The following is an 85364-nucleotide window of genomic DNA, read 5'->3' as shown; positions in this document are numbered from 1 at the left end:
CCCCCCCCCCCCCCCCCCCCCCCCCCCCCCCCCCCCCCCCCCCCCCCCCCCCCCCCCCCCCCCCCCCCCCACGTCCGTGCGCGGCGAAGCCGCGCCTTGAGTCAGTAAGGAAAATCCTCACGGCCCTGGGCAAGGTTGCCTTGTCCTGTCTCGGGACCTTTTGACGCTCGTGTATCGGGACTTGCTTGACATCCGCCGTGGTCGCGGGCTCATGCTGTTCGCGGGCGCGGCCGGGCTGGCTGTCGACTTCGGCGCTGCCGGCGCCCCTGAGCTACGCGGCTTCTTGGGCGGCATCCACTGAACCATCGGTGCCGCTACGATCACGCCGTGCCCGACTCCGTCTTCTTTCCCCTCGCCAGCCGTCGGACGATGGCTGTGTTTGCGGGATGCCTGGCTTTCGTCGCGGTCGGCGTTCTGATATTCAAGGACTCGCTCGACGGCCAACCGTCTCCGGTGGGGCTAGTCGTCGCGGCTCTTGCTGTGAGCTTCTTCGGTGGCGGGATCGTGGCATTGTTCGTGATCTTCGCGCGCCGATGCCCCGCAGGACTGCGCGTCGACGCATTAGGTTTCGACGACACCAGCAGTCTCACCGCTCCAGGGCGTGTCGCCTGGTCTGACGTGACGGGATGGACGGTCCGGGAGATCAGCGGGCAACGATTTCTGTGTGTGTCGGTATCCAACCCAGAGGCGGTCATCAACCGGCGACGCTCCACGCGTCGCCTCGCGCGGGCGAATCAGCGCATGGTCGGAACACCAGTGACCATCGCGGTTGGCAGCCTGAGGGGCGGCGAGCCGGCCATCGTTGCGGCGTTCGAGCACTACCGCGAGCTTTCCAGCGGCCGGACCGGAAACAGCGCGGCCTGAGAGCCTTCGAGCGGCTGCACAGGCTGGGCCTCATCTCCCTAGGCGAAGTGTCAAGCGGGTCCTGACACAGATGTGTCAAGCACGTCCCGCTTCAAGACACGCCTCGCCGGACCCGTTAGCAGTCCGGACACTTAAACAATGCGAGAGGGCTCGCCACTCTCTAGCTCGCGCCATGGCGAGATGCCCCGCGCAGACCTACCCCACCGTTCCGCTGATTCATAGACACTGGCTCGCTCTAGCGCCGACCTGTGGACAGCCGCATGGAAAGCCGATCGAAAGTCGCGAGTATTCATTGCTCTGCCGCGACGCCGACCCACGATTGCCGCAAGTGCACCCAGGAGGTCATGGCCGCTACAAACCGACTGCCCACGCGTCGACACAACCGTGCGTATTTCCGCAATAGAGGGAAGTTCACCGTCGTATTTCCGCCGAGTCATTAGCCGCAGCCTCTGGATCGCCGCCCCGGTCTCACTTGCCTTGACCAGCTCCGCGAAGGGGATCTTTGACCACGAAAAGTCGTGGCCGGCTTCACGGGCAAGCCACCTAAGTGCGCCCGCAATGGACGCGAGATACCGCGCCAATTCGAAAACCCGCAGAACATCGGCTTCAGCGATTGGAGACCGTCGCTCGACACGGCAATGCGTTAATACCAGCGCACGGGGAATCTCAGGTTGAAGCAGTAGAATTTCTGCTTCAAGATCATAGGCCCGGGACCTGCTCACGAACGAAGCGTCCGAGACGTCGCCGCCGCCATCAAAGTCAGAATCGACCACAAAGAGAACCTCGGCCTGCCGACCCGCCTTGACAAAGTGCCCAATGGCACTTACGACGTTCTTCTTCCCGTGGGCCGGAACGGTGCGAAAGTGCTCTCGGTCCAAGTGGCCGTCGAGTAAATGACACTCGTCATCACCTTCGACAAGAATCCATGACCGACGGTCAACCTCACCATCCATTATGAACTGGTTATAGAGAGTCTGGCCCGTCACTGTCTCAAGCATTCTTGACCCCCGGATGCAGAGGTACCATTGCCTCCGTCCATCGGTCCACGATCTGCGGAGAGTGGGTTGCGACCATGGCCCGCGACCCTGTGAGTCGCAGGATTCTTTGGAGATCGTCAAAGAAATGTTGTTGCCAGACAGAATGGAGCGACAGTTCTGGCTCATCGATGAGTATCAACTGACCCGCCTGTGACTTGAAAATGAGTTCGTACGTCATAATGAGTTCGTGCTGCTCGCCTGAAGAGAGCATCGCAGGCTCAAGGTGGCGACCAGTCCGTTCAATCTCGATCTCAAGTCCGCGACTGGTAATCTGGATCTTCTTCCCGACGAAGCGGCTGTTTATCATCTCATGAAACAGCGAGAAGCGCGGAAGTACCGAGTCGTATGTAGAGATTCGCTTTTCGGCATCTTGAAGGAAAAGCGACATTGCCTTGAGCTTCCACGGATCGATCTCTCCAGGCGGGAGCTGCATCTCGGGCATATTGCTAATCAGGCCGATCTGCCTTAGTCGTGCTCGATGACTGTTCTGCTCGTTGTACTTGTGCCTGACTTCGGCTTCGGTCGAAAGGAACTCGTCCGAGTCCGCAAGTAGCCTCATCGGGAATGTTCGATCCAGCTCGTGGGAGAGGTTAGCCTCGCGCGTAACGGCACGATGGATTTGCCGACGCAGATCCTGTGAGTGATAGTTCACCCGCTGGGTTGTTCGGTTTCGAGCCGCACGAGATCCTCGATCTATGGTGAGCCGGTCAGTCCCGATGTACTGCGACGACATCGTATTAAGGAAGAGCTCAAGGGCCTTTGGTTGCGGCTCGTTGCGGTCACCCGTGTCGGATTGCCCCACAATATCTCCGAACATTTCTACGAGTTCGGTCTCCGTGAGCGTCTCGCCGTCACTCACGTCCTGCCAAAGGCGTCGCTCGATGGGCCGCCACGATGTTTCCGTCTGGAGCCACTTTCGTAGCCGCGGAGTCATCGCACTGCGTCGGTGCATTTCCCAGAAAACCGGCTTCTCACCCGGCCTGCGGACCATGTGAACCTGAACCTGGCTTAGCGTTCCGTCCTGCTCTGAGGAGCGGCCAATTGCGAAGACTTTGGCACCATCGGAGAACTCGAGCTCGAGTGCTCCAAATGGAATCTCCATGAGATCCTCGAACTTGTTCTCATACACGGCATTGAGCATTTTGAGCACCGTGGTCTTGCCAACACCATTGGCACCATAAAGGATCACGAAAGGGAGGCCCGCGGTGAACTCGATCTCATGGTCTAGGTATCCGAACAATCCGTGAACACGGGCCCGATTGAGCTGTGGCGAAACCATCGGCATGCTCCTACGCGGTTAGATGGTGGCGGGGTCTTCGTTACTTACTTTGCACTGCTGCGAGCTCTTATGGAGTTCGATCATACAGCCCCCTCTCCGAGCCGACCCTCTTGCACGAGTCGCTCTATGAAACCCGCGTCGACGAGCCTTCGATATGCTTGGAACGTGAGTTCGTCCACATCTTGATGAATCGCATAGCCAGCGCTGGAGTACACCCAGATGCGCTGCGTGTCACCGACCAGCATGTCGATGACGCGGTTTGCGTCGCCAATTGAATCTATGTAATCCTCAAGCGCCTGGTCGCGGGCGGAGCAAACAAGGTCGATCCCAGGCCAGAGTTTGCGTGCAGTCGCGTACGCGCGCCGCTGTTGGTACGGCCTGCTGATGATTGTGGCTGACTGCGGATGGATCCCGAGACCGTTCAGCAGCTCACGCGTGAGGGTGAAGTTTTCGCCGGTGTTGGTAGCGCGTGTCTCAGTCAAGATTGCGTCGGCAGGAACGCCGAGTTCCTTGGCGCGCTCCGCGTAGTGCACGGCCTCACCGCGCGGAAAGACCTCGACGGTCGTAGGCGCGTTGGCGCCGCTGAAGACGATCAGCGGGAAGCGGCCCTCGTGCCACAGCTCAGCCGTGTGCTCGGCGACGCCGATGTCGTGGCTCCCGAGCCCGATGGCGATGTCGGTGTTGCGAGGCTCGTGGTGCATCTGGTGGTAGTCCCAGAGGATCTGGGCGTCGTCCATCACGCTCATGAGGCTCCGTCCGTCAGTCGGGCATGTCGAAGGAGTAGGTCCAGGCGAATCGTGACGCGGCGTGCACGCCCTCCGCGTACTCAACCACCCGTCCCTCCTTCGTCCGTGTAACGCGGTGCAGGATCATCACAGGTTCGCCAGCCGGCAGGTCTAGTGCCTGAGCTTCGTCGGGCGTGGGCATGCGCGCGGTCAGAGTCTCTGTGACATGGTCTGGCTCTAGCCCTTGCAGCGTGAGCACAGCGAAGCCTCCACCAGGTCCGGCGGGGCCAGGGGTGGGGTCGACGAGTGGAGTGCCCTGCACGTCCTCCACCCGGTAGTAGCTCGTGAGCGTGTGGGTGGGTTCGCCGTCCTGCCGGACGGTGCGGGCGCGGACGTATACGTCGTCCCCCGGCTCGATGCCGAGCGCCTCGGCGACTCGGGCAGGTGCGGTGGTGCGCTCGACGGTCTGTGTCTGGTCGGTCGGCTTCCAGGTCTGCCCGCTGGCTTCACGGTCGGCGACGAACGCGACCCGGTCGCCGAACTTCCAGTTGCTCTTGGCGTACCTCTCGGAGCCGAGGCGTCGCATCGGCGGGCGTGACCTCACAACCGTCCCGCGTCGCCGGACTGGCGTGACCAGCCCCTCTGATTCGAGTAGCGCCACGGCGTTGCGGACGGTCTTGATGTTGACGCCGTACTCGTCGGCCAAGTCGGCCTGCTTGGGCAGCGTCATGCCCGGCAGGTACTGCCCGCCCTGGATGCCGTCGCGCAGTACCGCCGCGAGTTCCTTGTAGCCGTGGGCCAAGTCGCCACCTCCTGACCGTTAAGGCTAGCGGTATCCGCGCTGGTGGCGCGCGATCTGCTGTTAGGGGTGGTTCTATCGAAGCCGGGGTGCTACCGTCCTATTAGAGCCACCTCTAATCAGGAGGGGTCGCCCGGACGGGCACGCATCGAAGGAGAGCAAGCCATGGCGATTGCCAAGCGTTTCCCCATCGCCCACGCGATGGTCTTCCCCAACGGGGCGTTCCTGCGCGGCTACGTCGAGCCGGTCGCGGACTTCAACGGCGAGAAGCGGGCCGACGGTTCGCGTCCGCAGCAGCGTGACAAGGAGACCGGGCTGCCGTTGTGGCAGTGCACGGTCATCGACGCGGACGACGACGCGAACCGCAAGGACATCGGCGTCAGCGTGAAGTTCGCGGCCGAGGTCCAGCCGGTCCCGCCGAAGAACACCTCTCCCCTGCCGTGGACGCCGGTGGAGTTCACCGGCCTGACGGCGCTGCCGTGGATCGACGACTCCGGGCCGCGCCCGCGCCTGTCCTGGTCGTTCCGGGCGTCGGGCATGGTCTCTCCCGGGCAGGACCGCACAGACGCGAAGCCGCCCACGGCGAAGGCCGCGGCCTGATGTCCGCGCCCACGGGCGGGCTCGCTCCCGCGGAGCTGCTGCAGGTCGCCGGGGACCTGGTCGAGTGGGTCAGCGGCTGGGTCGGCTACCTCGCGCTCGGACGCACGTGCGTGAGCGTGCACGTCGACTCCCAGGCGGACGCTGAGCACCTGGCCCGTCTGCTGTCCCTGGGCGAGGTGACCGAGTACCCGCCCGAGGACCACGCCCGCGGGTTCACGGTCTGGTCCTCGATGTCCGGGGTCGAGCCGCGGTTCGCGGTGCACTACTCGGGCGAGCTGGTCCGCCCGGTGCGCGCGTTCCTTCCGACCGAGCCGTGGTGGGACGACCTCGACGACCGCCCGGCTGATGGGGCGGAGGCGGCGTGATGGACGCGCTCGGCACGGCGTGGGCCGTCACCCGGACAGTCGCCGGTGCGGTGTGGCACCTGGTCTGGTGGACGCTGCGGTCCTGGCGGCTGCTGCTGGCCTGCGTCGTGCTGGGCAACGTCCTCCTGATCCTCGACCACAGGCTCGCCGGCTACTCGGTGATCTGGTGCGTGCCGGCGTTCTGCCTGCTGCGCGCGGTCTGGTCCGTCGCACACCCCCTCACGTATGAGGCGGTGCTGGGCGGGCCGCTCCGCCGCCGTGGGTGGCGTCGTCACCTGCGAAAGCACTGGCCGAAGATCGCCGACCGCTGCGGCCTGGCGACCTCGGACTCCGACGACGGGGCACGGGTGGTTCCTCGCCTGCGGCGTGCGCGCACCTCGGGGAACACGCTCACCTTCCGGGTCCGGGCCCGCGTCGGGCACACCGTCGACGACGTCGCCGCCGCGGCCGAGGCCATCGCGACGTCGGTCGGCGCCGAAGCCGTCGAGAGCCAAAGACTCGGCGGCGGGTGGCTCGAGCTGTCGCTCACGATGCGCGAGCTGCTGCATGTGCCGACGTTGCCGGTGATCCCGTCCGTGATCGAGACCGGTGCGGTCACGCTCGGGCGCACCGCAGACGGGTCGCCCTGGCGCCTGCACCTCGCGGCTCGGCACACCCTGGTCGTGGGCCGCTCCGGGTCGGGGAAGGGGTCGATCTTCTGGGGCATCGCCGGGAACCTCGCCCCGGCCTCGCACGCCGGGATGGTGCAACTGTGGGGCGTCGACCTCAAGGGCGGCGTCGAGGTCTCCGTCGGGGCGCCGATGTTCTCCCACATCGCCATGAACGAACCCGACGCCGTCCGACTCCTCGGCGACCTGCACCGCGTCATCGTCCACCGGCAGAGCCTCATGCGTGGCCTGTCGCGCATGTTCACCCCGACACCGGGCGACCCCGTCCACGTGCTGATGATCGACGAGCTCGCCGTCCTGACCGCCTACGCCTCCAAGGACGTCGTCAACGAGGCCGCGACCCTGCTCAAGCTGATCCTGACCCAGGGGCGTGCGTTCGGGGTCATGGTCGTCGCGTTCGTGCAGGACCCCCGCAAGGAGACCGTGGGAATGCGGGATCTGTTCACCCAGACCATTGCGCTACGCCTCGCGTCGGCGGCCGAGACGCGCATGGTCCTCGGAGACGGAATGGCGGCCGCCGCGCCCGCCCACCACGTCGCGACCACGATGCCCGGCGCCGGATACCTCGTCGGAGACGACGGCCATATCGAGCGCGTCCGCGCGGACTACTGGGCCGACGACTTCATCCGCATGGTCGCCGCCACCTACCCCGCACCGCCCGCACCGCCGCTGCCCACGCCAGCCGAAGCGGACTCCCCCGCGGGCGACGATGTCCCCGCGGAGGCTCCAGGCGAGCCCGTCGAGACGACGCCGCGTCCGCGCACGCCGCGCAAGCGATCCCCTCGCAGGTCGACCATCGAGCGGGATGCCGAGGTCGCCTGATGAACGCGGCCACGGCGACGACTGAGGGCTTCTGGGGGCACTCCCCCGAAGTCCCCCTCGACCTGGCCGACCTCACCGACGCGCAGGCTGCTGGAATCGTGGCCCGCCTGCACGACCGCACGACGGGCGCCTTCGCCGATGCAGCTGCCCGCACCGGCTACTGCTCCCACCCCATCCGGTTGCAGGGCACCTCGACGACGATCGACGCGGCGACGGGTGAGGTGCTGTCGCAGTTCAGCTCTACTGACGCCCCGCTCGGCACCCTGTACCGGGCGTGCGGCAACCGGCGCGAGTCCGTCTGCCCCGCCTGCTCCCGTGTCTACGCCCGCGACACGTTCGAGATGATCCGCGCTGGACTGCTGGGCGGCAAGACCGTCCCCGACGCCGTCGCGGACAACCCGCTCGTGTTCGCTACCCTCACCGCGCCCTCGTTCGGGCACGTCCACGGCACCGGAGGCAAGCACGGCGGCGGACGCTGCCGCCCCCACCGCACCGGGGTCTGCCCGCATGGCCGACCGCGCTCGTGCACCGCTCAACACTCCGACGCCGACCCTCTCGTGGGCGGGCCGCTGTGCGAGGCCTGTTACGACTGGCACTCCGCCGTCGTGTGGCAGTGGCACGCCCCCGAGCTGTGGCGGCGCTTCACCATCGGCCTGCGCCGCCAGGTCGCCGACCGTCTCGGCGTCCCCGAGCCCGCGCTGCGCGACGTCGCTTCGGTGCAGTTCGCCAAGGTCGCCGAGTACCAGTTGCGCGGCCTCGTGCACTTCCACGCCCTCATCCGCCTCGACGGACCCGATGGCCCGGGCTCCTCTGCACCGCTCGACGGCGAGGTCCTGGCGCAGGTCGCCAAGGACGCCGCTCGTTCTGTCGTGGTCACCGCTCCCCCGGTCGACGGCGGCGATGTCCCGCGCGTGTTGCGCTTCGGCAAGCAGCTCGACGTGCGGTGCGTGCGCTCCGGCGTGCCGGACAACGACGACGGCACCGACGACCTGCGCCCCGAACAGGTGGCCGGCTACCTCGCCAAGTACTCCACGAAGAGCACCGGCACCGACGCCGGCGACTCGCGCCCGCACCACCAGCGCCTCGTCCGCACCTGCCGCTGGCTCGCCGAACGCGCCCGCACCGCCTGCCGTGGGCTCGCCGGCCCGGACCCCGAGGACGACGACGGCTGCCTGTGCGGACAGTGCGCCGACAGCCCGTACCGGCTGCTGACGAAGTGGGCGCACATGCTCGGCTTCCGCGGCCACTTCTCTTCCAAGTCCCGGCGGTACTCCATCCCCCTCGGACGGCTGCGCCGAGCGCGCGCCAGGTTCCAGAAGCTCAAGGCCGACGCCGACCGCGACGGAACCCCGATGGACACCGCCGACCTCGAGAACCGCCTGCTCGCCGACGACGAGGACACGACGCTCGTCATCGGGCACTGGGCCTACGCCGGCACCGGCTGGACCAACCCCGGCGACAAGGCTCTCGCCGACGCCGCTGCCGCCCGTGCTCGCGAGTACGCCCAGTGGCGAGCTGCGCGGCGCTGATTCGCGTCAGCGTGCGTTCACGTGCCCGGAGTCGGCCGCTCCCATGGGCGCCGGCACAGCTCGGCAGCATCGCTTCGAAAGCCATGCTCCAGCTCGTAGGCACATTCACCGCAGACACCCTCGCTGTCGTTGCCTGAGCCGGCGTGCTCGTCCCAGCGATGGCCGCACTCTGGGCAGTCGGCCGGCACTGCCGCTCGGCGCCCAGCGATCCACCCGATCAGTCCCACGGCGCCAAGCCTAGGGATGCGGGGCCGCTCGAACGACCCTGATCAGCACCACCACGACGACGTAGGAGGAAGCATCATGAGCACCACGAGCGTGAACCCGATGGACCGGACTACCAGCCGTCGACGTCTCATGACGCCGGAGGAGCTGGCGGAGTACCTGGGCGTGACGCTGCACTGCGTCTACGCGTGGTCGAGCCGTGGCGGTGGGCCGAACGTGGTCCGCGTCGGCGCCCGGCTGCGCTACCGGCCCGACGACGTCGAGGCGTGGCTCGACCGCGTCACCGACGACCGCGCGGCGGGCTGACCGATGCCTCGCAAGCCCATCGAGCCGGGACGCTGGGGGCAGATCCGCCGCCGTGAGATCTCCCCCGGCGTCTGGCGGGCGCAGTCGCTGTACCGCGACTTTGCTGGCGTGCTCCACAAGTACGAGGCCCGCGGGCCCTCCGGTGCCGCTGCGCAGCGTCGCTTGGAGGACAAGTTGCACCGTGCGAGCACGGACGGCACGACGAGCGGTGGCTCCGCCATCACGCCGGAGTCCCGGATGACGGTCGTCTTCGACCAGTGGGTGTCAGAGAAGCGGGTCGAGGGGCAGATCACCCCGCAGTCGCTCGCGACGTATCTCGGCGTGCTGGAGCGGGACCTCCGTCCGGCGTTCGGGGCGCTGCGGGTGCGGGAGGTGACTCCGGTCGCGGTGAACCGGGTGCTCATGGCGCTGAGCGCGGCGCGAAAGTTCGACACCGCCCGGCAGGCCCGCAACGTGCTGTCGCAGGTCATGATGATGTGCGTCCGGTACGGGGCCGCGCCGTTCAACCCGGTGCGGGACGCCGTGACGGTGCGCAAGCCTCGACGCGACGAGATCCGCGCCCTCGGGCTGGAGGACATCGCCCTGCTGCGCAAGGCCGTCCGCGAGTGGGAGGACCGCCCCGCGCTCCCTCGCGGTCGGCGGAACATCACGCTGCTGCCGCAGATCGTGGACACGATGCTCGGCACCGGGCTGCGGATCGGTGAGTGCCTGGCGCTGCGGGAGGCGGACCTCGACCTCGAGGCTCTGATCCCGACGCTCACTGTGACCGGCACCATCGTCCGGGTGGAGGGCCGGCTGCTGCGGCAGTCCAAGCCCAAGTCGGACACGTCGCGGCGCACCATCACGCTCCCGGCGTTCGTCGTCGCGGCCATCACCGAGGCGCTGGACCTCGGGCTCGACGGCGGGCCGGACGACCTCGTGTTCCCGTCGACCAACGCCACGCCGCGCGCACCGAGCCGGATCCGCGACCAGCTCCGCGACGCCCAGGCCGCCATCGGCACCAAGGTCACGCCGCACGACTTCCGCCGCACGGTCGCTACCCAGGTCGCCAACTCGACCACCATCGCCAATGCGACTGCCCTGCTCGGCCACGCCGACGAGGGCACGACGGTGCGGCACTACGGTGCGGCACTACGTGAAGCGGACCCACATCGCCCCGGACCTGCGGACGGTGATCGACCAGCTCGTCACCCAGGCGTCGACGTCGGGCGTCCCGGAGGGGAAAACGGAGTGAAAAGGGAGTGCGGGAAACGACGAAGGACCCCACAGCCGCAGAATCTCGCGGGTGGGGCCCTTCGGGTGGCGGTAGCGGTGGGATTTGAACCCACGGTGGACTTTCACCCACACACGCTTTCGAGGCGTGCTCCTTAGGCCGCTCGGACACGCTACCTCGCCGGACGAACCGGCCCACCGAGGATACCCAACGAACCGGCAGACCCGAAATCGTCGCGCTGCCACCTCGTTCGCCGAGTCTTCATCCTGCCGTCGCCGGGCGGTCCACCGCACGGCTTCCCGGGGCACCTAGCGTCGCGCGCATGGCCAACCCACGACTTCGACGCACCACCACGTCCGCCCTCGCCGTCGCGCTCACCGCCGCCGCGGCGGTCGGAGGCACGACGGCGGCCACCTCGACCGGCGGCGCCGACACCGCCGCGACGTCGTCCGCCGCGTCGTCGCCCGCGCTCGCGTACGGCGGCAAGGGTCACGGCGGCCGAACCGACGCCGACCGGGCGTACCGCGACCTGCTGGACCACTCCGACGACGCGAAGATCCTCACCGCTGCGCACCGCGGCCAGTGGCGCGACGCCCCGGAGAACTCGCTGCCCGCGATCGAGGCGGCGTTCGACGACGGCGCGGAGATCGTCGAGCTGGACGTGCGCCTCACGTCCGACGGCGTGCCCGTGCTCATGCACGACGAGACGGTGGACCGGACGACGAACGGCACCGGCAAGGTCTCGTCGTTCACGCTGGCGGAGATCCGCGAGCTGCGGCTGAAGGAACACCTCGGCGGCGCGCAGACCTCCCTCACCGACGAACGCATCCCGACGCTCGCGGAGGCGATGAGGCTCGCCGCCGACCGCGGCCTGGTCAACCTCGACAAGGGCTGGCCGGCGCGGGAGGAGATCTGGGACGTCCTCGTCGACACGGGCACGGTCCGCAACGGGCTGTTCAAGTCGAACGCCCCGGTCAGCGAGGTCCAGCAGTTCCGCGACGCCCACCCCGGCGCCCTGTACCTGCACATGATCAGCGACGACAACCTCGCGTCCTTCGACGAGTTCGGCGACGACCAGCCCATTGGATACGAGGTCGTGTTCGGTACCGAGCAGGACGCCGTCGCGCGGGCGCCGTTCCTCGCGCGACTGGCCAAGGAGTCACGGGTGTGGGTCAACTCGATGTGGAACGGCCTGGCCGACCACCTCACCGACGAGGCGTCGCTGGTCGACCCGAGCCGCGGCTGGGAACGGATCGTCTCCACCTACCGCGCGTCCATGATCCAGACCGACGACGTCCAGGCCCTCGAGCGCTGGCTCCGCACGGGCGAGGGCGACCCGGTCCCCCGCGGCAGCGTGCGCGTCCAGGCAGAGGACTACGCGCCCGGCGGGGAGGGCGTCGCGTACCACGACGTCGACGCCGGCAACCGTGGCGGCCTCGACTTGCGGCCGGGCGACGACGTCGACATCTCCGACGCCGACGGCAACGTGCGCGTCTCCTGGATGCGCGGCGGCGAGTGGCTGACGTACGAGGTCGACGTGCCCCGCACCGGCACCTACGCACTGTCCGCACGGGTCTCGTCTCCGTACACGCCCGCGGGCGCCTACACCGTGTCGTTCGACGGCGGCGCGGAGAGCGAGCGCGTCGCCGTGCTCAGCACCACCAGCCACAACAAGCAGGCGCTGCAGCCCAGCGGCGTCGTGCAGCGCCTGACCCGGGGTACCCACACCGTCCGGATCAGCCTGCCCGAGGACGCCTACCAGAACTGGAACCTCGACTACCTCCAGCTCGACCCGGTGAAGGGCTGACACGGACGACGACGCCCGCCGCCGGGGTACCGGGGCGGGCGTCGTCGTGCGGCGGAGACGTCAGACGCAGGGCGCGCCGGCATCCCAGGAACCCTTGACGTCGCTGCCGGGCAGCTCGCCGCGGGTCCACCACTGGGCGGTGTGGTTCACGCCGGCGCGGGAGACGACGTCGCCCGAGGTGTAGGTGGCGGCGTCGTCGAACGCCGGGCCGCAGTCCTCGGCGGCGACGGGGTGGTCGCCGTGCTGGCCGACGACCTTCCACGGGTCCTTCGTGGCCGCGACCGACGCGGGGGCGACGCCGCGCGTCCACCACTTCGCGGCGTACTCGACGCCGTCGTGCGAGACGACGTCGCCGGTCCGGTAGACGCCGGTCGGGTACCAGGGGGCGGCGCCGTCGCCCTCGACGAGCGGGCCGGGCGTCGCGGCCTGGAAGGTGCGGACCAGCGCGGAGCTGAGGTCGCGGTCGGCGTCGCCGGCGATGTCCCACAGGTAGGCGCCGCCGAAGCCGTTCTCGGCGAGCCACTCGGCCTTGGCCGTCACGGAGCGCGGGGTGTCGAGCGTCCACCACTCGTCGCCGTTGGAGTAGTAGCTCTGCCCGGCCTGCGCGTCGTAGTGCTCGGTGAAGCCGCCCTCGGCGAACCGGTCCTGCAGCTGCGCGTAGTACGTGAACGGCAGCGATCCGCCGCTGGCGGGCGCGCCGGGCGTCGGGTCGTCGACGCCCTTCCACCCGTACCCGTACGCGGCCAGGCCGAGCACGAGCTGGTCGCCGCGGTACCCGGCGTTCTTGTAGGCGTTCATGAGGCCGTCGGCGGCGAGGCCCCAGTTCGCCGACTGGTCCGGGTCCCCGTACGAGGGGTACTCGTGCAGGTTGCCCTGGTGGCCGGTGCTGCCCGCCTGCCACGGCCCCACGTAGTCGTAGCCCTGGATGTTGAGGAAGTCGACGACGGCGGCGAGCCGCGGGTCGGCCCACCCGCCCTCGGTGCGGCCCGCCCACGACGCCGGGGCGAAGCCGGTGATGAGGTAGTCCTCGCCGGTGGTGGCGCCGCGCGCGTCGAGCTCGGCGCGCAGCAGCTCCGCGAAGGCCAGGAAGTTCTCCTTGTCCGCCTCCGGGTGGTCGCTCGGGTGCTCCCCGCCCACGACGGGCCACTCCCAGTCGATGTCGAACCCGTCGAAGATGCCGGCCGCGGCGCCGTCGCCGCCCTTGGTGCCGTGCTCCGGGTCGTCGACGACGGGCAGGTTCCCGTCGAGGTACAGGTCGATGCACGAGTCGACGAGCCGCTGCCGGCTCTCCGGGCTGCTCACCGCCTCGGAGAAGTTGTCCGACCAGGTCCAGCCGCCCAGGGAGATCAGCACCTTGAGGCCGGGGTTCGCCGCCTTGAGCTTCTTCAGCTGGTTGAAGTTGCCCGCCAGCGCCTGGTCCGCGTCGTCGGCCACGCCGTCCACGGCCTGGCCGGCGCCCTTGAGCTGCACGTAGTCGTTCAGCGGGTCGCCCTCCATGTGCCCCTCGGGCAGCCCGGTCTCGGGGTCGATCGCCCCCTCGTCGGGGTCGACGCGGTCGGTGATGTCGCAGACGAGGTCCGTCGTGACGTTGCCGAAGGCGTAGTTGAGGTGGGTCAGGTCCTCGACCGCCCCGGAGCGCTGGAGGTCGGCGACCTCGAACCCGACGTCCTGCGGGCCCCAACCCGGGAAGTAGGCGGGCGTCTTGAAGCCGTTGACGCCGTCGGCGTCGTGCACGGACGCGGCGCCGGGAAGGGGCGGGGTCGACGGCGCGGGGGCGGCGGCGGCACCGCCGGCGGTCAGCCCGACGACGGCGGCGGCCGCGGCGAGCGTGAGGGCGCCGTGGCGGCGCGGGGACGGTCGGTGTCTCATCGGGAGCCTCGTTGCTTCCTCCGGGCGCACCCGGATCAGGATTTGTTCGGGCTCCTGCACAATAGCGTGGACGGCACGGCGTGGCCAGGCTGTGCACAGCTCGTCCCCAGGTCAGACGCGGTGGGACGGCTCAGGTGCCGTCGTTGCCCGGGTCGAAGACTCGGGCGTAGAGCTCCGCCGCCTCGTCCACGACGGCGCGGTCGATCGACGCGGCCGGCACGGCGGCGACCAGCAGCGGCTCGCAGTCCGGCCCGCGCCCGGCGACCTCGCCGGTGAGCGCCCACGGGAACCGCTGCGGCGTCATGAGGTGCGCGTACTGGCACAGCTGCCGCGCCACCCAGTGCTCCACGGGGCGGTCCCACCACGGCTCCGGGTCCAGGGGGTTCACGCTCAGGCCCGGCAGCAGGCACCCGCTCTCGTGGTCCCTGCTCTCGGCGGCGGCGTCGGCCACCGGCCCGGCGCTGAACCGCACGTACAGCGGCGTCGCGACGGCGAGCAGCTCGACGACGTCCCCCAGCGACCGCAGCCGGGGGACGTCGTCGAGCGTGACCGGCCCGTCCGGCACGTCCAGCGCCACGACGTCACACGTCCCGCTCAGAACACCGGCTTGCCGCCCGTGACGCCGACGACGGTCGCCGAGACGTAGCTCGCGTCGCGCGGGGAGGCGAGGAACACGAACGCCGGCGCGACCTCCGCAGGCTGCCCGGCGCGGCCGAGCGGCGTGTCCTGGCCGAACTTCTGCACCTTCTCCTCCGGCTGCGTGGCCGGCTGCAGCGGAGTCCAGATCGGGCCCGGGGCGACGGCGTTCACGCGGATGCCGCGCGCCCCGAGCTCGCCCGCAAGGTTCACCGTGATGTTGTTGATGGCCGCCTTGGTCGACGCGTAGTCGAGCAGCGACGACGACGGCTCGTACGCCTGGATCGACGAGTTGTTGATGATGCTCGACCCCTCGCCCAGGTGCTTCAGCGCCGCCTGCGTGACCCACAGCAGCGCGTACAGGTTGGTCTTCAGCACCCGGTCGATCTCGTCGGTGGTGATGTCCTCGACGGAGTCGCGCCGCGCCATCTGGAAGCCGGCGTTGTTCACGAGGAGGTCGAGCCCGCCGAGCTCGTCGACCGCCCGGTCGGGCAGGCCGCGTGCCGTCGTCTCGTCGGTGAGGTCGCCCGGCAGCAGCGCGGCCTTTCGACCCGCCTCGCGCACCCAGCGCGCCGTCTCCTGCGCGTCCTCCTCTTCCTCCGGCAGGTACCCGATCGCGACGTCCGCGCCCTCGCGCGCGAACGCGATCGCCACGGCCCGGCCGATCCCGGAGTCCCCGCCGGTCACCAGGGCGCGGAGCCCGTCGAGCTTGCCGGAGCCGCGGTAGCTCTGCTCACCGTGGTCCGGGACCGGCGTCATCGCGCCGGTGAGGCCCGGCGGCTCCTGCTGCTGGGCGGGGAACGATTGCTGGTCGTCGGCCATGCTGTCCTCCTCGGGTCGTGGGTCGGCCGTCGGGTCCGTGGTCGCGCGGCCAGCCGTCACGCAGCACGACGGCGCGCGAGCTGCGCCTCGTGCACGTGCGGCCGCTTGGCGGGCTGCACGGCGGCGAGGGCGTCCTTGACGCCCTGCTTGGCGAGACGGCCGAAGCCCTCGCCCGCGGCGAGCTGCGCCATCATCTGGGTGGCGGCCTCGCGCAGCGTGGCGCCCGTCGCGCCCGCCGCCTCGGTGAGCATGCTCTCCGCCGCGTCCTCGTCCACGCCGTGCACGGCCATGAGGACGCCCTTGGCGCGCTCGATCGAGGCGGCCGAGACGAAGGCGCTGTCGAGGGCGCGGCGCACGTCGCGCTGCACCGCCTCGCGCTGCACCGGCGTGACGTCGACGACGTACCCCGCCACCTCGGGCGGCCCGTCGCCGCGGGGGCGTCGTGCCTGCGCCGTGACCAGCAGGGTGCGCGTGCGGCCGTGGGCGTCGACGACGCGCCGGGCCGTCACGACCGGACCGCCGGAGCCGAGCGCGCGTGCGGCGTCGTGCACCACGCGATCGCGATCGTCCGGGTGCAGCTTGGCCTCGAGGGTCTCCGGGCCGGGCTCGAGCGCGCCGGGCTCGTGGCCGAGCATCGCGTCGACCTCGTCGGACCACCACCAGCGTCCCGTGCCCGCCTCGGCCCGGTAGGAGCCGGTGAGCAGGTGGGTGCCGACCGCGAGCGCGGAGACGAGGTGGTCGGTGCCGGCGGGAGTTGTCGTCGTCATCGTGACCTCCGAGTAGGGAGGGTCGGTGCCGCTTCCTGACGCCGGGCCTCCACGCTAGCGCCGCCGCGCGCGGACGGCCACCTCACCCCGCGTCGAAGCGGTCCTCGCCCTCCTCGTCCGGGTCGTCCTTGGGCTGCTCGCCGGGGACGGCGCCGACGTCGGCGGCCTTGCCGTCGCCGCGGTCGTGCGCCGCCCGCTCGCGCTCGGCCTGGTGGCGCGGGTCGTCCTCCTCCGCGCGGTCCCGCTCGGTGGGGTGCTCGCTCATCCTGGTCCTCCTCGGGCTCGGTCTCGGGTCGGTCTCGACACGTCGTCCCACCCTCGGGCGGGTCGGCGCTCCCCGCATCCGGGGGCCGCAGCGGCGAGCAGCCGGCGCCCGCCCTAGGGTCGAGTGGTGGCGTCGAGGAGGGGCGCCTCGCCCGACGCACGCGACGGACGCACGCGATCCAGGAGGCACGATGCCCGCGCACCGGCACGCCGAGCCGCCCGCCGACCAGCCCCTGCCGAGGCTCGCCGCCGAGCTCGAGAGAGCGGAGCGCCTCGACCCTCTGGCGGACCTGTACGACCGCATCTCGCGCACCGTCGTGCCCGCGCCGGGCCGGGCGCGCGACGAGCTCCGCGGCCGCTCCGTCGGCCATCCCGTGCACAGCGTGCTCACCGACCTGCCGATCGGGCTGTGGGCGAGCGCGGTCGCTCTCGACCTCACCCGCCCGCACGGGCACGCGGACGCCGCCCGCCGTCTGGTGGGCCTGGGGTTGCTCGCCGCGCCGCCGACGGCCCTGACGGGGCTGGCGGACTATCGCGCGCTCAGCGTCCCCGCGCGCCGCGTCGCCGCCGTGCACGCGACGTGCAACGGCGTCGGCACCCTGCTGGCGCTCGCCTCGTGGCGGGCCCGGCGTCGCGGCCGCACCGTGCTCGGCACGCTGCTCAGCCTGGCCGGCATGGGCGCGGTCGGCGCGGGCGGGTACCTCGGAGGCCACGTCGCGCAGGCGATGCGGGAGCCCCGGCACGTCCCCGGGGCCGGGTGAGCGCGGCTATCGCGTGCGGCGCTCGGAGCGGTTCTGGAGCAGGTCGGCCATCGTCTCGGCGACCTGGCGCATGTCGCCGTTGCCGTCGGCCGCGAGCGCCACGATGCGCGCCGAGATCTCCCGCAGCGGCAGGTTGGAGTGGTTGGAGGCCTCGCGGAGCCAGTCGAACGCGCCCTCGAGGTCGGTGCGGAGCGCGCACATGACGACGCCCTTGGCCTGCTCGATCGTCGCGCGGTGGGCGGCGGACGCCCGGATGCTCGCCGTCGCCCGCACGTCGGCGATGCGCGCGACCGCGGGGGTGACGTCGGTGAAGTAGCCGACCAGCTCGCAGACCGCGCCCGCGGCGTCGGTGCGGCCCTCGCCCACGACCGCGAGGGTCCGCTCCTCGCCGTGCGCGTCCATGATGCGGTGCACGCTGCTGAACGGCTCGCCGGTCGCGCAGGCGTGACGGAGGACCTGGCTCACCCGCGCCCGGTCGTCGGGGTGCTTGTGCGCCAGGATGAGCTCGGTGGTGGGGACGATCTCCCCCGGCTCGAAGCCGTGGATGCGGTAGGTCTCGTCCGACCACCACCACAGGCCGGTGGACAGGTCGTGCCGGTACCGGCCGACTGGATGGCTGGTACCGAGGGCCAGGGTGCCCTCGATGTCCCATGAAGTCGTGTCGGTCATGTGGATCCTCTCGTCGTGGCGGATCGCTCCGCTGGAGATCGAGCCGCCTCATGACTCCCCTCGACCGTAGCCCGCTTCCGAGCGGGTGAACAGCGCGGGTGCTCCGGACGACGCCCCCGCCGGGTGGCGACCATGTCCGCGGAGCGTGCACCATCGACGGTGCGGGGGCCGTCCGCGGTCGCCGCGGGCCGGATGTCCAGCAGCGCGGCACCCGGTTCCCCCTGACGGGTGAGCAGCCCGTCCCGGTGATTCACTGGCGGCGTCGGTGCAGCAGCTCGCCGGCCGAGGGGCACGGGCCCCGACGGCGGAAGGACGCAGCGGTGCGCGCACTGACCTGGCAGGGCAAGGAGCACGTCAGCGTCGAGGACGTCCCGGACCCCCGCGTCCAGGAGCCGACGGACGCCGTCGTCCGCGTGACCTCCACCGCGATCTGCGGCTCCGACCTGCACTTGTACGGCGTGCTCGGGATGTTCCTCGACGCCGGTGACGTGCTGGGGCACGAGGCGATGGGCGTCGTCGAGGAGGTCGGAGACGACGTCGGACACCTCGCCGTCGGCGACCGCGTCGTGGTGCCGTTCGGCATAGCCTGCGGGCGCTGCTGGATGTGCGAGCGCGGCCTGCAGAGCCAGTGCGAGACGACGCAGGTCCGCGACCATGGCAAGGGCGCGGCCCTCTTCGGGTACACGCGGCTGTACGGGCAGGTGCCGGGCGGACAGGCGCAGTACCTGCGCGTGCCGCAGGCCCACTACGGCCCGGTCGTGGTGCCCGACGACGGCACGCCCGACGAGCGCTGGCTCTACCTGTCCGACGTCCTGCCCACCGCGTGGCAGGCGGTGGAGTACGCGGACGTGCCGGAGGGCGGCAGCGTCGTCGTGCTGGGGCTCGGGCCCATCGGCCAGATGGCGGCCCGTGTCGCCCTGCACCGCGGGGCGAGCACGGTGGTCGGCGTCGACCCGGTGCCCGCACGGCGCCTCATGGCGCAGCGGCACGGCGTCATCACGTTCGACCCGGGGGAGCGCGGCGTGCGCACGGCGGTGCGCGACCTCACCGACGGACGGGGACCCGACGCGGTGGTCGACGCCGTCGGGATGGAGGCGCACGGCTCGCCCCTGGCCGAGACGACGCAGAAGCTCGTGGGCCTGCTGCCCGACGTCCTCGCCGCCCCGCTCACGGAGAAGGGCGGCGCCGACCGGCTGGCCGCGCTCCTCGCCGCGTGCGCCCTGGTGCGGCGCGGCGGCACGGTGTCGCTGTCGGGCGTCTACGGCGGCGCGAAGGACCCGCTGCCGCTGATGCAGATCTTCGACAAGCAGCTCACGATCCGCACAGGCCAGGCGAACGTGCGCCGATGGACCAACGACCTGCTGCCCCTCGTCGCCGACCCTGCCGACCCGCTCGGCGTGCTCGACCTGCGCACGCACCGCCTCCCGCTCGAGGAGGCGCCGGAGGGGTACCGCGCCTTCCAGCGCAAGGAGGACGGCTGCATCAAGGTCGTGCTGGACCCCTGGGCCACCGGCGCGTAGGCGTCAGCGCGGAGGCATCAGACCGACGCGGCCTCGCCGTTTCGGAAGGCGCGCCGGCGCGCGTACTCGTGCAGGCGGTCGAGGATGGCGAGCTGCCGCTGCGCGCGCTCGGCGAGCTCGCGGAACTGGGCGCGGTCGAGGCCGAGCTCGCCGGCGTGCTCCTCCAGGGTCTGCCAGCCGCCCAGCTTGCCCACGACGGCGGACCGCATGAGCTCCGTCTCCAGCACCACGGACATCGGCGACCGCTCTACCACCCGGCCGTTGAGCTTGAGCCGGCCGACCCGCTCGGCGACGCCAGCCAGGAGCTGGCGGTGGCGCCGCCGCGGGAGACCGAGCTCCTGCAGGAGCCGCACGTACAGCTCGCGCTCGGCCCGGATCTGCTCCGCCACCTCGACCAGCTCGGCGTGCAGCGGCAGGTCGGCGTAGTCACCCACCATCCGCTCGATCCGGCCGAGGCCCGCCGTGGCGCCGGTGAGGTGGTCCGACAGGTACAGGCCGAGGAGCTCCCGGTCGACCTGCGGCGGCACCGCCGGGTGCGGGCCGCGCAAAGGCAGAGTGGACGCGCCGGCGGGCCGGGTGGCCGACGGGCGCAGCGGCGCGGAGCCCAGGCCCCGCCCCTCGGCCATCCCCGCCACGACCTCCTGGAGCGCGTCGCCCGCCGACGTCCGCGCCCGCCAGCCGAGCTCCGTGACCGCCCGCGTCGTGTCCATCACGGGGGCGCCCATGGCCATGTCCACCCAGCCCGGGTCGGCGGCGACGACACGCGCCGCGTGGCCGAGCGACACCGCCGCGCGCACCGCAGCGGGCGGCACCTCGACCAGGCGCCCGTGGTCCACGAGCCGCGCGACGTCGGCGCCGCGCAGCAGGTCGTCGGCGGCCACGTTGAACGCGCCGCCCGCACGACGCAGCAGCACGCGCCGGTAGGCGTCCGCGGCGTCGTCGCCGTGCACGGCCTGGAGCCGCAGCCCGGCGGGCAGCGGCAGCAGCGGCGGCCGGCCGAGGCGCAGCAGGCCCACGGGCAGGACCCTCCCGACGAACAGCCGGGTCACCTCCGCGCCCGCGTCGCCCTGGAAGACGAGCGCGGTGCGCAGCCGCGCGACGGTGACCTCCGGGTGCGCGCGCTCGAGCTCGTCCAGCACGTCCTCCTGCGCGGCCTTGTCGACGCTGTAGTGCGAGGTCGGGACGCCGTCGGCGGGCCAGTCCTCGGAGCGCGGCTCGTCGTCGTCCACGGGCGAGTACACGCCGACGGACGACGCGACGACCAGGTGCGGCACGCCGGCGGCGACGACGGCGCGCGCCACCCGGCGGGTGCCCCCCACGTTGACGGTGCGCAGCAGGTCCCGGTCGCGGTTCGGCTGGATCAGCCAGGCGAGGTGCACGACGGCGTCGGCGCCGCGGAACAGCCCCGTGAGCTGCGCGACGACCGCGTCGTCGTCGCCCGCGAGGTCCACGGCCGCCCACTCCGCGTGCCGGTACGGCTCGGCCGTGCGGTCCGGCAGCCGACGCGCCACGCCCAGCAGGGACGTCACCTCCGGCTCGTCTGCCAGCGCGCGCAGCAGCGCCGTCCCGACGTTCCCGGTCTGACCCACCACGACGACCCGCATGCCGCACACCGTGGCACCGGCAGCCCGTGCCCGCAGGCGAGAGGCGTCGTGGCAGGTGAGCGCTCAGGCCGCGAGCACGTCGGCGGCGCGGCGCAGCACGACGACGAGCGCGCCGGCCACGAAGTGGTCGTCGCCCGTGCGCTCCCGCGACTCGCGCACCACGTCCCGGAGCCGGTCGAGCGACCGCGCGAACGCCGCGCCGGGGTCGCCGGTGTGCGCCACGTCGTCCTCCGGCATGCGCAGGGCATCGGCGAAGGAGCGCAGCGCCGTCGCGAGCTCGGGGCGCAGCCGCGGGCCGAGCGCGACGTCGTCCCGCCCGCTGCCCTCCCAGCCGACCAGCAGCCGGACGATCTCGTCGACCGCCTCGGCCGCCGTCCCCAGCACCTCCGCCTCCCGGGCCTGCGACCGGGCGCGCTCGCCGTGCCGCCGGGCGCGCGGGTTGCCGCGCGAGGCCTCCCCCGAGCGCGCGACCGCCGAGCGCGCGACGTCGGTCACCGGGAACAGGGCGCGCCGTCGTCCCTCCCACTCCTCCACGTCGAGCAGCCCCTCGTCGTCGAGCCAGCCCGCCAGGTCGTCGAGCTGCTCCACGAGCGCGTCGCGCAGCGCACCGAGCGCCAGGCCCGACGGCGTGAGCAGCAGCGGGGGCAGCAGGATGTTGACGCCCGTCCCGATCGCCGCCCCCACGACCACGAGGCCGGCGAAGGCGCCCACGTACTCGACGTCCTCCCCCTGGCCGAGGACGAGGACGAAGATCGCCGCGTTCGCCACCCACGCTCCCTGCCCGCCGAACACCCGCCAGCCCGCGCAGAGCAGCGCCAGGCCCACCACCAGCGCCACCGACAGGACGCCGGGCATCAGCACGCTGTCGACGGCGAGGGCGATGGCGGCGCCGAGCAGCAGCGCCCCCACGCTCTGCACCGACTCGCGCACCGACCGGGCGAGCGTGCTCGTCGTGGCGATCACGGCCCCCAGCGGGGCGTAGTACGGGTACTCGGAGAACGGCGCGGGCGCGACCACCCCGACCAGCCACGCGAGCGCCGCCGCGACCGCCCCCCGGACCGCGAGCGACCAGCGGGGGTGCCGCGCCCAGGCGTCGCGGACGGCGCCGGCGCCCCGGCCCCACCCACGGGTCATCCCAGGCCCGCCGGCAGTTCGTCGTAGCCCGGCGCGAGGCGCAGGCGCGGTTTCGCGTCGTCGGCCGACGGGTCGGCCGACGGGTCCGCCTCGACGGATGCGACGTCCTCCCACCGCACGAGGAAGGTGCCGCGGTGACGTCGGCGCACGAGCTGCGGGATCGGCCACGGCGACCGCACGTCCGTGCGCTCGTACCCGTGGAACGACCCGGCCCCGCGCGGCCCGACCAGCAGCCCGACCAGGCGGGCGCCGCCCACGGCGTCGCGACGCGCGTGCGCGCTCAGCGGGGCGTCGTGCCCGGCCTCCTCGCGGTCCTCCCCCGCCCCCGGTCCGCCCTCGGGCTCGTCCACGACCTCGAGCGCCAGGCGGACGTCGACGACCACGCCCAGGGCCGCGCCGTCCGGCCCCAGCACGCGCGCGTCGAGGAGGTCGCCGACGTTCATTCCTCGGCCTCCGGGTCGTGCCGGCCGCCGGGGATGCGCGCGATCAGCCGGTCGCGGACCCAGCGCTCCACCCAGACGGCGTCGAGCCGGTCCGAGGGCACGGTGAGCTCGACCGCCGTCCCGACGTGCCCGACGTCGTCCCACGCGATGCGCGGCAGCCGGCTGTCGGGCACCCGGCCGCCGAAGAGCCGTGTCGCCAGCACCGGGCCCACGAGGATCGCGTCGATGTGCGCCTCCCGGCCGGCCTCGGCCCCGGCACCCTCCGGCCCCGCCAGGGCCAGGTCGTCCACCGCCCCCACGGGCTCGCCGTCCGCGTCCAGCACCTGCCGGCCGAGCAGGTGCAGGCGGGCGTCGACGATCCGTTCCCGCGCGTCGCCGGTCATGAGCCCGCTCCCGTCGCGATCATCAGGGGGATCGCCGCGACCGCCGCGACGACCACGATCACCAGGTACACCGTGCCCAGCGCGTTGACCACCCGCCCGTTGACGTGCTCGCCCATGTACCCCGGGTCGTTGGCCACGACGAGGATCGGCACGTACGTGAGCGGCAGCGCGACGGCGGAGAACACCACCGACATCTCGGTCACCGCCACCGGGTCCACGCTCGTCATGAGGATCCCGGCGGCGAGCAGCAGCGCCACGATCATCGTGAGGTGGAAGCGCGCCGCCCGCGCCGGCCGGCGGAACTTGCCCCACGACCAGCCCAGGTACTGGGCCAGCGTGTACCCGCTGGACAACGCAGTCTCCAAGGCGGCGCCGAACGTGGCGGCCACGATCCCCAGGACGACGACGGCGAGCAGCAGGACCCCGCCCGCCTGCGCGACCGGCAGCACGATCTGCGACAGCGACGAGACCTCGATGCCCGCGGGCAGCAGCACGACGGCGGCGCACGCCGCGATGGCGAGCGACAACAGGCCGCCCAGGGGGAATCCGAGCAGCACGTTGAGCCGGTTGGTGCCGAGGTCCTTGGCGGTCCACCGCTCCTCGACGGCGCCGGACGAGAAGAAGAACACCTCGTACGGCGTCATCGCCGCGCCGAACAACGCGACCGCGTAGTACCAGTACGACGCCGGGTGCTCGGTGCCCGGCGGCGATGGCGGCACGGCCTGGCGCAGCAGCTCGCCCCAGTCCGGACCCAGCTGGAACAGCGCGATCGCGAACCCCACGAGCAGCAGCCCCATGAGGCCGGCGACGTTCTCCATGACCTGGAACTTCACGCGCCACAGCACGAGCCACACCGCGAGCGCCGCGACCGGGATCCACAGGCGCGGCTCCACGCTGCTCGCCAGGTGCAGGGCGAGCGCGATGCCCCCGACCTCCGCGGTGAGCGTGAGCAGGTTGATGGCGAACGACGCGAGGAGGTTCGCGCCCGCGGCCCTCGGCCCGAGCCGCTCGCGGACGATCTCGAAGGTGGCGCGACCGCTCACCGCCGCGACCCGCCCGGACATGCTCGCGAACAGCACGATGCCGACCACGCCGAGCACCACCACCCACGCGAGCGACATGCCGAACCGGGACCCGACGACGGCGTTGGTCACCAGGTCCCCGATGTCGACGAACCCGCCGATGGCGGTGAGGATGCCGAGCGCGGCGGCGAGCAGCTTCTTCACGGCCCGCCCGCCTCGGCCAGGGCGGCGTCGGTCGCGTCGAGGGCAGTCGCGAGCTCGACGAGGAGGTCGTCGGACGACGAGGGGACGCCGTCGGCGCCGGCGAGGTCTCCCCCGGACCGTACGGCCACCCAGGAGCGCGCCGCGACGACGGCGTCCGAGACGTCGCCCACGGCGTCCAGCCCGGTGGACCGACGCGCCGCCGTCGCCGCGTCGGGCGGCACCAGGGTCGTGAGCGCCGACTCGGCGTCGTCCAGCACGCGCAGCTGGTCCAGCAGCACCGTGTCGGCGACGGGTCCGGTGACCCGGCCCTCGTCGAGCAGGCCGACGGCGATCCGCGCCGTCTCCCCCGCGGAACCGGCCTCCGCGAGCGCGTCCGCCACCGCCGCCGTCGCCTGGCCGGGCTCCTGCCGGCTGGCGACGCACCCCGTCCCGGCCAGCAGGGCCACGAACGTGACGACGAGCGCGAGGCCGGCGGCCGCGAGCCGGCGTCGTCCTGTCTGCTGCGTCACGCCCTGATGATCAGCACGCCCGGCGAATGCCCGCATGTCGGGCCTGCTCAGCGGCGTTCCCAGCGACCGTCCATCCCTCGCAGCGGATCCCCAGGACGCCCCCAGTGCCCACCTGAGCGCGAGGTGTCCACTGGGTGTCCTCCCCACCCACGGACCACGACCGGTCCCCGACCTCCCGGAGCCCGCATGCCTCCCGCAGCCCTGTACGCCGTCGACCTCGTCGCCGTGTCGATCCTGACGTTCGCCCTCTACTTCCCCCGGCACCGCCGCCGCGACCTCGTGGTCGCCTACCTCGGCGTCAACGTCGGCGTGCTCGCGGTGTCGGCCGTGCTCGCGTCGACCTCGGTCGCCGCGGGCCTCGGGCTCGGGCTGTTCGGCGTGCTGTCGATCATCCGGCTGCGGTCCGACGAGCTGTCGCAGCGCGAGGTGGCGTACTACTTCGCCGCGCTCGCGCTGGGACTGCTGGGCGGGCTGGGCACGTCGGCCGGCCGGCTCGGCGTCGCCGGGTCCGCGCTGATCCTCGTCGTCATGGCCGTCGCGGACCACCCGCGGCTCCTGGCGCGGCACGGCTCGCAGACGATCGTCCTCGACCGCGCCGTCGTCGACCGCGCCGAGCTCACCGCCCACCTCGAGACCCTGCTGGGTGCCCGCGTGCGGTCCGTGTCCGTGCAGGAGATCGACCTCGCCGACGACACGACGCGCGTCGAGGTGCGGTACGACCTGCCGCGCGACGGCGGCCGGCCCGCCCGGTCGGTCGCCGTCCGGGACGACGCGCTGGCGGTGACCCGGTGACCGCCGAGACCGTCGTCGCCCGCGGACTGGCCGGCGCCGCGCCCGTCACCCTCGAGGAGCTCGACGCCACCGCCGCCCTCCAGACCCGCGTCGACCGCAAGTACGTGCTCACCCCCGACGAGGTCGCGGCGCTGCTCTCCACGCTGGCCGCGCACGGCCCGCGCGTGCTCGAGATCGACGGCGACCGGTCGTTCACGTACGCCTCGACGTACTACGACACGGCCGACCTGCTGACCTTCCGGCTGGCCGCGCGCCGCCGTCGCCGGCGGTTCAAGGTCCGCACCCGCACCTACGTCGACACGGGGAACGCCACGTTCCTCGAGGTCAAGACGCGCGCGGCCCGCGGCGTCACGGTGAAGGAGCGCCGCCCGTGGGAGCCCGCGACCCCGCTGGCCGGAGAGGGCCTCGACTTCGTCGACGACCGGCTCGCCGCCGCCCGTCTCACCGCGCCCCCGTCGGCGCAGCTCGCCCCCGTGCTGCGGTCCGCCTACCGGCGCACCACCGTGCTGCTCCCCGACGCCCGCGTCACCCTCGACACCGGCCTGCGATGGCGGCTCGCCGGGCCCGACGGGGCCGACCGAGGCGGCACCGCCGACGTCGGAAACCTCGTCGTCGTCGAGACCAAGGCCGGCACCGCGCCGTCGTCCGCCGACCGCGCCCTCTGGCGCGGCGGCCACCGCCCTGACCGCATCTCCAAGTACGCGACCGGGCTCGCCACCCTGCGGCCCGACCTCCCCGACCACCCCTGGCGCCGCCTGCGGCGCGAGCGGCTCGGCGTCGCCTGACCCCGCCCCCGCTCCGCCCACCGCCTCCCCCAGCTCCCCACCAGCGAAGAGGACCCGAACCATGCATCTCCCCCGCCCGAAGAAGACCCTGTGGAACCGTGCTCTCTCGACCCGAGCCGTGGCGCTCGCCGCCGCCGGCACGCTGACCGTCGGCGCGCTCGCCGCGTGCAGCGCCGGCTCGACGTCCGCCGCGTCGGACGGCTCCGGCACCACCGCCGCCCAGGTCTCCGCGACGGACAACTCCGGCCGGTCCGCTCAGGACGTCCTCGCGGAGAACCTGTCGTCCGAGGAGACCGCCGCCCTCGCCGACGCGACGTGGGACACGGACGACGAGGTCGCCGTGACGCTCGACGGGGACTCTGCCTCGGTGTCGGCGTCGGCCTCCGGCGACGGCGTCACCGTCGACGGGTCGACGGTGACCATCACCGAGCCGGGCACGTACCGCGTCTCCGGCACGCTCGACGACGGCCAGGTCGTGGTCGACTTGTCGGCCGACGGCGTCGTGCGCCTCGTGCTCGACGGCGCGGACGTCACCAGCTCCACCGGCGCGGCGATCGACGTGCAGGACGCCGACCAGGTGTCGGTCGTCCTCGCCGACGGCTCCACGAACCGTCTCGAGGACGCCGCGGAGTACGCCGACACGACGTCGGACAACGCGGCCAACGCCGCGCTGTACTCCACCGCGGACCTGGCGATCTCCGGCGGCGGCGCGCTGGACGTCGTCGGGAACGCGAACGACGGCATCACCGGCAAGGACGGGCTCGTGATCGCGTCCGGCGACATCAGCGTCCAGGCCTCCGACGACGCGATCCGCGGCAAGGACTACCTCGTCGTCTCCGGCGGCACGGTCGACGTCACCGCCGGCGGCGACGGGCTGAAGTCCGACGCCGACGACGACGCCACCGCCGGGTACGTCGCGCTCACCGGCGGCGACGTCACCGTCCAGGCCGGGTCCGACGGCGTGCAGGGCTTCACCGACGTCGCGATCACCGACGGCACGCTCACCGTGACCGGCTCCGAGGAGGGCATCGAGGCCGCGACCGTCGCCGTCTCCGGCGGCGACACCGACATCACGTCCACCGACGACGGGCTCAACGCGACCGTCAAGGAGGCGGAGGACGACACGACCACCGGAGACACCTCGGCCGACGACACCACGGACGGCACGACGGACGGCACGACGACGGACGACCAGCAGGCGCAGCCGGAGCCCCCGGCGGACGGCGAGATGCCGACCGGCGCGCCGCCCGCCGACGGCGGGATGCACCAGGGCGGCGGGGGCGGCGGCATGGGAGAGGTCCAGGACGGTGCGTCGCTGACGATCACGGGCGGCACGCTGCACGTGGACGCCGAGGGCGACGGCCTGGACTCCAACGGCGTCACCGTGGTCAGCGGCGGCGACGTCGTCGTCGAGGGTCCGACGAACGGCGGCAACGGCGCGCTCGACTCCGCGGGCGGCAGCACGGTCTCGGGCGGCACGGTGCTGGCGGTCGGGTCGTCGGGCATGGCCGAGGCCTTCGACGAGGGCTCGACGCAGGGCTGGGTGGCGCTGACCGCCGACGCCACGCTCGAGGCCGGCACCGAGGTGGCGGTCGTGGACGCCGACGGGACCGAGGTCGCGGCGATCACGCTGTCGAAGACGGCGCAGTCGGTCGTCTACACCGGCCCGGAGATCACGGACGGCGACACGTACACGCTCACCACCGACGGCACGGAGGCCGGCACCGCCACCGCGGGCGAGGCCCCCGCGGGCGGCATGGGCGGCGGGCCCGCCGGTGGCCAGGGCGGACCGGGCCAGGACCAGGACGGCTCGACCGGCACCCAGGGCGACCAGGACACCGTCACCGACCAGTCGTCGTCGACCACCACCAGCTGACCACGAGGTGGTACGCATCTCGCCGAGGTAGTACGAGCTGCCGCGAGGTAGTACAAGATTCGCCGAGGTAGTACTACCTCGCGGAGATTCGTACTACCTCGCGGTGGTGCGTACTACCTCGCGGAGGTGGGTACTACCTCGCGGGGATCGGTGGCGCCGGCCGTCGCGACGTACGCTCGAAGGCGTGCAACCCGTGCCCCGTCCGCTCGCCCCGACGTACCAGGACCGGCGGTGGGAGCTCCCGCCCGACGCCGTCGTGCACCACGGCACGATCGACGACGCGGTCCGCCTGCTCCAGGGCCGCACGGTCACCGCGCTCACGGGCGCGGGCGTGTCCACGGACTCGGGCATCCCGGACTACCGCAGCCCGGACTCGCCGAAGCGCGCGCCGATGACGTACCAGCAGTTCGTGGCCGACGAGGCGTTCCGCCGCCACTACTGGGCGCGCAACCACGTGGGCTGGCAGGTGGTGCACCGCACGGAGCCGAACGCGGGGCACCGGGCGCTCGCGCGGCTGGAGGAGCGCGGGCTGGTGCGCGGCGTCATCACGCAGAACGTGGACCTGCTCCACGAGGACGCGGGCTCGCGCCACGTCATCGACCTGCACGGCCGCTACGACCGCGTCATCTGCCTGAGCTGCGGGCGCGTCATCAGCCGCGCGCACCTCGCGGAGCGGCTCGACGCGCTCAACCCGGGCTTCGTGGAGTCGGTCCTCGACGACGGCGCCACGGTCGCGGACATCGAGACCGCACCCGACGCGGACGCCGTCATCGAGCAGACCAGCCACTTCGTGCCCGCGGCCTGCGAGTTCTGCGGCGGCGTGCTCAAGCCCGAGATCGTGTACTTCGGCGAGAACGTGCCGCGCGAGCGGGTGCAGCGCGCGTACGCCCTGGTGGACGACGCCGACGCGCTGCTCGTGGCCGGCACGTCGCTCACCGTGATGAGCGGCCTGCGGTTCGTGCGGCACGCGGCCAAGGCCGACAAGCCGGTGGTCATCGTCAACCGCGGCGAGACGCGCGGGGACCCGCTCGCCACGCTCAAGGTGGACGACGGCGTCACCGAGACCCTCGTCGCGCTGGCCGACCGGCTCTGACGGGTCGGGCGCGGCTACGGCGTCGAGACGAGGCGGCAGCCCCGGACGCTCTCGGCGTCGATCAGGCTCCCGTCGCCGCCGGGGACGACGGGCAGCGCGCCGCGCCCCAGCCCACCGAGGTAGACGGCGGCCTCGGTGCCGGCCTCGGCGTCGTCGGCCTTGCGGCGCCGCACGTCGATCCGGGTGACGGTCACGGCGTGCTCACCCGTCGGCAGGTGCAGCACCGCGGGCTGACCGGTGCGCACCCGCCCGGACGTCACGGTGCCGGTGAGCACGTGGCCCCGCGTCGGGACGGCGAAGACGGTGTCGACCAGCAGCTCGAACGGCTCCACGGGGCCAGGTGAGGCCGGCGTCCGGCGCGAGAAGATCCCCATGGCAGACGACGATATCCGCCGCGCGGCGGAGCCCCGGCCCCGCATCAGCGCATCAGGTACGCGACGTCGCCGTTGCTCGATCGCAGCTCCGCTCCCCGGTGACGCCGGACGCGACGACGTCGCCGTCCGCGACCAGCTCGACGGTGCCGACCGCCGCGTACGACTCGTGCTGCGTCGTCGTGCTCGCGACGGCACGGTCCACGAGGAACAGCGGGCCACGAGGAACATCGTGCCCCGGGCCACGGCGAGCATCCCGACGACGAGGCGGGCCGGCGTCCGTGCTGGTCATGACGCCGAGACTAGGCTGCGTCGTATCGGCCGGACAGTGCGCGCACCCACGTCGTCACGGTAGGGAGATCCCATCCCGAGGGCGCCCGCGGCGGCCGGGGGAGGCAGCATGCTGGACGCCGTCGTGGTCGGCTCGGGGCCCAACGGGCTCGCGGCCGCGGTGACGCTCGCCCGCGCAGGGCTGTCGGTGACGGTCCTGGAGGCGAACGAGACCGTCGGCGGCGGCGCCCGGACGCTCGCTCCCGGCGACGACGGCGACCTGGCCGCGGGCCTGCCCGCCGGCGTCGCGCACGACCTGTGCTCGGCGGTGCACCCGATGGCGTGGGCGTCGCCGTTCTTCCGCGCGTTCGACCTGCGGGCGCACGGCGTCGAGCTCCTCACCCCCGAGGTGTCCTACGCGCAGCCGCTGCCCGGCGGGCGGGCCGCCGTCGCGTACCGCGACCTGGAGCGCACGGCCGAGCGCCTCGGGCCCGACGGCGCGGCGTGGCGCTCCCTGCTCGGCCCGCTGGCAGCGCGGTGGGAGGCCGTGGTCGCGGTCGCGCTGGGCGACCGCCGGTCGGTGCCGCCCGGGGTGCTCGACGGCGCCGACCCCGTGCGCGCGACGCTCGCCGCCGCCCGGTTCGGCCTCGGCCTCGCGGAGCAGGGCACGGCGGCCTGGGACGGCCGGTTCTCCGGCGAGGCGGCACCCGCGCTGCTCACCGGCGTGGCGGCGCACACCATCACCCGGCTGCCGTCGCTGTCCGGCGCCGGCACCTCGCTGCTGCTCGGCGCACTCGCCCACGCCACCCCCGCGCGCCGAGGTCGAGGCGAGGCGCTCGAGGTCGATGCCCCCGACCTCGACCTCGGGCGCTCGCCTCGACCTCGCGGGTTCGACGGCGGCTGGCCGGTGCCCCGCGGCGGGTCCGGGGCGATCGTGGCGGCGCTCGTCGCGGACCTGGAGGCGCACGGCGGCACGGTCGTGACGGGCCACCGGGTGCGCACCCCGGCGGACCTGCCCGCCGCGCGCGCCGTCCTGTTCGACACGACGCCCCGCACGCTGCTCGACGTGCTGGGCCCCGCCGTCCCGCCGGGCCTGCGCCGCGCCCTGGGGGCGTTCCGCCACGGGAACGCGGCCGCCAAGGTGGACTACGTGCTGTCCGGCCCGGTGCCGTGGGCGGACCCGGAGGTGGGCCGCGCCGGCACGGTGCACGTGGGCGGCACCCGGGCGGAGATGGCCGCGGCGGAGAACGAGGTCGCCGCGGGCCGGCACGCCGAGCGTCCCGTGTGCCTGGTCAGCGATCCCACGGTTACGGACCCGTCCCGCCGGGTCGTCTCCGGGACGGGCGCGCTGCGGCCCCTGTGGGCGTACACGCACGTGCCCGCGGGCTCCGACGTGGACGTCACGGAGACCGTCACCGCGCAGGTCGAGCGCTTCGCGCCGGGGTTCCGCGACGTCGTCGTGGCCAGCCGGGCGATCCCCGCCGCCGCCATGGCGGAGCACAACCAGAACTACGTCGGCGGGGACATCTCCGCCGGCGCCGCGACGATGTGGCAGATGGTCTCCCGCCCGACCCTGCGCGCGAACCCCTACCGCGTGGCCGGGGGCGTCTACCTCTGCTCGGCGTCGACCCCGCCCGGCCCCGGCGTGCACGGCATGGGCGGGTGGCACGCCGCCCGGCGCGCGCTGCGCGACGTCTTCGGCGTGCGCGTCGCGGCGCTCTAGCCCACAGCCGGTCAGGCCGGGGCGGCGGCCCAGCTCGTGGTGCGCTCGCGCAGGTCGGTGACGCCGACGCGCCCCGTCGGCGAGAGCGTCGCCACGCGCGCCTGCGGCCCCAGCCCCGACCGGTAGCGCTCCGCGAGGGTGGCCTCCGCGTCGCTGTCGCCGGCGTCGGCGGCCACGAGCAGCGCGGCGAGGGCGTCGGTGACGGCGTCCCACGCGTCGTCCGACAGCGGCACCGCGGGCACGTACCCGGGCGGCGATGCGGCGGCGAGCGCCGCCAGGCCCCGGTGGGGAGGCAGGGCGCCCCACACGTCCCACAGCAGCACCTCGTCGCGCATCCGGTGCGCCAGCTCGAGCAGCACGTAGCCGCGCACGAAGTCCTTGCCCCCCAGCTCGGGCAGGTCCGGCGCGACGCCGTAGGACGCCGGGTCCACCGCCCCGGCGCGGATCGCGCGCCACACCTCGGCAGCGGTGGGGAACGGCGACGCCGGCCCGGTGGGCATGTCGCGCACGTCGAACCCCCACGAGCCGTCGTCGGGCAGCTCGGGGTCCCAGCGCACCCAGCGTCCCCCGCCCGCGCCGTCGTCCGCCCAGTGCTCGACGACGACGTGGTCGTGGAAGAACGTCGGCTCGAAGTACCCGGCGAACCCGATCCGCGACCGGGCGGGCACGCCGTGCTGGCGCAGCACCCCGAGGGAGAACAGCGTGTGGTCGCGGCAGCACCCGGCGACCAGCTGGGCGGGCTCGCGGTCCGCGGCGAGCGGCCCGGGGCGGCGCTCGACGGCGGCGTCGAGCAGCGACGCCAGCCACCGGCGGTCGACGTCCGCGCGCTGCTCGTCCCGCAGCGGCACCCCGCCGGCACGGTAGTGCACGATCGTCGCGCACGCCGCGGCGCCGACCGACGCCTGGTCGGGGGCGACCTCCCGGAGCAGGTCGGCGTGCGCGCCGGGGTCGGAGAACGCGCTGTGCCGGGCGTAGTCGGCCAGGGTGGGTGCCGCCGGGCGTGCCGTCGTGTCCATGCCGTGCTGACCTCCGTCGTCGTGGGGACTCATCGGCCCGCACGGACGTCGTCGTCAGCGGCGGGACTCGAAGAAGTCTCGCAGGATTCCGCCGCACTCGTCCTCGCGCACGCCGCCGACCACCTCGACGGCGTGGTTGGCGCGCTGGTCGCGCACGAGGTCCCACACGGAACCCGTGGCGCCGGCCTTGGGGTCCCAGGCGCCGAGGACGAGCCGCCGCACGCGCGCCGCGACGAGCGCACCCGCGCACATCACGCACGGCTCGAGCGTGACGACGAGCGTGCAGCCCTCGAGCCGCCACTCGCCGCGCGTGGTGGCGGCCTGCCGCAGCGCGAGCACCTCGGCGTGCGCCGTCGGGTCCCCGGTCTCCTCGCGGCGGTTGCGACCGAGCCCGACGAGCCGGCCGTCCGCGTCGACGACGAGCGCGCCCACGGGGACGTCGTCGGACGCGAGAGCGTGCGACGCCTCGTGCAGCGCCAGCCCCATGAGCGCGTCCCACACCGCGCGCCGCTGGCTGACCGTGTGCGGCGGGAACTCGCCGTCCGCCCAGGGCAGCGCGAGGCCGGGGCGCACGGGACCGGGCGCGGCGTCGGACGTCACAGGACCAGGCTAGCCGCGGAGAGGTGCCCGGACCCTTCCCGCCGGTACCGTGGGTCCATGCGCCTGCACGTCGCCGACCACCCGCTGGTGGACCACAAGCTCACCGTCCTCCGCGACGAGAACACCCCGTCGGCGACGTTCCGTCTCCTCGTCGACGAGCTCGTGACCCTGCTCGCCTACGAGGCGACGCGGCACGTGCGCACGGAGCCGAAGGAGATCCGCACCCCGGTCACCACGACCACGGGCGTGCGCCTCAGCGACCCGAGCCCCATCGTGGTGCCGATCCTGCGGGCCGGGCTGGGGATGCTCGAGGGCATGACGCGGATGATCCCGACGGCGGAGGTCGGCTTCCTCGGCCTGCAGCGCGACGAGTCCACGTACGAGGCCGTCACGTACGCGAACCGCCTGCCCGACGACCTCACCGACCGGCAGGTGTTCCTCCTCGACCCGATGCTCGCCACCGGCGGCACGCTGGTCGCGGCCATCGACTACGTGCTGGAGCGCGGCGCCCGCGACGTCACCGCCGTGTGCCTGCTCGCCACCCCCGAGGGGCTGAAGGTGCTCGACGACGCGATCGGCTCGCGCGTCGACGTGCAGATCGTCGTGGCCGCCGTCGACGAGCGGCTCAACGACCAGAAGTACATCGTGCCCGGCCTGGGCGACGCCGGGGACCGGCTGTACGGCATCGTCTGACCGGTCCGGGCCCGGGAGGGCTCAGCGGTACTCGCAGTCCCCGATGCGCTCCCAGGTGCGGCCCCAGCCGTGACCCCGGGCGTGGTCCCCGTCCTGACGCTTCTGCGCGCTGTCCGGGCCGTCCTCGCCGCGGCCGACGTAGCGGTAGTTCGCGCCGCGCCACGACGCGACGTCGCCCACCTCGTACCCACCGCTCCAGCGGACCCGGTCCGCGCACCAGCCGGTCGTGCCCGTGAAGGGGTCGACGGCGAGGTCGGCGGACCAGTCGCCGGCGCGCACGGTGTACCTGGCGCCGTCGCGGCCCCGCACCGTGCCCCCGTCGGCGGTCAGGCTCTGGCGGGCGGGCACGGTCACGTCGACGGACGCGCCGTTCGAGCCGCGCACCGCGAAGTCCTGCGGCACCGACGACCCGGTGTTGTCGAGCACCACCGACACCGCCCGGGTGGACGTCGAGCGCCACCGCCCCTTCTCCACCTGCACGGCGCCCGGGTCCAGCCGCGCCTGCGGGTCGACGACGACGCACGACACGGCGTCGTGGTCGAACGTCCGCTCGACCGACCGCGTGCGCTTCTCGATCTCGCGGGAGAGCCGCACCGTGACGTGGCCGGCGTCGGCCGTCAGCCCGCCCGGGGAGGTGCGGAGCGTGGCGGTGGAGCCCGGCTCGACCGACGTCCCGTCCCCGTCGCCGAGGGCCGCCGTCCACGCGACGTCGCCACGGTTGCGCACGTCGACCTCCACCCGCGCCCGGTCGTCGACGCACCGGGTCGCGGTGGACACGTCCACCGATCCGGGCCAGGTCACCGTGGCGCAGCTCTCGAAGGCCGGCACGTCCACGGTGGCGAGGTCGCGCCCGTCGGCGGTGACCGCCAGGCTGCGGGTGCCCCACGGCACGGACACCGTGAGGGTGCCGGTGGCGCCGGCGGCGACCGTCGCGGCATCCCCGTTCCCGGCACCGTCCGACGCCGCGAAGCGCACCGCGTGCGTGGAGCCGCCGTTGTCCACGGGGACGGTGACGGTGCGCCACGACCTGTCGGCGGAGGCGTCGAACCGGCACTCGGCCGCGGTGAGCGTCACCGGCCCGCCGACGGCGGGCGCGAGCGTCGCGGCGTCGTACGACGCCGTCGGGGCGACGGCGGGCACCACGCCCTGCGCGGGCTCGTCGTTGTCGCGGTCGGCCACCCAGCGGTACAGCTGGAACTCGGCGGCGCCCGCGGAGAGCGACGTGCGGTCCGTGGCGGCGACGAAGGTCGCGCTCTCGCCCGGCGCGAGCCGCTTCGGCTCGGTGCTGACCCCGGCGGCGGTCATCGCGACCCGCATCGCCTCGTCGCTGGTGTTGGTGAGCGTGCCGCGCACCTGCAGGCGGCCGTCGACGTTCACGGTCTCGGCGGTCTTCGAGACGGCCCAGCTCGGGTCGTAGCACTCCGCGGAACCGTGCGTCCCGGCGGGCACGCTGGTCCGGTACGTCTGGCCGCCGAGGGTCGTCGCGACCGTCCACGTGGCGCCGCCCGCGGGGACCCGGAGCCCGTCGGGCACCCGCACGGTGACCGACGCACCCGGCGCGACCTCCTGCGCCGCCGCGGCGGTGTCTCCCGCGGCGTCGAGCCGCACCGCGAGGCTCTGGTCGGTGAGGTTGACGTACGTGCCCTCGACCACGGCGGAGGCCGTGGCCACGCCGCCGACCGCGGCGCACCGGGCCTCGACCGCGCGTGCCCCCGAGGCCGCGCCGGCCCACGACTGCGCCACCGTCACCGCGGCGTTGCCGCCCACGGTGTGCGGGGAGCCGGGCAGCTGCGGTGCGGCGGAGACCGCCATCGGCCCGGGCGTGGCCGAGCCGTCCGCGACGACGCGCAGCCGGACGGACCGCTGCTCGCCCGGCGACAGCGGGGCGGCCTCGGGCTTGGCCACGCAGGTCCAGACGGCGCCCTGGTCGCCGCCCGCGCCCGGCACGCAGGCGAGGTCGCCGTCGCTCGTGACGGGCCGCAGCCCGGCGGGCACGCCCAGCTGCACCGACCAGGCGGCGGCGGGCTGGTCGCCGGTGTTCCGCACCGTGACGGGCACCCAGGCCGCGCCCGGGTTCGAGACCGGGACGGCGTCGCCGCTGGAGGCCGTGAGCTCCGCGCCGAACGGCCGCACGGTGGTGGGCGGCAGGGCGATGTTCTCCCGCCCCACGCCCTCGGCCCAGACCGCGGCCCCGATCGCGTAGCTGCCGCCGGCGTTCGCGCGCACCGGCACCGAGACGTCGCGGGACGTGCCCGGCTCGAGGGTGCCGACCGTGCAGCGCGCCGTCCGCGCCGTGGTGTCCCCCGGCGTGCACGACAGGGCGTCCGCCGCGAGCACGTCGCCGACGGACGCGCCGGCCGGCGCCTGTGGCATGGCCAGGTCGACGCCGTCCGGGAGCGCCACCTCGACGACCGTCTCGCTCGCCGTGGCCTTCCCCGTGTTGGCGACGGTGAGCACCAGGGGCTGCGCCGTGCGCGGGTCGAGGGGGGCACCGGCGGCCGTGACCGTGAGGTCCGCGACGGGGGCGAAGATCGTGGTGCCGAGCAGGTTGACCGGGTTCGTCGGGTCGGCGCTGGGCTCGGCCGGCTCGTCCGGCTCGTCCTCGGCGGGCCGCACCGCACCCTCGCCCGGCTGCTCCCCGGGCGGGGTCCACGGGGCGCCCTGGACGGTCACGGGCGCCTGCGGCGCGGCCGTGGGCGGCTCCTCCCCGCCGCCGAGCGCGTTGAGCACCGTGACGACCCCGACGGTCGCGACGGCGACCGCGCTCGCCGCGGCGGCGACGCTCGCCGTGCCGACGGCGGCGCCCGCAGCGGCCGCGGTGCCCGCCGTAGCCGCCGCCGTCGTGCCCGCGGTGGCGGCGGTCGCCGTGGCGGCTCCGGCGGCCGTCGTCCCGGCCGCCGTCGTACCGGCCGTCGCGGCCGCCGTCGTCCCGGCGGCGGCGCTGCTCGTGACGCCCGCGCCGCCGGTGATGCTCGCGCCCCCGACCACGCCGGTGCCGACCGTGCCCGACGCGGCGGTGCTGGTGCCCGCGACCGCGCCGACGCTCCCCGCGCTCCCGGCACCCGCGGCGCTGCCGGCCCCCACGCTCCCGGCCGCGACGGACCCGCCGAAGGCACCGCCCAGCGCGCCCCCGATGGGCAGCGCGCCGACGACGGCGAGGCCCGCGAGCCCGACGACCAGCGGCGCCACGACCGCCCGCATGCCGTGCGCGATGTCCCCGAGCTCGAGCACGAGGGACCGGCACTCCCCGCACGTCTCGAGGTGCGCGTCGACCTTCGCCACCTCGCGCCGGGCGAGGCCGCCCCGCACGTAGGCGCCGAGCAGAGGGTTCACGACGCGGCAGCCGTCGGTGGGCGCGTGCGTGAGGTGCTCCTGCAGGTAGCCGACCCGCAGCCCCTCGCGAGCGCGGTAGGCGAGCGCGGACACGCCGTTGGGCGTGAGCCCGAGGATCGGGGCCACCTCCGCGGGCGCACGCCCCTCGATCTCCGTGTACCAGAGCACGGCCTGCCAGCGCTCCGGCAGCGCCTGGTAGGCGTTCTTGACCACGGAGTGCTCGAAGCCCTCGAACGTGGCGACGTCGGTGGGGTCCACGAGGCCGAGCGCGGCCTCGAACGTGCCGTCGTCGGACGTCGGGCGGGTGCGCTTCACGCCCCGCGCGAGGTCGGCGGCGAGGCGCCGCACCACGGTGAGCAGGTAGGCGCGGAAGGTCGCGTCCGGGCCGCCGCCGTGCTGGAGCACGTCGAGCACGCGGTGGAACGCCTCCGACACGAGGTCGTCCGCGTCGGCCGACGACCGGACGTACTGCCGGGCCACAGCTCGCGCCGCCGGGACGTGCCGGGTGTAGAGGGCCCCGTACGCCTCGAGGTCACCGCCGCGCACGTCGAGGATCAGCTCGGCGTCGCTGCGCGCCGAGTCGTCTGACCCCACGTAGACGTCCGTCATGGCCGACCTCACTCTGGCTGCACTGCGCACCCAACCGCAGACTCCCGTACTCTACGTGCTCCCCGCCTCGTCCTCCGGGGTGAAATTCCCCAGGAACAGCGCAGGATTCCCGCAGTTTTCCGTGCCTCGGGCAGCGGAGAGGGCTATCCCGGGGCACCTACCGATGAAAGTGGCCGACAACTGCGTCATGATGGCTGACCATGGCGGTCCCATCCACATGAACCGGTCCACGAGCGGGCCCCGCGGCGCGCCCGAGAACGATGCGCCCGAGCACGACGCACCCGAGCACGTCCCGGACGTGCTCGACCGCTGGCGCGCGACGAGTCTCGCCGAGGTGTGGCTGCGTCCCGACGACTGGTACCACCCCGCCGTCGACGCCCTCGTCGAGGCCTTCGACGAGGGCCGCTCCCCCCACGCCGCCGCGCACCGGCTCGGCGCCGCGCGCGGGCGGGCCGGCGTCGGCCTGGGCGAGACGCTGGACGACGTCGAGTGCCTGTACCGCTCCGCCCACCGCCCGCCGGACCCCGACGCGATCCGCGCGGTCGCCGTCGGGTGGGTGCGAGGCCGGGACGCAGAGCCGGCCCTCGGCGCGCTGCGCGACCCCAGCTCGGGGCTGCCCACCCGCGAGTACCTGGCCGAGCGGCTGCGGGAGACGTACGGCGCCGCCGTCGGCGCGGACCAGGGCGCGCCGGACACGCACTGCCTCGTCGTCGTGGACGTCGCCGTCGACGGCCTCGCCCCGTGGGACCGCGCCGCACGCTCCGCGACCGTCGGCCGCGCCCTCGAGCAGGTCTTCGGGGAGGGTCATCCGATGGCCGCCCTCACGGACGGCGTGTTCACGGTGCTCGCGCGGCGCGACACGGGGGTGCCCGACCTGGCCAAGGCCACCCGCGGGGTGGTGGAGCGCAACGCCGCGCTCATGGGCCTCGGGGACGTGCTGAGGCGCCCCACCCGGGTGTGGGTGGAGCGCCTCCCGACGTCGCACGCCGCCGCCGTCGAGCTGCTGACGCAGCTGGCCCGCTAGCCGCCCCGGGGGCGCCCCGGGGATCGGGTCACTGCTGCGCGTACGTGAGGCAGTCGGCGTGGCTCTCGTCGTCGGGGCCGGGGCCGACGCGGATGGCCGACGCCGCGCACTCGAGGTCGGTGTTGTGGACGCAGTCGCCGCGCTGGCAGGCGCCCACGTGGGCGACGACCTTCTCGAGGCCGCCCTTGGAGCTCAGCGGGATGAACGTGGCGCACGCCGCGTCGCCGCTGTGCCCCGCGATCGTCACCGCCCCGGCGTGGCAGCCGTGGTCGTGGTTGTAGCCGCAGCCCTCGACCGTGCACTCGGTGACCTCGGGCATCTCCATCAGCGTGCTCATGGTGCGCTCCTCGCCGCTCGACGCCGGCTCTCGCCGCCTTCGACCACGATATTCCTCTCGCACGGAATTGCACAGTGAATGCGCGATCGAATTCGCGACGGGTCGAATAAGGAATGCCTTACCCATTGCCCCGAGAATTAGCGAAGAATTGCGTTGCGGAAAGTCGTCAGCCGCGGCGGTGCGGGCGCCACAGCACCAGCGCGCCCTCCTCGGCCTCGAGATCGGCCCGCTCCGCGCGGCGCACGCGCTGGCCGCGGCGCACGACGACGACGTCGCCCGTCGTGCCGGCCGTGAACACCCGGCCTCCGGGCTGCAGGGCGAGCGCCGCGAGCCGGCCCTCGAGCTGGGCGACGTGCTCCTGCAGGTCGAGGATGCGCCGGATCCCGGCGAGGTTGATGCCCTCCACCTGCGCGAGGCGCTGCACCTCGAGCAGCCGTGCGACGTCGCGCTGGGAGTAGCGCCGGCCGCGGCCGGCGGTGCGGCGCGGCGTGACCAGCCCGAGGCGGTCGTACTGCCGGAGCGTCTGCGGGTGCATGCCCGCGAGCCGGGCCGCCTGCGACACGGTCAGCACCGGCGCGTCCTCGGTGACCATCGCTACCTCCTCGCTCGGTGCCGCTCCTCGGTGCCGCCCCGGGCCGGTCGGCCCGCGCCCCGCCGCGGCGTCATTCCGCCGCGCGCTGCGCGAGCCCCGCCCGCACGTCCTCGTGGTCGCTCTCGGCGGCGAACGCCTCGAGCGCCTCCTTCGCCTTCTTGCTGAGCTTCTGCGGCACGGCCACCTGGACCGTGACCAGCAGGTCGCCCTGCGCCTTCGTGGTCCTGACGCCGCGGCCCTTGACCCGCAGCACCCGCCCGGTGGGCGTGCCGGCCGGCACCTTGAGCTTCACGGTGTGCCCGTCGAGCGTCGGCACCTCGACCGTCGTGCCCAGCGCGGCCTCCGCGAACGTCACCGGGACCGTCATGCGCAGGTTGGCGCCGTCGAGCGTGAACACCGGGTGCGGCGCGACGTGCACGGTGACCACGAGGTCGCCGGCGTCGCCGCCGCCCGAGCCCGGGCGCCCCTTGCCGCGGATGCGCAGCTTGCGGCCGTCGTTCACCCCGGCGGGGATCTTGGTCTTGACCTTGCGGCCGTCCACCGTGAACTCGACGGTGGCGCCCTCCACCGCCGTACGGAACGGCAGCGTGGTCTCGGCCGCGACGTCCGGGCCCCTCTGCGGCGTGGTGAAGCCGGCGCGCTGCCGGCCGCCGCGGAAGCCCCCCTGGCCGCCGAGCATGGAGCTGAGGATGTCCTCGAAGCCCCCGCCGCCCGCACCACCCTGGGGGTACTGCTGGTAGCGCACGTTCGGGCCGGCACCGCCGCCGAACATCGAGCCGAAGACGTCCTCGAACCCGTTGCCGCCGCCCCCGCCCGGGCCCGCCGCGAAGCGGGCGCCGCCGGCCATGGCGCGCACGGCGTCGTACTGCTGGCGCTGCTCGGAGTCGGACAGCACGGCGTACGCCTCGCCGATCTCCTTGAACTTCGCCTCCGCCGACGCGTCGCCCGGGTTCTGGTCCGGGTGGTACTGGCGCGCGAGCTTGCGGTACGCCTTCTTGATGGCCGCGTCGTCCGCGTCCTTGGGGACGCCGAGAGCGGAGTAGAAGTCCTTCTCGATCCAGTCCTGACCTGTCACGACGCCCTCCTTCCTGTCATTGTCCGCGAGATCGACCCGCCCGTCGTGAGTTCGACCCTGGGCAGGTCGGTCTCACGACGGGCAGGTCGATCTCGCGGATGGTGTCACTCGGGGCCGACGACGCCCACGCGGGCGGCGCGGACGACCCGGTCGCCGATGCGGTAGCCGGGCTCGACCACCATCGCGACGGTGGTCACCGTCGCCTCGGGGTCCACGTTGTGCATGAGCGCCTCGTGGACGTTGGGGTCGAACTCCTCCCCGACCGCGCCGAACCGCTCGATGCCGAACCTCGCCAGCGACGCGTCGAGCTTCTCCGCGATGGCCGCCATGGGCCCGCTCAGCTCGGCGTGCTGCTTGGCGCGCTCGATGTCGTCGAGCACCGGCAGCAGCGCGGCGAGCACGTCCTGCGTGCCCTGGGTCCGCGCCGCCTCCTGGTCGCGCAGCGACCGGTTGCGGTAGTTCGTGAACGACGCCCGCTCGCGCTGCAGCGCGTCCAGGTGCTGGGCCGCCTCCGCCTTCGCCGCCAGGACCTCGGCGCTCTCGGCGGCCTCGCCCTCGGGCTCGAAGTCGAGCGCCGCGAGCGGGTCGACGCCCTCGGGCTCGCCCTGGTCGCCGGCGGCGCCGGACGCCTCCCGGGCCTCCCCGGACGTCGGGTCGACCTTCCGCTTGTCCGTGAAGCTGAACGGGGTTTCCCCCGAGCCCTCGGGCTCGGGGGTCCCCTGCGTGTTCTCGTCCGTCACTTCTTGTCGTCCTCGTCGTCGACGATCTCGGCGTCGACCACGTCCTCGTCGGGGGCGGACGTCGCGCCCGCGGCAGCGGCCGCGTCGTCCTCCGCCGCCGGGGTGTCGCCCGCGGCCTGCTCCTGCTCGGCCGTGGCGTAGAGCGCCTGGCCGATCTTCTGCGAGGACGCGCCGAGCTTCTCGTACGCGGCCTTCACCGCGTCGGCGTCCTCGCCCTCCAGGGCGGTCTTGACGCCGGCGATGTCGGCCTCGACCTCGGTCACGACCTCGGCGGGGAGCTTGTCGCGGTTGTCCGCGATCTGCTTCTCCATCGAGTACGCGAAGGCCTCGGCCTGGTTGCGGGTCTCCGCCTCCTCGCGACGCTTCTTGTCCTCGGCGGCGTGCTCCTCGGCGTCCTTCACCATGCGGTCGATGTCCTCCTTGGGGAGGGCCGACCCGCCGGTGATCTTCATCGACTGCTCGGTGCCCGTGCCGCGGTCCTTGGCGGACACGTGCACGATGCCGTTCGCGTCGATGTCGAAGGTGACCTCGATCTGCGGGACGCCGCGCGGCGCCGGGGCGATGCCGGTGAGCTCGAACGTGCCCAGCGGCTTGTTGTCGCGGGTGAACTCGCGCTCGCCCTGGAAGACCTGGATCGCCACGGACGGCTGGTTGTCCTCCGCCGTGGAGAAGATCTCGCTGCGCTTGGTCGGGATGGCCGTGTTGCGCTCGATGAGCTTGGTCATCACGCCGCCCTTGGTCTCGATGCCGAGGGACAGCGGGGTGACGTCGATGAGCAGCACGTCCTTGCGCTCGCCGCCGATGACGCCGGCCTGCAGGGCCGCGCCCACGGCGACGACCTCGTCCGGGTTGACGCCCTTGTTGGGCTCGCGACCACCGGTGAGCTCCTTGACGACCTCGGTCACGGCCGGCATGCGGGTGGAACCACCCACGAGCACGACGTGGTCGATGTCGGAGACCGAGATGCCGGCGTCGCGGATGACCGCGTGGAACGGCGCCTTGGTGCGGTCGATGAGGTCCTGCGTCATCTGCTGGAACTGCGCCCGCGTGAGCTTCTCGTCCAGGTGGACGGGGCCGTTCTCGCTCATCGACAGGTACTGCATCGAGATGCTGGTGCTCGTCGCGGACGAGAGCTCCTTCTTGGCCTGCTCGGCCGCCTCGCGCAGACGCTGCAGGGCGATCTTGTCCTTGGACAGGTCGACGCCCGCGCTGTTCTTCACCTGCTTGATGAGGTGGTCCACGATGCGCTGGTCCCAGTCGTCGCCGCCGAGGCGGTTGTCGCCGGACGTGGCGCGCACCTGGATGGTGGAGAAGTCGTCCTCGTCCTTGCCGACCTCGAGGAGCGAGACGTCGAACGTGCCGCCGCCCAGGTCGAAGACCAGGATGAGCTCGTCCTCCTTGCCCTTCTCCAGGCCGTAGGCGAGAGCCGCCGCGGTGGGCTCGTTGACGATGCGGGTCACGTTGAGGCCCGCGATCTGGCCGGCGTCCTTGGTCGCCTGGCGCTCGGCGTCGTTGAAGTACGCCGGGACGGTGATGACCGCGTCGGTGACGGGCTCGCCCAGGTACTCCTCGGCGTCGCGCTTGAGCTTGCCGAGCACGCGCGCGGAGATCTCCTGCGCGGTGTACTTCTTGTCGTCGATCTCGACCGACCAGTCGGTGCCCATGTGGCGCTTGACCGACGAGATGGTGCGGTCGACGTTGGTGACCGCCTGACGCTTGGCCACCTCACCGACGAGGACCTCGCCGGTCTTGGAGAACGCGACGACGGACGGCGTCGTGCGCGACCCCTCCGCGTTCGCGATGACGGTGGGCTCGCCGCCCTCCAGGACGGCGACCACCGAGTTGGTGGTACCCAGGTCGATACCGACTGCTCGAGCCATGTGTGCTGCCTCCATGCGTACGTCCGGGCGCCTGTGCACCCGAGGTTGAGTCAACTGCACTCAACGTAAATCTCGGCCTCCCCGCCTCGCAAACCGCGGGCGCCAAAGTTGAGTCTGCTTGGCTCAACCTTGCTCGGGGCGTCGATATTCCCGCAGGCAGACCCCGCTGTTCGCTGTGAGCGAACAGCGGGGCGGATGCTCCGGCCGGCTCGCGCTCAGATCAGCTCGACGCGGTCGGCCTGCGGCCCGCGGTCGCTCTGGCGCACCTTGAACCGGACCCGGTCGCCCTCTTCCAGGTACTCGCCGCCCTGCACGACCGACACGTGCACGAACAGGTCCGCGCCCCCCGCGTCGGGGGTGATGAAGCCGAAGCCGCGGTCCGCGTCGTAGCGCGCGACGGTGCCCTCACCGCCGCGCACCGGACCGCCGGACGCCGCGGGACGGCCCGACCGGCCACGGTCCCCCCGGTCACGGTCACGCCCGGTGGCCCCGTGCGCGCCCCCGGAGCCGCGCACGAGCCGCACGTCGCGGGCGTTCGGCCCCTTGTCGCCGTCGACGACGTCGAACGTCACGCGCGCGCCCTCGGCCAGCGAGCTCAAGCCCGGGCCGAGCGCGTTGACGTGGACGAAGAGGTCCGCGCCGCCCGCGTCAGGGGCGATGAACCCGAAGCCCTTGGTGTCGTCGAACCAGGAGACGGTGCCGTCCCCGCCGTCGGAGGCCGGCCGCGCCGCCTCCGACGCGAGCGGCAGCAGGTGGTCCGCCTGCGGACCCTTCTCCCCCTCGACGACCATGAACGCGACCCGCTGGCCCTCCGCGATCACCCCGCCCCCGACGATCGCCGAGCTGTGCACGAAGATCTCGACGCCGCCGTCGTCGGGCGTGACGAAGCCGTACCCCTTGGTCGGCTCGTACCAGTTCACGGTGCCGAGCACGCCCACCGGGGCGTCGGCGGCCCGGTCGCCCGTGACCCGGACGCGTCGCGCCTGCGGGCCACGGTCGCCCTCGCCCACCTCGAACTCGACGGTCTGCCCCTCGCGGAGCTGCTTCGGCCCGTCCTCGCCGACGATCTCGGACGCGTGCACGAAGAGGTCCTCGGCCTCGTTCCCGAGGTCGATGAAGCCGAACCCGCGGTCGGCGTCGAACCATCGGACTGTTCCCTGGGGCACCTGGTACTCCTCGTCTTGGCAGATAGTGCTCCCCCCAGTGTCGCGCGGAGAACGGTCACGGCAAGAATCGCCGGGCCTGTGGTGGGATCGCCCCATGCACCCCGAGTCCGCCGAGGAGTACTACGCCCGCGTCGCCGCGCAGACCGGCCCGGACGGGCGGCTGCCGGTCGCCGTCGAGGAGATGCCCGGCTGGGACATCTACCCGTACGAGGCGGACTCCCTCCGGATGAAGCCCCTGCGCCCGCTGGCCGACGCCGAGCCGCCGCGGCGCGGCGAGGATCCCGCCGACTGCTGGTGCGCCGGGACCCCCGAGGAACGGACGGCCCGGTTCGAGGGCTGGGTCTGGCGCAACGAGCGGTGGGTGCTCACGGCGGACCTCGCGCAGAGCCTGCCCGTGTTCCTCACCCTGGTGCCCGTCGCCCCGCACTGCGACCTGCCGTCGGTGCCCGCGGACCTCGCGGCCGAGATGGGGCAGCTGATCGTCGCGGTGTCGGCCGCCGTCGAGGCGCTGCCGAGCGTGGGCCGCGTGCAGCTCGCCAAGTGGGGCGACGGCGGGGCGCACCTGCACCTGGCGTTCCTCGGCAGGCCCGCCCGGGTGCTGCAGCTCCGCGGGTCGCCGCTGCTGGACTGGGCGGAGAACCTGCCCGACGTGCCGGCCGACGTCCTGCGCGCCAACGCCGCCGCCGTGGCGGCGCACCTGGTGGCCGCGCTCGGCGGCGAGGCCGGCACCCGGGACGGCTGACCCGGCCGGGAACGGTCAGCGGCGCCGGGTCCGCCCGAGGCGGGCGCCGGTACCGAAGTACTCGCGGAACACGTAGAGGGCCGGCGACCACGCGCCCGTGTCGACGTGCCCGGTGACGGTGTCCACGACGGCCCGGTCCGCGTGGACCGCGCGCACGTAGACCTCGACGATGCGGAAGTCCTCGCCGTCAGGACCCGCGGGGGCGTGGACCGCCTGCACCTCCGCCTCGCACTGGATCGCGCACTCGGCGATGCGCGGCGGGCGCACCAGCGTGGACGGCTGCGCGGTGAAGCCGCCCGGTGTCCACTTGTCCCCCGCGCTGCGGAAGCGGCCCTCCTTGTGCGGCGGGAGCGGGTCGCTGCCGCTGAACAACGCGATCGCCTCCACCTGCGACCAGCGGTCGGCGTGCGGGAAGTTGACCACGCACTCCCCCTCGCGCTCGAGGTTCGCGAGCGTCTGCGAGCCGGCGCCCCAGCCCAGCACGACCGTGCGCCCCAGCGTCCAGGCCGACGACATCGGGCCGATGTTCGCCGACCCGTCGGGGCTGGTCGTGGTGACCAGCGCGATCGGGGTGCCGACGTACAGCACCGGTGGGTCGATGGTCACGTGCGACGACGGGGCGCCCTGGGGCCCGGGGTCTCGCACGGAGGCAGCGGCGGTCTGGCTCATGCCCCCAGCATCGGGGCGGGACGCTTCGGCCCCCGCCGAACCGTCAGAGCGCCTTGCGCATCTGCTGCGTGACGACGGCGTACCCGGCGGAGTCGTACAGCGCGACGGCGGCGGCGTTGCGGCCGAAGACGTTCAGCTCCAGCGCGGTGGCGCCCGCCTGCCGGGCGGCGTCCTCCGTCGCCTCCAGCAGCGCGCGCCCCAGGCCCTGGCCCCGTCGCGACTCGACGACCTCGATGTCGTAGAGGAACGCGATCCCCGCCGTCCCGTGCGGCGGGTCCAGCGCCACCCAGGAGCGCCCGACCGGCTCGCCGACGGCGTCGACGGCGAGGCGGACGAGCATCCGTTCGGTCGCCGGCCCCTGCGGCAGGAGCGCTGCGGACTCGTCGCGGGCCCGCCGCACCGCGCCCTCGTACGGCCAGCGGCCCGCGGCGACCTGCTCCGCCGCGTAGTCCGCCGCCAGGGCGTCCTGCCACTCGTCGAACTCGGCCGGGGTCATCGGGCGCAGCGTCACCGTCGTCATGGACGCATGCTGGCACCGTTCCCGCGTCGACGTCGTCCCTGGTGTCCGCTCAGGGCCGGGACACGACACCGGGCACCACGTCGTGGCCGCCGTTCAGTCGTCGACCGGCTCTCCTGTCGGGTCGTGCGCGACGACGGCGTCGAGCTGCGCGCCGCCGACGGGCTCGCGCCGCCAGTCCACGAGCCGCCAGCCGGACTCCGGGTCGCCCTCGACCTCGATGAGGCCGGTGTTGGCGAGCGGGGTGTGCGCCAGCTCCTCGACGTCGAGCCCGCGGACACGCGCGCCCGACCACGCGCGGATGGCGGCGCCGTGCGAGACGGCGAGGACGACGCCGCGGTCGCGGGCCTCGCGACCGAGGGACATGAGCGCCGCGACCGCGTCGTCGAACCGGGCGAGGAACGCATGCCCGTCGGGCCCGCCGGGCATGCGCCGCGACCGGTCGCCGCGTGACCAGGCGAACACCGTCTCGAGGTAGGTGTGGTGGTCGGCCAGGTCGGACGACATCTCGAGGGCGCCGGCCTCGACCTCGCGCAGCCCGTCGAGCACCGTGGGGCGCAGGTCGCGGTCGGTGGCCAGCGGGCCGGCGGTGTACGACGTCCGCACCAGCGATGACACCGCGAGGGCGTCGATCCGCCGCCCCTGCAGGGCGACGGGCACGGCGGCGGCCTGCTGCTCGCCCAGCGGGGTCAGCCCGGGGCCGGGGGCGCCGGTGTCGAGCAGGCCCGCCACGTTGGAGGGGGTCTGGCCGTGTCGCAGCAGGAGGAGACGCATGCCTCCACCCTGTCAGAGGGACGCGGGCCCGCGGGCGGCGCCCACCGTCAGTCCAGGACGGCGTACGCCTCGACCTCCACGAGCACGTCCGGCTCGAAGAGGGAGTCGATGCCGAGGAGCGACACGGGCGGCCAGGGCTGCGGGATGCCGAGCTCCTCGGCCACCCGCTCGATCCCGGCCAGCAGGTCGCCGTACTTGTCGGGGTGCCAGCGGACGGCGAAGAACCGCAGCCGGACGACGTCGGCGAACCCTGCCCCCGCCCCGGCAAGACCCCGGGCCGTGCTGCGGAGCGCCTGCGCGACCTGCCCGGCCAGGTCGTCGGCGGCCACAGGCCGCCCCTCGGCGTCGCGGGCGACCTGCCCGGCCACGTGCACGTGGCGGGTGCCGGTGCCGACGGCGACGTGGTGGTACGGGACGGGCTGGAGCATGCCGGGCGGGGTGCGGAGGTCGACGGTCATGGCGGGTCCTTCCGGTGGTGCGGGCAGGTATCTGATGTCTACCTGGTCGCCTCAGGCCACTTCAACGAGACTAGGTGTCGTGCACGAGACCACCCCCGCCGCCCTGACGCCCGCCCACCGTGAGCTCCTCGACCAGGTGCTCGACAAGTGGTCGCTGCAGGTGCTCGAGTCCCTCTGCGAACGCCCGCAGCGGTTCAACGAGCTGCGCCGCAGCGTCCCCGCCGTGACGCAGAAGTCGCTCACCGCGACGCTCCGGCGGCTCGAGCGCAACGGCATGGTCGAGCGGAACCTCCTCAGCTCCCGCCCGGTCGCCGTCGAGTACCGCGTCTCGGCGCTGGGCAGCACGCTCCAGGACCTCGTGGACGCGCTGCTGGCCTGGTCCACGTCCGTCCTGCCCGACGTCGAGACGGCGCGGGCGGCCTTCGACGGGACCGGGCCGGACACGGCGTCGCTCAGCCGCTGACGGCGGCGGCCGGCGCCTCGGCCGTCGTCCGCCCGCCGGCGCCGAGGGCCCGGGACGCCACCAGCCCGACGCCGCCGACGAGGACCTGCACCGCGCCCACGGCGACGAGCACCGGCCCGGCGCCGACCCACCCGATGACCGCGCCGCCCACGAGCAGCCCCAGCGAGGCGCCGCCCGAGTGCAGCACGGTCTCGGCGGTGAACGCCGCGCGCCGCTCGGGCCCGGAGGTCTGCTCGCTGATCAGCGCGTTGAGCGCGGCGATCCCGAACGGCGTCGCCAGGCCGCCGACGGCGGACACGAGCGCGACCCCCACCACGCTCGGCACCACCGCCGGGAGCGCCGCGAACGACAGGCCGAGCACCGCCCACGCCCCGACCGCCGTCGCGAGGCGCGGCAGCCGGTCGACGACCAGCGGCGCCGCCAGCGACGCGGCGACCGACGTCGCGCCGTAACCGCTCATCCCCGCCGCGACGAGCGCGCCGGGCATCCCGTGCTCCACGCCGAGGACGGCCAGCCCGAGGCTGAAGCCGAACCAGCACAGCCCGCCGACGCCCGCCGCGACGATGCCCGCCGCGACCTGCGGGTGCGCGCGCAGGACCGCGAGCACCGCCGTCGGCTCCGCCTCGCCCCGCGCCGCCTCGCCCCGCGCCGGGGCGCGGCCGTCCGCCCGCGGGACACCCAGCATGGCCGCGGCCGCCGCGAGCACGACCGCGGCCTGGCACCACAGCAGCGGCTCCGCGCCCCACGCCACGACCAGCCACGCTCCCAGGGGCGGCGCGAAGATCATCGACACCCGGTGCGCGAGGTCCTGCCACGCGAGCCACCGGGCGGCCGTCGCGCCGCCCGCGGAGCCCGCGGAGCGCGCCTCAGCATCACGGCGTCCGGCGTCCGCGAGGTCGGCGACGAACGCGCGCTCCGCAGGGCCGAGCAGCGCGCCGGCGACGCCGGTCACGAGGCCGGACGCGCACAGGCTGACCGCTCCCACGTGGCCGACGAGCGCCGCGACCGGCACGATCGCGAGCCCCGCGACCTGCGCCAGCATGACGACGGCGAGCGCCCGCCCGGACACGAGCCGCTCGCGCAGGCCGCGACCCCACCAGCCGACCGTCAGCAGCGGCAGCCCCGACATGCCGCCGACGAGGCCGGTGGCCCACGCCTCCCCCGTCTCGGCGAGCGCCACGAGTGGCAGCGCGACGGCCGTGATCCGCGCACCCACCCAGGTGACGAAGGTGATCGCGGTGAGGATCAGCAGGGGACGGCGCATGCCTCGATCCTCGGCGGCCGAGGCCGACGCCGGTAGACGGCGTCGTGGGCAACTCGCTCATACGCTGGAGGCATGACCTCCCGTCTGACGGTGGACGACCTGCAGCTCGCCGAGGCGGTCGCGCGGCACGGCTCGGTGGGCGCGGCCGCCCGCGAGCTGCTCGTCGCGCAGCCGTCCGCGAGCCGGCGCCTGTCCGCCCTGGAGCGCCGTCTCGGCACGCCGTTGTTCGACCGCGACACCACCGGCGCCCGGCCCACCCCGGCCGGCCGCGAGCTCGCCCGCCTGGCCGCGGGGCTGCTGGCCGACCTGGACGCCCTGCCCGACCAGGTGCTCGCCGCCGTCGCCGCGCCGACCCTGTCGGTCGGCACCATCCAGGCCCTCAGCCCGATGGTGCTCACGGCCGTCGAGCTCGAACTGCCCGAGGTCACGATCCTCCCGGAGGTCGACCACGGCCCGAACCTCGTGCGGCAGGTGCACGAGGGCACGCTGGACGCCGCGATCGTCACCGTCGCGGAGCAGATGGCGGTGCCGCGCGGCCTCCAGCGCACCCCGCTGGGCGAGTCGCCTCGGGTGGTCGTGCTGCCCGACGGCGTCGCGCCGCTCGCCGCCGGGAGCCGGCCGTTCGCGGGCCGCACCGTCGTCTACAGCCTCATCGACCTGGCCGGCGAGGCCACCCACCGGCGGCTGTCTGCGCTGGGCGCCGTCCCGCGCCGCGGCCCCACCACCGAGGCCACCCTCCGCATCGCGCGCGAGCTGGGCTGCCCCGCGCTCATGCCCGAGCTCACCGCCCGCTGGTACGCCGCGCCGGGCGACCGGGTCGTGCCGTCCCCGGTGCCCGGGACGGTGCGCGTCACGCTCGTCACCCGCACCCCGCGGCCCGCCGCGCTGGCGGACGCGCTGCCCCGCATCACGGCGCGCGTGCTGGGCGACGACCGGTCGCCGGAAGGGCCTGCAACGCCCTGACCCGAGCCGGACATGACACCGTCGTCACCGCCTCCCTGCCGAAGGGCCACCGATGCCAGCCCCCGAACCGCCCGACCACGAGGCGCGCTTCACCGCGCTCTTCGAGGCCACCCACCGCCCCTTGCTCGCCTACGCGGTGCGGCGCGTCGCCGACCCCGCGGACGCCGCCGACGTCGTCGCCGAGGCGTTCCTGGTCGCCTGGCGACGCATCGAGGACGTCCCCTCCGGGACCGACGCGCGGCCGTGGATGTTCGGCGTCGCGCGCCGCGTCCTCGCGAACCTCCACCGCGGGACCCGGCGCCGCCTCGCCCTCGCCGACCGCCTGCGGGCCGAGGTCGTCGAGGCGGTGCCGCCGCCGTCCGACGACGACGTCAGCGACGTCGAGCGGGCGCTCGCGCGCCTCGGCGACGACGACCAGGAGCTGCTGCGACTGGTCGCCTGGGAGGAGCTGGCGCGGGACGAGATCGCCCTCGTGCTCGGCGTCTCCCGCGCCACGGTGCGCGTCCGGCTGCACCGCGCACGACGGCGGCTGGCCGACCAGCTCGCCTCGCTCGCCGCGGCGGACGACGTCCCCCGCGTGCGGCGCACCGAGCCGGCCGTGCAACGCACCGACGCGGCCGGACAGGTGATCAGCGGGTGGGCACCAGCCCGCCCCGGAACCGAGGAGGCGTGATGAGCGACCTGATGAAGCGGCTGGGCGCCGCGGACCCCGCCCGCCGAGCCCCCCTCGACGCCGTGGACGAGGCGGCGTTCGCCGCCCTGCGCGAGGAGATCACCATGACGAGCACCGACGGCGCGACGGCGCCGACCCTCCCCACCGCCGACGACCCGCTCCCCCGTCGACGCCGGCTCGGGCGCCGAGGCGCGGTCGCGATCGGCCTGGCCGCCGTCCTCACCGGGGGCGGCGTCGCGTACGCGGCGATCCAGGCGTTCCAGGGCTCCAGCGGCGAGGGCGTCGCGTGCGTGCACGTCTGGAACGCGGACGCCCCCGAGGGGCTGCACCTCGACGCCGCCGGCTCGTGGATCACCGGCGACCCGTACGCCGACTGCACCACGCTGCTCGCCGAGGAGGGGCTGCCCCCGATCGAGGACCCCGTCGCCTTCGCGTGGGACGGCCAGACGATCGTGGCTCCCGCCGACCAGGTGCCTGCGGGCGTGCAGCGGCTGGAGGGCACGCAGGCGGTCGAGGGCGGCGTCGTCGAGCTGCAGCGGAGCATGGCCGACACGGTCGACGGCGGCAGGAGCGGGTGCCGCACGGTCCCGGGGGTCGCCGCCTGGGCGCAGGGCGAGATCGAGCGGCTCGGCCTGCAGGACTGGACGGTGGTCACGCCGGAGTCCGAGCCGGCGCCCGACGCGGCGCCCGGCGCCGCGCCGCCGTGCTCCGACGGCGAGGTGTCCGTCGGCGACCGCCAGGTGCAGCTCTTCGCGTCCGAGGACCCGTTCGAGCGGCTCCACGGGCCCGACGACGACCCGGCGATCGACGCCCTGCGCGAGCGGATCACGGACGAGTGCGTCTCGCTCGACGAGGCCCGTGCCGTCGTCGACGAGGTGTACGCGGACGAGGAGTACGAGGTGCCGACGACCGAGGTGGTCGACGACGGCGCCTCGTGCGCCCGCGTGGACCTCGTCGAGGGCGGCATGACCGAGGCGTTCGTGTACGGGCCGGGCTCGGGCTCCTGATCGGTCGCCGGGCGTCCGCTCCCCTGACGCCCGGCGGGCGCCGCTGCCGGCTCAGCGCAGCCGGTAGCGGCGCTCGGGGCGCCCCGCCGTGCCGTAGTTGAGGCGCACCGCGGCACGCCCCGTCGTCGCGAAGTGCTCCAGGTAGCGGCGGGCGCTGACCCGGCTGACGCCGACGGCGTCGGCGCACTCGGTGGCGCTGAGCTCCGCGCCGTCCGCGAGCGCGGCGAGCACGACGTCGGCGGTCTCCTGGCTGAGGCCCTTGGGCAGGGGATCGCGCGGCGCGGCCGCCTGCGGCGGGCGGGCGAAGACGGCGTCGATGTCGGCCTGGATCTCGGCCGGGCTGCCGGCGGCGCTGTCGTCGTCCAGACCCTCCAGCGCCGCGCGGGCGCGGCGGAACTCCTGCAGGCGCGCCGTGAGGTCGTCGGACGCGAACGGCTTGACGAGATAATGGGCCGCCCCGCCGGCCGCGGCGGCACGCACGGTGTCGGCCTCACGGGCGGCGGTGATGACGACGACGCCGAGGTCGTGGCCCGCCGCCCGCAGGCGCCGCAGCACCTCGATGCCGCTCATGTCCGGCAGGTGCACGTCGAGCAGGACGAGGTCGGGGTGCAGGGCCTCGACGGCGGCGAGCGCGTCGGCGCCCGAGTGCGCCTCGCCGACCACCCGGAACCCGGGGACCCGCTCCACGAAGCGGCGGTGGATGGACGCGACCATGAAGTCGTCCTCCACCACCAGCACGTCGAGGCTCACGCCTGCTGCACCCCCTGATCGGTCCGTCCGGTGCCCGCGACGGCCCGCGGCAGCCGTGCGATGAACACGGCGCCGCCCTCCCCGGCCGGGGCGTCGCCATTGTGCACCGTCACCCGCCCGCCGCGGCGCTGCACCAGCACGTGCACGAGCGCGAGCCCCACGCCCCGGCCGGTCGCGCCGTGCGGCTTGGTGCTCCACCCGCGCCGGAAGATCGCGTCGGCCTGCTCGGGCGGCACGCCGGGCCCGGTGTCCGCGACCTCGACGAGGACGTCGTGCGCCGGCCCGTCCAGCGCCAGGCGCACCCGGACCATGGCGGGCGCCGTGACGCCGTGCGCGTCGGGGCCCGCGGCCCAGGCCGCGGCGTCGACGGCGTTGTCCACGAGGTTGCCGAGCACGGTGCCGACGTCCGCGGACAGGTCCGGGTCGAGGCGCGGCAGCGCGCTGCCCGGGTCGACGACGAGCTCCACGTGCCGCTCGTCCGCGAGCGTCGCCTTGGCGATGAGCAGCGCCGCCACCGCCGGGTCGGCGACGCGCGTCGTCACGACGTCGCTCAGGTCGGCCCGCCGCCGCGTGAGCCGCTCCACGAACCGCCCCACCTCGTCGTACTCCCCCAGCTCGATCAGCCCGGAGACGGTGTGCAGCTGGTTGCTGAACTCGTGCGTCTGTGCGCGCAGCGTCTCCGTGACGCTCTCGCGCGCGTGCAGCTCGCTCTGCAGCGCCAGCAGCTCGGTGCGGTCGCGCAGCGTGGTCACCGTGCCGGCCGGGCGGCTGTCGTGCAGCACGCGGCGCCGGTTGAGAACGAGCACGGTGTCGCCCGCGACCAGGACGGCGTCGTGCACCTCGTCGGTGCCCTGCAGCAGGTCCAGGACGGCGGGGTCGAGGCCCAGGTCCTCCAGGCGGCGGCCCGTCGGGTCGGGCGCGTCGCCAGCCCCTCCGACCGGCCCGACGAGGCCGAGCAGCTCCCGGGCGCTGTCGCTCATGAGGCTCACCCGGCCGTCGTCGCCCACCACGACGACGCCCTCGCGGATCGAGCGCAGCACGCCCTCGCGGTGGTCCGCGAGCGCCGCGATCTGGGCCGGCTCCAGGCCGCGCGTGCGCCGCTTGACGAGGCGCGCCAGCAGCCACGACCCGGCCGCCGCGAGCGCGGTGCCGATGCCGAGCACCACGAGCACGTCGCCGCCGGCGTCCGAGAGCCGTTCCGTCAGCGGCGGGTACGGGTCGGCCAGCACGACGACGGCGACCGGCTCGGGCGCGCGCGGCTGCGGCACCGGGTCGCTGCCGCCGTACACCGGCACCCACGCCGCGATCGACCGCCCCGCCACGTCGTCGACGTCGCCGCTGCCGGCGCGCGCGGCGGCGTCGTCGGGCAGGTCGAGACGCTCGCCGCGGCGGGTCGGGTCCGTGGCGACGAGGATCCGGCCCTCGGGGTCGGTGAGGTAGGCGTTGCGGGCGTCGACGTACGCCGCGCGGGTCTGCAGGTAGAACGCGAGCGCCTGCGTGTCGGGCGCGTCGGCGGCGAGCGTCGCCTGCACCGCCGGGATGCCCGCCAGGCCCTCCGCCGCCACCTCGAGGCGGTCCGCGCGGTCGTCGCGGAACGCGGCGTCGGCCTGCCCCAGGAAGACGACGGCGGCCGCCGCGACGACGACGAGCAGCACGGCGAGCTGGAGCGCGAGCACCTGACCGCCGAGCGTCAGGTGCCGCCGGGTGCCGCGCGAACGTCGTGACCGCAAGTTCCACAACCTCCTTTGGTTGCCCAATGATGACGCGCCGGGCGGTCACCTGTGACGATCTCACCCGGGGCACAGCCGCCCCGCAGCACCGACAGTCTGGAGTACCCGGTGTCGACGACGACATCCCGCCGACGACGCGGCCTGCGCGCCGCCGTCGCCGCGACCCTGGCGGCCGCCCTGGTCGCCGTGACCGCCGCCTGCGGGGTCACGCGCGGCGACGACTCGACCGACCTCGACATGTGGATCCCCAACAGCCCCGGCGGCGGCTACGACCAGACCGGCCGCGCCGCCGTCGGCGTCCTGGACCGCGACGGCATCACCGGCGGCGACATCCAGGTCACCAACATCCTCGGCGCGGGCGGCTCGGTCGCCATGTCGCGCCTCATGGGCGAGGCCGGCAACGAGCGGCTCCTCATGACGCTCGGGCTCGGCGTGGTCGGCTCCACGTACTCGTTCGGCGTGGACGCCCGCCCCCACGACGCGACGCCGATCGCCCAGCTCATCGAGGAGCAGGAGGGCGTGCTCGTCCCCGCGGACTCGCCGTTCGAGACCATCGACGACCTCGTCGCCGCGTGGGAGGACGACCCGGGCTCCGTGGTCGTGGGCGGCGGGTCGTCGCCCGGCGGCCCCGACCACCTGTTCCCCATGCAGCTCGCCAAGGCGACCGGCGTCGACCCGAAGGACCTGCGGTACGTGTCCTACGACGGCGGCGGGCCGCTGACCAGCGCCCTGCTGGGGCACAAGATCCAGGTCGGGTTCTCCGGCCTCGCCGAGTTCGAGGGGCAGATCGAGGCGGGCGAGCTGCGCGTGCTCGCCGTCTCCGGCGAGGAGCGCGTCGCAGGGGACGCCTTCGCCGACGTCCCGACCCTCACCGAGTCCGGCATCGACCTCGTCTTCACCAACTGGCGCGGAGTCGTCGCCCCGCCCGGCATCAGCGACGAGGCGCGCGACCGGCTCGTCGACTACCTCACCCGCATGCACGACTCGCCCGAGTGGGAGCAGGCCCTGGCCGACAACGGCTGGACCGACGCCTTCACCACCGGCGACGACTTCGAGCGGTTCCTGCGCGAGCAGGACGAGCGGGTGTCGACCACCCTGAAGGAGCTGAACCTGCTGTGAGCACCGAGGTGGAGACCCCCGACGCGGGGCCGGCCGGCGAGGAGCCACGAGGCCCGGGCGCCCCGCGCGTCGACGCCGCCCAGTACGGGCTGGCGGCCGTGCTGCTCGTCGTCGGCGCCTACACGGTCTACGACGCCATCCAACTTGAGGTGGGCTTCGCCGACCCCGTGGGGCCGCGCGTCTTCCCTCTCGTCATCGGCGCCGGGCTGGCCGTGACGAGCATCCTGCTGGCCGTCGCGACGGCGCGGGGGTCGCGCCCCGAGCCGGAGGCGGGCGAGGACGTCGACGTCACCACGCCCGCCGACTGGCCCACGGTGCTGAAGCTGGTCGGCGTCATCCTGCTGACCGTCGCCACCGTGAGCTGGCTCGGGTGGGCGCTCGCGGGCGCCATCCTCTTCGCCGGGTCGGCGTGGGCGCTCGGCAGCCGCACGGTGATCCGCGACGCGCTGGTGGGTCTCGTGCTCGCCGTGGCCAGCTGGTACGGCTTCGTCGTCGGGCTGGGCATCCCGCTCACCCCCGGCGTCCTCGACGGGATCCTGTGAGGCTCTGATGGACAACCTCGGACTGCTGGCGGACGGCCTCGCCGCCGCCCTCACCCCCATGAACCTGCTGTACGCCGCGGTGGGCGTGCTGCTCGGCACGTTCGTCGGCGTGCTGCCCGGCATCGGGCCGGCGATGGCGATCGCGCTGCTGCTGCCCGTGACGTTCGGGCTGGAGCCCACACAGGCGTTCATCATGTTCGCCGGCCTGTACTACGGCGGCATGTACGGCGGGTCGACGACGTCGATCCTGCTCAACACGCCCGGCGAGTCCGCGTCCGTGATGACGGCGCTCGAGGGCAACCTCATGGCCCGCGCCGGGCGGGGCGCGCAGGCGCTGGCGACGGCCGCCGTCGGGTCGTTCGTGGCCGGCACGATCGGCACGCTGCTCGTCGCGATGTTCGCGCCCGCGCTGGCCGACGTCGCCGTCGAGATCGGCGCGCCGTCGTACTTCGCGCTCATGGTGCTGGCGCTGGTCATGACCGCGACCGTGCTGGGCGCGAGCCCGCTGCGCGGCCTCATGTCGCTGTTCGTCGGCCTCACGATCGGCCTGGTGGGGCTGGACCTCAACACCGGGCAGCCGCGCCTGACGTTCGGCGTCACGCAGCTCGTGGACCGCCTCGACATCGTCGTGGTGGCCGTCGGAATCTTCGCCCTCGGCGAGGCCCTGTGGGTGGCGGCGCACCTGCGGCGCAAGCCCGCCCGCGTCGTGCCGGTCGGTCAGCCGTGGCTGAGGCGCGCGGACCTGAAGCGCTCCTGGAAGCCCTGGCTGCGCGGCACCGCGTACGGGTTCCCGTTCGGCGCGCTGCCCGCGGGCGGCGCCGAGCTGCCGACGTTCCTGTCGTTCGTCACCGAGCGCAGCCTGGCGAAGCGCGGCGTGGCCAAGCGGCGGGCGGACGCCAAGGACGAGTTCGGCCGGGGCGCCATCGAGGGCGTCGCCGGTCCGGAGGCCGCGAACAACGCGTCGGCCGCGGGCATGCTCGTGCCGATGCTGGCGCTCGGCCTGCCCGTGACGGCGACGGCGTCCGTGATGCTGTCCGCGCTGCAGGGGTACGGCATCCAGCCCGGCCCGCAGCTCATGACCGAGCACGCCGACATGGTGTGGACGCTGCTCGCCAGCCTGCTGATCGGCAACCTGCTGCTGCTCGTGCTCAACCTGCCGCTCGCGCCGCTGTGGGCGCGGCTGCTGCGCATCCCGCGGCCCCAGCTGTACGCGGGCATCCTGTTCTTCGCCTGCCTGGGCGCCTACGCCACCAACCTCGACCCGTTCGACATCGCGCTGCTGCTGGTGTTCGGCCTGCTCGGGATGGCGATGCGCCGGTTCGGGCTGCCCGTGCTGCCGCTGATCCTCGGCGTCATCCTCGGGCCGCTCATGGAGACCAAGCTGCGCGAGGCGCTCACCATCTCCGGCGGCGACCCCGCCATCCTGTGGAGCGAGCCGCTCGCCATCGCCATCTACGCGGTGCTGGCGCTGGTGCTGCTGACGCGACCGCTGCTGTCGCGGTGGCGGTCGCGGACCGAGTCGCGGATCGTCGCGGAGGCCGAGGACCCGGAGGACGCCGAGACCGTGACCGAAGGGAGCGCCCGATGACCGCGGGGCAGGAACCGGTGCAGGAGCAGACCCCGCCCCCGGCCGCCGGCTGGGTGGTGGTGGCCTGGACGCCCGACGAGTTCGGCGACGCCGCGCTGGAGCACGCGATCGCCTGGGCCGCCGAGGGTGCCGCCGCGGGCGGGCGCGGCGTCGCCGTCGTCAACGGCACCCGCGGCGACGCCTTGGTGGACGAGCGGTTCGCCGCCCCCGGCGGGCTCGCCGACCTCGCCGAGCGGCTGCGGGGCACCGGGCTGCCGCACGTCGTGCGCCAGGAGATGGGGCGCGACGTCGCGGAGCAGGTGCTCGATGTCGCGGCCGAGCTGTCCGCGCGCCTCGTCGTCGTGGGGCTGCGGCACCGCAGCCCCGTCGGCAAGCTGCTCATGGGCTCCGTCGCGCAGCGCATCCTGCTCACCGCCGAGTGCCCCGTGCTCGCCGTGAAGCCCGGGGAGCAGCCCGCCTGACGGCCCGGGACCGGTCGCCGGCGAGGACCGGTAATGGCTCAGTAACGGCGGCTCCTTAGCGTGCAGGCACCCTGCACCTGCCCCTGAGGAGCGCACACCGATGCCCCTGCCCCGACCGCCCCGGCGGCGCCGCGCCGCCTGGGCAGCGGCCACGTTGACGGCCGCCGCCCTGCTGACCAGCCCCCTCTCGGCCGTCGCCGACCCTGCTGTCGCCGCCGGCGACAGCCCCAAGGTCGACTCCGCGCTCGCCGGCGCCGTGAAGGGTGGCAAGGACGCCACCTTCTTCGTCGTCCTCAAGGACCAGGCCAGGCTGTCCGCCCCCCGCGCCAAGCGCTCGCACGCGGCGCGGGCGACCGCCGCCTACACCGAGCTGAAGCGCCACGCCGAGACCAGCCAGCGCTCGCTCACCACGTTCCTGGACGAGCAGAAGGTGGGCCACCAGGACTTCTGGATCGCGAACACCGTCCAGGTGACCGGCGACGCCGACCTGGTCGCCGACCTGGCGAAGCGTTCCGACGTCGCGTCGATCGTCAAGGAGCAGACCTACCACCTCGACGAGACGGAGTCGACGCCTGCCGGCGCGGTCACGACCGCCCCGGAGGACGACGGCACCCCCGAGTGGGGCGTCGCCGACATCGACGCCGACGACGTCTGGAAGGACTACGACGACCGCGGCGAGGGCATCGTCGTCGCCAACGTCGACTCGGGAGTCCAGTACGACCACCCGGACCTGGTGAACAGCTACCGCGGCACCAACGGCGACGGCTCGTTCACGCACGACTACAACTGGTACGACGCGACGGGCGAGTGCGGCGACAGCGGCGTCCCCTGCGACAACAACGGCCACGGCACCCACACGATGGGCACGATGGTCGGGGACGACGGCATCGGCGTGGCCCCGGACGCGACGTGGATCGCCGCGAAGGGCTGCGAGACGGACTCCTGCACCGACACGTCGCTGCTCAAGGCGGGCCAGTGGATCCTGGCGCCCACGGACTCGGAAGGGAAGAACCCCCGCCCCGACCTCGCGCCGAACATCGTGAACAACTCCTGGGGAGGCGGCAAGACCACCTTCTACCAGGACATCCTCACCGCCTGGGACGCCGCGGGGATCTTCGAGGCGTTCGCCGCCGGCAACAAGGGCGACGGCGTGACCTGCTCCACGACCGAGTCCCCCGGCGCGCAGGCCCCGGCGTACGGCGTCGGCGCCTACGACGCGAGCGGCGTCATCGCGGACTTCTCCGGCTTCGGCCCGTCCCTCGTGGACGGCTCGGCCAAGCCGAACATCACCGCCCCGGGCGTCGACGTGCGCTCCACCTGGCCCGGCTCGGGGTACCAGGTCCTCGGCGGGACGTCGATGGCCACGCCGCACGTCGCGGGCGCCGTGGCCCTGCTCTGGTCGGCCGCCCCGTCGCTGATCGGCGACATCGAGGGCACCCGCGCGCTGCTCGACCAGGGCGCCCGCGACGTCGACGACACGCACTGCGGCGGCACCGCCGGCATGAACAACGTGTGGGGCGAGGGCAAGCTGGACATCCTCGCGTCGGTCGACCTCGCGCCGCACACGGCCGCCACGCTCACCGGCACCGTCACGGACAAGGACACGGGCGCCCCGCTGCGCGGCGTCACCGTCACGGCGACGAGCCCCGCCACCGGCGCACGCACCGTCCTCACCGGCGTCGACGGCTCCTACCGCCTCACCCTCGCCGCGGGCACGTACGACCTGACCCTGAGCGGCTACGGGTACGCCCCGACGACGGTCGCCGGCCTCGAGCTCGCCGCGAGCGCCACGGTGTCGAAGGACGTCGAGCTCGCCGCGACGGCCACCCACGCGGTCACCGGCACGGTGCTCGACGTCACCGGCGCGCCGCTCGCGGGCGCCACCGTCGAGGTCAGCGGCACGCCGCTGGACGCGGTCACCACGGGCGCCGACGGCACGTTCTCCGTCCCGGCCGTGGCCGAGGGCGACTACACGCTGACCGTCGAGCCGGCCGACCCCGTGCTCTGCAACGGCGACTCCCGCACCGACGTCACGGTCGACGGCCTCGAGACCCGCACCGTCCAGCTCCCGCCGCGCTCCGACGCGTACGGCAACAGCTGCACCCCCGCGGACTACTCCTGGGTCAAGGGCACGGACACGGTCGCCCTGAGCGGCGACGAGGACGCCACGACGATCGCGCTGCCGTTCTGGGTCAGCCTGTACGGCGTCGACTACTCCAGCGCCTCGGTCACCACCAACGGCCTGGTCAACTTCCTCGAGCCGCGGCTCGGCGACTACGAGAACACCGCGCTGCCCGCCGCGGCCCGGCCGAACGGCGTCGTCGCCCCGTTCTGGGACGACCTGACCCTGGACAAGAGGTCCAGCGTGCAGACGGCGCTGAAGGGCAAGGCCGGCAAGCGCACCTTCGCCGTCGTGTGGGACAAGGCGAAGCTCGCATCGGACGACAGCCGCGTCTCGTTCGAGGTCCTGTTCGACGAGGCCTCCGGCGACATCACGTTCCAGTACAAGACCGTGCCCGGCGACGGCGCCTCGGCGACCGTCGGCATCGAGAACCAGGCCGGCTCCGACGCCCTCCAGTACTCGTTCGACCAGCCCGTCCTCACGGACGGCGCGGCGATCCGCATCGCGCAGGGAGACTGACCATGAAGCTCACCCATCACCGGCGGGCGTCACAGCTCGCCTGTACCCTCGTCGCCGCCGGCCTCGTGCTCGCGATCGCCCCGCAGGCCTCCGCGGCCGGGCACGACGACGGCGCCGCCCGGACCCTGACCGACGCCCAGGCGCAGGACCTGGCCGACCGCATGAGCGGCGGGCTCTACGGTGACGCGTCGGTCGGCGCCGGCACCGACGACGCCGCAGCCGGGCCCACGGAGGGCGCGGAGGCCGACGCAGCCGATCCGGTCGACCCGACGACGCCCGTCACCTTCACCGCCACGTCCTCGATGGAGGGCGTGCGGGGCCTGGGCGTCACGCTCCCCGCGAAGGGGCAGCAGTACTTCACGCTGCACAGCCTGGGGAACGTCCAGCTGCACACGCCGGACGGCAGCACCGTCTGGGAGCGCACCAACGACTCCCTCTACGCGGACTGGGGCGTCAAGCCCGCCCGCGTGTGGGAGAAGACGATGTACCCGCCGCTGGTCCTCATGGGCTACAACGCGGTCAGCCCGTTCTCCCCGACCTCCGACGCGGGGTACGACACCGCCGACCTCACCGGCGACGGCGTGCCCGACCTCGTGTTCTCGGCGGCGGTCGGCGTCAGCCCGCCCGTCGGGGCGACCATCCCCGGCACCACGATGAAGACCGGCACCCTCGTCACCGTCCTGGACGGGAAGACGGGCGCGACGGCGTGGTCGAAGGTGTACTCGTACGCCTCGATGGTGAAGGTCATCGGCGACACCCTGCTCGTCGCGGACGCGCCGCGGACCAACCAGTACGCGCCCGCGGACCAGACGGCCACGCTGACCGGCACCCGCTTCACCGTCGCCGACGGCGTCCTCACGCCTGCGGAGACCTGGACGTTCGACACCGGCGAGGCCGGCGCGGCGTCGTGGGGCGCCGTCGAGGACCTCGGCGACGGGCACGTCGCCGTCTCGTGGAACCGGCGCAAGACCGACGCGGTCGCCCCTGAGGGACACACGCTCGTGCTCGACACGGCCGACGGCGCGACGGTGTGGCAGGCGGACGGCGACCTGTACGGGCGCCAGCTCCACCTCGACGCGGCCCGCGGCCGCGTCGTCGCCCTCGAGCAGGCCGACGTCTCCGACGCTCTGAGGTACGCGATCGTGACCTACGACCTCGGCACCGGCGACCGGGAGGTCCTCAGCACCCGGGTGAACGCGCTGCCCACCACGATGCTGGTCGGCGACGCCGCGGCCGGCGGCGGCACCGAGTACGTGGTCTCCGAGTCCACGCTCGACGCGAACCTCTACGTCAACGCCAGCACGGTCCGCGTCCTCAGCGGCAAGGACGGCACCAGCCTGCAGTGGAGCGCCACGACCAAGCGCGACGCCGCCAACCCCGGCGAGGCGCCCAGCACGTGGGGCCTCGACGTCGCGGGCGGCCTGCTGATCGCCACCGCGCAGGACGACGACGGCATGGCCACCGCCGACAACCCGGGCGGGCTGCGCTACGGCGCGGTCACGGCGTACACCACCAAGGGCAAGGTGAGGTGGCGCCAGGAGGGCGTCGCCGCGTCGCCGATGTTCCAGCAGGTCTACCGCGCCGGCGGCACGGACTACGTCCGCGTGGTCGACCAGTCGCAGAACATCCACACGTACACGGTGGCCGCGGGCAAGGAGACCGGCCTCACCCCGCTGCGGGGCGACCTGAACTTCGCCGGGTCCGCCGACCTGGACGGCAACGGCAAGCCCGACGTCGTCGCCGGCGGCCAGTCCCGCGGGGTGTGGGCCTGGGACGGCCGATCCCTCGTCAAGGGGACGCCGAAGCAGCTGTGGCGCGCCACCGTGCCCGGCGAGGTGCACGACGTGCGCACCGGTGACGTGAACGGCGACGGGAAGCCCGAGGTCGTCGTCGCCGCCGACGTGGCGACCGTGATCCTCGACGGGGCCACCGGCACCGTGCTCACGACGATCGACGGCGAGGGGCGGTACGTCCGCTCCGTCACCGTGGCGGACGTGAACGACGACGGCAAGGACGAGGTCCTCGTGCCGACCGACGCGCTGCGCGCGTTCGACGCCCGCGGCCGGTCCGTGTGGACGTACGAGGCGCCGGAGGCGGCGGGCGACGTCGTCTTCTCGGACACCGTGGTCGGCGACGGCCAGGTGTACGCGCAGTACGCCAGCGTCGGCTCGCTCGAGATGACCGACGGCGTGCAGGGGGCGGTCGCGATCGACGGGACGACCGGCGCGGCCGGCTGGGAGGCGACCCCGACCGCCCCGGCCCAGGGCACGAACGGGAAGCTGTACGGCGCGATCCTGCGCCGCGGCGTCTTCACCTCGCCGTCGATCCCCTACGCGGACGGGCACGCCGTGGTCTACACGTGGATCACGTCGATCGCGAAGACGACCGACAGCGACCTCTCGGTCGCCGAGCCGCGGGCCGTCACCGAGATCCGCGACGGGCGCACCGGCGAAGTGCTCCACCGGGCGGTCGTGGGCAGCCCCTGGTCGCACGACGGCTACTTCGCCGACGACGAGGCGGGCGTGCTGTACCAGCTCAGCTTCGGCACGCTGAAGGGCTTCGGGCCCGACGGCGCCGCGACCAGTAGCTCGGTGGTCTCGCCGCTGCGCGGCGTGCAGTTCATCACCGGGCCGGGCGGCCGCCGTCTGCTGGCCGGCGGCATCGAGGGCGGCGTCGGCGCGTGGGACCCGACGGTGCTGACGACGGGCTGGTCGTTCCAGAACGGTGTGGGCACGGGACGTAGCCTCGGCGGGCGCAACTACCTGGCCGCCGACCTGGACGGCGACGGGGGCGAGGAGATCGTCTCGCTGGGCTTCGACCACCACGGCTACGACCGCATGGCCGAGCAGCTCGGCAGCCGCGTGCTGTCGCTCGACGACAACAGCCACCGGATCGCGACGTTCAAGCTCTCCTGACCGTCTCGGACAGCGCATCACGAGGACCCCCGGGCATCTGCCTGGGGGTCCTCGGTCGTGGACACCGGGTGAAATCCGGCTCGATTACAGTGACGCGTCATGGAACCCGGCCCCAGCTCATCGACGGGCCCGGCCGCGCCCGGCGCCCCGTTGCTGCGGCTGCACCTCCTGGGCGGGTTCCGGGTGACCCGCGACGGCGGGCCCGAGCTCCCGGAGCGCTGGCCTCGTCCCAGCGCCCGCACGCTCGTGAAGCTGCTCGCCGTCTCGCCCGAGCGACGTCTGCACCGCGAGGAGGCGATGGACGTCTGCTGGCCCGACGCGAACGGGTCCGCCCAGGTGGGTAGCCTGCGCGTCGCTCTGCACGCGGCACGCCACGCGCTGGAGCCGGAGCTGGCGCCGCGGGCCTCGTCGTCGTACCTGGTGACGGACGGCGCGCTGCTGCGGCTCGATCCGGACGCCGTGTGGATCGACGCCGACCACGCCGAGGCGGCCGCCGTCGCCGCGCTCGCCACGCGCGACCCGGGCGACCTCGCCACCGCGCTCGCCCTGTTCACCGGCGAGCTGCTGCCCGAGGACCGCTACGCCACCTGGGCGCAACCCCGCCGCGACCGGATCGACGCGCTGCGCGAGCAGGTGCGGCTCGCCCTGGCGGCCGCGCACCTGACGGCCGGGGACGTCGCCGCGGCGGTGGCGGCCGCGGAGGCGGTGCTCGCGGACAGCCCTGCGGAGGAGCTGGCCCACCGGGTGCTCATCGAGGCGTTCCTGCGCCAGGGGCTGCGCCGGCGGGCGGTGTACCAGTACCACGCGTGCCGCGAGGCCCTCGACGCCGAGCTCGGGGTGCGGCCCGGCCCCGAGACGGAGCGCCTGCACCGGCTCGCCCTCGACGCCACGCCGTCGGGCACACCGGACGGCGCCGCCCTCCCCGCGCCGCTGCGCGCCCCCGCGGCGTCACCGCTGCGCGGACGGGAGGCGGAGCTGGGACGGCTCCGGGCCGACGGTGGCCCGCCGGTGCGCCTGCTCGCCGGCGAGGCCGGGGTGGGCAAGACGCGACTGGTCGCGGAGGCCGCGCGGCGCGCCGCCGCGGACGGCGCGGCGGTGCTGTGGGGCGCCGGGCACGACGCCGAGGGGCACACCCCGTACGGGGCGTTCGCGGAGGCCCTCGACGGCTGGCTGGCCGAGCAGAGCGCCGGCGCGCGCGCCCGCGTCGGAGCGGAGCACCCGGAGCTGGCGGCCTTCCTGCCGTCGCTCGGCCGCGCGGACGGCGCCGGCCGGAGCCCCGAGGAGGAGCGGGACCGGCTGTTCCGCGGCACCGCCGCGCTGCTCGGCGACCTCGCCGCCGCGCGCCCCGTCGTCGTCGTGCTGGACGACCTGCACGCCGCCGACGCCGGGTCGTTCCAGCTGCTCGGCCACCTCGCCCGCCGGGCCGCCCGGGCGGGCACCGCGCTCCGCTTCCTCGTGACGCTGCGGTGGGAGGAGCTGCCCGACGGCGACCCCCGCCGCGTCGGTCTGACGTCCCTGGAGCGGGCCGGGCTCGCCGCGCCCGAGGAGGTGGGGCGGCTCGACCGCGCCGCGTGCCTCGCCGTCGCGGCGGATGCCCTCGGTCAGGAGGGCGGCGGGGAGGACGCGGGCCGGGATCCCGTCGCCGACGCCCGTCTAGGCCGGGTCTGGGACCTGTCCCTCGGTAACCCGCTGTTCGCCGCGGAGCTCGCGCGGGGGCTCCGCGACCCCGCCGGGCCCGAGGAGGACGGCGGCCACGACGTCGCACCGCTCGGCGTGCGACAGCTGGTCGACGAGCGCCTGGGGCGGCTCGACGCCGACGCCCGGCAGGTGGTGGAGGCGCTGTCCGCGGCGGGCGGGGACGCCGCGCTCACCGAGCTGCTCGACGTCGCCGCCGAAGGCCTGAACCCGCCGCTGACGGGGGCGGCCGCCGCGGACGCGGTGGAGCGCGCGCTCGCGGCGTCGCTCGTGGAGGAGCGCGTGGTCGTCGTCGACGGGCGCGCCGAGACGGGCCTCGCGTTCCGTCACCCGCTGGTGCGGATCACCTGCTACGACCGGCTCAGCGCCGTCCGGCGCCGGAGGCTGCACGCCGCGTTCGCGCAGACCGTCCTGCGCCGCCGGCCGGAGGCGGTGGACGTGCTGGCCTCGCACTTCGCCCGCACCGACGACCCCCGCGCGGCCGAGTACCTGCGCCGCGCCGCCGAGCGCGCCGCCGCCCTGTACGCGAACGACTCCGCCGACCGCTACTACCGCGACCTCGTCGCCCGCCTCGACGTCGACGCCGCCCGGGCGCGGCTCGACCACGGCCAGGTCCTGCGACGCATGGGCCAGTTCGAGCAGGCGGTCCAGGTGCTGCGGCCGGCGCTCGCCGAGTTCTCGCGGCGGGAGGACCACGACGGCACCGTGCTCGCGGCGTCCCGGCTGGCCGAAATGCTCGCCCGCACCGGCGACCAGGAGGACGCCGTGCGGGTGCTGGAGGGTCATCCGGTGGAGGCCCGCACGTCGCCCGAGCAGGCCGCCGCCCATCACCTGGCCTGGGCCACGCTCCTGAGTCGGCTCGGGCGCCACGACGAGGGCGTCGTCGCGGTGGACCGTGCACTGCTGGCCGTCGACCACGTGCCGCCGTCGTCCCGCGACGGCCTCCTGGCCCGCGCCTACGCTCTGCGCGCGACGAACCTCGGGAAGTCGGGGCGGATCCGCGAGGCCGGCGAGGCGGCGGACACGGCCCTCCCCCACGCCCAGGCGTACGGCGACCCGACACTGCTCGGCAACATCCTCTCCTCGCAGCGCGAGAACGCCCGGCGGGCCGGTCGCCTCGACGAGTCGGTCGCGATCGGCCGCCGCGCCCTGGACCTGGTCGCACAGTCAGGCGACCCGGTCTCCGCGGCGTTCGAGCGGGCGAACCTCGCCGAGCTCCACCTGCTGCTGGGCGACGTGGACCGAGCGCGCGACCTGGCGGAGGAGGCGGTGCGCGGCGCCGAGGACGAGGCCGGGTGGCTCGTGCCGTACGCGCTCGCCGTGCTCGGCCGCGTCCGCACGGCCGAGGGTCGCCCCGGCGACGCCGGCGCCCTGTTGGAACGCGCCGTGGCGGCCGCCACCCTGCTCGCCGACCGGCAGGCCCTGCACGAGGCGAGCACCGCGCTCGCCGAGCTCGCCCTGCGCGAGCAGCGCCCGCTCGACGCCCTGCGCGCGCTCGACGGCGCCTGGGAACCGGTGCCCGTGCTCGCCGCCCGGTGCGCGCTGAGGACCGGTGAACCCGCCCGCGCCCTGGAGCTGTCCGCGGCGGAGGCCATGCGCGCCCACGGCACCGGGGAGCGGCTCGCGGAGGTCGACGCGCAGGTGGTGCAGGCCGCCGCCCTGCGCCGGCTCGGCGACACCGTGCGCGCCGACGCCGTGCTCGCGGCGGCCGCCGCGCTGGCCGAGGCCCTCCCCTACCCGGCGGGCGCGGCTGCTGCCGCCGACGCCCGCGGCGACCGCCCGGCGAGCCCCTGATCAGGCCGGACGGGCGCCGCAGGCAGCTCATTGCGGCGCGGTGAGGTGCTCCTCCCACGGCAGCAGGGTGACCGGGTGCGGCGGGTGGTCGGACGCCCGCAGGGTCAGGTCCACGACGGCCGCGCGCACCCGCGCCCAGTCGGCGTCGCTGCCGGGGCCGCCGGACCCGTCCGGACCCTGCGCGACCTCGAGGATCTGCCGCAGCACCAGGACGGCGCGCGCCCGGTCGACGCGGTCCGCAGTGCCGGGCCGGGTGGCGGCGCGCACGACCTGGGCGGCGAGGGCCGCGCCGCGCGACCCGGGCTCGAGCGGGTCCGACGTGGCCAGGCGCACCGGCACCGGCGCCGCGCGCAGCGACCACCGCGTGCCGGACGGGTCGTGCGCCACGATCCGCGTCGGGCCGCGCAGCAGCGACGCCACCAGCAGACCGTCGGCGACCAGCACCGCGACCCCGCCGGCCGCCAGCACCCCGCCGGCCGGCTGCGGCCCCGAGACGCCGGTGAGCATCAGCACGCCCAGCCACACCACCCAGACGCTGGCGCAGCCGAGGCCCACGAGCGCGAAGATCAGGGGCGCGGAGGCGTCCCCGGGGCGTCGCCGTCGAGTGCTCATACCCCTCAGTTGCCGGCGGGGGGTCGATCACTACATCGTCGATCGATACGGCTGAAGTCGGGCCGACGTCTACGCTCAGCCCGTGACACGCCCCGCGCGACGGCTCCTGCCGCCCCTGTGGGTGCCCGCCCTGGTGCTCGTCGTCGTCCTGCCGCTGTCGGGGGCGCTGCCGGCCGCCGAGGCCCGCTCCCTCGCCGCCCTGACCGGGCCGGTGCTCGGCTTCGTCGTCCTGCTCACGGTGGTCGCCGAGCTCTGCGCGGGCGCGGGGCTGTTCGACGCCGTCGCGGACGGCGCCGCGCGACTCGCCCGCGGGCGGGCGCTGGCGCTGTGGCTCCTCGTGGCCGCGGTCGCGACCCTCTGCACCGTCGTCCTGTCCCTCGACACGACCGCCGTGCTGCTCACCCCGGCCGTCGTGGCCGTCGCCCGCCGCGCCGGCCGCGACCCGCTCCCCCTCGCGCTCACCGTGCTGGCGCTCGCCAACACGGCGTCGCTGCTGCTGCCGGTCTCCAACCTCACCAACCTCATGGCCGCACGGTCGTTCGACGCCGGGTACCTCGGCGTCATGGTCGCGCCCGCCGCCGCGGTGCTCGTCGTCGTGGTCGCCGCGCTCGCCGTCCTGCACGCGCCGGCGCTGCGCGGCACGTACGCCGTGCCGGAGCCTCGCCGGGCCGCCGACCCGGTCCTGCTGTGGACGGCGGGGGCCGTCGTCGTCCTCATGGGCGCCGGCTTCGCGGCCGGGCTGCCGGTCCTGCTCGTGGCGCTGGGCGCCGTCGTCGCGCTCGGGGCGGCGACGGCGTGGCGCCGGGTCCCGCTGCCCGTCCCGGTCCGCGAGCTCGTGCCGTGGCGCACGGTCGTGGTCACCGCCGGCCTGTTCGCCGTCGTCGGCACCTGGCACGCGCACGGCCTCACGGACCTGCTCGCCCCGCTCGTGGGCACGGGCGACGACGCAGGGTCCCTCGCCCAGGTCGCCGCCGTCGGCGCGGCGTCGGCGAACGCGGTGAACAACCTGCCCGCCTACCTGGCGCTCGCCCCGACCGTGACTGGCGACGACGCCCGGCTGGCGGCGCTGCTCGTCGGCGTCGACGCCGGGCCGCTGATCACGCCCTGGGCGTCGCTCGCCACGCTGCTGTGGCTCCAGCAGTACCGGCGGCACACGTTCTCCGCCCCGACGGGGCTGGTGCGCCGCGTGGTGCTGCAGGGCGCCGTCGTCGCGCCGCTCGCCGTCGCGGCGGGCGTGCTCGCGCTGGCGGTGGCGGGCTGACGGGAGCGGGTACCGTGCCACCGTGCCGACCGCCCCACGCCTGACCACCGCCCGCCCGGGCGACCGACCCGCCACCTCCGACGAGGGCCCGCACCGCCAGCTCACCCAGCGGTCGACGCCCGCCCTGTGGGGCGAGCTGGTCGCCCGCGTCTTCGCGCTCGACGGCGTCGTCGAGGGCCACAGCCAGGTGTCGCCGAAGTCCTCGCGCGCGGTCTTCCTCGCCGACCTCGAGCAGGAGCGGGAGCCGTCGACGAACCTCGCCCCGGGCCGCCGCCTCGAGCCCGTGCACCTGCACGGCGTGACCGACACGAGCGTGCACCTGGTGCTGCCGCACGAGCGCGGCGAGGAGCTCGTCGCGCTCGGGTGGGCGGAACCGCACCAGTACGAGGACTTCGGCACCGAGTACATGGTCTACGGCCCGCGCGACGCCGCGGAGGTCGACGCCGTCGTGTCCGTCGTGGCCGAGAGCCTCGCCTTCGCGCGCGGCTGAGGCCTGACCTGGCCCGGGGTGACACGCCGGCGCGCCGGCTCAGGAGGACCAGGCCCGCAGCACCTCGACGAGGAGCGACTTCTCCGCAGCCTGCACCCGGGCGCGCAGGGCGGGCACGTCGTCGCCGGGGACGACCGGTACCTCGGTCTGCGCGACGACGGGTCCCTCGTCGTAGTCCGCCGTCACCACGTGGACCGTCGCGCCGGAGACCGTGCGGCCGGATGCCAGGACGGCCTCGTGCACGCGGTCGCCGAACATGCCGGCGCCGCCGAACTCCGGCAGCAGGGCGGGGTGCGTGTTGAGGATCCGCCCGTCGTAGCGGGCGAGGACCCGCGGCCCGAGCTTCTTCATGTACCCGGCGAGCACCACCACGTCGGCCTCGGCGCCGTCGAGCGCGGCGAGGACGGCGGCGTCGAGGTCGTCCGCGTCCGGGTGCGTGACACCGCTGAGGTGGGCGGTCGGGACGCCGTGCCGCCGGGCGACGTCGAAGATCCCCGATCGGCTGTTGTTCCCGAGCACGAGCCGCACGTCGGCGGCGCCCGACCCCAGGAGGTGGTCGGCGGTGCTCCCCGCGCCCGACCCGAGGAGGGCGACACGGAGCGGGACGCGAGGGCTCGCGGCAGCGGTCACGGCACGAGCCTGCCAGAGCCCGGTCAGGCCGTCGCCCACACCCCGAGCTCGTTGCCGCTGGGGTCGAGGAAGTGGAAGCGGCGGCCGCCGGGGAACTCGTACGGGCCGTCGACCACCCGACCGCCCGCGGCCGTCACGCCGGCCAGCGTCGCGTCGAGGTCGTCGGAGTACAGCAGGACGAACGGCCCGCCCCGGGAGACGTCGGCGGCCTCGGCCAGGCGCAGCCCACCCGCCTCGGCAGGCGCCTGCTCCGCGGCCGTGCGGATGCCCGCGTACCCCGGACCGTAGGAGACGAACTCCCAGCCGAAGGCCGCGGCGTAGAACTCCTGGGCCGCCGAGAGGTCGGTCACCGGCAGCTCGAGGTAGTCGATGGTGTGGTGGACGCCGTGCGCGTGCTCGCTCATCCCGGCAGCATGGCGCGGCCCTCCGACACGGGTTCTGCGAGACGGGCCGGTAGAGTCGCCCGATGCTCAGAACCCTGCGGCGTGCGCTCGCCGGCACCTACTGGCGGCTCAGCCGCTGGACCCTGCGCAGCGAGCCCGCGCCGGCGCAGGCGGGCGTGCTGGTGGGCGCGCCGCACACGTCGAACTGGGACTTCGTCCTCATGCTCGCCATCGCGTGGCGGCTCGGCCTGGACGTGCGCTGGCTGGGCAAGCACACCCTGTTCGCCGGTTGGCGCGGTCCGCTCATGCGAGCGCTGGGCGGCATCCCCGTGGACCGTCGCGACCCCAGCCGCGTGGTCGACGACGTGCTCGCCCACGTCCGCGCCGGCGAGGTGTTCCACCTCGTCGTCACGCCCGAGGGCACGCGGTCGGGCGACGGGTGGAAGTCCGGCTTCTACCGCATCGCCCGGGCCGCCGACCTGCCGGTGACGCTCGGGTACGTCGACCGCACCACGATGACGACCGGCCTCGGCCCCACCCTCCGCCTCACCGGCGACGTGCGCGCCGACATGGACGAGATCCGCGCGTTCTACGCCGACAAGGCGGGCGTACGCCCGGCGCTGCGCACCGAGCCGCGGCTCGCCGACGAGGACCGCCCCGGCTGACGCCACCGCGTCAGCCGCGCGCCACGCGGTCGTAGGCGCCTGCGGCGAGGTCCTCGACCAGGGTCGGGCCGACGGGCTCCCAGCCCAGCCGCTCGCGGGTGATCGCGCTCGACGCGACGGCGTCCATGCCCCAGAACCGGCTGAGCCAGCCGAAGTGGTCGGCGGCGTCGGCCCGGTCGACGGAGACGGCGGGCAGGGGTTCGAGCAGACCACGACCGCGCAGATCGCCGAGCGCGCCGGCGTCACCGAGCGCACGTACTTCCGGCACTTCGCCGACAAGCGCGAGGTGCTGCTCGACGGCGTGCACGAGCTCGAGGCGGCCGTCGGGGCGGCGATCACCGCCGCGCCCGACGCCGACGACCCCCTCGACGCCCCGTCGCCGACGAGGTGCGGTCCGCGCTCGCGGCCCTGCGCGCCCAGGCCCGCCGCTAGGCTCGCCGTCGTGCCCGACACCGGAACGACCACCCCGTTCACCGCTGACCTGCCGGCCGGGGTCGTCCTCCGCCTGCTGCACCGCGACGACGGCCCGGCCCTCGCAGCCGCCTACACCCGCAACCGCGAGCACCTCGAGCCGTGGGAGCCGGCCCGGCCGGAGCAGTTCTTCGAGGCCGCCTACCACGCGGAACGCATCCCGGTCGAGCTGCTCGCGCACGGGTCGGGGCGGGGCGTCCCCCTCGTGCTGGAGCGCGACGGCGAGGTCGTCGGCCGCGTGAACCTGTCCGACATCGTGCTCGGGGCGTTCCGCAACGCCCACCTGGGCTACTGGGTCGACGCCTCGCTCGCCGGGCGCGGCGTCATGACCGCGGCCGTCGAGGCCGCGTGCGCGCACGCCCGCGACGACCTGGGCCTGCACCGCGTCCAGGCGGCGACCCTGCTGCACAACGCGGCGTCACAGAAGGTGCTCGCGCGGACCGGTTTCGACCGCATCGGCACCGCGCCGTCCTACCTCCGGATCGCCGGACGCTGGCAGGATCACGCCCTCTTCCAGCGCATCCTCCACGACGACTGACCCCGCAGCGGCAGGGTCCACCGCCGCGGACCGACGTCGACGGCGCACCACGAGCGCGACCACCCCGCCGGCCGCCGCCAGCACCAGCACGACCAGGCCGGCCCCGGCGGTCGTGGAGAGACCGGCCCGGTCCGACGCCGCGCCCGCGCGCTCGGCGGCGGCGTCCAGGTCGCCGGCGGCGAGGTCGTCCCGCGCCCGCTCGGCCGACCGGTCGACGCCGAGCACCAGCGCCCCCAGCTCCGTCACCGGGTCGCGGTCCGCGTCGGACGCGCGGACGGCCGCGCCGACGCGCGTCGTCACCTCGGCGGCCCGCGGCAGCAGGGCGGCGAGCTCCGCGTAGGCGTCGGCGTCGGACGCGCCCTCGTAGGCGGCGCGCACCGCCGCTGGGACGCCCAGCCCGGCCTCCTCCGCGGCTGCCTGGACGGCGCCGGCGTCCTGCGCCGCGCCGTCGAGGGCGGACCGCACGTCCTTCGCCTCGCCGAACTCCCAGCGGGTCATGGCCGTGCGCAGCCCGAGCGGCGGCGCCCACGCGCCGTCGGCCTCGTCCAGGGTCGCGTACGCCTTCCGCGCGGCGGCCCGGGGCTCGAGCACGGCCTTCTGCTCGGCGTCGAGCACCCACGTGCGCAGCACCTTCGGGGCGCCGGAGACGCCGCCCCGCTCCTCCACCAGGTCGAGGAAGCGCCGCCAGTCGGTCCGGCCGCCGTTCTCCTCCATGGAGCCCGGGCGCTCGTACGCGCCCTCCCCCGCCTGCGCCGCCGAGACCACGGCCGTGAACGCGTCGTCGTCGAGCCCGCCCAGCAGCTTCCGCACCACGGTGTACGACGCCGCGTACCCGTACTGCTCGGCGTCCGCGTCGAGCTCGCCCGGGTGCGCGTCCCAGGCCGAGAGGGGCACGGCGACGTCGGCGTGGCGGTCGGGCGCCGACCACGGGTCGCTCGACGCACCCGTCCGCTCCACGACGCGCTGCGCCACCACCTCCGTCACGCCCTCGGACAGCCACCGCTCCGTGAGGCGGTCCTGGTTCAGCCAGGCGTGCCCGAGCTCGTGGTAGAGCGTCGCGGGGTCGAGGTCCTCCGGGATGACGATCTCGTCCTTGTCCGGGTCGAACCACGCGTACCCCAGCACCTTGGGCGACACGTCCTCGCGGATCGTGTCGAGCCCGCCCGGCCACGGCCGCCCGACGAGGTCCTCCAGCACCGGCAGGCCCTGTCGCAGCCGCTTCGCCACGAAGCCGGTCCACTTCTCGTCGCCCGGGAAGCTCTGCAGGGTGAGCGTCGTGCCGCCCACCTCGACGTCCTTCTCGTCCGCCTTCTTCGGGTCGCGCGCCGACACGACCGCCCAGATGCCGTCCTTGTCCGTGTTCTCCGTGGCCGTGTACGTGACGGTCTTCCCGTCCCGCTCCGACCGGAACGCGTCGGACGTCGCGTCGAACGTCATCGACGCCGGCAGCACCACCTCGACCGTCGTCCGGCCCGCGTCCCCCACGCCCGACGCCGCGAACGTCGCGAAGCCGTCGCCCACCCGCGTGTAGTCCTTCGATCGCACCGGCTCGCCCGGCACGACGAAGCTCCACTCGATGGTGCGCGTCTGCCCGTACCGCAGCGGCGCGAACGTCGCCACGGCGTACCGGGTGCTCGGGTCCTCGGTCGCCTCGAGCCGCACCGGCAGGTCGGCACCGCCGCTCGTCGCGCGCACGTCCTCGGCGCCGGCCGGCACGGCGATCGAGTAGCTCGTGAAGTAGTAGTACGTCAGCCCGCGGTCGGGCGTGACGTTGCCGATGGTGGTGGTCGTCGTGGCCCACACCTCGGTGTCCTTCGCCCGCAGCACGTACCGGCTGTGCGACTCCTCCGTGAGCCCCTCGTCGGCGACGGCGGCCGGTCCGGCCAGCAGGAGGGCGCCGGTCAGACCCGCGCCGAGCAGAGCGGGCAGCAGGTGCGGCGCGGCACGTCGGCGCGGCGCGGGCGAGGGGATCATCGCGCGCATCCTTGCGCCTGCCGTCGGCACGCCGCAAGCCCGCCCGGAGTGCGCGACGTCGTCCCGTGCGGTAGACCGGAACCCGTCGGGCCGCGGAGGGGGACGCCATGGGTACTGACAGCACCGGTGCCGGCGAAGGCACCACCCGCACGGATGCCGGGTCGTTGACCATCGCCCTGCTCACGGCGTGCTCGGAACCCGACCTCGGCATCCGCTCGCGCGTCGTGCAGGAGCTGCTCGACGAGGCGAGCATCGACCCCCGCCTCGCGCGCGAGGTGATCACCACCATGCTCACGGCGTCGGTGATGTCCCTGCGCGCCTACACCGACGCGACGCGGCGCGACCCGAGCGACGTCCTGCGCGCGCTCGGCACCAGCTGGTCGCAGCGCTCGCTCAACGCCTGAGACCGCGCACCTCGCCGGCCGCACGAGTTCCTGCCGCCGCGCCCCACCGGGGGAGTCGACGGGCGCGCGGCGGCAAGCTAGTCGTGCACCACCGCCACGGCGCACGGCGCGTGGCGCACGATCCGGTCGGGCCCGCCGCGCGCGCGGCCGACCTGCAGCGAGGCGGCGCGACCGCAGACCACCACCAGGTCGTCCGACCGCAGCGCGGCGAGCAGCGCGCCCGGCGCAGCGCCGCCGCGCGTCCCGACCGTCCAGTCGACGGCGGGGTACTTCTCCCCCCACCGCGCGACCCGGGCCTCGAGGTCGGCCCGCGCCTCGGCGCGCAGCCGCTCCAGCCACGCCAGGTCGCCGTCGGTGGCGCCCGCGAACATCCCCTCGTCGGCGGAGTGCGCCGCCGTGAGGGGCACGCCGGCGCGGTCGGCCTCGTCGAATCCCGCCTCGAGCACGCGGTCGGAGGCCTCGCGGGGGTCGACGGCGACGACGACGCGGCGCGGCTCCTGGGCGCGGGCGGCGCGCGGCACGACGACCACCGTGCCGGGGGCCAGCGCCGCCACCGTGGACGAGATCGAACCCATGGGGACGCGGTCGAACGTGCCGACGCCCCGGCGACCCACCACCACGACGGCGCCGCGGCGAGCGTGCTGCACGAGGACGGCGCACGCGTCGCCACGCACGGCCACGAGGTCGACCGCGCCGGGCGACGTGCCGAGCGTCCGCGCAGCCGTCGTGCGCTCGAACCTGACGCCGGCCCGGGCGACCAGCGTCTCCGCCTCGGCCCTCGGCTCCGGGGCGTGGGCCGTCACCGACCCGACGCCGACCGGCTGGGCGTAGGCGTGCACGACGACGAGTCGCGCCGCCAGGCGCACGGCCTCGCCCGCCGCCCACGCCATCGCGTGGTAGCCACCCTCCGAGCCGTCGACACCCACGACGACGTCCCGGACCGGTCCCTCCACGCTGCTGATCGCCATGACGTCCTCCTCCGACCGCTCCAGTGGGCCACGCACGCCGGGACGCTCGGAAGTGCCGAACGCCCCGGCGGCCGGGCCGAAGGTCCCGATCCGGGCCATCGGGGGCATTCGAGGACACGGCGGACTACCGTGGACGCGTGAGGCCGCGGCAGGGGCGCCGGGACCGGGACATCGACGTCCTCCTGGACGCCGTCGTGTCGGTCGGCCGGGGGCTGGACCTGGAGACGACGCTGCACCGGGTGGTGCAGGCTGCCGCCGCCGTCGTCGACGCCCGGTACGCGGCGCTCGGCATCCTCGGCGACGACCACCGCATCGCGCGCTTTCTCACCGCGGGCATCTCGGAGGACGAGATCCGGGCGATCGGCCCGTACCCGACAGGGCACGGCATCCTGGGCGAGCTCATCCGCCATCCCCACCCGCTGCGGCTCCCCGACATCGCCGCGGACCCCCGCTCGGTCGGCTTCCCCGCGCACCACCCACCGATGCGCAGCTTCCTGGGGGTTCCGCTGCAGGTCCACGGGAAGCCGTTCGGCAACCTCTACCTCACCGAGAAGAGGGACCGTGGAGAGTTCACGGGGGACGACCAGCACCTCCTGGAGGGGCTCGCTACCGCCGCGAGCTTCGCCGTCGAGAACGCGCGCCTCTACGAGGAGGCGCGGCTGCGCGAGCGCTGGTCGCGGGCCGACGACGAGATCGCGCGGCGACTGCTGTCCGGCGAGGACCCCGACGCCGTCCTAGAGCTGGTCGCGTCGAAGGCGGCCAGCATCGCGGCCGCGGACACCGCCGGGATCGCGGTCCCGGTGGACGACGCCACGCCCGACGGCACCCCGGTGATGGCGGTGCGGACCGCGGTGGGCCTCCGGGCGGACGCGATGCGCGGCCGGCTCCTGCGGCAGCCGGGGTCGTTCACCGTGACGGCGTTCCTCCAGGGCGAGCCGATCGTCACCGCGGACGCCACGGTGGACGGGCGTGCCCGTGTCGCGCTGCACCCGGACGGGTCCCTGGGTCCGCTCGCCGCGTTCCCCCTCGTCGGCCGAGGCCGGCACGCGCTCGGCGTGCTCGTCGTCGGACGGACACGCGGGGCCGCGCCGTTCCCGACCGTCGTCGTCGAGGCACTGGGAGCATTCGCGAACCAGGCCACGGTGGCTCTCGAGCTGGCGGAGCGGCGCGCCGACGCCGCCCGGCTCGCCGTGGTGCGCGACCGGGACCGGATCGCCCGCGACCTGCACGACCTTGCCGTCCAGCGCCTGTACGCGACAGGGCTGTCGCTGCAGGCCGTCGACCGTCGCCTCGTCGATCCCCGTCCCCTGGACGGGGGCTCGCGGGGGGACGTCGGCGCGCGGGTCGGGGAGGCGATCGACCAGATCGACGAGACCATCGATCTCATCCGCACCACCATCCGAGGGCTCCGCGACCCGGGGGGTGACGCCCCGCGCCGTCCGGGCACCCGGTCCCTGCTCCTCGCGGAGGCCGAGGCCGCGACGCACGCGCTCGGGTTCGCGCCCACCGTCCGGTTCGAGGGGCCGATCGACGCCCAGGTGCCGTCCACCGTCACGGCGCACCTCGTGGCCGTGCTGCGGGAGAGCCTGTCGAACGCGGCCCGGCACGCTCGCGCGACGCAGGTGCGGATCGGGCTGCGCGCCGACGGAGACCTCCTCCTGACCGTCGTCGACGACGGCATCGGGATCGCCGCTGACGCGCCTCGCAGCGGGCTCGCGAACCTCTCCCGCCGCGCGGCGGAGCTCGGCGGGTCGTTCGAGGTGCGGCCGGGCCGGGCCGGCGGCACGGCGCTCCGCTGGCGGGTACCCCTCGTGCCGGGTCGCAGCAGCGTCGCCGCCCCGGGTCAGGAGGCGGACGGCCTCTCGGAGTCGTCCGGCCGGCCGACCTGATCGAGCCGCGCCGCGAGGACCGCCGCCTGCACCCGGCGCTCGAGGCCCAGCTTCGCCAGGAGGCTGGACACGTAGTTCTTCACCGTCTTCTCGGCGACGAACAGCTCGGCGCCGATCTGCCGGTTCGTCATGCCCTCGCCGATGAGGACCAGGATGCGTCGTTCCTGGGGGGTGAGGTCGCCGAGCGGGTCCTCGGCCTCGGTCGTCTCCCGCAGGCGCGCCATCACCCGGCCGGTGACCCGGGGGTCGAGCATGGAGCCGCCCGCCGCGACGGTCCGGATGCCCGCGACCAGGTCGGTGCCGCGCACCTGCTTGAGCACGTAGCCGGACGCGCCGGCGAGGATCGCGTCGAACAGCGACTGGTCGTCGTCGAACGACGTGAGCATGAGGACCGCGGCGTCGGTGCGCGAGCGCAGCTCCCGGCAGACGCTGACCCCGTCCCCGTCGGGCAGCCGGACGTCGAGGACGACGACATCGGGCCGCAGGGCCGGGACCCGCGAGAGGGCCTGGGCCGCCGTCCCGGCGGTGCCGACGACCTCGAGGTCGGCCTCCATGCCGAGCAGGTCGGCGACGCCGCGACGCACCACCTCGTGGTCGTCGACGAGGAACACCCGCACGGGCGCGCCGGTCATGGGCTCACGCTAGCCCTCCGGCGCGCCCTCGGCCGGGCGGCCGTCGCGGGCAACCGTCAGGCGCCGCCGTCGAGGTCTTCGAGGCGCGCGACGCTGGGCTCGCGCTCGGCCCGCAGCCGGGCGGCGACGTCCTCCGCGCCGCGCAGCACCCGGAGCACGTTGCCGCTGGTCAGGGCGGCCAGGTCGGCGTCCGACCAGCCGCGGTCCGCCAGCGCCGCCAGCAGGACCGGGTAGCCGGAGACGTCGCGCAGCTCGTCCGCGAAGCCGGCCGCGCCGTCGTAGTCGCCGCCCAGGCCGACGTGGGCCGCTCCCGCGACCTCGCGCACGTGCTCGACGTGTGCGACGACGTCGTCGAGCGTCGTCGGCGGCTTGGGGTGCGTCTCGGCCCAGGCGGTGGAGAACCGGTCGAACTCGGCGTAGTCGTTCGGCGCGATCCCGGCGGCGCGCGCGGCCTCGCCGGCCTGCGCCCGCCACTCGCCGATGGCCGGGGTGACGAAGCTCGGCACGAACGTCACCATGCACACGCCGCCGTTGTCCGCGAGGCGCGCGAGCACGTCGTCGGGCACGTTGCGCGGGACGTCGCAGACGGCGCGCGCGGAGCTGTGCGAGAAGATCACCGGTGCCTCGGAGACGTCCAGGGCGGCGCGCATCGTGCCCGCCGAGACGTGCGACAGGTCGACGAGCATGCCCAGCCGGTTCATCTCGCGCACCACCGCGCGGCCGAACGGCGTCAGGCCGCCGTCCGCGAACCGGCCGTCCGCGGGAGGCTCGTCCGTCGCGGACTCCGCCCACGGGGTGTGGTGGTTGTGCGTGAGCGTCATGTAGCGCACGCCCAGCTCGTACAGCATGCGCAGCGCGCCCATCGACGAGTCGATGGACTGCCCGCCCTCCGCGCCCATGAGCGACGCGATGCGGCCCTCCGCCCACGCGGCCACGACGTCGTCGGCGCTCGTCGCGAGACGGAAGTGCTCCGGCCAGCGCGCCACCATGCGCCGGACCGCGTCGACCTGCTCGAGCGTCGCCGTGACCGCCGCGCTGCCCGGCAGGTTGGACGGCACGTACACCGACCAGAACTGCGCGCCCACTCCCCCGGCGCGCAGCCGCGGCACGTCGGTGTGCGTGCGACCCCCGGTGCCGGCCTCGACGTCCAGCCGCGCCCAGTCGTACGCGACCTGGTCGCGCGCCTCCCACGGCAGGTCGTTGTGCCCGTCCCAGACGGGGTGCTCGCGCAGGAGCGCGGCGATGCGGTCGGTGTGGTCCGCGGAGCTGGTCATCCCCCGACCCTAGCGACGGCCGCCGCGCAGCCGGTCGATGTCGCGCCGCTCGCGCTTGGTGGGTCGGCCGGCGCCGCGGTCGCGGACGCCGACGGCCTCGCGCTCCTGGCGGGTGGGCACGGGTGGGCTCTCGTCGCGGTACGCCTTGACCGCCAGCGGCGCGCCCACCCGCTTGGGCAGCAGCTCGACGACGACGACCGTGCGGTCGCGCAGCGGGTCGCGCCAGGTGACGGTGTCGCCCACGGTCACGGACGTCGACGGCTTGGCCACCGTGCCGTTCACCCGGACCCGCCCCGACCGGAGCAGGGCGGCCGACGACGACCGGCTCTTGAAGAGCCGCACCGCCCACAGCCACACGTCCACGCGCACGACGTCAGCCTCTCACGACGACCGCCCGACCAGGCCGCTCTCGTACGCCGCGATGACGAGCTGCACGCGGTCCCGGCACGCCAGCTTGCGCAACACCTCCGACACGTACGACTTGACGGTCTGCTCGCCGATGAACAGCGCGTCGGCGATCTCCGCGTTCGACAGGCCGCGGGCGACGGCGAGCAGGACGTCGTGCTCCCGCGGCGTGAGCGAGCCCAGCCCGGGCACCTCCCGGCGGGGCGACGCGGCCCGGTGCGCGAAGTCGTCCACCAGCCGGCGCGTGACCCGGGGGCCGAGCAGCATCGACCCGTCCGCGACGAGGCGGACGCCCTCGATGAGCCGCTCCGCCGTGACGTCCTTGAGCAGGAACCCGCTCGCCCCGGACCGCAGGGCGTCGTACACGTACTCGTCGAGGTCGAAGGTCGTGAGGATCAGCACGCGGGTGCCGGGGTGGTCGGCCGCGATCCGGGCGGTCGCGGCGATGCCGTCCAGCACCGGCATCCGGACGTCGACGACGGCCACGTCCGGCTCGGTGCGGGCGACGACGTCGAGCAGGGCGCCGCCGTCGCCCACCGTCCCCACGATCTCCAGGTCGGGGGCGGAGCCGAGGATCGCGGCGAACCCGTGCAGCACGACCGGCTGGTCGTCGGCGACGACGACCCGGGTCACGCGACGCCCGCGGCGTCGCGCCGGACGGCGGGGACCGGCTCGCGAGGACCGACCGGCAGGCTGACGACGAGCACGAACGCCGACCCCTCCCGCTCCGCCGTCACGACGCCGCCGAGCGCCTCGACCCGCTCCCGCATGCCGATCAGCCCGCCCCCGGGCACGACGTCGCCCGGCCCGCCCGGGTCGTCGACCGGGTTGGTGACCCGCAGCCCGGCGACGTCCGACACGAGCGCGAGCGTGATCGTCGTCGGCGCGCCGGGCGCGTGCCGCCGGGCGTTCGTCAGCGCCTCCTGCGCGGCCCGGTAGAGCACGTAGCCCTGCGCGGCGGGCACGTCTTCGCAGTCCCCCGTCAGGGTGACGTCCTGGCCCGCGGCCCGGGCCTGCTCGACGAGGCCCGCGATGTCGCAGGCCGTCGGCTGCGGCGCCCGGGCGCCCCCGTCGGTGCGCTGCAGCACGGCGAGCACCTGACGCAGCTCGCCGAGCGCCTGGCGCGCGTCCCCGGCGATGTCGGCGAGCACGCGGCGGGCGTCGTCGCCCAGGTCCGGGTACGTGTAGGGGGCGGACTCCGCCCGCACGGCCACGAGCGACACGTGGTGCGCGACGACGTCGTGCAGGTCGCGGGCGAGGCGCGCGCGCTCGACGGCGACGGACTCCACCTCCAGCGCGTGCCGCTCGGTCGCGGCCGCAGCCCGCGAGCGCCGCGACGACGCGCGCACCACCCGGACGACTGCGGCGACCCCGACGACGAGCGCGACGGCCACCGTGTAGATCGCCCCCGCCGCGGGCGAGGGCGCGCCGTCGGAGCTGCCGGCGTTCACCGGGCCGATCGGGAGCGCCGCGGGCACGTTGGTGAGCGCGTAGAGCCAGGCGCCGGCGAGGGTGGCCACGAGCGGCAGGACGGCGCGGCGCCACGAGTCCTGGACCACCAGGCACGTGATCATCAGCAGGGCGAGCCACCACCCCCACGCGAACGTCCCCAGCAGCGGGATCGTGACGAACGGCCACGCCGCGAGCAGCGTCGCGAGGACGGGGCGCCGACGGCAGACGAGGACGGCGGTCACGCAGCTCAGGCCGGCGGCCCAGGCCACGAACCACAGGAAGTAGCCGCTCTCCGGCCAGGACGTGTTCAGCAGGTAGGGCGTCCCGGCGGGGATGTCCCAGGTGCCGTCCGGCTGCTCGACGGCGAGCGGGGCGTCCTCGACCTGCAGCGGCGACGCCAGGAGGAAGAGGACGAGCGGTGCGGCCCCCGCCGTGGGGGCGACCCACGCGCGGGCGGGCCGGGGAGCGTGCGTCGCGGCGACGGTCGTGGTCATGGCGACGATCATGTCCGCTCGGCAGCACCGCCCACCACCGCCCTGCGGGGGGATCCGGTCCCCCCGGGCGTGGGGGTCGCTCGTCGGTTACTTGGCCGACGCCGGGTCGCTGTCGCCGATGTGCCCGGGGGCGGTGACGGCGAGCACGCGCTGCACGAACGCGCAGTACTCGTCCATGTAGTGCCGCAGGAAGCCCGCGGTGCTCTCGTTCGTCACCTCGCCGTCCGGGCCGAAGTCGTCGGCGACGTAGGTGATGTACGCCTCCGGGGAGTTGAGCTGCGGCGCGTCGAGAAAGCTGAGGACGGCACGCATCGACGACTGCATGACGGCGGTGCCGATCCCGCCCGGGGAGGCTCCGATGATGCCGACGGGCTTGCGCGCGAAGGAGTTCTGGCCCCACGGGCGCGAGCCCCAGTCGATGGCGTTCTTCAGCGCGCCCGGGATCGACCGGTTGTACTCCGGCGACACGACGAGCAGCCCGTCCGACGCCTCGACCGCCGCTTTGAAGGCCCGGCCCTCGGGCGGGTAGTCGGCGTCGTAGTCCCAGCTGTAGAGCGGGAGGTCCCCGATGGGGATCTCCGTGAACTCGAGGTCGTCCGGCGCCAGCCGGACGAGCGCCCGCGACAGGGTGCGGTTGATGGATCCCTTCGCCAGGCTCCCGACGATGTAGCCGATCTGGTACGTCATGACGACTCCCTGTTCCTGCGGTCCGACGACGGCACCTGTCCCAGGATCGCCTCCGCCGCGGCCAGGTCGCGACCGAGAGCGGGATCCGGGCGACGCGACCCCGACCCGAGCGCCGGCGGGTCGCGGTCCACGCGGACGTGGACGACGGGGGCCCCTCGCCAGTCCGCGGACGGCTCCACGGAGGTCACGCCGGGCGGGAGGTCGCCGTCGCTGATCGCGACGACGCCCTCCACCCGCAGCAGCCGGATCCGCAGCAGCCGCGCGAGGAGCTGGATCCTGACGATCATGTCCGGCGCCGCCTACCTGCCGAGGCGGATGTCGCCGTACGGGTCCGCCCCTGCGCGCGACGACCCGGGCCGGCGTCGCGACTCGCCGTCGCGACCGCCGTCGTCCTCGCCGTCGAGGCGACCGCGCAGGCCCGCGACGAGTGCCCGGGCGCCGGCCTCGATCTGCGCGTACCGCTCCCGCCCGGCCCGCGTGCCCACGACGTACCCGAGCCCGAAGAACAGTGCGCGGCCGAGCGTCTTCCGACCGATCATCCTGACCCCTCCTGGTCCTGCCGCGTGCGGATCGCCGACGCGACCGCGCTCGCGGCCGTCACCCCGACGACCGACCCGAGCGCGATCAGCCCGGACCGCACCGCCGTGCCGCCCGACCGCCGCGGCCTGCGCCCCAGCGCCTCCGCGACCCGGTCGGCGAACGTCTTCTTGCGCCACCACGTCATCGTCGTGCTCCCGTCCCTATCGGTCGTGCTCGTCCTTGTGCCGGCGGATCCTCGTGACGATCTGCTCCTTGCGGAGGGAGGTCGGCAGGTCGAGGCCCATCTCCACCCCCAGCGCGCGCAGCTCGTCCTTCGTCATCTCCTTGAGGTCCAGCGGTCCGGTGTCGGCGTCCGCGCCGAGCTGCCGTCCCTCGGACGCCACCTCCCGACGGCGCTCGTCGGCCTCCTCGACCCGCCGGCGGGCCTGCTCCGCCTCCTCCTCGGCCTCTCCCGCGAGCCGGTCGGCACGGGCCCTGGCCTCGTCGGCCGCGCGGCGGGCGTCCTCCGCCGCGGCCTCGGCCAGCTCCCGGGCCCGCGTCATCTGCTGGCGGGCGCGCTCGACCGCCTCCTCGGCCTGGGCGCGAGCCCGGTCGGCCTCCGCCCTGACCTGCTCCACGTGCTTGCCGACGTCTGCCTCCGTCTCCTCCACCTGCCGCGCGGCGAGCTCGGTGGCCCGGCCGCGCTTCGCCGCGACGTACTCGTCCGCCTCGCGCTGCGCCTCCGCGGTGACCCGCTTCACCTCGCGGTCGCCCTCCTTGCGGGCCTCGGCGACCCGGCGGTCGCCCTCCGCCTCGGCCGCGGCCACGGCGTCGGCCTGCTCCTTCGCGTTGCGGGCCTCGTCGTGCGCGCGCACCTCGAGCTCGTGCGCCCGCTCCATCGCGGCGTCCACCCGGTTCAGCCGGCGGTCGCCGCCGTCGCCCGGGAAGGGGTTGGCGTCGGCCAGGGCGGCCACCGCGTGCTGCCCGGCGGACTGCGCGGTGCGGCCGGCGGACTGCACGGTGCGGCCGGCCGAGCGGGCCGGGTTCTTGACCCCCGCGTCCAGCATCCACAGGACGTTGCGCGGCAGGTCGGTCACGCCGCGCCGGGCCTGCCTGCCCAACCACGTCATCGGGTTGGTCCTCGTCATGGGCTCCTCCTCGATCCGGGCAGCCGAACGACCACCGATGGCGCCCCCTGACGACCTCCTGCCCTCTCAGCACACGACGGACCGCGGATGCACGCACCCCCACCCCTCGTCGGGTGTCCGACCGGCGCCGTTGCTAGCGTCTGCCCCATGGCTGAACCCATGGCTGAACCCACGGCTGAACCCACGGCCGAACCCACGGCCGAACCCACGGCCGACGTGCGCGTCGAGGAAGACCTGCTCGGGCCGAAGGAGGTCCCTGCGCAGGCGTACTACGGGATCCACACCGTCCGGGCGATCGAGAACTTCCCCATCTCCGGGACGACCATCAACGACGTGCCGGAGATGATCCGCGGCATGGTGATGGTGAAGAAGGCGGCGGCGCTCGCGAACCGGGAGCTGCGCGCCATCCAGCGGGACATCGCGGACGCCATCATCGGCGCGTGCGACGAGGTGCTGGTCCAGGGCAGGTGCATGGACCAGTTCCCGATCGACGTGTTCCAGGGCGGCGCGGGCACCAGCGTCAACATGAACACCAACGAGGTCGTCGCGAACCTCGCGCTGGAGCTGTCCGGCTTCCCCCGCGGCCGCTACGACGTCATCAACCCGAACGACCACGTCAACAAGTCCCAGTCCACGAACGACGCCTACCCCACCGGCTTCCGCCTGGCCGTCCACGCCCTGACCGAGTCGCTCGTGGTGGCCGTGCGGCGGCTGTCGCGGGCGTTCGACGAGAAGGCGTCGGAGTTCGCGGACCTGCCGAAGATGGGCCGCACCCAGCTGCAGGACGCGGTACCGATGAGCCTGGGGCAGGAGTTCGCCGGGTTCTCGGTGAACGTCGCCGAGGAGGTCAAGCGCCTGCGGAACGCGGCCGACCTGCTGCTC

At 74.3% G+C, this 85364-nt stretch carries 83 protein-coding genes, 1 tRNA gene and 1 pseudogene (1 of these 85 running past the window's edge); 36 read left to right on the top strand and 49 right to left on the bottom strand.

Annotation, left to right across the window (positions count from 1 at the left end):
- Window positions 1–327: 327 nt before the first annotated feature.
- The gene (locus ACQP6G_RS18555) at window positions 328–864 is read left to right on the top strand and encodes an STM3941 family protein (protein ID WP_429766516.1); all 537 of its coding nucleotides are present in this window, start codon (window positions 328–330) and stop codon (window positions 862–864) included.
- 990 nt (window positions 865–1854) lie between these two features.
- Here the strand turns inward: ACQP6G_RS18555 and ACQP6G_RS18550 are convergent.
- The 3 genes from ACQP6G_RS18550 to ACQP6G_RS18540 all read right to left on the bottom strand — a co-directional run bounded on the left by ACQP6G_RS18550 (window position 1855) and on the right by ACQP6G_RS18540 (window position 4707).
- On the bottom strand, window positions 1855–3180 hold the full coding sequence (locus ACQP6G_RS18550; protein ID WP_429766514.1) for an AAA family ATPase: 1326 nt from the start codon (window positions 3178–3180) through the stop codon (window positions 1855–1857).
- Window positions 3181–3260: 80 nt separating this feature from the next.
- The gene (locus tag ACQP6G_RS18545; RefSeq protein ID WP_429766819.1) at window positions 3261–3917 is read right to left on the bottom strand and encodes a YdcF family protein; all 657 of its coding nucleotides are present in this window, start codon (window positions 3915–3917) and stop codon (window positions 3261–3263) included.
- A 22-nt stretch (window positions 3918–3939) separates the two neighbouring features.
- Window positions 3940–4707, bottom strand: a complete 768-nt coding sequence (locus ACQP6G_RS18540; RefSeq protein WP_429766513.1) for a GntR family transcriptional regulator — start codon at window positions 4705–4707, stop codon at window positions 3940–3942.
- A gap of 162 nt (window positions 4708–4869) precedes the next feature.
- Here ACQP6G_RS18540 and ACQP6G_RS18535 point away from each other — a divergent pair, with 162 nt between their 5' ends.
- The 6 genes and pseudogenes from ACQP6G_RS18535 to ACQP6G_RS18510 all read left to right on the top strand — a co-directional run.
- Complete coding sequence (locus tag ACQP6G_RS18535) at window positions 4870–5304, top strand: plasmid replication, integration and excision activator (protein WP_429766512.1); 435 nt, start codon at window positions 4870–4872, stop codon at window positions 5302–5304.
- A complete protein-coding gene (locus tag ACQP6G_RS18530; protein ID WP_429766510.1) occupies window positions 5304–5669 on the top strand; it encodes a hypothetical protein in 366 nt (121 codons plus the stop codon). The genes ACQP6G_RS18535 and ACQP6G_RS18530 overlap by 1 nt, the downstream gene beginning before the upstream one ends.
- Window positions 5669–7159 (top strand): FtsK/SpoIIIE domain-containing protein, encoded by a 1491-nt coding sequence (locus tag ACQP6G_RS18525; protein WP_429766508.1) that lies wholly within the window; start codon window positions 5669–5671, stop codon window positions 7157–7159. Before ACQP6G_RS18530 ends, ACQP6G_RS18525 begins: the two co-directional genes overlap by 1 nt.
- Window positions 7159–8688: a replication initiator gene (locus ACQP6G_RS18520; protein ID WP_429766507.1), complete on the top strand. Its 1530-nt coding sequence runs from the start codon at window positions 7159–7161 to the stop codon at window positions 8686–8688. Before ACQP6G_RS18525 ends, ACQP6G_RS18520 begins: the two co-directional genes overlap by 1 nt.
- Before the next feature lie 303 nt (window positions 8689–8991).
- The gene (locus tag ACQP6G_RS18515) at window positions 8992–9219 is read left to right on the top strand and encodes a helix-turn-helix domain-containing protein (protein WP_429766505.1); all 228 of its coding nucleotides are present in this window, start codon (window positions 8992–8994) and stop codon (window positions 9217–9219) included.
- Between the two features lie 3 nt (window positions 9220–9222).
- Window positions 9223–10287, top strand: a pseudogene (locus ACQP6G_RS18510) (site-specific integrase); the annotation flags it as partial.
- A 232-nt stretch (window positions 10288–10519) separates the two neighbouring features.
- Here ACQP6G_RS18510 and ACQP6G_RS18505 read toward each other — a convergent pair.
- A tRNA-Ser gene (locus ACQP6G_RS18505) sits at window positions 10520–10609 on the bottom strand.
- Window positions 10610–10754: 145 nt separating this feature from the next.
- Between ACQP6G_RS18505 and ACQP6G_RS18500 the strand changes: the two genes are divergently transcribed.
- Window positions 10755–12239: a glycerophosphodiester phosphodiesterase family protein gene (locus ACQP6G_RS18500; protein ID WP_429766503.1), complete on the top strand. Its 1485-nt coding sequence runs from the start codon at window positions 10755–10757 to the stop codon at window positions 12237–12239.
- A 60-nt stretch (window positions 12240–12299) separates the two neighbouring features.
- Here ACQP6G_RS18500 and ACQP6G_RS18495 read toward each other — a convergent pair whose 3' ends face one another.
- The 5 genes from ACQP6G_RS18495 to ACQP6G_RS18475 form a co-directional block, all read right to left on the bottom strand.
- Window positions 12300–14108 (bottom strand): glycosyl hydrolase family 18 protein, encoded by a 1809-nt coding sequence (locus tag ACQP6G_RS18495; protein WP_429766501.1) that lies wholly within the window; start codon window positions 14106–14108, stop codon window positions 12300–12302.
- Between the two features lie 130 nt (window positions 14109–14238).
- On the bottom strand, window positions 14239–14685 hold the full coding sequence (locus ACQP6G_RS18490; RefSeq protein WP_429766499.1) for a DUF6098 family protein: 447 nt from the start codon (window positions 14683–14685) through the stop codon (window positions 14239–14241).
- A 17-nt stretch (window positions 14686–14702) separates the two neighbouring features.
- Window positions 14703–15566: an SDR family oxidoreductase gene (locus ACQP6G_RS18485; RefSeq protein WP_429766498.1), complete on the bottom strand. Its 864-nt coding sequence runs from the start codon at window positions 15564–15566 to the stop codon at window positions 14703–14705.
- A gap of 56 nt (window positions 15567–15622) precedes the next feature.
- The gene (locus tag ACQP6G_RS18480) at window positions 15623–16333 is read right to left on the bottom strand and encodes a PAS and ANTAR domain-containing protein (protein ID WP_429766496.1); all 711 of its coding nucleotides are present in this window, start codon (window positions 16331–16333) and stop codon (window positions 15623–15625) included.
- Between the two features lie 82 nt (window positions 16334–16415).
- The gene (locus ACQP6G_RS18475) at window positions 16416–16598 is read right to left on the bottom strand and encodes a hypothetical protein (protein ID WP_429766494.1); all 183 of its coding nucleotides are present in this window, start codon (window positions 16596–16598) and stop codon (window positions 16416–16418) included.
- 190 nt (window positions 16599–16788) lie between these two features.
- Here ACQP6G_RS18475 and ACQP6G_RS18470 point away from each other — a divergent pair, with 190 nt between their 5' ends.
- Window positions 16789–17358: a DUF2231 domain-containing protein gene (locus ACQP6G_RS18470; protein ID WP_429766492.1), complete on the top strand. Its 570-nt coding sequence runs from the start codon at window positions 16789–16791 to the stop codon at window positions 17356–17358.
- Window positions 17359–17364: 6 nt separating this feature from the next.
- Here ACQP6G_RS18470 and ACQP6G_RS18465 read toward each other — a convergent pair whose 3' ends face one another.
- The gene (locus ACQP6G_RS18465; RefSeq protein WP_429766490.1) at window positions 17365–18027 is read right to left on the bottom strand and encodes a PAS and ANTAR domain-containing protein; all 663 of its coding nucleotides are present in this window, start codon (window positions 18025–18027) and stop codon (window positions 17365–17367) included.
- Window positions 18028–18347: 320 nt separating this feature from the next.
- On the opposite strand from ACQP6G_RS18465, the gene ACQP6G_RS18460 reads away from it, so the two are divergent.
- Window positions 18348–19547 (top strand): alcohol dehydrogenase catalytic domain-containing protein, encoded by a 1200-nt coding sequence (locus ACQP6G_RS18460; RefSeq protein WP_429766488.1) that lies wholly within the window; start codon window positions 18348–18350, stop codon window positions 19545–19547.
- Window positions 19548–19564: 17 nt separating this feature from the next.
- Here the strand turns inward: ACQP6G_RS18460 and ACQP6G_RS18455 are convergent, their stop codons facing one another.
- The 6 genes from ACQP6G_RS18455 to ACQP6G_RS18430 all read right to left on the bottom strand — a co-directional run bounded on the left by ACQP6G_RS18455 (window position 19565) and on the right by ACQP6G_RS18430 (window position 24846).
- Window positions 19565–21151: an NAD-dependent epimerase/dehydratase family protein gene (locus tag ACQP6G_RS18455; RefSeq protein WP_429766486.1), complete on the bottom strand. Its 1587-nt coding sequence runs from the start codon at window positions 21149–21151 to the stop codon at window positions 19565–19567.
- A gap of 63 nt (window positions 21152–21214) precedes the next feature.
- Entirely contained in the window at window positions 21215–22285 is a 1071-nt protein-coding gene (locus ACQP6G_RS18450; protein ID WP_429766484.1) for an aromatic acid exporter family protein, read from the bottom strand.
- Window positions 22282–22728: a hypothetical protein gene (locus ACQP6G_RS18445; protein ID WP_429766482.1), complete on the bottom strand. Its 447-nt coding sequence runs from the start codon at window positions 22726–22728 to the stop codon at window positions 22282–22284. The genes ACQP6G_RS18450 and ACQP6G_RS18445 overlap by 4 nt, the downstream gene beginning before the upstream one ends.
- Complete coding sequence (locus ACQP6G_RS18440; RefSeq protein ID WP_429766480.1) at window positions 22725–23111, bottom strand: hypothetical protein; 387 nt, start codon at window positions 23109–23111, stop codon at window positions 22725–22727. The genes ACQP6G_RS18445 and ACQP6G_RS18440 overlap by 4 nt, the downstream gene beginning before the upstream one ends.
- Complete coding sequence (locus tag ACQP6G_RS18435) at window positions 23108–24337, bottom strand: NRAMP family divalent metal transporter (RefSeq protein ID WP_429766478.1); 1230 nt, start codon at window positions 24335–24337, stop codon at window positions 23108–23110. The genes ACQP6G_RS18440 and ACQP6G_RS18435 overlap by 4 nt, the downstream gene beginning before the upstream one ends.
- Entirely contained in the window at window positions 24334–24846 is a 513-nt protein-coding gene (locus ACQP6G_RS18430) for a hypothetical protein (RefSeq protein ID WP_429766476.1), read from the bottom strand. The genes ACQP6G_RS18435 and ACQP6G_RS18430 overlap by 4 nt, the downstream gene beginning before the upstream one ends.
- 186 nt (window positions 24847–25032) lie before the next feature.
- On the opposite strand from ACQP6G_RS18430, the gene ACQP6G_RS18425 reads away from it, so the two are divergent.
- The 4 genes from ACQP6G_RS18425 to ACQP6G_RS18410 all read left to right on the top strand — a co-directional run bounded on the left by ACQP6G_RS18425 (window position 25033) and on the right by ACQP6G_RS18410 (window position 29392).
- Window positions 25033–25638 carry a DUF4956 domain-containing protein gene (locus ACQP6G_RS18425; RefSeq protein WP_429766474.1) on the top strand — a complete coding sequence of 202 codons (606 nt, stop codon included), beginning with the start codon at window positions 25033–25035 and terminating at the stop codon, window positions 25636–25638.
- On the top strand, window positions 25635–26423 hold the full coding sequence (locus ACQP6G_RS18420) for a polyphosphate polymerase domain-containing protein (RefSeq protein WP_429766472.1): 789 nt from the start codon (window positions 25635–25637) through the stop codon (window positions 26421–26423). The genes ACQP6G_RS18425 and ACQP6G_RS18420 overlap by 4 nt, the downstream gene beginning before the upstream one ends.
- A 61-nt stretch (window positions 26424–26484) precedes the next feature.
- Window positions 26485–28299, top strand: a complete 1815-nt coding sequence (locus tag ACQP6G_RS18415) for a carbohydrate-binding domain-containing protein (protein ID WP_429766470.1) — start codon at window positions 26485–26487, stop codon at window positions 28297–28299.
- Window positions 28300–28483: 184 nt separating this feature from the next.
- Window positions 28484–29392, top strand: coding sequence for an NAD-dependent protein deacetylase (locus tag ACQP6G_RS18410; RefSeq protein ID WP_429766468.1), 909 nt, complete (start codon window positions 28484–28486; stop codon window positions 29390–29392).
- Between the two features lie 14 nt (window positions 29393–29406).
- On the opposite strand, the gene ACQP6G_RS18405 is transcribed toward ACQP6G_RS18410, so the two are convergent.
- Window positions 29407–29766 (bottom strand): hypothetical protein, encoded by a 360-nt coding sequence (locus ACQP6G_RS18405; protein ID WP_429766467.1) that lies wholly within the window; start codon window positions 29764–29766, stop codon window positions 29407–29409.
- Between the two features lie 52 nt (window positions 29767–29818).
- Window positions 29819–30055 (bottom strand): hypothetical protein, encoded by a 237-nt coding sequence (locus tag ACQP6G_RS18400; RefSeq protein WP_429766465.1) that lies wholly within the window; start codon window positions 30053–30055, stop codon window positions 29819–29821.
- Window positions 30056–30163: 108 nt separating this feature from the next.
- Here ACQP6G_RS18400 and ACQP6G_RS18395 point away from each other — a divergent pair, with 108 nt between their 5' ends.
- Window positions 30164–31756, top strand: a complete 1593-nt coding sequence (locus tag ACQP6G_RS18395; protein WP_429766464.1) for a phytoene desaturase family protein — start codon at window positions 30164–30166, stop codon at window positions 31754–31756.
- Between the two features lie 11 nt (window positions 31757–31767).
- Here ACQP6G_RS18395 and ACQP6G_RS18390 read toward each other — a convergent pair whose 3' ends face one another.
- Both ACQP6G_RS18390 and ACQP6G_RS18385 read right to left on the bottom strand, forming a co-directional pair.
- Window positions 31768–32772, bottom strand: coding sequence for a transglutaminase-like domain-containing protein (locus ACQP6G_RS18390; protein WP_429766462.1), 1005 nt, complete (start codon window positions 32770–32772; stop codon window positions 31768–31770).
- A gap of 54 nt (window positions 32773–32826) precedes the next feature.
- Window positions 32827–33258: a nucleoside deaminase gene (locus ACQP6G_RS18385; RefSeq protein WP_429766818.1), complete on the bottom strand. Its 432-nt coding sequence runs from the start codon at window positions 33256–33258 to the stop codon at window positions 32827–32829.
- A gap of 171 nt (window positions 33259–33429) precedes the next feature.
- On the opposite strand from ACQP6G_RS18385, the gene upp reads away from it, so the two are divergent.
- Window positions 33430–34065 carry a uracil phosphoribosyltransferase gene (upp, locus tag ACQP6G_RS18380; RefSeq protein WP_429766460.1) on the top strand — a complete coding sequence of 212 codons (636 nt, stop codon included), beginning with the start codon at window positions 33430–33432 and terminating at the stop codon, window positions 34063–34065.
- Window positions 34066–34086: 21 nt separating this feature from the next.
- On the opposite strand, the gene ACQP6G_RS18375 is transcribed toward upp, so the two are convergent.
- Window positions 34087–38007 (bottom strand): sigma-70 family RNA polymerase sigma factor, encoded by a 3921-nt coding sequence (locus ACQP6G_RS18375; RefSeq protein WP_429766459.1) that lies wholly within the window; start codon window positions 38005–38007, stop codon window positions 34087–34089.
- Between the two features lie 217 nt (window positions 38008–38224).
- Between ACQP6G_RS18375 and ACQP6G_RS18370 the strand changes: the two genes are divergently transcribed.
- A complete protein-coding gene (locus ACQP6G_RS18370; protein ID WP_429766457.1) occupies window positions 38225–39031 on the top strand; it encodes a hypothetical protein in 807 nt (268 codons plus the stop codon).
- A gap of 28 nt (window positions 39032–39059) precedes the next feature.
- On the opposite strand, the gene ACQP6G_RS18365 is transcribed toward ACQP6G_RS18370, so the two are convergent.
- The 6 genes from ACQP6G_RS18365 to ACQP6G_RS18340 all read right to left on the bottom strand — a co-directional run bounded on the left by ACQP6G_RS18365 (window position 39060) and on the right by ACQP6G_RS18340 (window position 44821).
- Window positions 39060–39368, bottom strand: coding sequence for a DUF1540 domain-containing protein (locus ACQP6G_RS18365; protein WP_429766455.1), 309 nt, complete (start codon window positions 39366–39368; stop codon window positions 39060–39062).
- 166 nt (window positions 39369–39534) lie between these two features.
- Window positions 39535–39960 (bottom strand): heat shock protein transcriptional repressor HspR, encoded by a 426-nt coding sequence (locus tag ACQP6G_RS18360; RefSeq protein WP_429766453.1) that lies wholly within the window; start codon window positions 39958–39960, stop codon window positions 39535–39537.
- A 70-nt stretch (window positions 39961–40030) separates the two neighbouring features.
- The gene (locus ACQP6G_RS18355) at window positions 40031–41035 is read right to left on the bottom strand and encodes a DnaJ C-terminal domain-containing protein (protein WP_429766451.1); all 1005 of its coding nucleotides are present in this window, start codon (window positions 41033–41035) and stop codon (window positions 40031–40033) included.
- 104 nt (window positions 41036–41139) lie between these two features.
- On the bottom strand, window positions 41140–41775 hold the full coding sequence (gene grpE / locus ACQP6G_RS18350) for a nucleotide exchange factor GrpE (RefSeq protein ID WP_429766449.1): 636 nt from the start codon (window positions 41773–41775) through the stop codon (window positions 41140–41142).
- A complete protein-coding gene (gene dnaK / locus ACQP6G_RS18345) occupies window positions 41772–43655 on the bottom strand; it encodes a molecular chaperone DnaK (protein WP_429766447.1) in 1884 nt (627 codons plus the stop codon). Before dnaK ends, grpE begins: the two co-directional genes overlap by 4 nt.
- 215 nt (window positions 43656–43870) lie before the next feature.
- Window positions 43871–44821: a cold-shock protein gene (locus ACQP6G_RS18340; protein WP_429766445.1), complete on the bottom strand. Its 951-nt coding sequence runs from the start codon at window positions 44819–44821 to the stop codon at window positions 43871–43873.
- Between the two features lie 94 nt (window positions 44822–44915).
- Between ACQP6G_RS18340 and ACQP6G_RS18335 the strand changes: the two genes are divergently transcribed.
- The gene (locus ACQP6G_RS18335; RefSeq protein WP_429766443.1) at window positions 44916–45563 is read left to right on the top strand and encodes a hypothetical protein; all 648 of its coding nucleotides are present in this window, start codon (window positions 44916–44918) and stop codon (window positions 45561–45563) included.
- A gap of 15 nt (window positions 45564–45578) precedes the next feature.
- Here ACQP6G_RS18335 and ACQP6G_RS18330 read toward each other — a convergent pair whose 3' ends face one another.
- The 4 genes from ACQP6G_RS18330 to ACQP6G_RS18315 all read right to left on the bottom strand — a co-directional run bounded on the left by ACQP6G_RS18330 (window position 45579) and on the right by ACQP6G_RS18315 (window position 47981).
- Window positions 45579–46232 (bottom strand): flavin reductase family protein, encoded by a 654-nt coding sequence (locus tag ACQP6G_RS18330; RefSeq protein WP_429766442.1) that lies wholly within the window; start codon window positions 46230–46232, stop codon window positions 45579–45581.
- 43 nt (window positions 46233–46275) lie between these two features.
- The gene (locus ACQP6G_RS18325) at window positions 46276–46752 is read right to left on the bottom strand and encodes a GNAT family N-acetyltransferase (RefSeq protein ID WP_429766441.1); all 477 of its coding nucleotides are present in this window, start codon (window positions 46750–46752) and stop codon (window positions 46276–46278) included.
- Between the two features lie 93 nt (window positions 46753–46845).
- Window positions 46846–47523, bottom strand: coding sequence for a histidine phosphatase family protein (locus ACQP6G_RS18320; protein ID WP_429766439.1), 678 nt, complete (start codon window positions 47521–47523; stop codon window positions 46846–46848).
- Window positions 47524–47570: 47 nt separating this feature from the next.
- Window positions 47571–47981 carry a RidA family protein gene (locus ACQP6G_RS18315; protein WP_429766438.1) on the bottom strand — a complete coding sequence of 137 codons (411 nt, stop codon included), beginning with the start codon at window positions 47979–47981 and terminating at the stop codon, window positions 47571–47573.
- Window positions 47982–48060: 79 nt separating this feature from the next.
- On the opposite strand from ACQP6G_RS18315, the gene ACQP6G_RS18310 reads away from it, so the two are divergent.
- A complete protein-coding gene (locus ACQP6G_RS18310; protein ID WP_429766436.1) occupies window positions 48061–48444 on the top strand; it encodes a winged helix-turn-helix transcriptional regulator in 384 nt (127 codons plus the stop codon).
- Here the strand turns inward: ACQP6G_RS18310 and ACQP6G_RS18305 are convergent.
- A complete protein-coding gene (locus tag ACQP6G_RS18305; RefSeq protein WP_429766434.1) occupies window positions 48434–49708 on the bottom strand; it encodes an MFS transporter in 1275 nt (424 codons plus the stop codon). The genes ACQP6G_RS18310 and ACQP6G_RS18305 overlap by 11 nt on opposite strands.
- Window positions 49709–49780: 72 nt before the next feature.
- Here ACQP6G_RS18305 and ACQP6G_RS18300 point away from each other — a divergent pair, with 72 nt between their 5' ends.
- The 3 genes from ACQP6G_RS18300 to ACQP6G_RS18290 are packed head-to-tail and all read left to right on the top strand — an operon-like array spanning window position 49781 to window position 52351.
- Entirely contained in the window at window positions 49781–50671 is an 891-nt protein-coding gene (locus ACQP6G_RS18300) for a LysR family transcriptional regulator (RefSeq protein ID WP_429766432.1), read from the top strand.
- A 52-nt stretch (window positions 50672–50723) separates the two neighbouring features.
- Complete coding sequence (locus tag ACQP6G_RS18295) at window positions 50724–51344, top strand: RNA polymerase sigma factor (RefSeq protein ID WP_429766431.1); 621 nt, start codon at window positions 50724–50726, stop codon at window positions 51342–51344.
- Window positions 51344–52351 carry a hypothetical protein gene (locus ACQP6G_RS18290; RefSeq protein WP_429766430.1) on the top strand — a complete coding sequence of 336 codons (1008 nt, stop codon included), beginning with the start codon at window positions 51344–51346 and terminating at the stop codon, window positions 52349–52351. Before ACQP6G_RS18295 ends, ACQP6G_RS18290 begins: the two co-directional genes overlap by 1 nt.
- Window positions 52352–52402: 51 nt before the next feature.
- Here ACQP6G_RS18290 and ACQP6G_RS18285 read toward each other — a convergent pair whose 3' ends face one another.
- Both ACQP6G_RS18285 and ACQP6G_RS18280 read right to left on the bottom strand, forming a co-directional pair.
- The gene (locus ACQP6G_RS18285; protein WP_429766428.1) at window positions 52403–53101 is read right to left on the bottom strand and encodes a response regulator; all 699 of its coding nucleotides are present in this window, start codon (window positions 53099–53101) and stop codon (window positions 52403–52405) included.
- The gene (locus ACQP6G_RS18280; protein WP_429766427.1) at window positions 53098–54831 is read right to left on the bottom strand and encodes a sensor histidine kinase; all 1734 of its coding nucleotides are present in this window, start codon (window positions 54829–54831) and stop codon (window positions 53098–53100) included. The genes ACQP6G_RS18285 and ACQP6G_RS18280 overlap by 4 nt, the downstream gene beginning before the upstream one ends.
- A 108-nt stretch (window positions 54832–54939) precedes the next feature.
- Here ACQP6G_RS18280 and ACQP6G_RS18275 point away from each other — a divergent pair, with 108 nt between their 5' ends.
- From ACQP6G_RS18275 to ACQP6G_RS18245, 7 genes are all read left to right on the top strand, one after another.
- A complete protein-coding gene (locus ACQP6G_RS18275) occupies window positions 54940–55950 on the top strand; it encodes a Bug family tripartite tricarboxylate transporter substrate binding protein (protein WP_429766426.1) in 1011 nt (336 codons plus the stop codon).
- Window positions 55947–56492: a tripartite tricarboxylate transporter TctB family protein gene (locus tag ACQP6G_RS18270; protein WP_429766424.1), complete on the top strand. Its 546-nt coding sequence runs from the start codon at window positions 55947–55949 to the stop codon at window positions 56490–56492. The genes ACQP6G_RS18275 and ACQP6G_RS18270 overlap by 4 nt, the downstream gene beginning before the upstream one ends.
- Window positions 56493–56499: 7 nt before the next feature.
- Window positions 56500–58080, top strand: a complete 1581-nt coding sequence (locus ACQP6G_RS18265; protein WP_429766422.1) for a tripartite tricarboxylate transporter permease — start codon at window positions 56500–56502, stop codon at window positions 58078–58080.
- A complete protein-coding gene (locus ACQP6G_RS18260; RefSeq protein ID WP_429766420.1) occupies window positions 58077–58541 on the top strand; it encodes a universal stress protein in 465 nt (154 codons plus the stop codon). The genes ACQP6G_RS18265 and ACQP6G_RS18260 overlap by 4 nt, the downstream gene beginning before the upstream one ends.
- Before the next feature lie 100 nt (window positions 58542–58641).
- The gene (locus ACQP6G_RS18255) at window positions 58642–61182 is read left to right on the top strand and encodes a S8 family serine peptidase (protein WP_429766418.1); all 2541 of its coding nucleotides are present in this window, start codon (window positions 58642–58644) and stop codon (window positions 61180–61182) included.
- 2 nt (window positions 61183–61184) lie between these two features.
- A complete protein-coding gene (locus ACQP6G_RS18250; protein ID WP_429766416.1) occupies window positions 61185–64097 on the top strand; it encodes an FG-GAP-like repeat-containing protein in 2913 nt (970 codons plus the stop codon).
- A gap of 99 nt (window positions 64098–64196) precedes the next feature.
- Window positions 64197–67586 (top strand): ATP-binding protein, encoded by a 3390-nt coding sequence (locus ACQP6G_RS18245; protein WP_429766414.1) that lies wholly within the window; start codon window positions 64197–64199, stop codon window positions 67584–67586.
- Between the two features lie 27 nt (window positions 67587–67613).
- Here the strand turns inward: ACQP6G_RS18245 and ACQP6G_RS18240 are convergent, their stop codons facing one another.
- Window positions 67614–68198, bottom strand: a complete 585-nt coding sequence (locus tag ACQP6G_RS18240; protein WP_429766412.1) for a hypothetical protein — start codon at window positions 68196–68198, stop codon at window positions 67614–67616.
- A gap of 82 nt (window positions 68199–68280) precedes the next feature.
- On the opposite strand from ACQP6G_RS18240, the gene ACQP6G_RS18235 reads away from it, so the two are divergent.
- A complete protein-coding gene (locus tag ACQP6G_RS18235; protein ID WP_429766410.1) occupies window positions 68281–69459 on the top strand; it encodes an SLC13 family permease in 1179 nt (392 codons plus the stop codon).
- A gap of 22 nt (window positions 69460–69481) precedes the next feature.
- On the top strand, window positions 69482–69949 hold the full coding sequence (locus tag ACQP6G_RS18230) for a luciferase domain-containing protein (RefSeq protein ID WP_429766408.1): 468 nt from the start codon (window positions 69482–69484) through the stop codon (window positions 69947–69949).
- 39 nt (window positions 69950–69988) lie between these two features.
- Here the strand turns inward: ACQP6G_RS18230 and purN are convergent, their stop codons facing one another.
- Window positions 69989–70579: a phosphoribosylglycinamide formyltransferase gene (gene purN, locus ACQP6G_RS18225; RefSeq protein ID WP_429766406.1), complete on the bottom strand. Its 591-nt coding sequence runs from the start codon at window positions 70577–70579 to the stop codon at window positions 69989–69991.
- A gap of 23 nt (window positions 70580–70602) precedes the next feature.
- Entirely contained in the window at window positions 70603–70983 is a 381-nt protein-coding gene (locus tag ACQP6G_RS18220; protein ID WP_429766405.1) for a VOC family protein, read from the bottom strand.
- 62 nt (window positions 70984–71045) lie between these two features.
- On the opposite strand from ACQP6G_RS18220, the gene ACQP6G_RS18215 reads away from it, so the two are divergent.
- Window positions 71046–71627, top strand: a complete 582-nt coding sequence (locus tag ACQP6G_RS18215; RefSeq protein ID WP_429766403.1) for a 1-acyl-sn-glycerol-3-phosphate acyltransferase — start codon at window positions 71046–71048, stop codon at window positions 71625–71627.
- 154 nt (window positions 71628–71781) lie between these two features.
- Window positions 71782–72636, top strand: a complete 855-nt coding sequence (locus ACQP6G_RS18210; RefSeq protein ID WP_429766401.1) for a GNAT family N-acetyltransferase — start codon at window positions 71782–71784, stop codon at window positions 72634–72636.
- Here ACQP6G_RS18210 and ACQP6G_RS18205 read toward each other — a convergent pair.
- The gene (locus tag ACQP6G_RS18205; protein ID WP_429766400.1) at window positions 72517–74610 is read right to left on the bottom strand and encodes a gluzincin family metallopeptidase; all 2094 of its coding nucleotides are present in this window, start codon (window positions 74608–74610) and stop codon (window positions 72517–72519) included. The genes ACQP6G_RS18210 and ACQP6G_RS18205 overlap by 120 nt on opposite strands.
- Window positions 74611–74717: 107 nt before the next feature.
- Here ACQP6G_RS18205 and ACQP6G_RS18200 point away from each other — a divergent pair, with 107 nt between their 5' ends.
- Complete coding sequence (locus tag ACQP6G_RS18200; RefSeq protein ID WP_429766398.1) at window positions 74718–75014, top strand: hypothetical protein; 297 nt, start codon at window positions 74718–74720, stop codon at window positions 75012–75014.
- Window positions 75015–75091: 77 nt separating this feature from the next.
- On the opposite strand, the gene ACQP6G_RS18195 is transcribed toward ACQP6G_RS18200, so the two are convergent.
- The gene (locus tag ACQP6G_RS18195; RefSeq protein ID WP_429766396.1) at window positions 75092–75982 is read right to left on the bottom strand and encodes a universal stress protein; all 891 of its coding nucleotides are present in this window, start codon (window positions 75980–75982) and stop codon (window positions 75092–75094) included.
- 137 nt (window positions 75983–76119) lie between these two features.
- Here ACQP6G_RS18195 and ACQP6G_RS18190 point away from each other — a divergent pair, with 137 nt between their 5' ends.
- Complete coding sequence (locus ACQP6G_RS18190; RefSeq protein WP_429766394.1) at window positions 76120–77871, top strand: sensor histidine kinase; 1752 nt, start codon at window positions 76120–76122, stop codon at window positions 77869–77871.
- Here ACQP6G_RS18190 and ACQP6G_RS18185 read toward each other — a convergent pair.
- The 10 genes from ACQP6G_RS18185 to ACQP6G_RS18140 form a co-directional block, all read right to left on the bottom strand.
- Window positions 77826–78503 carry a response regulator gene (locus ACQP6G_RS18185; RefSeq protein WP_429766392.1) on the bottom strand — a complete coding sequence of 226 codons (678 nt, stop codon included), beginning with the start codon at window positions 78501–78503 and terminating at the stop codon, window positions 77826–77828. The two genes, ACQP6G_RS18190 and ACQP6G_RS18185, sit on opposite strands and share 46 nt — an antisense overlap.
- Window positions 78504–78559: 56 nt before the next feature.
- The gene (locus ACQP6G_RS18180) at window positions 78560–79777 is read right to left on the bottom strand and encodes a dipeptidase (RefSeq protein WP_429766390.1); all 1218 of its coding nucleotides are present in this window, start codon (window positions 79775–79777) and stop codon (window positions 78560–78562) included.
- Between the two features lie 9 nt (window positions 79778–79786).
- Window positions 79787–80146 (bottom strand): RNA-binding S4 domain-containing protein, encoded by a 360-nt coding sequence (locus ACQP6G_RS18175; RefSeq protein ID WP_429766388.1) that lies wholly within the window; start codon window positions 80144–80146, stop codon window positions 79787–79789.
- 12 nt (window positions 80147–80158) lie between these two features.
- A complete protein-coding gene (locus ACQP6G_RS18170; protein WP_429766386.1) occupies window positions 80159–80815 on the bottom strand; it encodes a response regulator transcription factor in 657 nt (218 codons plus the stop codon).
- A complete protein-coding gene (locus ACQP6G_RS18165; RefSeq protein ID WP_429766384.1) occupies window positions 80812–82128 on the bottom strand; it encodes a sensor histidine kinase in 1317 nt (438 codons plus the stop codon). The genes ACQP6G_RS18170 and ACQP6G_RS18165 overlap by 4 nt, the downstream gene beginning before the upstream one ends.
- A gap of 87 nt (window positions 82129–82215) precedes the next feature.
- A complete protein-coding gene (locus ACQP6G_RS18160) occupies window positions 82216–82815 on the bottom strand; it encodes an NADPH-dependent FMN reductase (protein ID WP_429766382.1) in 600 nt (199 codons plus the stop codon).
- A complete protein-coding gene (locus ACQP6G_RS18155) occupies window positions 82812–83102 on the bottom strand; it encodes a hypothetical protein (protein WP_429766381.1) in 291 nt (96 codons plus the stop codon). Before ACQP6G_RS18155 ends, ACQP6G_RS18160 begins: the two co-directional genes overlap by 4 nt.
- A gap of 12 nt (window positions 83103–83114) precedes the next feature.
- On the bottom strand, window positions 83115–83354 hold the full coding sequence (locus tag ACQP6G_RS18150) for a hypothetical protein (protein ID WP_429766379.1): 240 nt from the start codon (window positions 83352–83354) through the stop codon (window positions 83115–83117).
- A complete protein-coding gene (locus tag ACQP6G_RS18145) occupies window positions 83351–83539 on the bottom strand; it encodes a hypothetical protein (RefSeq protein WP_429766377.1) in 189 nt (62 codons plus the stop codon). Before ACQP6G_RS18145 ends, ACQP6G_RS18150 begins: the two co-directional genes overlap by 4 nt.
- A 16-nt stretch (window positions 83540–83555) precedes the next feature.
- Window positions 83556–84482: a Rho termination factor N-terminal domain-containing protein gene (locus ACQP6G_RS18140; RefSeq protein ID WP_429766375.1), complete on the bottom strand. Its 927-nt coding sequence runs from the start codon at window positions 84480–84482 to the stop codon at window positions 83556–83558.
- 147 nt (window positions 84483–84629) lie between these two features.
- Between ACQP6G_RS18140 and aspA the strand changes: the two genes are divergently transcribed.
- Window positions 84630–85364: the beginning of an aspartate ammonia-lyase gene (gene aspA / locus ACQP6G_RS18135; RefSeq protein WP_429766373.1), read on the top strand. The gene runs 888 nt beyond the window's last position; only the first 735 of its 1623 coding nucleotides appear in the window; it begins with the start codon at window positions 84630–84632; its stop codon lies off the right edge, out of view.

It is taken from the genome of Isoptericola nanjingensis (genome assembly GCF_050311635.1).
Taxonomy (GTDB): Bacteria; Actinomycetota; Actinomycetes; order Actinomycetales; family Cellulomonadaceae; genus Isoptericola; species Isoptericola nanjingensis.
This window is presented reverse-complemented; position numbering and strand designations above follow the sequence as displayed.

What these genes read in the sequence shown, in the direction of transcription:
- ACQP6G_RS18425 (WP_429766474.1), top strand. Translation starts at nt 25,033, where the DNA reads ATGCCTCCCGCAGCCCTGTACGCCGTCGACCTCGTCGCCGTGTCGATC.
- ACQP6G_RS18530 (WP_429766510.1), top strand. Translation starts at nt 5,304, where the DNA reads ATGTCCGCGCCCACGGGCGGGCTCGCTCCCGCGGAGCTGCTGCAGGTC.
- ACQP6G_RS18320 (WP_429766439.1), bottom strand. Translation starts at nt 47,523, where the DNA reads ATGCGTCTCCTCCTGCTGCGACACGGCCAGACCCCCTCCAACGTGGCG.
- ACQP6G_RS18415 (WP_429766470.1), top strand. Translation starts at nt 26,485, where the DNA reads ATGCATCTCCCCCGCCCGAAGAAGACCCTGTGGAACCGTGCTCTCTCG.
- ACQP6G_RS18520 (WP_429766507.1), top strand. Translation starts at nt 7,159, where the DNA reads ATGAACGCGGCCACGGCGACGACTGAGGGCTTCTGGGGGCACTCCCCC.
- ACQP6G_RS18315 (WP_429766438.1), bottom strand. Translation starts at nt 47,981, where the DNA reads ATGACCGTCGACCTCCGCACCCCGCCCGGCATGCTCCAGCCCGTCCCG.
- ACQP6G_RS18200 (WP_429766398.1), top strand. Translation starts at nt 74,718, where the DNA reads ATGGGTACTGACAGCACCGGTGCCGGCGAAGGCACCACCCGCACGGAT.
- ACQP6G_RS18205 (WP_429766400.1), bottom strand. Translation starts at nt 74,610, where the DNA reads ATGATCCCCTCGCCCGCGCCGCGCCGACGTGCCGCGCCGCACCTGCTG.
- ACQP6G_RS18155 (WP_429766381.1), bottom strand. Translation starts at nt 83,102, where the DNA reads ATGATCGTCAGGATCCAGCTCCTCGCGCGGCTGCTGCGGATCCGGCTG.
- ACQP6G_RS18255 (WP_429766418.1), top strand. Translation starts at nt 58,642, where the DNA reads ATGCCCCTGCCCCGACCGCCCCGGCGGCGCCGCGCCGCCTGGGCAGCG.
- ACQP6G_RS18370 (WP_429766457.1), top strand. Translation starts at nt 38,225, where the DNA reads ATGAACCGGTCCACGAGCGGGCCCCGCGGCGCGCCCGAGAACGATGCG.
- ACQP6G_RS18450 (WP_429766484.1), bottom strand. Translation starts at nt 22,285, where the DNA reads ATGACCCGTGGGTGGGGCCGGGGCGCCGGCGCCGTCCGCGACGCCTGG.
- ACQP6G_RS18195 (WP_429766396.1), bottom strand. Translation starts at nt 75,982, where the DNA reads ATGGCGATCAGCAGCGTGGAGGGACCGGTCCGGGACGTCGTCGTGGGT.
- ACQP6G_RS18390 (WP_429766462.1), bottom strand. Translation starts at nt 32,772, where the DNA reads ATGGACACGACGGCACGCCCGGCGGCACCCACCCTGGCCGACTACGCC.
- ACQP6G_RS18500 (WP_429766503.1), top strand. Translation starts at nt 10,755, where the DNA reads ATGGCCAACCCACGACTTCGACGCACCACCACGTCCGCCCTCGCCGTC.
- ACQP6G_RS18445 (WP_429766482.1), bottom strand. Translation starts at nt 22,728, where the DNA reads ATGAACGTCGGCGACCTCCTCGACGCGCGCGTGCTGGGGCCGGACGGC.
- ACQP6G_RS18185 (WP_429766392.1), bottom strand. Translation starts at nt 78,503, where the DNA reads ATGACCGGCGCGCCCGTGCGGGTGTTCCTCGTCGACGACCACGAGGTG.
- dnaK (WP_429766447.1), bottom strand. Translation starts at nt 43,655, where the DNA reads ATGGCTCGAGCAGTCGGTATCGACCTGGGTACCACCAACTCGGTGGTC.
- ACQP6G_RS18220 (WP_429766405.1), bottom strand. Translation starts at nt 70,983, where the DNA reads ATGAGCGAGCACGCGCACGGCGTCCACCACACCATCGACTACCTCGAG.
- ACQP6G_RS18145 (WP_429766377.1), bottom strand. Translation starts at nt 83,539, where the DNA reads ATGACGTGGTGGCGCAAGAAGACGTTCGCCGACCGGGTCGCGGAGGCG.
- ACQP6G_RS18160 (WP_429766382.1), bottom strand. Translation starts at nt 82,815, where the DNA reads ATGACGTACCAGATCGGCTACATCGTCGGGAGCCTGGCGAAGGGATCC.
- ACQP6G_RS18330 (WP_429766442.1), bottom strand. Translation starts at nt 46,232, where the DNA reads ATGAGCCAGACCGCCGCTGCCTCCGTGCGAGACCCCGGGCCCCAGGGC.
- ACQP6G_RS18405 (WP_429766467.1), bottom strand. Translation starts at nt 29,766, where the DNA reads ATGGGGATCTTCTCGCGCCGGACGCCGGCCTCACCTGGCCCCGTGGAG.
- upp (WP_429766460.1), top strand. Translation starts at nt 33,430, where the DNA reads ATGCGCCTGCACGTCGCCGACCACCCGCTGGTGGACCACAAGCTCACC.
- ACQP6G_RS18325 (WP_429766441.1), bottom strand. Translation starts at nt 46,752, where the DNA reads ATGACGACGGTGACGCTGCGCCCGATGACCCCGGCCGAGTTCGACGAG.
- ACQP6G_RS18465 (WP_429766490.1), bottom strand. Translation starts at nt 18,027, where the DNA reads ATGACCGACACGACTTCATGGGACATCGAGGGCACCCTGGCCCTCGGT.
- ACQP6G_RS18535 (WP_429766512.1), top strand. Translation starts at nt 4,870, where the DNA reads ATGGCGATTGCCAAGCGTTTCCCCATCGCCCACGCGATGGTCTTCCCC.
- ACQP6G_RS18375 (WP_429766459.1), bottom strand. Translation starts at nt 38,007, where the DNA reads ATGACGGACGTCTACGTGGGGTCAGACGACTCGGCGCGCAGCGACGCC.
- ACQP6G_RS18475 (WP_429766494.1), bottom strand. Translation starts at nt 16,598, where the DNA reads ATGAGCGAGCACCCCACCGAGCGGGACCGCGCGGAGGAGGACGACCCG.
- ACQP6G_RS18165 (WP_429766384.1), bottom strand. Translation starts at nt 82,128, where the DNA reads ATGACCACGACCGTCGCCGCGACGCACGCTCCCCGGCCCGCCCGCGCG.
- ACQP6G_RS18455 (WP_429766486.1), bottom strand. Translation starts at nt 21,151, where the DNA reads ATGCGGGTCGTCGTGGTGGGTCAGACCGGGAACGTCGGGACGGCGCTG.
- ACQP6G_RS18385 (WP_429766818.1), bottom strand. Translation starts at nt 33,258, where the DNA reads ATGGGGCTGGCGCTGCACGAGGCGTCGCACGCTCTCGCGTCCGACGAC.
- ACQP6G_RS18260 (WP_429766420.1), top strand. Translation starts at nt 58,077, where the DNA reads ATGACCGCGGGGCAGGAACCGGTGCAGGAGCAGACCCCGCCCCCGGCC.
- ACQP6G_RS18525 (WP_429766508.1), top strand. Translation starts at nt 5,669, where the DNA reads ATGGACGCGCTCGGCACGGCGTGGGCCGTCACCCGGACAGTCGCCGGT.
- ACQP6G_RS18180 (WP_429766390.1), bottom strand. Translation starts at nt 79,777, where the DNA reads ATGACCAGCTCCGCGGACCACACCGACCGCATCGCCGCGCTCCTGCGC.
- ACQP6G_RS18140 (WP_429766375.1), bottom strand. Translation starts at nt 84,482, where the DNA reads ATGACGAGGACCAACCCGATGACGTGGTTGGGCAGGCAGGCCCGGCGC.
- ACQP6G_RS18290 (WP_429766430.1), top strand. Translation starts at nt 51,344, where the DNA reads ATGAGCGACCTGATGAAGCGGCTGGGCGCCGCGGACCCCGCCCGCCGA.
- ACQP6G_RS18250 (WP_429766416.1), top strand. Translation starts at nt 61,185, where the DNA reads ATGAAGCTCACCCATCACCGGCGGGCGTCACAGCTCGCCTGTACCCTC.
- ACQP6G_RS18295 (WP_429766431.1), top strand. Translation starts at nt 50,724, where the DNA reads ATGCCAGCCCCCGAACCGCCCGACCACGAGGCGCGCTTCACCGCGCTC.
- ACQP6G_RS18365 (WP_429766455.1), bottom strand. Translation starts at nt 39,368, where the DNA reads ATGAGCACGCTGATGGAGATGCCCGAGGTCACCGAGTGCACGGTCGAG.
- ACQP6G_RS18480 (WP_429766496.1), bottom strand. Translation starts at nt 16,333, where the DNA reads ATGACGACGACAACTCCCGCCGGCACCGACCACCTCGTCTCCGCGCTC.
- ACQP6G_RS18470 (WP_429766492.1), top strand. Translation starts at nt 16,789, where the DNA reads ATGCCCGCGCACCGGCACGCCGAGCCGCCCGCCGACCAGCCCCTGCCG.
- ACQP6G_RS18360 (WP_429766453.1), bottom strand. Translation starts at nt 39,960, where the DNA reads ATGGTCACCGAGGACGCGCCGGTGCTGACCGTGTCGCAGGCGGCCCGG.
- ACQP6G_RS18545 (WP_429766819.1), bottom strand. Translation starts at nt 3,917, where the DNA reads ATGGACGACGCCCAGATCCTCTGGGACTACCACCAGATGCACCACGAG.
- ACQP6G_RS18335 (WP_429766443.1), top strand. Translation starts at nt 44,916, where the DNA reads ATGCACCCCGAGTCCGCCGAGGAGTACTACGCCCGCGTCGCCGCGCAG.
- ACQP6G_RS18495 (WP_429766501.1), bottom strand. Translation starts at nt 14,108, where the DNA reads ATGAGACACCGACCGTCCCCGCGCCGCCACGGCGCCCTCACGCTCGCC.
- ACQP6G_RS18485 (WP_429766498.1), bottom strand. Translation starts at nt 15,566, where the DNA reads ATGGCCGACGACCAGCAATCGTTCCCCGCCCAGCAGCAGGAGCCGCCG.
- ACQP6G_RS18215 (WP_429766403.1), top strand. Translation starts at nt 71,046, where the DNA reads ATGCTCAGAACCCTGCGGCGTGCGCTCGCCGGCACCTACTGGCGGCTC.
- ACQP6G_RS18245 (WP_429766414.1), top strand. Translation starts at nt 64,197, where the DNA reads ATGGAACCCGGCCCCAGCTCATCGACGGGCCCGGCCGCGCCCGGCGCC.
- ACQP6G_RS18400 (WP_429766465.1), bottom strand. Translation starts at nt 30,055, where the DNA reads ATGACCAGCACGGACGCCGGCCCGCCTCGTCGTCGGGATGCTCGCCGT.
- ACQP6G_RS18300 (WP_429766432.1), top strand. Translation starts at nt 49,781, where the DNA reads ATGACCTCCCGTCTGACGGTGGACGACCTGCAGCTCGCCGAGGCGGTC.
- ACQP6G_RS18240 (WP_429766412.1), bottom strand. Translation starts at nt 68,198, where the DNA reads ATGAGCACTCGACGGCGACGCCCCGGGGACGCCTCCGCGCCCCTGATC.
- ACQP6G_RS18515 (WP_429766505.1), top strand. Translation starts at nt 8,992, where the DNA reads ATGAGCACCACGAGCGTGAACCCGATGGACCGGACTACCAGCCGTCGA.
- ACQP6G_RS18150 (WP_429766379.1), bottom strand. Translation starts at nt 83,354, where the DNA reads ATGATCGGTCGGAAGACGCTCGGCCGCGCACTGTTCTTCGGGCTCGGG.
- ACQP6G_RS18550 (WP_429766514.1), bottom strand. Translation starts at nt 3,180, where the DNA reads ATGGTTTCGCCACAGCTCAATCGGGCCCGTGTTCACGGATTGTTCGGA.
- ACQP6G_RS18395 (WP_429766464.1), top strand. Translation starts at nt 30,164, where the DNA reads ATGCTGGACGCCGTCGTGGTCGGCTCGGGGCCCAACGGGCTCGCGGCC.
- ACQP6G_RS18440 (WP_429766480.1), bottom strand. Translation starts at nt 23,111, where the DNA reads ATGACCGGCGACGCGCGGGAACGGATCGTCGACGCCCGCCTGCACCTG.
- ACQP6G_RS18305 (WP_429766434.1), bottom strand. Translation starts at nt 49,708, where the DNA reads ATGCGCCGTCCCCTGCTGATCCTCACCGCGATCACCTTCGTCACCTGG.
- ACQP6G_RS18265 (WP_429766422.1), top strand. Translation starts at nt 56,500, where the DNA reads ATGGACAACCTCGGACTGCTGGCGGACGGCCTCGCCGCCGCCCTCACC.